The sequence below is a fragment of the Nocardioides gansuensis genome, assembly GCF_003076135.1.
Lineage (GTDB): Bacteria > Actinomycetota > Actinomycetes > Propionibacteriales > Nocardioidaceae > Nocardioides > Nocardioides gansuensis.
In genome coordinates this window covers 55,838-169,360 of the sequence record NZ_QDGZ01000007.1, presented here as the reverse complement: position 1 = coordinate 169,360, position 113,523 = coordinate 55,838, and the positions used below count along the sequence as shown (strand labels likewise).

Genomic DNA, 113,523 nt, shown 5'->3' with positions numbered 1-113,523 from the left:
CCAGGGGGCCGAGCTGCTCACGGCGGGCGCGTTCGTGTCGATGGTGCTGCCGATGGCGGTCTTCTTCGCGCTCCAGCGCTACTTCGTCCGAGGCCTCACCTCGGGTGCGGTGAAGGGGTGAGTGCCGAGAAGATGGTGCGGTGACCTTCGCACCTGTCCACCTGATGCGGGAGGGCGTGAGCCTGGTGCTCACGCCCTCTCCGTCGGGAGAGCCCGTCATCGCCCACTGGGGCGCCGCCCTCGGACCGCTCGATCCCGAGCAGCTCGCCGCGCTCGGCGCCCTGCATCGGCCCGGGGTCCCGCACTCTGCGCTCGACCGGCCCCGCTGGTCCGGCGTGGTGCCGCAGGTGGTCCGCGGCTTCAGCGGCACCCCGGCCCTCGAGGGGGTCCGGCCCGGCGCCACCTCCGGCCCCGTGGCGCCTCGCCTCGACGACTGGAGCGTCGCCGACGACGACGCCGGCACGTTGACCCTGACCGGCTCCGACCGCGAGGCGGGCTGGGACGTGGAGGTGACCCTCTCCCTCGACGAGGGCGGGCTGCTGACGGCTCGCACCCGGGTGACCAACTCCGGTGCCGGGCCGCTGCAGCTGGTGGCCGTACGCACGGTGCTCCCCGTGGCGCCGCAGGCCACCGAGCTCCTCGACCTCACCGGACGGTGGACCCGCGAGCGCCACCCGCAGCGGCATCCGTGGGTCCAGGGCACCCACGTGCGCGAGTCGCGGCACGGCCGCACCGGCCACGACGCCTCGCTGGTGATGGTGGCCGGCGTCCCGGGCTTCGGCTTCGGGCACGGCGAGCTCTGGGGCGTGCACACCGCCTGGAGCGGCGACCACACGACGTACGCCGAGCGCACGCCGGAGGGCGAGTGCGTGCTCGGCAGCGGTGAGCTGCTCGGTCCGGGCGAGGTCGTGCTGGAGCCGGGGGAGTCCTACACATCGCCCCGCGTGCTCGGGTCCTACAGCGTCGTCGGGCTGGACGGGATGGCGGCCCGGCTGCACGCCGCGCTGCGGGCGCAGTCGCCCCGCACGCGCAGTGTGCGGCCCGTGGTGGTCAACACCTGGGAGGCCGCATACTTCGACCACGACCTCGACCGGCTCGGCGCCCTGGCCGAGGCCGCCGCCGAGGTCGGCGCGGAGCGGTTCGTGCTCGACGACGGGTGGTTCCTGGGCCGCCGGCACGACCGGGCCGGACTCGGCGACTGGCAGGTCGACCCGGAGGTCTGGCCCAAGGGGCTCCACCCGCTCATCGAGCGCGTGCACGCGCTGGGCATGGACTTCGGCCTGTGGGTGGAGCCGGAGATGGTCAACGAGGACTCCGAGCTGGCCCGGGCGCATCCCGACTGGATCCTGCGCGGGCGCACGGCGCTGCCGGAGGAGTGGCGGTTCCAGCAGGTGCTCGACCTGCAGGTGCCCGAGGCCTATGCGCACGTGCGGGACGGGCTGACGGCACTGCTCGACGACTATGACATCTCCTACCTCAAGTGGGACCACAACCGCGACCTCGTCGACGTCTCCCACGCCGGGCGGCCGGCCGTACACGGGCAGACCCAGGCGCTCCACCGGCTGCTCGACGAGCTCCGCGAGGCCCATCCCGCCCTCGAGATCGAGAGCTGCGCCAGCGGGGGAGGACGGGTGGACGCCGAGATCCTGGCCCGCACCGACCGGATCTGGCCCAGTGACACCATCGACGCGCTCGAGCGCCAGCACCTGCAGACCTGGACGTCGATGCTGGTGCCGCCGGAGCTGATCGGCTCGCACATCGGCGGGCCCGTCGCCCACACGACCGGCCGCCGGCACAGCCTCGGCTACCGGGGCGCGACCGCCCTGCTCTTCCACCTCGGCATCGAGTGGGACCTCTCCCGCATCACGCCGGACGACCGGGCCGCGGTCCGCGACTGGGTCGACCTCCACAAGCGGGTCCGGCCGCTCGTGCCCACCGGCCGGCTCGTGCACGCGGACCACCCCGACCCCGCGGTCGTGGTCACCGGCCTCGTCGCCGAGGACGCGGGTGAGGCCTGGTACGTCGCGGCGACGGTCGCCGCGACAGCGACCCAGCACCCGGCCGCGGTCCGCCTGCCCGGCCTCGCTGCCGACGCGACGTACCGCGTGACGGGCGAGACGCCCCGGGGACGCGCGCTGCACGACGACGCGCACCGGGCCGACCTCGCCACCTCGTGGCTGGAGAGCGACGGGCTCGTGGTCCCCGGCGCGGTGCTGGGCAGCCTCGGGGTGCGTCTGCCCGTCCTGTCACCTGAGACGGCGCAGGTGATCCGGGCGGTCCGTGTGCACTAGTGTGAGCGACGTCACCTCTACGGTGGCGTCACTTCACTACGGATCGTCCGGCACGTACCTGCCGGTGAAGGAGTTCAGTCATGGGTGTTGTTCGTTTCGAGAAGGCGCAACGGTGGTATCCCGGAGCCGATGAGCCGGCGGTGCCGGGCCTCGACCTGGAGATCGAGGACGGGGAGTTCATGGTGCTCGTCGGGCCGTCCGGCTGCGGCAAGTCAACCTCCCTGCGGATGCTGGCGGGGCTGGAGGAGGTGAACTCCGGTCGCATCTTCATCGACGACCGCGACGTCACCCATGTGGCGCCGAAGGACCGGGACATCGCGATGGTGTTCCAGAACTACGCGCTGTACCCGCACATGTCGGTGCGCGACAACATGGCCTTCGCCCTGAAGATGGCGAAGATGCCGCAGGCCGAGCGCGACAAGCGGGTCGCCGAGGCGGCCAAGATCCTCGGTCTCGAGCAGTTCCTCGACCGCAAGCCGAAGGCACTCTCCGGTGGCCAGCGCCAGCGCGTCGCGATGGGCCGCGCGATCGTCCGCCAGCCGCAGGTCTTCTGCATGGACGAGCCGCTGTCCAACCTCGACGCGAAGATGCGCGTGCAGACCCGCACGGACATCGCCAAGCTGCAGGCCGACCTCGGCGTCACCACGGTCTACGTCACCCACGACCAGGTCGAGGCGATGACGATGGGGGACCGGGTGGCCGTGATGAAGCTCGGCGTCCTCCAGCAGGTCGACACTCCGCTCAAGCTCTACGACAGCCCCGCCAACCTCTTCGTCGCCGGCTTCATCGGCTCGCCGCAGATGAACCTGATCGAGGCGACGGCCGACGAGAGCGGCCAGGCCCGCCTCGGCAACTACCTGGTGCCCGTCGACCCGACGGCCTCGAAGAAGATGAGCGGAAAGATCACCGTGGGCGTGCGTCCCGAGGCGTGGCGCATCGTGTCCGCCGAGGAGGGTGGCCTGCCGGTGAAGGTGACCGTCGTCGAGGAGCTCGGCGCCGACGCGTTCGTCTACGGCACCTGCGACGTCGAGGGCACGCCCGGCAACGTCATCGTCCGCGCCCGCGACCGCTACTCCGTGCACAAGGGCGAGACGATCTACGTGACCACCGACCCGCACCACGTGCACGTCTTCGACACCGAGACCGGCGAGCGCCTGTCTGACTGATCAGCAGCCGGAGACATCGCCTGTGGCGACGTGGCGTGCCCCCGGTCGGGTCAACCTGATCGGGGAGCACACCGACTACAACGACGGCTTCACCCTGCCGTTCGCCATCGCGGCGTCCTGCACGGCGACGGTCCGGCCCGGAGGCGACGGCCTCCGGGCCGGCTCGGCGCAGGTGGACGGCGAGGTGGCCATCCCCCTCACCGGTCTCGCCGAGGCTCCCGCGGTCCCCGACTGGGCGCGCTACGTGCTCGGCGCGGCCTGGCTCCTTCGCGACCGTGGCGTCGACGTGCCGCCGCTCGAGGTGACCGTCGACAGCGACGTGCCGTCAGGCGCGGGACTGTCGTCCTCGGCCGCGGTCGTCTGCTCCGTCGTCACCGCGCTCGACGACGCCCTGGGCCTTGGCCTGGCGCCCGACGAGCTCCTCGCCCTCTCCCGCGCGGTCGAGAACGACGTGGTCGGCGCGCCGACCGGCGGCATGGACCAGCTGGCCTCCCTGCGCAGCCGGGAAGGGCACGTGCTCTTCTGCGACATGCGCGACCTCGCCGCCGAGCCCGTGCCGTTCGACCTCGGCGGGGCGGGCCTGGCCCTGCTCGTGGTGGACAGCCGGGCCCCGCACGCCCACGCCGACGGGGAGTACGCCGCGCGGCGGCGGGGCTGCGAGGCGGCCGCTGCCGCGCTCGGCGTACCCGCCCTGCGGGACGTCGTGATCGACGACCTCGACGCCGCGCTGGCGCGGCTCGACGGGGTGGGGGCGGAGGAGCAGCGGCGCTACACCCGCCACATCGTCACCGAGGACGCACGCGTGCTCCAGACCGTCGAGCTGCTGCGTGCCGGGCGGGTGCGGGAGATCGGGCCGCTGCTCACCCAGTCGCACGTCTCGATGCGCGACGACTTCCGGATCACGGTGCCGGAGGTCGACACCGCCGTGGAGGTGCTGCTGGCCGGCGGCGCGCTGGGTGCGCGGATGACCGGCGGCGGTTTCGGCGGCTGCGTGATCGGGCTGCTCGAGGCCGAGGCCGTCGAGAGCGCCGCGGCGCAGGTCGAAGAGGCTTTCGCCGAGGCCGGCTTCACGCCGCCTGTGGCGTTCACGGTCACGCCGGGTCCGGGCGCGCACCGGGTCGACGGCTGACCCCGGATCAGTCCCGTGCCCGGTCGGCGTTGCGCCGGATCGCCTCGGTGAACGTGTCGAAGAGCCCGGCCGGCAAGTCGTGGCCCATGCCCTCGAGCAGGAGCAGCTCGGCGTCCGCGATCGCCGCGGCCGTCGCACGCCCACCGCTGACGTGCACCATCCGGTCGGCGAGCCCGTGGATCACCACGGTCGGAACCTTCACCTCCGCCAACCGGGCGCGACGGTTGGTCTGGGTGAGCACGGCCAGAATCTGGCGCAGCACGCCGCTCGCGCTGAACCCGCGCTCCCACGTCTCCTCGGCCCGTGCGCGCCGCTCCTCGGGGGAGCCGGGGTAGCCGGGCGAGCCGATCAGGCGCCACACCAGGGCGCTCGACTTCACGTAGGCGTCGAGCGTGGTGCCGGCGGGGGCGAGCAGGGCGGGGAACAGCCGGGGGCTCTGCCAGCCCACGGTGCGGCCGCCGGTGGTCGACATCACGCTCGCCAGGGAGAGCACCCGGTCGGGATGCTCGATCGCCATCGTCTGGGCGATCATCCCGCCCATCGACACGCCCGCCACGTGGGCCGCCTCGATGCCGAGGTGGTCGAGCAGGCCGATCGCGTCGTCGGCCATGTCGCCCAGCGAGTAGGGGGCCGGTCCCCGGCCGGTCGAGAAGGCCCGCACGATCTGCGGCCGTCCGACGCGCGCCGGGATCCGCGTCGAGCGCCCGGTGTCGCGGTTGTCATAGCGGATGACGAAGAAGCCGGCGCGCGCCAGCCGGGTGCAGAGGTCGGGGTCCCACCACGTCATCGGGCCGCCGAGCCCCATCACCAGCAGCAGCGGGTCGGCATCGGGGCGGCCGAAGGTCTGGTAGCACAGCTCGACCGGGGTCTCCACGCCCGAGGCCTGGACGTGGGTGTTGACCCGGGCGCGCAGCTCCTCGGACACGGGCACGCCGGCCCGGCGTGGGTCCGCCGGGGGCGTGTCGGAGACGGGCTGGTGCGTCATGCTTCCAGTGAACACCAGCCCCACCGGCACCGGGCTCGCGGATGATTGAAATCACGCGTATTGGTCACGCGCCGAGCTAACGTGAACAGCTGTGACGTCCTTCACACGCTCCGCTGACCGGGCTGCCGCCCGCACCGCGTCGGTGCTGGCGGACTTCCTGCGGCCCGACGGCTTCGAGCCGCCGGCCGCGGTCGCGGTGCTGCGGGAGTCGAGCGTCGTGGGCGAGGTCGGTCGCTATGCGTGGCGCGCCGTGCACGAGGCCCACGTGCGCCGCCACACGCCGTACGCCGCCAGGGCGCCGCGCCGCGGCGACGAGCCGGTCCTCCTCGTGCCCGGCTTCCTGGCGGGCGACGGCTCGCTCGCGTTGATGGCCCGGGCGCTGCGCGTGCAGGGACTGCGCACCTACCGCTCGCACATCCACGCCAACATCGGCTGCACGCTCACCGCGGCGGATGCGCTGGAGGAGCGGCTCGAACACATCGCGGACCGCCGGGGCTCCCGGGTGCGGATCGTCGGCCACAGCCTCGGCGGCATGCTGGCCCGCGGGGTCGCGGCCCGCCGCCCCGACCTGGTCGCCGGGATCGTCACCATGGGCAGCCCGATGCTGGCGCCCGGGGCGCACCACGTGTCGCTCGCCGCCAGCCTGGACGCCCTCGTCCGGCTGAGCCGTGCCGGAGTGCCCGGGCTCATGTCCGTGGACTGCGTGGCGGGGGAGTGTGCGCGGCAGAGCTTCGAGGAGGCGCGCGCGCCGCTGTCCGACGACGTCGACTTCACCGCGATCTACAGCAGGCGCGACGGCATCGTCGACTGGCGGGCGTGCATCGACCCGGCTGCGCTGCCGGTCGAGGTGCGGGCCTCCCACGTGGGGATGGCCGTCGACCCGCGGGTCATCGACGAGGTGCTGGGGGCGCTGCGGCCTGCGCGGCTCGACGCCGCCGGTTGAGCGCCCGACTCAGTTGTCGAAGTCGATCGCGGAGAAGTCGCGGAGCTTCGAGAGCTGGTGCTCGGAGATGATGTTGCGGATCGTGCCGGAGCGCGAGCGCATCACGAGTGAGTGGGTGGTCGCGCCGTTGGCGCGGTAGCGCACGCCGCGCATCAGCTCGCCGTCGGTGATGCCGGTGGCCACGAAGAAGCAGTCGTCACCGGTGACCAGGTCGTCCGTGGTGAGGATGTGCTCGGGGTCGAGGGTGTGGCCGGCGTCGATGGCGCGCTGGCGCTCCTCGTCGTCGGTCGGCCACAGACGACCCTGGATGACGCCGCCCAGGCACTTCATCGCACAGGCGGCGATGATGCCCTCGGGTGTGCCGCCGACGCCGAGCAGCAGGTCGATGCCGGTGTCCGGGCGGGCGGCCATGATCGCGCCGGCGACGTCGCCGTCGGTGATGAACTTGATGCGGGCCCCGGTCGCGCGGATCTCCTCCACGAGCCGGGCGTGCCGCGGGCGGTCGAGGAGCACCACGGTGACGTCGCGCGTCGAGCTGCCCTTGGCCTTCGCGACCTGGTGGATGTTCTCGGCGACGGGGTAGCGGATGTCGACGGCGTCGGCGGCCTCCGGGCCGGTGACGAGCTTCTCCATGTAGAAGACGGCCGACGGGTCGTACATCGAGCCGCGCGGGCTGACCGCGAGCACCGAGATGGCGTTGTTCATGCCCTTGGCGGTCAGCGTGGTGCCATCGATCGGGTCGACCGCGACGTCGCACTCCGGCCCGGTCCCGTCACCGACCTGCTCGCCGTTGTAGAGCATCGGGGCGTTGTCCTTCTCGCCCTCCCCGATCACGACCGTGCCGCGCATGCCGATGCTCGAGATCATCACGCGCATCGCGTTGACGGCCACGCCGTCCGCGTCGTTCTTGTCGCCGCGGCCCACCCAGCGGCCTGCGGCCATCGCGGCCGCCTCCGTCACCCGCACGAGCTCGAGGGCCAGGTTGCGGTCGGGGCGTGCCGGAGTCTCGCTGGGGCTCATGGCCGCATGGTACCCATCTGGAGCGGCCTTCAGGTGGGCGCGCCACCCGCTGGATCATGCGCGTAGCGGTCCACCGCGGTGGCCTTGACCGACAGCCACACCGCGCGCCCCGGAGCAAGACCCAGCTCCGCGCCTGCTTGGGGCGTCACATCCGCCAGCAGCGGCGGCGAGGACTCGACGCGGAGGCGGATGGCGTCGCCGTGCGGCACGGCGCTGGAGACCTTGCCGTGCCACTGCAGCCGCGCGGAGCCGTGGGGTGGCTCCAGGCTGACCGTGACGTCGCGAGGGGAGAACGCGGTGAACGTGTCGCCGTCGCGCAGCACGTTCAGCCCCACGAGCCGGGCCACGTGCTCCGTCCGCGGCCGGGCGGCCACGTCCTGCGGGCTCCCGGTCTGGGCGACGCGGCCGCCGTCGAGCACGACGACCTGGCTGCCCAGGGTCACGGCGTCGAGCGCGTCGTGGGTGACGAGCAGCGCGACACCCGAGTAGGCCGCGAGGTGCCGCGCCAGCTCGAGCCGGAGGGTTGCGGCCACTCCGACGTCCAGGCCGGCGAACGGCTCGTCGAGGAGCAGCAGGTCGGGCTCGGTGGCGAGTGCCCGGGCGATCGCGACCCGCTGTGCCTGCCCGCCGGAGAGCTCGCGCGGCCTCCGGTGGGCGAGGTCTCCCACGCCGAAGCGGTCCAGCCAGGCACGCGCCGTCTGCTCGGCCAGGTGGCGGGGTACGCCGCGGGCCCGGGGCCCGAAGGCGACGTTGTCCAGGGCGGTCAGGTGCGGGAAGAGCGAGCGGTCCTGGACGACGTAGCCGAGCCGGCGCGCCGGGACGGGCAGGGTGGTCCAGTCGACCCCCGCCACCTCGACCCTGCCCGACATCGGGACGACGCCCGCCAGCGCCCGGAGCAGGGTCGACTTGCCGGCGCCGTTGGGACCGATCACCACCACGACGTCGCCCGGCTCGGCGTGCACCTCGGCCACCACCCGGCCCCGCACCTCCACCTGTGCGGCCAGACCGGGCGCGCGGGTCACGGGGCCACCAGCCAGCGGTGCCGCAGGCCCAGGATGACCGCCAGGGAGCCGACCAGCAGCACCATGCTGAGGGTCTGGGCCACGGCCGGGTCGCCCTGCAGGGCCGTGTAGATCAGGCTGGGCATGGTCTGGGTGGTGCCGGGGTAGTTGCCGGCGAAGGTGATCGTGGCGCCGAACTCGCCGAGCGAGCGGGCCCAGCTCAGCGCGGCGCCGGCGACCACGCCCGGCATGGCGAGTGGCAGCGTCACCCGGCGGAAGGTGGTCCAGCGGTCGGCACCCAGCGTGGCCGCGACCACGTCGTACGCCTCTCCCGAGGTGCGCAGGGCACCCTCGACCGCGAGCACGTAGAACGGCAGCGCCACGAACGTGTGGGCGATGACCACGCCGGCCGTGGTGAACGGGACGGCGAACCCGGTGAGCTCGTGCAGCGGCCCGCCGATCACCCCGGTGCGGCCCAGCGCGGTGGTGAGGGCGACGCCGGCCACCACGGGCGGCAGCACCAGCGGCACCGTGACGAGCGCACGCAGCACCCGCCGGCCGGGGAAGTCGACACGGGCCAGCACCCAGGCCAGCGGGGTGCCGGCGACCAGGCAGGCCACCACGGCGAGCACGCTGGTCAGCCCGGTGATCCACAGCGCGTCACGCACCGCCTCGGAGACGAGGTGGCCGCCGAAGTCTCGCCACGGGGTGTCCAGGACGAGGGTCACCAGCGGCAGCACGAGCAGGAGTGCCGCGAGCGTCGCGGGCACCGAGAGCGCCAGCGGGATGCGGCCTAGCCGGACACTCACGGCACCACGAACCCGGCGTCCTCGAGGACCCCGCGCCCCTCGTCCGAGGCGATCAGGTCGAGGAAGTCGGCGGCCAGGTCGCTGTCGCCGTCGGCCAGCGGGGCGATGGCGTAGTCGGTGGTCGCGGCGGCGAGCTCCGGCAGGTCGACGCGGCGTACGGCGTCGCCCGCGGCCACCGCGTCGGTCGCGTAGACCAGCCCCGCGTCGGCCTCACCGGCGGTCACCCGGGCGAGCACGGCCTTGACGTCGACCTCCTCGCTCGCCGGGTCGGTGGTGACGCCCGCCTCGGCGAGCACGGCAGCAGCGACCCTGCCGCAGGGGGCGGTGTCGACACAGACCACGTAGTCCACGTCCTCGCCGGCCAGGTCGTCCAGCCCGTCGATCCCTGCCGGGTCGTCGGGGGGAGTCACCAGGACCAGCGCGTTGCGGACGAAGCCACGGACCGTCGCGTCGGTGTCGACCGCGTCCCCGGCGAGGTCCATCGCGGCCAGGTCGGCGGTGGCGAGCACGTCGCCGGGCGCCCCCTCCGCGACCTGCTGGGCGAGGGTGGTCGAGGAGCCGAACGCGAGCTCGACCTCGACGCCGGGGTGCCGGTCCTCGAACTCCTCCGCGAGCTCGGTGAACGTGCCGGTGAGCGAGGCGGCCGCCAGCACGGTGAGCTGCCCGGCGTCGCCCTTCCCCTGGTCGCCACCCCCACAGGCGGCCAGGGGGAGCACGAGGGCCAGGGCTGCCAGCAGCCTCACGGCACCTCCACGACGACGTTGGTGGACTTGACCGACGCAATCGCGCGCACGCCCGGCTCGAGGCCGAGCTCGTCCGCGGCATCGGTGCTCATCAGGGAGGTGAGGTGGTAGGGGCCGCAGACCATCTCGACCTGGCTCATCACGTGGTCGCGCTTGACCCGGGTGACGATGCCGACGAGCCGGTTGCGGGCGCTCACGGCACTGGCCCGGGTCTGGTCCCGGTCGGGCTCGTGGACCAGCGACTCGGCGAAGGCCGCCAGGTCGGCGCCTTCCACGCGCGCAGGCCCGTGCTCGTCGGCTGGCCGGGCCCGCAGGCGGCCGGCCTCGACCCAGCGCCGTACGGTGTCGTCGCTCACGCCGAGCAGCTCGGCGGCTTCCGCGAACCGGTACCTGGGCATGCCTGCATCCTGCCGCATCTGCGGAGCCTTTGCCCAGCGAGTCGGCGCATCTGCGCATGAAAGCTCACCCGAGTCGGCGCATCTGCGCACGATTCCTCGCTGGGATGGTCCGCGACGATCGGACCCTCGTCAGCCGGTCGGCAGGGTCCGATCGTCACGGACCATCGCGCCGCTGGGAGGATGAGCGGCGTGAGCGAGCAGCCCGGCAGGTACCAGCGGTCCACGTCCGGACTCATCGGTGCCCTCATCGTCACGCTCCTGGCGATCGGCGCCTTCGTGGCGTTCCGGGCGCTCAACCGCGAGGAGCTGGAGATCGAGCCCGAGCCGATCGACTACCTCGCCGCCGTGGAGCAGCTGCAGGCCGCCGGCAGCCGGCCGGTGCACCCCCCGCGGCTGCCCGAGGGCTGGATCGCGACGAGCATCGACGTCGTGCCCGGGGAGCGGGACAGCTGGGGCCTGGGCGTGCTCACCGACGAGGGGGACTTCGTCGGGATCCGGCAGGCCGACGCGAGCGCTGAGTCGCTGGCGGAGGAGTACGTCGACGCCGAGGCCGCCGAGGGCGATGCCCTCACCCTCGACTCGCCGGTGGCCCGGGAGTGGCAGTCGTGGTCCGACGAGGGCGGGGACACCGGCTACACCGCGACGGTGGGACGGCAGTCGGTGCTCGTCTACGGCTCCGCGCCCGCCGCGGAGATCGAGGCCTACGTCACCTCGCTGACCCGCTGAGGCGCGCCGGACGCTACTCCGGCTGCTCGCCGATCACGTCGTCGAGCCGCTTGCGAGCTCCGTCCAGCCAGTCCTGGCAGACCCGCGCGAGCTGCTCGCCGCGCTCCCACAGGGCGAGCGACTCCTCGAGCGTCGAGCCGCCCGCCTCGAGGCGCCGCACCACGTCGATGAGCTCCTCGCGGGCGGCCTCGTAGCCGAGCGGCTGCCCCTCCTCGTCGCGCACCGTCTTGTCAGTCATCGCCGTCCTCCTGGTGGCCTGTCTGTGCCGCTGCAGTCTGGGACCCGTTCGCGTCGAGCGGCTCGATCGTGGTGGTGGTGGCATGCACCCGGCCGTCGGCGACCCGGACGCTCACGGGGGCGCCGGTGGCGAGCGCGCTCACGGACGTGACGACGTGGCCGTCCGCGTCCTGGAGCACGGCGTAGCCCCGGCGCAGCGTCTCGAGGGGCGACAGGGCGCGGGCCCGGGCGCGGTGGTGGCCGACGTCGTCGGCGGCCCGGTCGATCCGCTGGGAGAGGCAGCGCCGGGCGCGGTCTCGCAGCTCGGCGACCTCCGACCAGCGGGCGTCGAGCAGCACGCGGGGGTCGGCCATCGCCGGCCGGGCGCGCAGCTGGTCGAGCAGCTCCTGCTCACGGGCAACCCGCTGGACGACGAGCTGGCGCAGCCGGTCGCGGGCCCAGGTGACGCCGCGCAGCTCCTCGGCCATGTCGGGGACGACCAGCTTGGCCGCATCGGTGGGCGTCGAGGCGCGCACATCGGCGACCAGGTCGAGCAACGGCTGGTCCTGCTCGTGGCCGATCGCCGAGACCAGCGGCGTGCGCATCGCGTGCACGGCTCGGACCAGAGCCTCGTCGGAGAAGGGGAGCAGGTCCTCGACCGAGCCGCCGCCACGGGCGACGACCACGACGTCGACCTCGGGCCGCCGCTCCAGCCGGTCGAGGGCGTCCATCACCTCGGCTGCGCAGCGCGGGCCCTGCATGGCGGCGTGCACCACGTCGAACCGCACCGAGGGCCAGCGGCGGCGCGCGTTGTCGAGGATGTCGCGCTCGGCGGCGCTGCCAGGAGCCGTCACCAGCCCGACGACGCCCGGCAGGAAGGGCAGGTCGCGCTTGAGCTCGGCGGCGAACAGACCCTCGGCGGCGAGCAGCTGGCGACGCCGCTCGAGCCGGGCGAGCAGCTCGCCCAGGCCGACCATCCGGATGTCGCGGGCGGCGAGCGAGAAGGACCCGCGGTTGGCGTAGAACGACGGCCGGGCATGGACGACCACGCTCGCCCCCTCGACGAGCGGAGGGTTGAGCGAGTCGAACAGCGACCGCTGGCAGGTGAGCGTCACCGAGATGTCGGCGACCGTGTCGCGCAGCGTCATGAAAACGGTGCCGACTCCGGGCCGGCGGGTCACCTGTGCGATCTGGCCCTCGACCCAGACCGCGCCCAGGCGGTCGATCCACTGCGCCACCGCATTGGCCACCGCGCGCACGGGCGCGGGCGACTCGGGGGTGGACTCACGGAGGGAGGGCACGGCCTCGACCCTAGGCGACGCCACCGACAGGCAGGGGGCGACAGGCGCCTGCTGTGGCCCTGGCCGTCGGCCGTGCGGGCGAACGTCACAGTGGGCCGGCCCCACACGCCGCGGCGTACATCGATAGCCTCGCGTCGATGTCCAGTGACCAGTCCCCGCGGACGCCCTCCGTTCGCCCCGAGGACTACCTCGTGCCCCAGCCGCTGCCCGAGCCCCGCTCGCTGGAGGAGGCGTCCTCGCAGGTGTCCAGGCACACCGCGGCGGCGGCCCGCGCCCAGGTGCTGCGCGAGGCAGCTGAGCGCATCGCGGCGGAGCACGTCGCCGACCGCGTCCTCGCGGAGCGTGCCCTCGCCGACACCATCGCCGCCCGCGACACTGCCGAGGCCCGCGCCCGTGACGCGGTCGAGCAGGCGACCGCCGCGCACGAGGCCCTCGCAGCCGCCGAGCGGGCCGTCGCCGACCACCTGGCCCAGCGGCAGGCGGACGAGGAGGCCTGGACCGGGCGGCTCGCCACGCTGACCGGCGAGGTCGCCAGCGCCGGTGAGGCGCGCCTCGCGGCCGAGCAGAAGGCGGCCGAGCTCGCTGACGCCCGCACGGTCGCGGAAGCCGACGCGCTCGCCGCCACGGAGGCCCGCACCCAGGCCGAGGAGGTCGCCGCCCGGGCCCTCGCCGCCCGCACGGCAGCCGAGGAGGCCGCGCAGGCGTCCGCCGCTGCAGCCGACGCCGCGGCCGCCGCCCGCGCCGAGGCCGAGGGGCACCTCCAGGGCCTGCTCGCCGACGCGAAGGCCAGGCTGGCCGAGCTCCGTGCCGCCGCCGAGGAGTCGTACGCCGCCCGGCTGGCCGCCGACGAGCAGGCGGCCGAGCACGCCGAGGCGCGCGGGTACGCGGAGTCGCAGGCCGCCGCGCGCGCGGCGGAGCGGCAGGCCGTGGAGAAGATCGTCCTGCACCACACCACCATCGCCCAGGCGGCCATGGAGGAGCGGGTCGCCGCTGAGCAGCGGGCCTCTGCCCTGGCCACCGACCTCGAGGAGGCGCGCGCGACCTTCAGGGCGGAGGTCGAGGCGACCCGGGAGTGGTGGTCCAGCCGGGTGAGGCTGCTCACGCTCGCCCTCGTCCTGCTCGTGGTCATCGCGGGGCTGGCCGCGCTCGCCGGCTGGCTGGTCGGCCGGGGCTAGGCGATCCGCCTAGACTCGGCGCCATGACGACCGACCTCGGACTGCCCCCCGTGCTCGACCCCGAGTCCGCCAGGAACGTTCTGCTGGCCGCGCCGCGCGGCTACTGCGCGGGCGTCGACCGGGCCGTCATCACCGTCGAGAAGGCCCTGGACGTCTACGGCGCCCCCGTCTACGTGCGCAAGCAGATCGTCCACAACAAGCACGTCGTCGCGACCCTCGAGGAGCGGGGCGCCGTCTTCGTCGAGGAGCTCGACGAGGTCCCCGAGGGGGCGACCGTCGTCTTCTCCGCCCATGGCGTCTCGCCCCTCGTCCACGAGCAAGCGGCCACCCGCGGCCTCAAGACCATCGACGCGACCTGCCCGCTGGTGACCAAGGTGCACCACGAAGCGCGCCGCTTCGCCTCCGACGACTACGACATCCTCCTGATCGGCCACGCCGGTCACGAGGAGGTCGAGGGCACTGCCGGCGAGGCACGCGACCACATCCAGCTGGTCGAGGGCCCGGACGACGTCGCGAAGATCAAGGTGCGTGACCCCGAGCGGGTCGCCTGGCTGTCGCAGACGACCCTGTCGGTCGACGAGACGATGGAGACCGTCGCCGCGATCCGCGAGCGCTTCCCCGCGCTGCTCGACCCGCCGAGCGACGATATCTGCTACGCCACCCAGAACCGTCAGCTCGCGGTCAAGGAGATCGCCAAGGACGCCGACCTGGTGATCGTGGTCGGCTCCGGCAACTCGTCCAACTCGGTGCGCCTCGTCGAGGTCGCCCTGGAGGCGGGCGCCCGCTCGGCCCACCGCGTCGACGACGCATCCGAGATCGACGAGGCCTGGCTCGACGGGGTGATGACCGTGTCGGTCACCTCCGGGGCGTCCGTGCCGGAGGAGCTCGTCCAGGGCGTCCTGGCCTTCCTCGCCGAGCGGGGCTATCCCGACGCCAAGGCCGTCCACTCGGCCGAGGAGTCCCTCATCTTCGCGCTGCCTCCGGAGCTGCGACGCGACCTGCGGGCCGCCTCGAAGAGCCAGGGCTGAGGCCGAGCGGAGATGGCGCGCTTCCTCGACGTACATCCCGACAACCCGCAGCCTCGCCTGGTGTCACAGGTGGTCGAGGCGCTGCGCGACGACGCGCTGATCGCCTACCCGACCGACTCGGGCTACGCCCTCGGCTGCCAGCTCGGCAACCGCGACGGCCGCGACCGCATCCTCAAGATCCGAGACCTCGACGACCGCCACCACTTCACGCTGATGTGCTGCGACTTTGCCCAGCTCGGGCAGTTCGTGCACATCGACAACGCGGCGTTCCGGGCGATCAAGGCGGCGACGCCCGGCCCCTACACGTTCATCCTGCCCGCCACCGGCGAGGTGCCGAAGCGGCTGATGCACCCCAAGAAGCGCACCGTCGGCGTGCGGATCCCCGACCACGTGCTCGTGCAGGCCCTGCTCGCCGAGCTCGGCGAGCCGATCCTCACCAGCACCCTGATCCTGCCCGGCGAGCAGCAGGCCCGCACCATGGGGTGGGAGATCAAGGAGGAGCTCGACCACAGCGTCGACCTCGTCATCGAGGCGGGGGAGACCTCGGCCGAGCCGACCTCGGTGGTCGACTGGTCGTCGGGCGAGCCCGAGGTCGTACGCCGGGGGGCCGGGGACGTCGTCCGCTTCGGGGCCTGACCCGGCTGGGTCAGCCGCGCCGGAGGCTGCGGTGCCGCAGCACCAGACAGCCGAGGAAGAGGGCATAGCCGGCCACCAGCGCGCCGCTGTGGTGGGCGATCCCGGAGACGAGCGCCTGCACGACGTTGTCTCCGGGCTCGGCGACCACGTCGGGGTCGAGGGGAGCGAGCAGCGCGAAGACGGCCACCATCACCAGCGGGGGCAGCGCCGCCAGGAGCAGGAACTCGCGGGGCCGCACCAGCAGGGCCAGGCCGAGGCAGGCCGTGACGAAGCCCAGGTCGAAGAAGTAGCTCAGCTGCCCGACGAGCAGCACGTCAATCGCCACGAGGGTGAGCACGACGGCGATCGCGAGCGTCACCAGCTGACCGGGCCGCTCCACGCCGTGCCGCCACACGCGGTCCTGCCACAGGGGTCCCTGCTGGCTCACGCCGTCCACCGTAGGCCGCCCGTCACGCCCCCCGCGCCCGGCGCGCCGCGCCGGGTCGCGCCTGCTGGGCCAGGGCCTCGTCGTCCCGCTCGGCGAGCGAGTCGACCTCGAGCGCCTCGAACTCCGGCGCTCCCAGCGTCCGCGGCACCTGCTCGACCTGGCCGGGGGAGGGCAGCTCGCCGTGCGCCACACCCATCTCGCCGAACCGGCGCGCCGTCACCAGCACGCGCCCCTCGAGCGACCCCACGGCCTGGTTGTAGGACGTGACCGCGGCGCGCAGGGAGCGGCCGACCCGGTCGAGGTGTCCGCCCATCGTCGCCAGCCGCTCGTGCAGCTCGCGGCCCAGCCGCTGAACCTCCGCGGCCTGCCCAGCGAGGGCCTCATGCGTCCAGCCGTGGGCGACCGTGCGGAGCAGCGCGATCAGGGTGGTCGGGGTCGCCAGCACCACCTGGCGGCCGGCGGCGTGGTCGATCAGGTCTCCGTCGGCCTCGAGGGCCGCGGAGAGGAACGCCTCGGCCGGCACGAACAGCACCACGAACTCCGGCGACTCCGGCAGCGACCGCCAGTAGGACTTCGCGGCCAGCGAGTCGACGTGGGTGCGCAGCTGGCGGGCATGGCGGTCGAGGTGGGCGGCGCGCACCGCGTCGGCGTCACGGTCGGAGGGGTCGACGCGGGCGGCGTCGAGGAAGGCGTCGAGCGGGACCTTGGAGTCGACGACGATCGACTTGCCACCGGCCAGGTGCACCACGAGGTCGGGGCGGAGCGCGCCGCCGTCGAGCCTGGCCTGCTCGGTGAAGTCGCAGCGGTCGACCAGGCCGGCGAGCTCCACCGCCCGGCGCAGGTGCAGCTCGCCCCAGCGGCCGCGCACCTGGGGCTTGCGCAGCGCGGTGGCCAGCGAGGCGGTCTCGCGACGCAGGGTGTCGGCGGTCGCGCGCATGTCGTCGACCTGCTGGCTCAGCTGGCCCTGCCACGTCGCCCGAGCGTGCTCGAGGTCGCGCATCTGGTCGTGCAGCCGCTCGAGCCCCTCGCGGACGGCCGCCTCGTCGCCCGCCCGCTGCTCGAGCGCCGCGACCAGCGTCTCGCGCGTGGCGTCCGCCGCCGGCCGGGACCGCGCCCCCAGCCAGCCGACCAGCACGCCCAGCCCCAGGCCGATCGCCAGCGCGACCAGCAGGGCGGTCAGGGTCTGCGTCTCCATGCGCCGATCATGGCCGAAGGCACCGACAACGGCCGGGAGGCCGGGTCTGGAAACGCTCGCTGCGCTCGCTACTCGACCACCGAAGCCAGGTCGACGACCACCGGGGCGTGGTCGGAGGCACCTGCGCCAGCCCGCTCCTCGCGGTCGACGAATGCGCTCGTCACCCTCGCAGCCAGCGCCGGCGAGGCGAGCACGAAGTCGATCTTGAGCCCGCGGTCCCGCTCGAACCGCTGCCGGTAGTAGTCCCAGTAGGTGTAGCCGGGATCGTGCTTGCGGGTGACCTCGGCGTAGCCGTCCTCGAGGAAGGCGTGGAACGCCGCCCGCTCGGCGGGGGTCACGTGGGTCGAGTTGCGGAACTGCGCCGGGTCGAAGACGTCCTCGTCGGTGGGGCACACGTTCCAGTCGCCGACGAGCGCCGTCTCGCCGTCCAGCCACGATCCAGCGGCCTCCCGCAGCCGCTGCAGCCAGTCGAGCTTGTAGACGTAGTGGGGATCGTGCGGCTTGCGGCCGTTGGGCACGTAGAGGGACCAGATCCGTACGCCGCCGCACACGGCGCCGATCGCCCGGGACTCGGCCGCGAGCGGCTCGCCCCACCCCGGCATGCCCTCGAAGCCGACCTGGACGTCCTCGAGGCCGACGCGCGAGATCAGCCCGACTCCGTTCCACTGGTTCACGCCGGCCACCGCGACGTCGTACCCCATCGCCTGCAGGCCCATCAGCGGCAGCTGGTCCTCGCGCGCCTTGGTCTCCTGCACGGCGAGCACGTCGACGTCGTGGCGGGCGAGGAAGGCCTCGACCCGGTCGATGCGGGAGCGGAGGGAGTTGACGTTCCAGGTGGCGATGCGCACGGGGGCAGCCTACGGACGGGGATAGACAGGCCACCGGCCGGCCACGCCCGGGACACGACCGGCCACGAGCACCGGATGCCCGGAGGATCTTCGGCGGCACCCCTTTACAGGAGGCAGTCCTGTGGGGGAGGTTGTGCTCCCCGCATCGATCTCGGGATTTTGTGATGCGCGTCACGCTACAGCGTGCCCGTTCAGCGACCCCGGGACCGTGGGGAAACCCCCCATCACATCGAATCCAGGGAGCACCATATGCACCGTCGCCTGTTGTCCGCTCGCCCTCGCGCACTCGCGCTCGCCGGAGCGGCCGTCCTCGCCTCGTCCCTCGCCGCCCCGGCCGCGGCGACGCTGAGCTCCGGGGACGCCGTCCCCACGTTCCGCGAGTACGAGGCGCAGACCTACGTCGACACGGACAAGCAGTACATCGTCAACGGCGACGAGCCCGTCGCCGACACCGGCCGCCTGCGCCAGTACTACGACGTGCTGACTGGCAACGACGTGCACGGCCACAAGACCCTCGAGGAGGGTCTCGTCGTCAACACCGTCTTCGGCCGTGACGACAAGTGGAGCGCGACTCAGGCGATGAACCTGACCTACTGCATCAGCGACAAGTTCGGCAGCCAGAAGACCAACGTCGTCAACGCGATGAACGCCGGTGTCGCCCTGTGGGAGCAGGCGTCCTCGAAGGTCGACTACATCCACGTCCCGGCCGCCGACAGCAACTGCACCACGCGCAACAATGCGGTGCTGTTCTCCGTCGAGCCGACCAGCACGACGCAGTACATCGCCCGCGCGTTCTTCCCCAGCACCTCCGACCGGGGTCGCAACATCCTGGTCAACGCCGCCTCGCTGACGAGCTCCGGCTCCTGGACGCCGGGCAACATCATGGGTCACGAGCTCGGCCACACCCTGGGCTTCCGCCACGAGCACACCCGTCCCGAGTCGGGCACCTGCTTCGAGGACAACAACTGGCGGCCGCTGACGCCCTACGACTCGGCGTCGATCATGCACTACCCCCAGTGCAACGGCACCTCGGACGACCTGAGCATGACCGCGTCCGACCGAGCCGGTGTCCAGGCGCTCTACGGCGCCTGAGCATTCCCTGGCCCGAGCATTCCCGACCGGGCGCCCCTCCTGTCATGAGCGGGAGGGGCGTTCGTCATGTCCGGCTTATCCCTCGGCGAGCCGCCACGACGGATCGGTCGTCGCCGGGAGGGCGGTGGCCGCCTCGAGGTGGTAGGCCGTGAAGCCGCTGGCGGCGTCGAGGACGTGGGCCGCGGTGACCCCGCCGGAGTCGCGGGCCAGGAGGTAGAGGTCGTCGCGGCCGTCCGCGTTGGCGTCGCCCGTGGTCACGCTCCAGGCGGCGGGATCGAGCGCGCCGGAGGGGGTCGTCGCCTGGATGACGAAGGACGAGAACCCGGTGGCCGCGTCGAGGACGTGTACGGCGGCGCGCCCGGCGCCGTCGTCGAGGTCGACCATCAGCAGGTCGTCCAGTCCGTCGGCGTTGATGTCGCCGGTGGCCAGGCGCCAGCCCTCGGGCTCGAGGGCGGGGGCCGCGGTCACGGGCTCGGCGAGGGCGGTCTGGAAGCCGGCGCTGGCGTCGAGCACCCGGACCACGGTGCGGCCCGCCACCGCATCCACGAGATAGAGGTCGTCGCGCCCGTCGCCGTTGTAGTCGCCGACCAGGTGCTGGGCGTCCGCGGACCGACGGCCCGGGGCGACCACGCTGGCGCGGGTCAGCGGCACGCTGAACTGCTTGAGCCCGTCCAGCACGTCGACGCGGATGCTGCCCCGCGGCCCCCGCGCCACGGCGTACAGGTCGTCGACCGTGTCGCCGTCGTAGTCTCCGGTCGCGTAGTGCCAGTCGGACTCGTCCATCGGCAGCGTCAGCTGCGCGGCGACGGCGTTGTGGTCGGCCGGGTCGAGCGCCATCAGGTCGACGGTGGTGGGGCCGGTGCGGCGGACGCCGACGAGCGTGGCGGGGGAGGTCGACGGCTGGCGCCCGACTGCCTCGACCTCGACGCGGTCGACCAGCATCTCGGGCCCGCTCGCGGTCTCGCCGCACGTGGGCTGCTCGTCCTCGGGGCAGTTGCGCTTGTGCTGCAGGTGGAGGAACGACGGCAGCGAGGGGGAGTGCCTGGCCGACCAGGTCTCCTGTCCGTCCACGAAGAACCGCATCGGCGCGGCGTGGTCGAACTGGGGGTCGCGGCCCCCGCCCATATAGGTGAACTCGACGGAGTACTCGTGCCACTCTGCCGGGTCGGGATAGCGCCCGCCGACGCACTTCTGCGAGCCCACGGGCGGCAGGTAGCGCCAGTAGAAGGCGAGCTGCACGCGCTCGCACCGCTGCTTCCCGCCCCAGGTCTCGACCACGTCGATCTCGTCCGGCCGCTCGAAGTCGTGGGAGCGCAGCCAGAACGCGGGGTGCGTGCCGGTCTTGCTGGGCATCTTGAGCACGGCGCTCACCCGGTAGGTGGCGCCGACCTGGTAGGGGACCGCGTCGTTGGCGACGAGGTGGGACTCCGGACCGAGCGCGAGCACGGAGCGGCCGTCGACGGTGTCCTGGCGCAGCCGCTCCGGGGACGAGGTGGACACGTGGCGCCAGTGGGTCTCGACGGGGCCGTCGAACTCGTCGGCGAAGACCTCGCGGGGGTACGTCGGGGCGGCCGCAGCCGGGGCGGCGACGGTGCCCGCGGGCGGGACCACGAGGTCGGGCGCAGGCGCCGGCACGCCTGGCCCCAGCGTGGCCAGGGACAGCGCAGCGAGGAGCTCACGGAGCCAGTCGGGAGTCATGGGCCTCTCGGGGTCGGGCGGCCAGGGCTGGGCCCCTCGGTCGGGCCGGGGTGCTCTCGATTCAACATCGGCCGTCCAAGGTGGGCCAAACCGGCGGCGCGCGATTCTTCTGTCCCCTGCGCCCGCCGTAGACTCCCCGCCCGTGGCTCTCACCATCGGCATCGTCGGTCTCCCCAACGCAGGCAAGTCGACGCTCTTCAACGCCCTCACCAAGAACGACGTGCTCGCGGCGAACTACCCATTCGCGACGATCGAGCCCAACGTGGGTGTCGTGGGCGTCCCGGACGACCGGCTGCCCCGGTTGGCCGAGGTGTTCGGCTCGCAGAAGATCCTCCCGGCGACCGTGGAGTTCGTCGACATCGCCGGCATCGTCGCGGGTGCCTCGCAGGGCGAGGGCCTGGGCAACAAGTTCCTCGCCCACATCCGCGAGTCGGCCGCGATCTGCCAGGTGACCCGCGTCTTCCGCGACGACGACGTCACCCACGTCGAGGGCAAGGTCGACCCCGGCTCCGACATCTCCACGATCCAGACCGAGCTGATCCTCGCCGACATCCAGACCGTCGAGAAGGCGATCCCCCGGCTGGAGAAGGAGGCCCGCGCGAAGAAGGAGCTCGGCGCCGTCGTCGCGGCCGCCAAGGAGGCGCTTTCCGCGCTGGAGTCGGGTACGCCGATCATCAGCACCTCGATCGACCGTGACCTGATCCGCGAGCTGTCGCTGCTGACCGCCAAGCCGTTCATCTACGTCTTCAACTGCGACGCCGACGAGCTCTCCGACGACGCGCTGAAGGCGAAGATGCAGGAGCTCGTCTCTCCGGCCGAGGCGATCTTCCTCGACGCGAAGTTCGAGGCCGAGCTCGTCGAGCTCGGTGACGACGACGAGGCCCGGGAGATGCTCCACGAGATGGGCATCGAGGAGTCCGGCCTCGACCAGCTGGCCCGCGTCGGCTTCGACACCCTCGGCCTGCAGACCTACCTCACCGCAGGCCCCAAGGAGTCCCGCGCCTGGACGATCCGCAAGGGCGCCTCGGCTCCCGAGGCCGCGGGCGTGATCCACACCGACTTCCAGAAGGGCTTCATCAAGGCCGAGGTCGTCTCCTTCGACGACCTCATCTCCCTAGGCTCGATGCAGAAGGCGCGCGAGGCCGGCAAGGTCCGCATGGAGGGCAAGGACTACGTCATGGCCGACGGCGACGTGGTGGAGTTCCGCTTCAACGTGTGAATCTGCGCGTTTGCGCAGGCCAGACGGGGTGCAGAGTCGGCTGTCCGCACAGAGTCGCAAAGTTCAGAAGCCGAGGGGCACCTGGCCCCGAAGTTCGTGGGCATGATCAAGGACGAACCCAAGAACGGCTCTTCACCCGAGTACGTCAACGCCGTGCTGGGGCGCGGATTCGGCAGCGAGCGTTGATCGTCTGCGACACCCGCCCCTTGGTCGCGTTGTCGAACGAGCGGAATGAGCACTACTTGGCGGCCAACGATCTCTTCCGAGATCATGGCGGGGGAGGAGATCGTGCTTCCAGCGACGGTCTTGGCCGAGGTGTGCTCCTGGCTCACCGCGCATGGCGGACCCGAGGTCGAAGCGGCATTCCTCTAGGTCTTCGTGGGGGTGGTGGGGACCCTGCGCTACGAGGTGGTTTGACCGCCTCAGGTTGCACACCGCGGACTAGCATCACTTTCATGATCGGATTCCTTGTCGCCGGCCTCGTCATCGGAGCGCTCGCTCGCCTCATCAAGCCCGGGAAGCAGGAGCTCGGTCTCCTTGCCACCTTGGGCCTGGGTCTCGTGGGCTCGCTGATCGGCGGACTGATTGCGCAGTTCTTCGGCACCGGGTCGATCTGGGAGCTGAACGTCCTCGGATTCGTGCTTGCCGTGATCGCGGCGGTGCTCCTGATCGGGGTCGCGGAGTCGATCGCAGGCAGGAAGACCGCCGCCTGACCCCACGGACCTACGGGGCGGCTCGCCGCAACGCGGCTAGTTCTCGGTTTGCTGATCCGCCGAGGACAGCGGGGCGAAGGCAATCGCGGTGACCCGTGTCCCGGTCATTGCTGCGACCTCGAGTCGGCCGGCGTCGATGGCGACGGTGTCCCCGACTTCCGGGATGCGCCCGAGCTGAGCGATGACGTAGCCGGCCACGGTCTCGTAGGGGCCTTCCCTGAGCTCGATGCCGGTGGCGTCGGTGAAGCCCTCGAGGCTGGTCCCGCCGTCGAAGGTCATCGGGTCCTCGCCGGTGGCGGCCTCGGCGGCGTCGTACTCGTCGCGGATCTCGCCGACGAGTTCCTCGACAAGGTCTTCGAGGGTGACGATGCCATCGGTTCCGCCGTACTCGTCGACCACGATGGCCAGATGGGTGCCTTCGACCCGCATGGTGGCAACCGACGGCAGCACCCGCTTGCTCCCCGGCAGCATGAGCACTGGCCGGCAGGCGTCACGAACCTTGCGGTCGTCCTTGTCGGTGATGCCCAGCAGGTCGCGGACGTGGAGGAACCCGACCACGTCGTCGAAGTCCTCTCCGGTGACCGGATAGCGGGAGTAGGGCATGCCGCGCACCCGTTCGGCCGCGACAGTCAGCGGCAGGTCACGAGGAAGGAAGGCCACGTCCCCGCGGGGACGCATGACTTCCTTCAAGCTCGTGTCCGTGGCGGTGAAGACGTCACGAAGGATGCGGCGTTCCTGCTCATCCAGCTCGTCGTGGGTCGAGACCAGGTCCCGCAGCTCTTCCTCCGAGAGCTGTTCGCTCGTGGCATGGGGATCACCGCCGAGAAGACGAACCACGGCGTTGGTCGAGGCCGAGAGCAGCCAGATCACCGGACGCATCAGCGAGGCGAATCGGTCCAGGATCGGTGCCACCGCCAGCGACACCGCGGCCGACTTCTGCAGGGCCAGCCGCTTGGGCACCAGTTCACCGAGAACCAGGGACAGGTAGGCGATGAAGAGCGTGAGCAGGACGAGCGCCGTCGCTTCGGCGGCCGGCTCTGCGAGGCCGACGTGCTCGAGGTACGGCGCGAGATCGGGTGCGAGCGTCGACCCGCCGTAGGCCGCTGACAGGAAGCCGGCCACAGTCACGCCGATCTGCACCGCCGCCAGGAACCGGTTCGGATCACGGGCAACCGACGCCACACGTGCGCCACGGGAGCCCTTTCGCTCGATCGCAGTGAGCTGGCTCTCGCGCAAAGAGACCAAGGCAAGCTCCGTCGCGGCGAAGACGCCGCCGACCAAGACGAAGAGGAGCACCAGCCCCAGGTTGACGAAGGTCTGGATGTCCATCAGGCCCGTTCACCCCCAACCGTGGTTGCGGGTGAACGGTCGGTACTTCGTGGGTCGTCCATGGCGTCAAGACTACAAATGCCGAAGGTGCGCCACGCACTCGCCCGATAGGACAGGCCTGCTTCCAAATACCGCCTGAGCCGTACGGCGCACCAGACGGATAGACCCGTCGACGGCAGTACCGTCCTTGACTCGGTCTGGGTGGTGTCAGCGGCCAGGACGCTGGTCGCTACGGCTGGCACCGCCAGTCCGGAAAGAGGGCGCGGTCAGCACCCGCCCGCCTGCTGCGCCTCCCGAGTGGCGCCCTTGTAGGCCTCGATCTCGCGGACGCCCTGCTTCCAGCTGGACAGCCACTCCTTCGTCGCGTCGGCGGGAGAGAGGTGCCCCATCCGCATCATTTCCATGGCCGCGACGTGCCCCGCCCACGTGCGGATGGCCGTGTCGGCGGCGTCGACTGCGCCTGCGCGCGCGTCGACGCTCAGCACACAGGTGCGCAGCTTCTGCGACGCATGCCCGAGGCGCCCGGCGACCGGGCAGTCCAGACCCGCTCGACGCACCGGCCGCAGCGAATCCTGGAAGCGCCCGATCTTCCGCTCGGCGGCGACTCGGGTCGATTCCCAGAAGTCGGTGGCCTGCTTGAGCGTGATGGCGCCGACCACGAGCTGGTTCATCGCGCCGACGTGGACCTCCCACTGCGCCATCGCGGGGGCCGCGACCTGAAGGGATGTGTCCAGCCGCTCCGCCGCAAGGGCGCACCGTTCCAGCCGAGTCCCCCGCGCCAAGGGCTGCTGCCCCTCCTGCTCCTGCTGGGTCAAAGAAGCGACATCGGACCCCGAGCCGCCGGAATCGGCGGTGGCGGGGTCGTCCTCGCGCATGGCCGCGGTGAACCACACGAGCCCGAGGACGAACGCCCCCCACAGGGCGCCCACCACGAAGACGGCGGCAGCCGAAGCGCCCGCCCGGCCCCCGCCGTCGCCCTCCTCCAGGTACTGCTCGTTCCCGTCGTCCTCGACGTCGGGGACCGCCCCGTCGTCGGCCCACTCGTCGAACAACTCTCCCCGGTGCTCCCTCTCGGCGCCCGAGCCTGCCTCTGTGGGATTGCTCATCTCTTTACATTCCGCCCATAACGCGTGTGGGGCATCCCCAATAACGGGGTCATTCGCTCACGGGGCGTACGCCGCATGTCCCGCCGGACCGATGAAGGAGGTCAGCGCAGCCGGCCGGACTCGCGCACGACGAGACGAGTGGCCTGGATGACGGTCCGGGGTGGGGTGGTGTCGCCGGCCAGTCGCTGGAAGAGCATGTGAGCGGCCTGCTCGCCCATGGACGCCGGGTCCTGGGCGATCACCGTGACCGAGGGCTCGAGCAGGTCCGCGAGCTCGAAGTCGTCGAAGCCGACGAGGCCGAGCCGGACGTCGGCGGCCCGCATCGCGTGCAGCGCGGCCACGGTGACGATGTTGTTGCCGGTGAGGATGGCCGTGATCGGATCGTCTCCCTGCGTCCAGGCGCGGAGCACCGAGACGAGCCCGGCCGGGTCGTGCGGGCCCATCGCCACGCGGTCGCAGCGCAGTCCGAGCGCGGTGGTGGCCGTGTGGAACCCGTCGAGCCGCCGCGCGGCCGTCCAGAACGCCGGGTCGTCACCCAGGAACGCGATGTGGCGGTGTCCGTGGGCGGCGAGGTGCTCGACGCCGCTGCGCACGCCGCCCTCGTTGTCGGTGAGGAAGGTGTCGGCCACGATCCCCGCCGCCGGACGGTCCAGGAACACCAGGGGGGTGCCGGCAGTGGCCTCCTGGGTGAGCCAGGCGTGGTCGGACTCCGTGGGCACGACGAGCAGGCCGGCCGCGCGTCGCGAGAGGAAGGCGGCGGCGAGTGACTGCTCCTGCTCCGAGAGGCCCTCGCCCGACCCGGTCATGAGCAGGTGCCCGTGCCGCCGGGTCACCCGCTCCACGGCGGCAGCGAGCACGGAGTAGAACGGGTTGGCGAGGTCCTCGACGATCAGCCCGATCGTGTCCGCCCGGCCGCTGCGCAGCTGGCTCGCCCCGTCGTTGCGGAGGAACCGAAGCTGTCCGATGGCCGCGTCGACGCGCTCCCGCGTGCTCGCCCGGACGCCCGGCTCCCCGTTGACGACGCGGGACACGGTCTTGATCGAGACTCCGGCGACGCGGGCGACGTCGTGCATCGTCGGACGGCTCGGGGACATCGTCATGGTGGCCCCCTTGCCTGTGGACGCTGTCTTCGGGCGCGCGTGCTAGCACCGACACGTGGAGAGTGACAACGATGTCGGTGCAGTGACCGTATCTACGGCCCGTGGTGGACGTCAAGAGGCGCCGCCCCGCGTAATCTAGGGTTGACAACGATGTCATAGGCCGATTGAGTGGCGGTCGTCACAGCCAGCCTCATGATGGAGGTGTCTCGGGATGACTTCTTCCCGCGCCCCGCTTCGACGCGTCACCGGCTGGGCGGCGGCACTCGCCGTCGTCATGGTCGGATCTCCCACGATCGGTGCGGGCAACGCCGCCGCCGACCCCGGCTCCCCCGGCGGCTCCGCGAGCCCCGGGGCAGCGGCCCAGAGCGCCGCCGCGGCGGCGTTCGCCAGCTCCTTCGAGACGACGGACCGCGCCCTCGACTGGACCAGCGCCACCGAGACCCGTCCCGACGGCTCGGCGTGGACGGCCGGGGTCACCGGCGCCACGGGCATCGCCCTGCAGGGTGACGTGACCGACCAGGTCGCCGCGGTGACGGCCAACGCCGAGAACGCCCCCAACGAGATCGCGGCCAACCTCGTCGACGGCGACTCCGGCAGCAAGTGGCTCACGTTCACGTCCACGGGCTGGGTCCGCTACGAGCTCGGCGCCCCCGCGGTCGTGCAGCGCTACTCGCTGACCGCGGCCAACGACGCCCCGGAGCGCGACCCGCGCGATTGGGTCTTCCAGGGCTCCCAGGACGGCACCACCTGGACCGACCTCGACGCCCGCGCCGGGCAGGACCTCGGCAGCCGGTTCACCACGACGGTCTACGACTTCGCCAACGCCACGGCGTACAAGTACTACCGGCTCGACATCCGGGCCAACCACAGCGGCGGCCTGATCCAGCTCGCCGAGCTGCGCATCAGCAACGGCGACGAGTCCGACCCGCCCGCCCGCCCGATGCACGCCGACCTCGCCGACGGGCCCGCGAGCGCCTACACCGCCCGCACCCGCGTCGGCTTCACGGGGGTGAAGTCCCTGCGGTACGGCGGCAAGGTGACCGCCGCTGACGGCGGCCACTCGTGGAACAAGGTCTACGACGTCGAGGTCCCCGTCACCGGCGACACCGAGCTGTCCTACCGGATCTTCCCCAACCTGTCGGGGGGCGACCTGCGCTACCCGAGCACCTACGCCGCGGTCGACCTGGCGTTCACCGACGGCACCTATCTCTCCGAGCTGGGCGTGCAGGACCAGAACGGCTTCGGGGCGTCCCCGCGCGAGCAGGGCGAGTCCAGGACGCTCTACGTCAACCAGTGGAACCACCGCGCGATCGGGCTGGGCGCCGTCGCGGCCGGTAAGACCGTCGACCGGATCCTCGTGGGCTACGACAGCCCCCACGGCCCCGCCGACTTCGGTGGCTTCATCGACGACATCGAGATCGCCGAGGCCGAGCCGGTCACGGCCGAACGGCCCAGCGACTGGGTCGTCACCACCCGGGGCACGAACTCCACCGGCTCGTTCTCCCGGGGCAACAACATCCCGGCGGCGGCCGTGCCCCACGGGTTCAACTTCTGGAGCCCGGTCACCAACGCCGGCTCGCTGAGCTGGATCTACGGCTACGCCCACGACAACGACGCGCAGAACCGGACTCGGCTGCAGGCGCTGGCCCTGAGCCACGAGACGAGCCCGTGGATGGGTGACCGGCACACGTTCCAGGTGATGCCCTCGGTGGCCACCGGCGTCCCGACCGCTCACCGGACCAACCGCTCGCTGCCGTTCAGCCACGTCAACGAGGTGGCCTCACCGCACCACTACGCCGTCACCTTCGACAACGGGCTGAAGGCCGAGATCGCGCCCACGGACCACGCGGCGATCATGCGCTTCACGTTCCCCGACGACGCCGCGAGCCTGGTCTTCGACAACGTCAACGACAACGGCGGTCTCACCGTCGACCCCGTGGCCGGCACCATCAGCGGCTGGACCGACACCCGCAGCGGCCTGTCCGTGGGTGCCCACCGGATGTTCGTCCACGGCGTCTTCGACTCCCCGGTGACCGCGAGCGGCCTGCCGACGGACGTCACTCGGCCTCGCGTGACCCGCTACGTGCGGCTCGACGCCGGCGCGGACCGCACGGTCGAGCTGCGGCTGGCCACCTCCCTGATCAGCCTCGAGCAGGCCCGCAAGAACCTCCAGATGGAGGTCGCTGCGAGCTCCTTCGAGCAGGTGAAGGACGAGGCCCAGGCGGCCTGGGACGACGTGCTCGACGTCATCGAGGTCGAGGGTGCGACGCCCAACCAGCTGACCACGCTCTACTCCAACCTCTACCGGCTCTCGCTCTACCCGAACAGCGGGCACGAGAACGTCGGTACGCCGGAGGCGCCGGTGTGGAAGCACGCCAGCCCGGTCGCCGACCCGGTCGGGCCGAGCACGCCGGTGCAGACGGGCGCGAAGGTCGTCGACGGCAAGATCTACGTCAACAACGGGTTCTGGGACACCTACCGCACGACCTGGCCGGCGTACTCCTTCCTCTACCCCGAGAAGGCCGGCGAGATGGTCGACGGCTTCGTCCAGCAGTTCCGTGAGGGCGGCTGGGTCTCCCGCTGGTCATCGCCCGGCTACGCGAACCTGATGACCGGCACGAGCTCGGACATCTCCTTCGCCGACGCCTTCACCAAGGGCGTGGAGGGCTTCGACCCGATCGACGCCTATGACGCGGCGCTCAAGAACGCCACCGTCGCTCCTCCTGGCACCTCGAACAACGCCGACATCGGCCGCAAGGGGCTGCAGAAGAGCATCTTCCTCGGCTGGACCCCGGACGAGGTGTCGGAGGGCGTGTCCTGGGCGCTCGAGGGCTACATCAACGACCACGGCATCGGCCGGATGGCCGTGCAGCTGTCGAAGGACATGTCCCTGCCGCTGGCCGAACGGCTCCGCTACAAGGAGGAGGCGGCCTACTTCCTGGACCGCTCCCGCCGCTACGTGGAGATGTTCGACTCGCGGGTCGGCTTCTTCCAGGGCCGGGACGCAGCAGGGGAGTGGAAGTCGACACCTGCGGAGTACGACCCCGAGGTCTGGGGCCACAGCCACGACTACACCGAGACCAACGGCTGGAACTTCGCCTTCCACGTGCCGTTCGACGGCGCAGGACTGGCGGCGCTCTACGGCGGCCGTGACCAGCTGGCGAAGAAGCTGGACACGTTCTTCGCCACCCCCGAGACCGGCACCAAGGTCGGGTCCTACGGCGGCGTCATCCACGAGATGATCGAGGCCCGCGACGTCCGGATGGGCATGTGGGGCTTCAGCAACCAGGTCAGCCACCACATCCCCTGGATGTACACGCACACCGGCCAGCCGTCGAAGACGCAGAAGATCGTGCGCGAGGTGCTCTCGCGGCACTACCTGGGAAGCGAGATCGGCCAGGGCTACGCCGGCGACGAGGACAACGGCGAGACGTCCGCGTGGTGGATCTTCAGCGCCCTGGGGTTCTACCCCCTCGAGCTCGGCTCGGAGAGATACGCCGTGGGGTCGCCGCTCTTCACGAAGGCAACCGTCCACCTCGAGAACGGCGAGGACCTGGTCATCGAGGCGCCGGGCAACAGCGCCGAGAACGTCTATGTCCAGGGCGTCACCGTCGACGGGTCGAAGTGGGACAAGGCCTGGCTGGCGCACAAGGCGCTCGCCGACGGCGGCGTCGTCCGGTTCACCATGGGCCCGCAGCCCAGCAGGTGGGCGACCGGGACCGCCGCCGTGCCGCCGTCGCCGAGCGACCGCGCCGCAGCCCCGCTGACCGACGCGACCGGCCCGGAGAAGGGCATCGCGTCCGGCGTCCCGAGCGCGCCGCGCCTGTTCGACAACACCTCCGGGACCGTCACCGACGTGGTGCCGGGCAGCGGCGTGCAGTACCGGTTCCTGTCCAGGCCGGTGGAGGTCTCCCGCTACACGATCACCAGCGGCACCGGGAGCAACCACCTGACCGGCTGGGTGCTGGAAGGCTCGGACGACGGCACGACGTGGACCGAGGCCGACCGTCGCAAGGCCGAGACCTTCCGGTGGGCCAAGCAGACGCGGCCGTTCGAGATCGACCAGCCGCGCGCCCACCGCTTCTACCGGCTCCGGGTCACGGGCCTGAGCGGGGAGACGGCATCCCTGGCCGAGGTCGAGCTGTTCGGCCTGCCGGGCAAGGAGCTGACCGACGAGCAGTGGGTGGCCGAGACCCTCGCGGGCATCGACCTCGGGGACACCTCGGCGCTCACCGGGGACGTGGAGCTGCCGACGGGGCCGTCGTACGCGTGGGCCTCGGCGGACACCTCGCTGGTGACGGACGAGGGCCGGCTCGTCCGGCGTCCGGACATCGGCGCGCCGTCGGAGGCGACGACCCTGACGGTCACGGTCACCAAGGGGGAGGCCAGCGGCACTCGGGACTTCACCTTCACCGTGGCGCCGTGGACCCAGGCCGAGTGGGAGGCCACCGGCACGGACCTGGCCACCTCCTTCGAGGAGGGACAGCCCGGGGCCCTGCACAACGCGTGGCTGCGCGCCGGCGGCGTCGTGGAGTTCTGCTGCGGCATCGGTGGCATGGAGACGACCGAGGGTGGCCCGCCGCCCGAAGGCGCGAAGACGGGCGGCCGGATCCTGCTCTACTCCGGCCTGGCCTCGGGCGAGGGCCCTGCGTCGGCGACGAACGCGATCCTCGACGCGCCGCGAGGCACGTGGGTGCGGCCGGGCACGCAGCTGTCGTGGTGGGTCTTCCCGGAGGGCGGCGCCAACCGACGGAGCACCTACGTCGCGCTCGACCTCCAGTTCACCGACGGCACGTTCCTGCAGGACCTACGGCCGACGACGACCGACGGGCAGGACGGGCACCCGAGCGCGCTCGGCACCCGGCTGGCCAACGGGAGCTGGCAGCAGGTCGTCCTCGACGTCGGCTCCGTCGCGGCCGGCAAGCAGGTGCAGTCGGTCGCCTTCACGTTCGACTCCGACGAGCTCGACGGACCCTTCCGCGGCTTCGTGGACGACGTGGTGCTGGAGCGGCCCGCGGCGGTGGCACCATGACGCGGCGGCGTGGCTACAGGTCGTTGGGCAGCGCGGTCGCCCTCCTTGCCGGCCTCGCGACCGCAACCCCACTGGCCGTCACGGCCTTCACCCCGGCGGCCGGCTCCGTGCCGGCCGCTCGGGCGGGGGCGACGGCGGCCGTCACCGCCGACGAGGACCTCACCTCCCTGGTGAACCCGTTCATCGGCAGCCAGAACGACGGGAACACCTTCCCGGGGGCCGCGGTGCCGTTCGGCATGGTGCAGATGTCGCCCGACACGGGCCACAACGTCGGCTACCGCTACGACCAGGACCGGATCCGCGGCTTCTCCACGGTCCACCTCTCGGGAGTGGGGTGCGGGCTCGGTGGCACCTTGCCGGTGCTGCCGACCACCGGTGCGGTCACCGAGACCGACTACGCGCGGTATGCCGCCACCAAGGACCGGGCCAGCGAGGTGGCCGAGCCGGGCTACTACCGGGTCCGGCTGGCCGACTCGGACATCACCGCCGAGCTCTCGGCCACCACGCGCACGGCGTGGCAGCGCTACACCTTCCCGGCGACGGGCCGGGCCAACGTGCTGCTCAACACCGGCCAGGCGCTGCACCGCGTCACCTCCAGCGAGGTGCGCGTGCTCGACGACCGGACGCTGGTGAGCGAGGTGACCGGACGAGGCTTCTGCCAGGACACCCGGCCCTACACGCTCTACTTCGTCACCCGCTTCGACCGACCGTTCTCCGGCCACGGGACCTGGCAGGGCGGCGTGGTGACTCCGGGCAGCGGGTCCTCGGCCGCAGGAGAGGCGCGGAACGGCGCCTACGTGCGGTTCGACACGACGAGCGACCGCGACGTCGAGGCGGTGACCGCCCTGTCGTACGTCGACCTCGACGGGGCGCACGCCAACCTGGCTGCCGAGGGCGGGAGCACGTTCGACGAGGTGCGCACGGCGGCTGACGCGGCGTGGGAGCAGCGACTCCAGCAGGTGCGGGTCGGCGGAGGGGCGGCCGTCGAGCGGCGGACTTTCTACTCCTCGCTCTACCGCAGCTTCCTCGCCCCCACCGTGGGCAGCGACGTCGACGGCCGCTACCGCGGCTGGGACCAGCAGGTGCACACCGCCGAGGACTTCACGTACTACCAGAACTGGTCGTTGTGGGACACCTACCGGACCCAGCAGCAGCTGCTGGCGCTGCTGGCACCGCGGGAGTCCCGTGACATGGCCCGCTCGATCCTCCGGATCGAGGACGAGGGCGGCTGGCTGCCCCGATGGGGCCACGCGACGGTCGAGACGAACATCATGACCGGCGACCCGGTCACGCCCTTCCTGGTGTCGGCGTGGCGGCAGGGCCTGCTCGACGGTCACGAGGAGGACGCCTACGCCGCCCTGAGGGAGAACGCCGACGGCGTCCCGCCGGCGGACTCGCCCTACAACGGCAGGTCCGGCAACCCGACGTACCTGTCCGAGGGCTTCGTGCCCTACCTCCCCGACGCCCGCAACAAGCCCGGCGACTACGACCTCAACCACGGGCCTTCGGCGACGCTGGAGTACGCGCTCGCAGACTGCACCCTCTCCACGATGGCCGGCGCCCTCGGGCACACGGCGGACGCCCGGAGGTACGCCGCACGTGGGCGGTCCTTCCGCAACGTCTTCGACCCGTCGACGACGTGGTTCCGCGCACGTGACGCCCAGGGTCGCTTCGTCGGCCCGGCGGATCCCAAGGACTCCGTCGGCTTCCACGAGGGCACCGCCTGGCAGTACATGTGGCTGGCGCAGCAGGACATGCAGGGCCTGGTCGACCTGATGGGCGGGCGGGCTGAGGCGCGCAGGCGGCTCGACTACTTCTTCGCCTACGAGCAGCTCGTCGACGACCCCCGGCGGGTCGCCCGCGAGGTCTGGGTGAACGGCCCCTACGCCTACTACAACGCCGATCGGTACAACCCGCAGAACGAGCCGGACCTGCACTCGCCGTACACGTACCTGTGGACCGGCGAGCCGCACAAGACGAGCGATGTGGTGCATGCGGCGCTGACGCTGTTCAGCGACGGCCCGACCGGCATGACGGGGAACGACGACCTGGGCACCATGTCGGCCTGGCACGTGCTGTCGGCGATCGGCATCTACCCGGTCATGCCCGGCACGGACGTGTGGGGGCTGACGACCCCGATCTTCGACGGGGTCGAGATCGCGCTCGACGAGTCGTTCCACGGCACCGGGTCGCTCGTCATCACGGCGCCGGGCGCAGACGGCGGCACCCGCAGCTACATCACCGCGGCCGAGCTGGGTGGCAGGGCGTGGCAGCGGACCTGGGCGACCACGGAGGAGCTGCTCGCCGGGGGCACGCTGGCGCTCCGCGTCGGTGACGACCCGTCCGGTTGGGGCACGAGCCGTGGGGATGCCCCGCCGAGCCTGTGCGGGGCCGGGCGCGCGGACACCAGCCGGCTGGCTGCAGGCACCAGCCCGACGTCCCTGGCGATGCCGTCGTCGGAAGCCGACGTCACGGCGGAGGTGATCCTCGACGTGGTGGCGACGGGCGCCGGCGAGGTCACGGGGACGGTGACGGCGACGGCGGCCGCTCCGGTGGCCGTGGCGCCGGGCAGCAGCACCTGGACGGCCGACTCGAAGGGCCTGCCGACCACGGTGTCCGTGCCGGTCGACGTCACGGTGCCGGCCGGCACGCCCGACGGGACCTACGAGGTCCGCCTCGCCGTGGCCGACGAGCGTGGCAACCAGGTCGTCCGCACCCTGCCTGTGCGCGTGGTCACCGCGGACTGTGCCGCCGACGTGGGCTCATGCCCACAGGACCTCACCGGGTCCTGGGACCACGACGGCGTCGCCACGCTCGACGCCTCGGCGGAGGGCAACTTCGACGGCGGCGGGTGGAGCTTCCCGGCCGAACAGCTGCCGGAGCCGGGGCTCGGGGTGCTGGGCGACTGGGCCTACCTGTTCCCGGAAACCGGTGGCAACGCGCCGAACTTCGTCGAGGCGCGGGGGCAGGCAGTGCCGCTCAACGGTGGCCGGTTCGCGGCTCTCGACGTGATCGCGAGCGCCCACCACGGCGATGTCCAGGCGACGGTCCGGGTCACCTACGCCGACGGTACGACGGTCGACGTCCCGTTCAGGGTCACCGACTGGGCTGCCGGGTCGCCGCGGTTCGGCGAGACCCTGGCGGTGCGGACCGACTACCGGGTCCGGGCGGGGACCGGACGGGATGCGCCACCCGTGGCGCTGTGGCACCTGGAGCTGCCGGTCGACCCGGGGCGCGAGCCGGTTTCGCTCACGCTGCCGGACGACCCGCGACTGGAGGTCTACGCGCTGAGCGGCCGCAACGGCTGAGCCGGCCCCTCCCCGGCCGTCAGGCCGGGGAGGGGAGGCCGACCACCGCCGTGTCGTCCTGGGCCACCACGAGGGCACCCACGACACCGGCCCGGTCACCGAGCACGCCGGGGACCACGGTGAGGGCACGGGCCGTGTCCGGCTGGGCGTAGCGGTCGATCGAGTCCCGGATCCCGCGCAGGAACGACGGCGCCACCCGCATGTCACCGCCGATGACGATGATCTCGGGGTTGAGGTGGTTGCACAGGTCGGCGATCACGCGGCCGAGCGAGCGGCCGGCGTCGTCGAGGATGCGCGTGACGCCCACGTCGCCCTCGCGACCGAGCTCCAGCATCTTGCCGACGGTCAGGCCCGGGCCGTACGCCGGCTGCAGGAGCTCGACCAGCTTCGGGCCCGCGACCGCGGTCTCCAGGCACCCCCGGTTGCCGCAGCGGCACACCGGGCCGTCGTCGTCGAAGCGGACGTGGCCGATCTCCCCGGCGATGCCGGTGGCGCCGCGGTAGAGCTTGCCGGCGAGGACCAGCCCGGCGCCGATCCCGCTCGAGGCCTTGACGTAGATGACGTCGGAGTGGCCTCGCGCCGCGCCGTGCCTGACCTCGCCCAGCGCTCCGATGTTGGCGTCGTTGTCCACGTGCACGGGCCTGCCGAGGCGGCGCGCGAGCTCCCAGGCGGGGGACCGCCCGACCCAGCTGGGCAGGATCGGCGAGACCACGATGCCGGTGCGCGGGTGGACCGGGCCGGGGACACCCATGCCGACGCCCACGATCCTGTCGCTGCCCGCGCCGATGCCCGCCGCGACCAGGCACTGCTGGACGAGCTCGGCCGCGAGGTCGAGTGCCTCGTCGGCCGAGTGGTCGACGTCGACCGGGCGCGCCTCCTCGGCGAGCGGGACCGCCGAGAGGTCGGCCACGGCCACCCGCACGTGCCGGTGGCCGATGTCGACGCCGACGAGGACGCCGGGCTCGCCCCGGAGCGAGATGAGCGTGGGCGGCCGCCCGCCCCCGCGCGCGGGCTCGACGCCTCGCGACTCCTGCACCACGCCTTCGACGAGGAGCTCCTGGACGATGCCCGACACCGTGCTGCGGGAGAGTCCCGTCAGCCGCGCGACCTCGGCGCGGCTCACCGGCGCCGAGCGGCTCAGGAGGTCGAGCACGACCGTGCGGCTCCCCGCGCGCACGGTGGACACCGCCACGCCCCTGGTCCCGGGGCCGGTCGCCCGGTCGTTCTCGGCCATGCGGCGACCCTAGACCATTCTGTCGGATCTCGACAGAACCTTGATGATCACAGTTTGATGTTTTGCATTGACTACGCAGAACTCGCACCCATACCGTGGCTAGGTGCGACCGCCGTCACAGTGGAGCAGCGGTTGTGGACAAACCCGAAGGAGCGTCATGAGAGCAACGCACAAGAGCCTGGCGATGGGCCTGGCGGCCCTCAGCCTGCTGGCCGTCTCGGCCTGTGGCGGCGAGGACGGCGGAACGGGCGGCGGCGGCGAGACCCAGGAGGTCGAGGTCTTCACCTGGTGGGCCGAAGGCAGCGAGAAGGAGGGCCTCGACGCCCTCGTCGAGGTCTTCACCTCCCAGAACCCCGACTTCGAGTTCGTCAACGGAGCGGTGGCCGGCGGCGCGGGCAGCGACGCCAAGAACGTGCTCGCCTCCCGTCTGCAGACCAACGACCCGCCCGCGACGTTCCAGGCCCACGCGGGCGCGGAGCTGACCGACTACATCGAGGCCGGCCAGATCGAGGGCCTCTCCGCCATGTACGAGGAGAAGGGCTGGAACGAGCTCTTCCCCGAGGGCCTGCTCGAGCGCCTCGAGCAGGACGGCGAGATCTACTCCGTCCCCTCCAACATCCACCGCGCCAACGTGGTGTGGGCCAACACGGCGGTCCTCGAGGAGGCGGGGCTCGACCCCAAGGCCAGCTACGCCTCGCTCGACGAGTGGATCGCGGCGCTCGAGAAGGTGGAGGCCGCGGGCAAGATCCCGCTCTCGGTCGCGACCGACTGGACCCAGGTCCACCTGCTCGAGACGGTGCTGCTGGCCGACCTGGGCGCAGAGGCCTACAGCGGCCTGTGGGACGGCTCGACGGACTGGGCCGGTGAGGACGTCACAGCCGCGCTCGAGGACTACCAGACCCTGATGGGCTTCACCAACACCGACCGGCAGTCCCTCGACTGGCAGGACGCGACGCAGCTCGTCATCGACGGCGAGGCGGCGTTCAACGTGATGGGCGACTGGGCCGAGGCGGCGTTCGCCACCTCGGAGAAGACCTACGACACCGACTACGTCGCGTTCCCGGTCCCCGGCACCGACGGCGTCTTCGACTTCCTCGCCGACTCGTTCACGATGCCGGTGGGCAGTCCCAACGGCGAGGGCACCGAGGCCTGGCTCGACACCGTCGCCAGCGCCGAGGGCCAGGAGGCCTTCAACAAGGCCAAGGGTTCCATCCCGGCCAACATCGAGGCGGAGACCGCCGACTTCGGCCCCTACCAGCAGACCGCGATCGAGTCCTGGGCCAACGACGAGATCGTCTCGTCCGTCGCCCACGGTGCCGCCGCGTCGGTGAGCTGGCTGACCGACATCACCTCGGCGGTGGCGAAGTTCGGCAGCAACGACGACGTGACCGAGCTGCAGGAGGGCCTCGTGGCCGCTGCGGAGAAGCACGCGTCGAGCTGACGCCCCGGGCCGGGGGCCGCGGTCGGCATCGTCCGACCGCCGCCCCCGGCACCGGCCCGATGCCCCCTGGCCCGCCTCGGCGGGCCCCCCGGGAAAGGTCCGCCCCATGTCCTCCACCGTGCCAGCGTCGGCGACCACGCCCGACGCCCCACACACGCCTGCGAAGTCGAGGAAGTCGCCAGGCCGGCGACCCAGCCGCAGCTGGGCCGCGCCCCTGCTGCTGATCTCCCCGACGCTCCTCGTGCTCGGCGTCTTCGTCTACGGCCTGATCGCGGCCAACCTCAACACCTCGTTCCAGGACCGGCACACCCGCGCCGAGTCCCAGGGCTACGTCTGGTTCGAGAACTACGCGGCGCTGTTCTCCGACGACACCTTCATGTACTCCCTGCGGAACCTGCTGCTCTACACCGGCGCGTTCCTGCTCGGCACCCTGGTCCTCGGCTTCCTGTGGGCCTGGCTGCTCGAGAAGGGCGTACGGGGCGAGTCGCTGTTCCGCGCCGTCTACCTGTTCCCGATGGCGGTCTCGTTCATCGCGTCCGGCGTCGTGTGGCGGTGGCTGCTCAACAACGCCGAGGGTGACCGGTCGTCCGGCCTCAACCGGCTCTTCGGTGACCTCGGCCTCACCTGGCTGCAGAACCCGTGGTGGACCCACGAGCGCTGGGGCATCGTCGCGATCGCCGTCCCGGCGATCTGGCAGCTCTCCGGCTACGTGATGGCGCTGTTCCTCGCCGGGTTCCGGGGCATCCCGGAGGAGCTGCGCGAGGCGGGCCGGATGGACGGCTGCAACGAGTGGCAGCTCTACCGGCACGTGCTGTTCCCGCAGCTCAGCCCGGTCGCCCTCTCGGCGATCATCATCATCGGCCACATGTCGCTGAAGGTCTTCGACCTGATCATGGCGATCGCCGGCCAGACCAACTACACGACGCAGGTGCCGGCCACCCAGATGTGGGTCGAGTTCACCCGGGGCGACTACGCCAAGTCCGCGGCCATCGGCACGGTGCTGCTCGTGATCGTCGCCGTGCTGATCGTGCCCTACCTCGTCGCCACCTACCGTCAGGAGCGCCGCCGATGACCACCGAGGCACTGCCGGCACCCGTCCAGGCGAGCCGTCCCGCAGGCACGCATGCGTCCGTCGCGACCCGCACCGTGAAGTACGGGCTCCTCCTGCTCTTCCTGCTCCTGATCCTGATGCCGGCCTACGTGCTGTTCGTGACCAGCTTCAAGACCATCGGCGACGCCACCCCGAGCCGCGCCTGGAACCTGCCCGCCGAATGGCAGCTCGACGGCTGGCGGAGGGCCTGGGAGACGCTGTCGCCGGCCCTGGTGCGGACCTTCTCGATGGTGATCCCGGCAGCGCTGCTCTCGGCGTTCATCGGCTCCATGAACGGGTTCGTGCTGTCGAAGTGGCGGTTCCCGGGAGCGGACCTGGTCTTCACGCTGATCCTCTTCGGCATGTTCATCCCCTACCAGGCGGTGATGATCCCGCTGGTGCAGCTGATGCAGGCCCTGAGCGTGCCCTCCGGCGTACCGAGCCTGATCGTCCTGCACACGATCTACGGCCTCCCCATCACGACGCTGATCTTCCGCAACTACTACGCGGGCGTGCCGCACGAGCTCATCGAGGCCGCGCGCGTGGACGGCGCCGGGATGCTGCGGACCTACGCGTCGGTGATGCTGCCGATCTCGATGCCGGCCTTCGTCGTCGTGCTGATGTGGCAGTTCACGTCGGCCTGGAACGACTACCTCTTCGCGCTGTTCTTCTCCAACTCGCGCAACGGGCCGGTGACCATCTCGCTGAACTTCCTGGCGAGCGGCCAGCTGCAGGACTACTCCGCGAGCATGGCGGGCGCGCTGATCGCGTCGGTCCCGACCCTCGTGGTCTACATCCTGCTGGGCCGCTACTTCGTCGGTGGACTGATGGCGGGGTCGGTCAAGGGATGATCGACGCCGACCGGGAGTGTCGGCGGCTGCTCGAGTTCGCACGGACGTCGGCGGCCTCGCCGTCAGGGTTCCTCTGGCTCGACGGGTCCGGGCGACCGGACCCGTCGCAGCCGGTGCACGCCTGGATCACCACCCGGATGACCCACGTGTTCTCGCTCGCGCACCTGCAGGGCGTGCCGGGCGCCGGGGAGCTGGCCGCCCATGGGGTGGGTGCCCTGACGGGCGCCGTGTGCGACCGTGAGCATGGTGGCTGGTACGCCGCGGTCAGCCCCGAGGACGGTGTCCCGGTGGACACCACGAAGGCTGCCTACGCCCACGCCTTCGTGCTCCTCGCCGCCACCAGCGCGGCGGCCGCGCAGGTCCCGGGCGCGCGGGCGCTGCTCGCGGAGGCGCTCGGCGTCGTCCAGCAGCACTTCCTCGACGACGGCGGCCGGGTGGTGGACAGCCTGGTGTCGGACCTGCGCAGCGGCGAGTCCTACCGCGGCGCCAACTCCAGCATGCACATGGTCGAGGCGCTCCTGGCCGCCGGCGACGTGGCCGGCGACGGACACGCCCACGCCCAGGCCCTCGGGATCGCCGGGCACCTGATCCACGACGTCGCCCGTTCCTGGGGCTACCTGCTGCCGGAGCACTTCACCCTCGACTGGGAGCCGCTGCCCGACTACAACGCCGACCGGCCCGGCGACCCCTTCCGCCCGTTCGGCTGCACCCCCGGACACCTGCTCGAGTGGTCGCGGCTGCTGCTGCACCTCGAGGCCTCCCTAGACGAGCCGCCCGCGTGGCTCGTCGAGGACGCGCGGGGCCTGTTCGCGCGGGCGGTCGAGGTGGGCTGGGACGTCGACGGGGAGCCCGGCTTCCTCTACACCGTCGACTGGCAGGGGAGGCCCGTCGTGCGCCTGCGCATGCACTGGGTGCATGCGGAGGCGCTCGCCGCGGCGGCTGCCCTCCACCGCCGCACGGGGGAGGAGTCGTACGCCGCGTGGCAGCGCGCGTTCGAGGACTTCGTCGAGGAGTTCCTGATCGACGGCGAGCAGGGCAGCTGGCACCACGAGCTCGACGAGCACAACCGGCCGTCCGCGACGGTCTGGGCCGGGAAGCCGGACGTCTACCACGCCTACCAGTCACTGCTGCTGGCCCGGAGGCCGCTGGCCCCGGTGCTCTCGGTGCAGCTCGCCAGCGTGAGGAGCGCGCCTTAGGGCCACCACTGCACGTCCGAGAGGCCGGCCGGTCGATCCGCACTAGGGTCGGGTGCATGACCCCGAGGATCGCGATCATCGTCGGCAGCACGCGCCCGGGCCGGAAGGGCTCGGCGGTTGGGCAGTGGGTGCTGGAGCAGGCGAAGGAGCGGGAGGGCGCGTCGTACGACCTCCTCGAGCTCGCCGACTTCGGGCTCGGCCTGCTCTCCGAGGCCACCGTGCCAGGCGACGCCGACCGCGCCTACGAGAACGAGCAGACCCGGGCCTGGAGCCGGACGATCGACGCCTACGACGGCTTCGTGTGGGTGACGCCGGAGTACAACCACGGTGTCCCGGCCGCGTTCAAGAACGCCCTGGACCTGCTCTACCCGGAGTGGAACCACAAGGCGGTCGGGCTCGTGGGCTACGGCGTCGACGGTGGAGTGCGCGCGGTCGAGCACTGGCGGCAGATCCTCGCCAACGTGCGGATGATCGTGGTGCGCGCCCAGTGCTCGCTGTCCACCTTCCTCGACTGGCGGGACGGCGCCTTCACCCCGACCGAGCGGCGCCCGAGGGAGCTCAAGCGCGTGCTCGAACAGCTCGAGGAGATGGCGGGCCTGCTGGCGCCGCTTCGCGGCTGAGGCAGGCAGGTCGCCCGGCTGCCGCGGGTCGCGTAGGGCCTAGTCGAACGACGAGCGCCGCATCGACACGATCCAGCGGCGCCACGGATGCTCTGTGAGCGACCACAGCCGGTCGGTCGACGGCCAGTAGGCCAGGTCCTCCGGCCCCATCGGCATCGCCAGGCGGTGCGGGCGCAGGCTGCCCGGCGCGCCGGCGTACACCGTCCCGGGCATCCACGGCCCGTGCGAGACGGTCACGTGGTAGCGCCCCGCGGCCAGGGCGACTCCCTGCATCTGCACCACCCCTCCGTCCTCGATCCCGAGCGGCCGTGAGAAACCGTCCTCGCCGGTGCGCAGCTGCCACGTCCCCGGGTCGAGCTCGTACCGGGCGAGCCGGGTCGGCCGGTCGCCGGTGTTGTACTCGCCCGCGATCAGCGCGGGCGGGTCGGATCGCCGGTCGAGGGAGAGGAAGGAGTAGCGCAGCCGCTCGTGCCCCTCGTCTGTGAAGGCCTGGTAGTTGAACCGCACCGGCAGCACGTAGCGGTGGCCGTACGACGCGACGCGGGCGCCGTCGTAGCCGAACTGGTCGGCTGGGATGTCGTCACCGGGCACGCGCATGATGTCGTCGACGCGCGCGCTGACGAAGCCGCGGTGGGTCGCCGCGATGTGCAGCCACTGGCCCGCCCAGACGATGCCGCCGGCGTGGATGCGCAGCGGCGACAGGCTGAGGTCGCCGGTCCTGTCGAGGCGCGGCAGCACCAGGAGGACGTGCCGGTAGCGGAGGGAGTCGAGGTCGAGGAACGTCACCCGCGAGCCGCGGTTGCTGGCGGCCTTGCCGGTGGAGTGCCACGTCGCCACGAGCAGCCGACGGCCCTCACCCGCGATGTCGACGGTCTCGGTGTCGGACGCGTCCGCCGAGGTCGAGATGCCCTGGGGATACCAGTCGTGGTCCCGCGTGTCGTAGCGGTCCCAGCGGTAGGCCTCGGCGACCGCCCTGCCGAGCAGCCGGGGGAGGCGGACGCGGCGCGCGGCGTGCTCGAGCTCGCCCAGCAGGCCGTCGAGCCCCGTCGGCTCCCCGAGCACCGCCGCCAGCGCGGCGATCTCCGCGACGTGCTCGTCGGTGCGCTGGAGGTGGACCCCCTGGACGTACGGCGTGGCGTCGGCCATGGCCGCACCGTACCCATCCGGCGTCGTGTTGACTCGGTGCGTGCCCCTCCCAGACCCCGTCCCCGTCGTGGGGGCCGCGATCGTCCGGGACGGACGCGTCCTGGCCGCCCGGCGTACGACGCCGCCCGAGGCCGCCGGCCGCTGGGAGTTCCCCGGTGGCAAGGTCGAGCCGGGGGAGACGCCCGCGGCTGCGCTGGTCCGCGAGCTGCGGGAGGAGCTGGGCGTGGACGTGGCGGTGACGGGGTGGCTGCCCGGGTCGGCCGCGATCGGCACCACCCACGTGCTCACCGTCGCCGTCGCGGCGCTCGTCGACGGCTCCCCGGACCCCGACCCGGTCGAGCACGACGCCGTCCGCTGGCTCGAGGCGAGCGAGCTGGCCGAGCTCGACTGGCTCGAGCCGGACCGGCCGTTCCTGGCCGCTCTGGCCGGCCACCTCGCGTCACTGACGGGCGCGGGACAATGAGCTCGTGAGGGCGATCTTCTTCGACGAGGACGACGCACGGGCCGTGGCTGCGCGGCTGGTGTCCGACGGCTGGGAGGCGCGCGTCGAGCGCGAGCGCCTGGCCGGTGAGGACGACGACGAGGACCACCCCTGGGCCGTGGTCGGCGACGCGCCCGACTTCCTCGTCGAGCTGCTCGTCGACGAGCACGACGGCTGGCTCGAGGAGGAGGAGGAGGCTGAGCCGCCCGCGCTGCCGCCCCTCGACCTGCCGCTCGCCCCGAAGCGGATCAAGCGCCCGGACACCCCCTGACTAGGCTCGACCGCATGAGCGACAGGCATCTCCTCCTCGTCCACGCCCACCCCGACGACGAGGCGATCAACAACGGGGCCACGATGACGCGCTACGTCGACGAGGGCGTCGGCGTCACCCTGGTGAGCTGCACCGCCGGCGAGCGCGGCGAGGTGCTGGTCCCCGAGCTGGAGCACCTCGCCCACGACCGGGAGGGCGGCCTCGGCGACCACCGGCGCGAGGAGCTCGCTGCCGCCATGAAGGAGCTCGGGGTCACCGACCACCGCTTCCTCGGCGGCTACGGCACCTACAGCGACTCCGGGATGGCCTGGCACCCCGACGGCCACGCGATCGCGGGCGACGACCGGCCCGACAACGCCTTCTGGGACGCCGACCTGACCGAGGCCGCGGACCACCTGGTCGCCATCATCCGCGAGGTGCGTCCGCAGGTCCTCGTCACCTACGACCAGTTCGGCAACTACGGCCACCCCGACCACGTGCAGGCCCACCGGGTGGCGATGTACGCCGCCCAGCTGGCCGCCGTGCGGTCCTACCGCCTCGACCTCGGGGAGCCACACGAGATCGCCAAGATCTACTGGATCGCCATCGGCGAGAGCCGGATGCGCGCCGGGCTGCGCGCGCTCCGCGATGCCGGCGAGGAGGTGTGGGAGGGGATGGACCCCGACGGCGACCTCGGCTTCTGGGTCACCGCCGACGAGCTCCTCGACGCGGAGATCCAGGCCACCCAGGAGCAGTTCGACCGCAAGCAGGCCGCGATGCGCGCCCACGCCACCCAGATCACCGTCGACGGGCCGTTCTTCGCGCTCTCCAACAACGTGGGCCAGGCCATCTTCGCGGCGGAGCACTACCGGCTCGCCAAGGGCACCCGCGGCCCGGTCGGGGAGCACGGTCTCGAGACCGACCTGTTCGCCGGGCTGACGCCCGCGGTGCCCTGACGATCCGGGACTTCGAGGCATCCCGACCTAGGATGCCCGCGTGTCGATCCTCCCTCCGAACACCAAAGCCCCCGCCCAGGAGAAGTCAGGCGGGGGTGTCGTCGTCGGCCTCCTGCTGGGCCTCGGCGTGCTCTTCGGAGGGGCGTACGTCGCGGCGCACGAGATCGCCGGCGACAAGGTGCCGCGGGGGACGACGGTCTCCGGGGTGAGCATCGGCGGCCACCCGCAGGCCGAGGCAGCCGACGCGCTGCGCGAGGGCCTGGCGGAGCGGGTCTCCGGGCCGATCCCGGTGAAGGTCGACGGCAGGCAGGCCACGGTCGACCCGGCGGCCGCCGGCATCACCGTCGACTACGAGGCCTCGGTCGCCGAGGCCGGCGGCGAGGACAGCTGGCACCCGATCCGGCTTTGGCACTACTTCACCGGCGGCGAGCAGCTGGAGGCGGTCGTCACGGTCGACGAGACCGCCTTCAACGCCGCGGTCGCGGCCCTCGACGCCGCACACGGCAAGCCGGCCACCGACGGCGCGGTCACCTTCGCAGGGTCCAGGGTCCAGGTCACCGACCCCCAGGTCGGCCGCGAGCTCGACCCCTCCGACACCCAGGACGCCCTCCTGGCGGCGTACCTCGACGAAGGCGGAGCGCCTGCGGAGCTGGAGCTGACCCAGGCGCAGCCCGAGATCGACGAGGGCGACGTGGCCGAGGCGCTGAAGGACTTCGCCAACCCCGCCGTCGCGGACCCGGTCCGGATCAGCTTCAAGGGGGAGACCATCAAGCTCTTCCCCGCGGACTACACCCCGGCCCTGTCGCTGCAGCCGGTGAACGGCGAGCTGGTGCCCGACCTGGACGAGAAGAGGCTCGCGGAGCTGCTCGAGGACAAGGTCACCGCGGGTGCCCCGGTCGACGCGACGGTGCAGCTGGTCGACGGTCGCCCGAAGGTCATCCCCGCCAAGCCGGGCGTCACCTTCGACCAGGACCAGGTCGACGCGGCGTTCCTCGACCTGGTCGCCCGGCCGCTGCCGGAGCGCAGCCTCGAGGTCGAGTCCCGGGTCGCGCACCCGGAGTTCACGACGCGGGAGGCACGCGAGCTGGGGATCACGGAGAAGGTCTCGACCTTCACCACCTACTTCCCCTACGCCGACTACCGCAACGTCAACATCGGCCGCGCCGCGGAGCTGGTCAACGGCACGGTCCTCAAGCCGGGGGAGACCTTCAGCCTCAACGAGACCGTGGGGGAGCGCACCGAGGCCAACGGCTTCACCGAGGGCTTCATCATCAGCGACGGCATCTTCAAGGAGGACCTCGGCGGCGGAGTCTCGCAGATGGCCACGACGACCTTCAACGCGATGTTCTTCGCCGGGCTCAAGGACATCGAGCACAAGCCGCACTCGTTCTACATCGACCGCTACCCGGTCGGCCGCGAGGCGACCGTCGCGTGGGGCGCCGTGGACCTGCAGTTCCAGAACGACACCCCCTACGGCGTGCTGATCCAGGCCGGCGTCACGCCGTCCACCCCGTCGTCGAGCGGCGTCGTCACCGTGAGCATGTGGTCGACCAAGCACTGGGAGATCACCACCTCCACCAGCGACCGCTACAACCTCACCGAGCCGGAGACGCGCACGTTGAGGACGAAGGACTGCTACCCCAACGAGGGCTACGGCGGCTTCGAGGTCGACGTGACGCGCTACTTCGAGCCGGTCCCGCCCAACACCGAGCAGCGCGAGCCGGAGACGTTCCACACGACGTACACCCCCAGCGACACCGTGATCTGCAAGGAGCCGAGGACGTCCGGCGACGGCGAGCAGCAGTAGCGCCCTGCCACCGGCCTGGTCAGGGCAGCGATGCCAGCGGCCAGAGCTCGCCCGTGCTGCTGTCGATCAGGGCGGCGCGGTCGGCGTGCAGGGTCAGCGGCAGCACGTCGGCGACGGCCTTCACCACCGTCGGGAGGAGCGCTCCGGTCGCGCGCGTCGCGAGGGAGACGTGGGGCACCCACATCCCCGGCTGGTAGTGGTGGTGCACCAGCGCCCCGTCCGACATCAGGGCGCGGGACACGGCCTCCTGCCGGGCCACGACGCTCGCTGGCGCCGACAGGGCCAGCGCCCCGCGACCGCGCGGGAAGGCCAGCGTCCCCTGGACCGACAGCTCGACGGGGCCGCCGTCGGGCAGCGTGCCCAGCGTCACGCGGACCTGGTCGAGGTCCCAGTCCAGGAGCACGGCGAGGGACAGGTGCGGGTGGTGGTGGCCGTGGGTGTGGCTCTGCAGCGTGCGGATCCCGCTGGCCTCCAGCCGCGCCCAGAGCTCCCGCACGAGCTGGTCGCCGCGGGTGTCGAAGAGCAGGCACACGGCCAGGGCCATGGGCCATTCTGGACCGCTACGCCGAGGGCGGGGGAGCGGCGAGGTAGCGGTAGGCGTGGTGGGTGGTGAACCCGAGACGCTCGTAGAGCGCGATCGCGGGCGCGTTGTCCTCGTGGACCTGGAGGTACGCCGTGGAGGCGCCGCGCTCGGCCCCCCACTCCAGCAGCGCGCCGACGACCCGGATGGCCAGGCCGCGGCGGCGGTGGGCCGGGTCCACCTCGATGCCGGCGAGCCCGATCCAGTCGCCGTCGAGCGCACCCCGGCCCGACGCCGTCCGCATCCCGCCCTGCTCGAGCACCACCTCGACGCGCGGGCCGTCCTCCACGTAACACGGTGGAACTGCACCTGGCACGGTCGCCGGCGACTCGGGTCGTTGCAGTCGGACCGTGTGACATGCGCGGAGGGCCCGCGAGACGGCGGCGAGCTGGAAGAGCGTGTCCGACCCCGGCTCGACGATCCAGCCGGCCGCGGTGAACGGCTCCGGCTCGCCGGCGACGACGCACGCCACCGGGCGCCGCCCGTGGGCGGTGTAGAACTCCGTCACCCGCTCGACCGGGTCGGCGACCCCGGGGTCCCCGACGGCCAGCACCGAGTTGGCACGCCGCGCCGTCGCCGTGGCGGAGGTGCGCAGCACCCACTCGCCCAGCGGCTCGGTCGACAGGTCGGCCCACATCGCGTGGCCGTGCAGGTGCGCCTCGCGCGCCCCGACGCGGTGCCGCACCGACGGCCTGGGCGGCACCGGCTTGCCGGAGACGATGTCGGCCAGCGCGATCGTGACCGGCCCGCGGTCGGAGTCGACGACGCACACGCCGCCGCCCCACGCCGTACAGACCCCCAGCACGTCGGTGAGCGCCGGCCCACCCGTCGGCCCGGTCTGTCCGCGCAGGACCCGGCGCACGACCACCCGCCGGCCGACCACGTGCGGGCCGAGGCCGTGCCGGCCGGCGGTCGGCTCGCCGGGCGCGTGGGTGCCCACAGAGTGGGGTTCCTGAGCCGCGGCCATGACGGGATACTAAGGTGGACCACCAGTTGTGCTTCGCCCCTCCAGGAGGATCTGGTGACCTACGTCATCGCCCAGCCGTGCGTGGACCTCAAGGACCGCGCGTGTGTCGACGAGTGCCCCGTTGACTGCATCTACGAGGGCAAGCGGATGCTCTACATCCACCCCGACGAGTGCGTGGACTGTGGTGCCTGCGAGCCGGTGTGCCCGGTCGAGGCGATCTTCTACGAGGACGACACCCCGGAGGAGTGGAAGCAGTACTACGACGCCAACGTGCACTTCTTCGACGACCTCGGCTCGCCCGGCGGCGCCGCCAAGATGGGCGAGATCGACAAGGACCACGAGTACGTCGCGTCCCTGCCGCCGCAGAACACTGATCACTGAGTGGGCCCACTGAGCACCCTGCAGCCGGCAGGCCCGGTCTCCTCGCGCCTGCCCGACTTCCCGTGGGACAAGCTGACCGAGCACGCCGCACGTGCGCGGGCGCACCCCGGCGGGATCGTCGACCTGTCGATCGGCACGCCGGTCGACCCGACCCCAAACGTCGTCCAGCAGGCGCTGCGCGAGGCCGCTGACTCGCCGGGCTACCCGACCACGATCGGCCTGGAGGCGACCCGGCAGGCCGCGATCGACTGGCTGCGCCGGCGCTTCGGCGTCACCGGGCTCGGGCTCGGCGGGGTGCTGCCGGTGATCGGCTCGAAGGAGCTGATCGGCTCCCTCGCGGTGCACCTGGGCATCGGGTCGGGCGACCTGGTCGTCTACCCCGAGCTCGCCTACCCGACGTACGAGGTGGGGGCGGCGCTGGCGGGCGCCCGCTCGGTCGCCACCGACTCGCTGACGGCGCTCGGCCCCGAGGTGCCCCGCCTGCTGTGGCTCAACAGCCCGTCCAACCCGACCGGCCGGGTGCTGCCGCCCGAGCACCTGCGCAAGGTCGTCGACTGGTGCCGCGAGCGCGGCACCATCCTGGTCAGCGACGAGTGCTACCTCGAGTGCGCGTGGGACACGCGCCCGACGAGCGTGCTCCACCCCGACGTCACCGGTGGGTCGCACGAGGGCGTGCTCGCGGTCCACTCGCTCTCCAAGCGCTCCAACCTCGCGGGCTACCGCTGCGCCTTCGTCGCCGGCGACCCCGCGCTGGTGGGTGAGCTGCTCGCGGTCCGCAAGAACCTCGGCCTCCAGATGCCGATGCCCCAGCAGCGCGCGATGATCGCCGCCCTGGACGACGACGCGCACGTCGTCGAGCAGCACGCGACCTACGCCGCCCGCAGGGCGAAGCTGAAGGAGGCGCTGCTGCTGGCCGGCTTCCGCGTCGACCACTCCGAGGCCTCGCTCTACCTCTGGGCCACCCGCGGCGAGGACTGCTGGGAGACGGTCTCCTGGTTCGCCGAGCGCGGCATCCTGGTCGCGCCGGGTGAGTTCTACGGCCCGGCCGGCCGCCAGCACGTGCGGGTCGCCTTCACGGCCACCGACGAGCACGTCGATGCCGGGGTCGCGCGCCTCACGGGGCGGTCCTGACCGCCTCCTTTCGGCCTGCCTGACGGGCCAGGGCGATCCCGCCGACCGCCAGGGGAAGGGCAGCGATCGCGACGAGCGCGGGTCCGAGCCCGATGCCGGCCGCAACCAGGCCGACGACGAGCGGTCCACCGCTGAGGCCGAGGTCGATCAGCACGCTGGTCGTCGCCGCGGCGGACCCGCGTTGTGCCGGGGCGACGCGGGAGAACACGGCGGCGAAGACAGCCGGCGTCAGGAACGCGGAGCCGATGCCCAGCAGGAGCGCGCCGAGGAGCACGCCCACGGGTGATGCCACGGCGCCCATGACGACGAGCCCGGCCGCGTCCAGGAGCAGGGCCACCGCGGCGAGACGCATCGGCTCCGTGCGGTCCGCGAGGGTGGCGAAGGCGATGCGCAGCGTGACTACGGTGGCGCCGAAGACGAGGGGAGCCAGACCCCACGCGGCGAGCCCGACCTCACGGGCGTGGAGCACGCCGAAGCCGAGGAAGCCGCCGGTCGCGGCCACTCCGGCGAAGAGGAGGAAGGCCGGCCAGAGCGCAGCACGGCTGACCAGCGCCGAGGGCGTCGCGTCCTCGGGCTCCTCCAGGGTCTCCGGCACCAGGGCCAGGATCACCACGGCGCTGACCCCGAACAGCGCCGCGGCCGCGACCCACGCCGCTGCGAAGCCAGCCGCCTCGATGAGGATCTGCCCGAGTCCTGGCCCGAGGGCGATCCCGAGGTAGAGGGCGAGCGAGTTGAGGCTCAGGGCCTCTCCGCTGCGCCCGGGCGGGGCGAGGTCCGCGAGCGCGGCGAACCCCGCCACGATGAACAGCGCCTCCGCGACGCCGAGCAGCAGGCGCAGGGCGACGAGCGCGGGCACGGAGTCCACCAGCAGGTGGGCCAGGGTGAGCACGCACATCGCGCCCGCCCCCACCACCAGCAGCCCGCGTCGGCCGCGCCGGTCCGTCGCGCGACCGGCGAACGGCCGGGTGAGCAGCGTGGTCACCCCGAACGCCCCGACGACGACCCCGACCCCCGCGTTGCCCGCTCCGAGCACGTCGCGGGTGAACAGCGGGGTGGCGGCAAGCATGATGCCGGCCGCCGTGAAGTAGAGCAGGTCAACCGCAGCCAGCGCCACGAACGCGGGCGTCAGCAGACTGGTCCGGGCCGCAGTGGCCATCGGTCCACGCTAGTGCCGGGTCCCCAGTGTTGCCATGGCCCGGACGGGTGGTCGGGACGTCCTCGTCCAGAAGGTGGTCATCGATGCAGGCGGCTCCAGCGGCTGGCATCACCACCCGGGCATGGTGATCGTGGCAGTGCAGTCCGGTTCGGTGACCGTCTGGGACTCCGACTGCAGCCGTGAGCAGTACGGACCGGGCCTCCCGAACGGTTCCGTGTTCGTCGAGCACGGCGATGAGCCGGGGCTGGTCACCAGCACGGCAGGGGCAACGCTCTACGCGACGTTCGTCGCCCCGAGCAGCGACCCGCCAGTCTTCCGGATCGAGGACAACCCACAACCTTGCCCGTGATCGCACGCGGGAAGGATCCGATGCACTTGTCGGACTAGTCCGCGACGTCGACGTGCACGTGGTCGCGGTGCTCGAGGATGGCTTGGTCGCCCCGCGAGGACGACGGCACCTCGTAGTCGGTCCAGCCGTCGTCCGAGCGCGAGCCCGCGTGCCAGATCCGGTCGTCGAAGATGACGGTGTTGATCGACAGCCGGTCGGCCTGGGCCACCAGGTAGGACGCGATGGCCCAGCCGCTGCGCCGGTTCCCCGGGCTGATGGGCCGCACGAACACGTCGACCGCCCGGCCCTCGTAGTGCGCCGAGCCGGCCATGTGCCCGCTCGAGACGCCGCCCGGCTGGAAGCCGCCCATCGACTGCGGCCCGAAGACACCCTCGATCTCGTCGCGCACGACCGCGGCGCGCTGGACCAGCCCCTGGCCGTCGAGCCGGTCGGGTGCCTCGTCGGCGTCGCCCGGCGTGGTGCACCAGAAGGCGGCCGGCGAGTTGCCCGTCAGGGCGGACGCGAGCGCCCGGGCGTCGGCCTCGTGCTGGGCGTACGCGTCGGGGTAGGCCGACCGCTGCACCGCCTGGGCAGCCTCGGTGATGTCCATCTCGCGGTAGCCGTCGACCTTCTCAAGCGCGTCGTAGAACGCATGCGTCGCGTGCACGGGGTCCAGCACCTGCTCACGGGTGCCCCAGCCCTGCGATGGCCGCTGCTGGAAGAGGCCGAGCGAGTCGCGGTCGCCGTGCTCGACGTTGACGATCTTCGACTCCTGGTACGCCGTGGCGAGGGCGATGCTGGCGGCGCGCGCCGGCAGGCCCCGCTGCACCGAGATGGCAGTGATCAGGGCCGCGTTCTCCGCCTGCTCGAGGGAGAGCTCCACGACGTGGCCGTCGACCTCGGCCCTGCAGCCCTCGGCGTCAGGGAGAGGGCCGATGCCGCGGTTGACGAGGATTCCGACCACGACGAAGACCACCGCCGCGGCGAGGCCGAGCGCCAGGATCTCGCGCAGTCGCCTCACGCCGCAAAGGGTGACATGCCGCTCAAGTCCACGTGGGCGGCGTTCTCGCGTGCCTGCCTAGTTGGCGTGCAGGTCGGCGTTGAGCTCGATGCCCCCGCCCTGCCACGGCACGGCCTCGATGGCGCCGGTGACCGAGTTGCGGCGGAAGAGCACGTTGTGCGCGCCGGAGAGCGCGGCGGCCTTGATCACCTTGGGCTTGGAGTCCATGTCGAGCACGGTCACCTTGGTGCCGGCGGTGACGTAGCAGCCGGCCTCGACGACGCAGTCGTTGCCGAGGCTGATGCCGATGCCGGCGTTGGCGCCTAGGAGGCACCGCTCGCCGACCGAGATCACCTCCTTGCCGCCGCCCGACAGGGTGCCCATGATCGAGGCGCCGCCGCCGATGTCGGAGCCGTCGCCGACCAGCACGCCCGCGGAGATGCGGCCCTCGACCATGCTGGCGCCCAGCGTCCCGGCGTTGAAGTTGACGAAGCCCTCGTGCATGACGGTGGTGCCCTCGGCGAGGTGGGCGCCGAGCCGGACCCGGTCGGCGTCAGCGATCCGCACGCCCGACGGCATGACGTAGTCGACGAGTCGGGGGAACTTGTCCACGCCGTAGACGGTGACGTGCTGGCCCGCCCCCATGAGGCGGGCACGGGTCGTCTCGAACCCCTCGACCGCGCACGGTCCGGCGCTCGTCCAGACGACGTTGGTGAGCAGCCCGAAGACGCCCTCCATGGAGATGGTGTGCGGCTTCACGAGCCGCGAGGAGAGCAGGTGCAGGCGCAGCCAGACGTCCTCGGTGGATGTCGGCGCTGCCTGGAGGTCCGCGATCGAGACCAGGCGCGGCTCGCGCCGTACGTCGCGGAGGTCGTCCTTGCCCTCGAGGGCGGCGAGCTCGGCGGGCGCGGTGTCGCCGCCGTCGGCCTCGCCGAGCGCGGGGGAGGGGAACCAGACGTCGAGGACGGTGTCACCGTGCAGCGTCGCCAGGCCCCAGCCGTGGGCGGTCGTGGGAGTCGTCTCAGTCACGCAGACACTCTACGGACCCACGAGCCCGGGCCACTCACCAGCCGACGGCGACGGGATCCGCCGACTCCAGGTGTCGCGCGACGGCGACCGCCGCGGCCCTTCCCGCCCGGTTCGCGCCGATGGTGCTCGCCGACGGGCCGTAGCCCACGAGCTGCACCCGCGGGTCGCCGACGGCGGTGGTCCCGTCGAGCTGGATCCCACCTTCAGGGCTGCGCAGGTGCAGCGGCGCCAGGTGGGCGACGTCCGGACGGAAGCCGGTGGCCCAGAGGATCACGTCGACCGGCTCGAAGGAGCCGTCCGCCCAGCGCACCCCGTCGGGCTCGACGCGCGAGAACATCGGCCTGCGCTGGTAGGCGCCCAGCCGCGCGGCCTCCCGCTCCTGCTCCCGCAGCGCCAGCCCGGTCACGCTGACCACGCTGGCAGGCGGGAGGCCACGGCGCACCCGCTCCTCCACCAGGGCCACCGCCGCCCGGCCGACCTCACGGTCGAAGCCGTCGCGCCACACCGGCGGCCGGCGGGTCACCCACAGCGTGTCGGTCACCGGGGCCAGCTCGCCGAGGAACTGCACCGCCGAGGCTCCGCCACCCACCACCAGCACCCGCCTTCCGAGGAAGTGCTCTGCGCCCGGGTAGTCGACCGTGTGCAGCTGCTCGCCGGCGAACGTCTCCACGCCCGGGTAGCGCGGCACGAAGGGCCGCCGCCACGTCCCCGTCGCGTTGACCAGGGTGCGGGCGTGCCAGGTCCGGGCGCCAGCCTGTGCGACGAGCAGCTCTCCCTCACTCGTCACGGCGTCGACGCGGACCGGGCGGACCACCGGCAGCCGGTGCATCCGCTCGTAGGCCGCGAACCAGGCCGGCACCACGCGGTTGGCGCGGCCACCGGCGACCGGCGCTGGTGAGTCGGGCAGGTCAGCGACGCCGTGGACGTCCTGCATCGTCAGCGAGTCCCAGCGGTGCTGCCAGGCGCCGCCGGGGGCCTCGTCCGCATCCAGGACCACGTGGTCCACGCCGCGACGGGTCAGGTGGTAGGACGCCGACAGGCCGGCCTGGCCGGCCCCGATCACGACGGAGGAGTGGGCGGTCACGTCGCTGCAACGCCGGGCTGCGGCTCGCTATGCCCGCCGACTCACTGCCCGGCGCGGCCGTCCAGGCACTCGCGGACGAGGTCGGCGTGCCCGCAGTGGCGGGCGTACTCTTCGATCATGTGGACCACGAGGTCGCGGACCTCGATCTCGTCGTCGTCGACCTTGACGAGGTGGTCGAGCTCGACCCCGGCCAGCACCTCCCGGGCGTGGGCGACCTCGGCCCTCCACAGGTCGAACGCCTCGGTGACGGTCTCCGCCGACACGCTCCCGTCGTCGGCCCGCGGCACGGTGAACCCCCCGTCGCCACCCGCCTCGGAGAACAGCTTGTCGAGGTCTTGCCCCTCGATGACCCTGCGGAACCAAGAGTGCTCGACCCGGGCCATGTGCCGGACCAGCCCGAGCAGCGAGATCCTCGAGGGCGGTACGGCGGGAGTCGCGAGCTGGTCGGGCGTCAGCCCCTCGCACTTCAGCTCCAGCGTCAGCCGGTAGGCGTCGAGATAGTCGACGAGCACCGCCCGCTCGCCGCGGCTGGGCGTGGCCGACTGGCGCGGATCCTGGTCGTGGGGGACGAACATGCCGTCGTATCCGGGTTGGCTCATGGCGACATCCTCACTGAAGCCGCCAACTGATTCGCGCGGTCCCCACCCCGCGCCGTACGATCGGGGCACAGGCGCTTGAGCCGTCATCAGCGGCGAGCCTCCGGAAGAACAGGGCCGCACGGTCCCCAGTAGAACCGGACGGGTGGGCCCGTCACAGCCTCGAACGAGCGGTCCTGGTCTCGACCCGCTCGACCACCGGTAGCTCACGGCGGTCGACGAGGAGGGCCAGGGCAAGCGAGGTGGTACCGCGGCAGCCTCCGCCGGAGGAAGTCGTCCTCGCAGGTGAAAACCAGCGAGGTCAGGCAGCCCATGACGTACCCCAAGGTCTCCCACACGGATGCGACGAGCGTCCCCTCGAGCCCGCGCTTCCCGGCGATCGAGGAGGCCGTCCTCGACTACTGGGCGAAGGACGACACCTTCCGGGCGAGCGTGGAGCAGCGCGACGCGGGCGAGAACGGCGAGAACGAGTTCGTCTTCTACGACGGCCCGCCCTTCGCCAACGGCCTGCCGCACTACGGGCACCTGCTGACCGGCTACGTCAAGGACCTGATCCCGCGCTACCAGACGATGCGTGGCCGCCGCGTCGAGCGCCGCTTCGGCTGGGACACCCACGGGCTGCCCGCCGAGCTCGAGGCGATGCGCCTCAACGGCATCAAGACCACCGACGAGATCGTCGAGCTCGGCATCGAGAAGTTCAACGAGGCCTGTCGCGCGTCGGTGCTCAAGTACACCGGCGAGTGGCGCGACTACGTCACCCGCCAGGCGCGCTGGGTCGACTTCGACAACGACTACAAGACCATGAACCCCGAGTTCATGGAGTCGGTCATCTGGGCGTTCAAGCAGCTGCACGACAAGGGCCTGGTCTACGAGGGCTTCCGCGTCCTGCCCTACTGCTGGAACGACGAGACCCCGCTGTCCAACCACGAGCTGCGGATGGACGACGACGTCTACCAGGTCCGGCAGGACCCGGCCGTCACCGTCGGGTTCCGCATCGATCCCACCGACGAGCCGGACGACGAGCTCGGCGGCGTCCTGGCCCTCGTCTGGACGACGACCCCGTGGACCCTGCCCTCCAACCTCGCCGTCATGGTGGGCGAGGACATCGAGTACGTCGTGGTGGAGGCGGCCGTCCCGGGCGCGACCGAGACCGCGCGCTACCTGGTCGCCGAGCCCCGCCTCGCGGCGTACTCCCGCGACCTGGCGAACGAGGACGGCGAGCTCACCATCGTCTCCCGCCACCGCGGCGCCGACCTGGTCGGCCGCAGCTACACCCCGCCGTTCTCCTACTACCTCGGGCACGAACGCGCCTTCCGCCTGGTCGCGGCGGAGTTCGTCACCACCACGGACGGCACCGGCATGGTCCACACCGCGGGCGCCTTCGGTGAGGACGACAAGGTGGTCACCGACCGCGAGGGCATCGAGCCGGTCATGCCGGTCGGCAAGGACGGCCGCTTCACGCACCCGGTCACCGACTACGAGGGCATGCTCGTCTTCGACGCCAACCTGCAGATCATCGACCACCTCAAGGCGGCCACCGCTGCCTTCGGTGGTCGAGTAGCCGCCGAGGAACGAGGCGGCGTATCGAGACCGACGGGCTCCGTGACCCCCGGCACGGTGCTGCTGCGCCGCGAGACCTACGACCACTCCTACCCGCACTGCTGGCGGTGCCGCGAGCCCCTGATCTACAAGGGCGTCTCGTCCTGGTTCGTCGAGGTCACCAAGGTCAAGCAGCGGCTCGTGGAGCTCAACGAGCAGATCCGCTGGGTGCCCGACCACATCAAGCACGGCCAGTTCGGCAGGTGGCTGGAGAACGCCCGCGACTGGTCGATCACCCGCAACCGCTTCTGGGGCTCCCCGGTGCCGGTGTGGAAGTCCGACGACCCGGCCCACCCGCGCATCGACGTCTACGGCAGCTTCGAGGAGATCGAGCGCGACTTCGGCCGCCTGCCGCGCGACAAGGACGGCAACCCCGACCTGCACCGGCCGTTCGTCGACGAGCTCACCCGGCCCAACCCCGACGACCCCACGGGCAGGTCGACGATGCGCCGCGTCACCGACGTCCTCGACGTGTGGTTCGACTCCGGCTCGATGAGCTTCGCCCAGGTGCACTACCCGTTCGACAACGCCGAGTGGTTCGAGCACCACTTCCCGGCCGACTTCATCGTCGAGTACATCGGCCAGACCCGCGGCTGGTTCTACACGCTGCACATCCTCGCCGGAGCGATCTTCGACCGCCCGGCGTTCTCGGCGTGCGTGAGCCACGGCATCGTCCTCGGCTCCGACGGCAACAAGATGTCCAAGAGCCTGCGCAACTACCCCGACGTCCGCGAGGTCTTCGACCGCGACGGCGCCGACGCGATGCGCTGGTTCCTGATGTCGAGCCCGATCCTGCGCGGCGGCAACCTCGTCGTCACCGAGCAGGGCATCCGCGACTCGGTGCGCCAGGTGATGATCCCGCTGTGGAACAGCTGGTACTTCCTCAGCCTCTATGCCAACGCCGCGAACGGCGGTGAGGGCTACGACGCGCAGTGGCGCACGGACAGCACCGATCCGCTCGACCGCTACCTGCTGGCCAAGTGCCGGCAGTTCGTCGAGCAGATGACCCACCAGCTGGACAACTACGAGGTGGCGAACGCGTGCGACACGACGCGGACGTTCCTCGACGTGCTGACCAACTGGTACATCCGCCGCTCCCGCGACCGCTTCTGGGGTGACAACCCCGACGCCTTCGACACCCTCTACACCGTGCTCGAGGTCGTCTGCCGGGCCACCGCCCCGCTGATGCCGCTGACGACCGAGGAGGTCTGGCGGGGCCTGACCGGTGGCCGCTCGGTGCACCTCGCCGACTGGCCGGCTGCCGACGACCTGCCCGCCGACGACGAGCTGGTGGCCGCGATGGACGCGGTCCGCGACGTCTGCTCGGCCGGCTCCGCCCTGCGCAAGGCGGCCGGCCACCGCACCCGGCTGCCCCTCGCCGGACTCACCGTCGTGGTGCCGAACGCCGCGTCCCTGGCGGGATTCGAGCCGATCGTCGCGGACGAGCTCAACCTCAAGGCGGTGTCGCTGCTCGACCTCGACACGCCCGAGGCCGCGGCGTACGGCGTGGAGCAGCGCCTCACGGTCAACGCCCGCGCCGCCGGGCCGCGCCTCGGCAAGGACGTGCAGACCGCGATCAAGGGCTCCAAGAGCGGCGACTGGTCGGTCGCCGAGGACGGCACCGTGACTGCTGGTGGGCTCGCGCTCGTCCAGGGCGAGTACACCCTCGAGACGGTGGCCGGCTCGAGCAACGACGGCACCGCCACCGGCATGCTGCCTCGCGGCGGCTTCGTCGTGCTCGACACGGTGGTCACGCCGGAGCTCGAGGCCGAGGGCGTCGCCCGCGACCTGGTGCGGACCGTGCAGCAGGCGCGCCGCGACGCCGGCCTCGAGGTCGGCGACCGCATCGCGCTCACCGTCTCCGCGCCCGCGGAGGTGCTGGATGCCGCGCGCGCCCATCAGGAGCTGCTCGCCGGCGAGACGCTGGCCACCAGCGTCGACCTGGTCGAGGGCGAGGGGCTGGACATCCGGGTGGCGCGCGCCTGAGATGGGAGTCGCTCAGGGTGGTTGGATGGACCCCGTGCCTGAGCTCGACCTCTCCGCGGACGCCGTCACCCTCACCCAGCAGCTCGTCGACATCGAGTCGGTGAGCCTCGACGAGCGGGCGATCGCCGATGCGGTGGAGGTGGCCCTGCGCGGGCTCGGCCACCTCAGCGTCACCAGGCGCGGCCACACGGTCGTCGCCCGCACGGAGCTGGGGCTGGGCGAGCGGGTGGTGATCGCCGGCCACCTCGACACCGTGCCGGTCAACGGCAACCTGCCGTGCGTCCGCGAGCAGACCCCCGACGGGGAGGTCCTCCACGGGCTCGGCACCTGCGACATGAAGGGCGGCGACGCCGTCATCCTCCGGCTCGCGGCGACCGTGCCGGCGCCCGTCCGCGACGTCACCTACGTCCTCTACGAGGCCGAGGAGATCGACTCGGAGTTCAACGGACTCCGGCTCCTCGCCCTCAGCGACCCCGAGCTGCTCACGGCGGACTTCGCGATCCTGATGGAGCCGAGCAACGCCTCCGTCGAGGCCGGCTGCCAGGGGACCCTGAAGGCCGACGTCCGGACGACCGGCGAGCGTGCCCACTCCGCGCGCAGCTGGAAGGGCGTCAACGCGGTCCACAAGGCGGGCGACATCCTCGACCGGCTCGCGGCCTACGACGCGCGGCAGCCCGTGATCGACGGCCTGGCCTACCACGAGGGGCTCAACGCGGTGGGCATCCGCGGCGGCGTCGCGGGCAACGTCATCCCCGACGAGTGCGTCGTGTCGATCAACTTCCGCTACGCCCCCGACCGCTCGGCGGACGAGGCCGAGGGCTTCGTCCGCGACTTCTTCGACGGCTACGAGGTGATCGTCACCGACAACGCGCCCGGGGCGCTGCCGGGCCTCGACCGGCCGGCCGCGAAGGCCTTCGTCGAGGCGGTGGGCGGCGAGGTGGCCCCGAAGTTCGGCTGGACGGACGTCGCCCGGTTCACCGCGCTGGATGTGCCGGCGGTCAACTTCGGCCCCGGCGACCCGACGTACGCACACAAGGCGGACGAGCACGTGCGCGCCGCCGAGATCCTGCACTGCGAGGACACGCTGCGACTGTGGCTGACCCAGGACCAGAGCATCGGAGGGGGAGAGGGATGAAGTACAAGCACCGCGGCCCGGTCATCATGCGCCGGGGCCAGGTGGACACCGGCACGACCGACCAGCGCCTGCTCGACTCGGCCGGGTCGACCGACTGGGTGCACACCGACCCCTGGCGCGTGCTGCGCATCCAGGCGGAGTTCGTCGAGGGCTTCGGGGCCCTGGCCGAGCTGGGGCCCGCCATCGCGGTCTTCGGCTCTGCGCGCACCCGCGGTGAGGACCCGGACTACCTCGTGGGGGAGAAGATCGGCGGCCGGCTCGCTGAGGAGGGCTTCGCGGTCATCACCGGCGGCGGTCCCGGCGCGATGGAGGCCGCGAACAAGGGGGCGAGCGAGGCGGGCGGCGTCAGCGTCGGCCTCGGCATCGAGCTGCCCTTCGAGGCGGGGCTCAACCCGTGGGTCGACAGGGGCATCAACTTCCGCTACTTCTTCGCCCGCAAGACGATGTTCGTGAAGTACTCCCAGGGCTTCGTCGTGCTGCCCGGCGGCCTCGGCACCTTCGACGAGCTCTTCGAGGCGCTCACCCTGGTGCAGACGCAGAAGGTCACGAGCTTCCCCGTCGTGCTGATGGGCACGTCCTACTGGCAGGGCCTGCTCGACTGGCTGCGCGGCACCGTGCTGGCCGGCGGCAAGATCAGCCCCGACGACCTGGACCTGCTCACGCTCACCGACGACGTCGAGGAGGCGGTCGCGCTGATGGTCAAGGCACGCGACGGCGCCCTGCCCACCCCGCCCGCCGAGCGCCCCGAATAGCGAGAGGGACACCGCCATGACGTGGTTCTTCGCCATCCTCGCCGTGCTGCTGATGGGTGGCGTGGCCGCCGTCGCCGCCGGGCGCGGCGGGTCCCTGCCGGAGGCATACGACGACCGCCCCGACGTCCGCGTGCCGGCGGGCCCGCTCACGGGCGACGACGTGCGCCGCGTGCGCTTCACGCTCGCGTTCCGCGGCTACCGGATGAGTGAGGTCGACTCGCTCCTCGCCCGGCTCGCCGACCAGCTCGACGCGCCGCCCGACGTCCGCGAGCCGGAGGGTCGTGGCGACCAGTCCATCGGCTAGGGCACACTTCGCAGAATGTCGACCGACGTGATCGTCTACGTGCTCACCGCGCTCGCTGCCGTCGTCGTCGTGCTGACGCGGCTCCGGCTCGCGCGTGACGAGGGTGCCGGACGGGCCAAGGTCCCCGGCGGCGTGGTGCTGGGCCACACCGTGGCGGGCGTGCTCGCCCTGCTCATCTGGGTGCCGTTCCTGGTCTTCCCCGAGGACTCCTTCATCGGGAGCCCGCTCGTGGGGATCATCGGCCTGGGCTTCTGGTGGGTCACCGCGATCTTCGGGCTGCTCATCCTGATGAGGTGGCTGCCGTCCCGCGGGCGCCACGCCGTCGACGCCAGCAGCGACAGCTGGAGCGAGGGGCCGGGCCTCTCGGTGCTGGCCCACGTCGGCATGGTCGTCGCGGTGGCGATCTTCACCTTCGCCTACCTCACCTCGGCGGTGTGAGGCCGCGCGCCGGAGCACTCGTCCTGGCCCTGTTGGCCGGGTCGGCGTCGCTCGTGCCGCCTGCCGGCGGCGCCGCGCCCACGGCGTACGAACCTCGCCGGCCGGCCGTCGTGGAACGACTCGTGCTCGGCCACTCCGTCCGCGGGCGCCCGATCACGGCGTGGCGGCTGGGCCAGCCCGGGGAGCGGCGGGTCTTGCTGGTCTCGACGATGCACGGCAACGAGCCGCATACCCGGCAGATCCTGACCAGCCTGCGCGACGGGGCGCCCATCCGCGGCGTCGACCTGTGGGTCATCCCCGACTACAACCCCGACGGGCTGCGCCAGCGCACCCGCCGCAACGCCCGCGGCGTCGACCTGAACCGCAACTATCCCTATCGGTGGGCCGACCTGGACGGGACCTACGAGTCCGGTCGCGCTCCCGCGAGCGAGCCCGAGACCCGCGCGGTGATGCGCTTCCTGCGTGACGTGCGGCCGCGGCGGCTGATCAGCTTCCACCAGCCGCTCGTGGGCGTCGACACCGACACCAAGGACCGCCACTTCGCTCGGCGTCTGGCGCGCGCCCTCCGCCTCCCGCGCACCACCCTCGACTGCGGCGGCATCTGCCACGGCACCATGACGGGCTGGTTCAACGCGCGCTTCCGCGGCGCGGCGGTGACGGTGGAGTACGGCGCGCACCCGAGCCGGCACCGGATGGCGGTCGAGGCGCCCCGCCAGCTGCTGCGCCTGCTGGGCGCCCGCCGGAGCTGATCAGCGACCGTGGAAGGTCGGCTTCTCCTTGGCGAGGAACGCCGCCACGGCATCCCGGTGGTCCTGGGTCCCGCCGGTGAGGCTCATCATCTTCGACTCGAAGGCGACGGCGTCCTCGAAGGACGAGCCAGCTGCGTGCGCGAGCGACCGCCGGATCGAGCCGTAGGCGACGGTCGGCCCGGCCGCGAGCCTGCGGGCCAGCGCGTCCACCTCGGCGTCGAGCTCGGCCGCGGGGACGACCTTCGTGGCCAGCCCGCGTTCGAGCGCCTCCTGCGCGGACAGCGTGGTCGGGGAGTAGAGCATCTCCAGCGCCGCGGCCTTGCCGACCAGCCGCGGCAGCGTCCACGAGATGCCGGTGTCGCAGGAGAGCGCGATGCCGGTGAAGGCCAGGTTGTACGCCGCGGCGTCGCTGAGGACGCGGAAGTCGCACGCGAAGCTCAGTGAGGCGCCGGCGCCGGCCGCGACGCCCTGCACCTTGGCGATGACCGGCTTGTTCATCGTGGCGATGGCGGTCACGGTCGGGTTGTAGTGCTCGTCGACCGTGCGGAACAGCACGTCGGCGCCCTCCTCGAGGAGGCGGACGTGCTCCTTGAGGTCCTGGCCGACGCAGAACGCGCGCCCGGTGCCGGTCAGCACGACGCAGCGCACCGCCTCGTCCTCCGCGACCGCGAGGACGGTGTCGCGGAGCAGCTCCTTGGTCGGGACGTCCAGGCTGTTCATCGCGTCCGGACGGTTCAGGGTGATGGTGGCGACGCCCTCGGTGACGTCGAGCAGGACCGGGGCTGCGAGGGGCTCAGTCATGCGCGCAGTCTGCCCGACCCGGTCAGTCGCCTGCCATCGTCCGGGCGACGAAGGCGCGGCTGGCCGGCGCGAGCCGTGCCGACTCCTCACGGAACCACTCGGCTGCGGCCGTCCCGGGCCAGTCCGCAGGGAGCAGCTCGGCCGGCAGCCCGGGGTCGGTGAAGAGGAACTTGCGGAACTCGTGGACCAGGTGGAAGCGGGCGGCGAACGCTGCGCGCTCGGCGTCGTCGTCGCCGTTGAGCTGGTCGCGGGTCGCGGTCGTCTGCCGCTCGAGCCACTCGGCGTACGCCGCGCCGATCGCCGGCAGGTCCCAGGCGCGGAGGGGCGCGTCGGCGGGGGAGAAGTCGGTCACCACGGCCGTCGTCGCGCGCGCCCCGGCCCTGGCGAGGAGCTCCTCGAGGCCGAGGCTCTCCCACGCGCTCACCCACACCCGGTCCGAGAGCTCGGCGAAGCCCAGGAAGGAGAGCCCGCGGTGGACTGCTGTGCGGGTGGTGCGGTGGGAGAACGGCTCGAGGAGCACCAGATGCCAGCACCCGTCCCACTCGCGGGAGCTGAGGTGGTAGATCCGGTTGCTGGTGTCCTCGAGCCGGCGGATCGCCTGCGTGGTGGCGGCGTAGCCTCGGGCGCCGTCGACCGTGACCGGCTCGAGCCAGCCCTGGCTGACCATCCGGGAGACGGCGGTGCGCACGGCGGGCGCGGCGATGCCGACGGTCTCCAGCAGCCGCACCAGGCCGGCGACGGTGGCCCGCCGGTCGCGGTCGCGCAGGTGGTCGCCGTAGACGTCGAACAGGGCGGACCGGGCGAGCATGACGGCAGTCTGCCAGTCGGCTCGCCGGTGGCCGAGAGCCCTGTTGGTCCCGATCACTCTGCCCATAGGGGATAATGGAGTGGTACGACGCCGATCGAGGCGGCGCAGGCCGCCTCGATCCGCATGTGGAGCCACTCCAGCTGAACGAGGAAGAGGTGCGCCGATGGCCGCCATGAAGCCCAGGACGGGCGACGGACCGCTCGAGGTCACCAAGGAGGGCCGCGGCATCGTGATGCGCGTCCCGCTCGAGGGCGGCGGCCGCCTCGTGGTGGAGCTCAACGCCGACGAGGCCGGTGCCCTCGGTGACGCCCTCAAGGACGTCGTCGGCTGATCGTGGCCGACTCGCGCCTGCTGCCTCCCCAGGTCTCACCGCCTGAGTTCGCCCTCAGCCCGGCACTGCCCCACCAGGTGGGTGGCGCGGAGGTCTGGGCCCTCCCCGTCCTGCCGGGGGACGACGGGCCGCTCCTGGGCCCCGGCGCCGACGAGGCCGCCGAGCGGCTCGGCGTCGACCTGCTCGGCGCACTCGAGTCCGCCCGGGCGACCGGTCGCGCCGGCGAGCTCGTGACGGTGCCCGTCGTCTCCGACGACGTGCGCCTCGTGGTGCTGGTCGGTGTCGGGGACCAGTCGCCGACCGACCTCCGGCGCGCCGGCGCGAGCCTGGCGCGGGCCCTGAAGGACCGCGCCAGCGTCGTCACCACGGTCGCGTCGATCGCGCCCGACGAGGCGCTGGCCGCCTTCGTGGTGGGCACGATGCTGGGCTCGTTCGGGTTCCACTGGCGCTCGGACGGACCTGCGGAGCGGCCGGTGGGCCGGGTGGTCCTGGCCGGCCTGCCCGACGCCGAGGAGCGCGACGAGGCCCTCGCCCGGGCGATCGCGCTCGGTGGCGCGGGCTGGCGCTCGCGGATGCTCGCGAGCGTGCCGTCCAACCTGAAGAACCCCGGGTGGCTGGCCGAGCAGGCCCGCGAGATCGGCGAGGCGGCCGGCCTGGAGGTGACGGTCTGGGACGAGGAGCGCCTCGCTGCCGAGGGCTTCGGCGGCATCCTCGCGGTCGGTGCCGGGTCGGCGACCCCGCCCCGCCTGGTCCGGATGGACTACACCCCGCACGGCGCGTCCCGTCGTACGCCGACCGTCGCCCTCGTCGGCAAGGGGATCACCTTCGACACCGGTGGCCTCGACATCAAGCCGCCGGACAACATGCTCACGATGAAGCGCGACATGAGCGGGGGCGCCGCCGTCATCGCCACCATGGCCGCGCTGCGCGACGTCGACTGCCCCGTGCGGGTCGTCGGCCTCGTCCCGATGGCCGAGAACGCCATCGGCGGGTCCTCGATGCGCCCCGGCGACGTGATCCGCCACTACGGCGGCCGGACCACCGAGGTGACCAACACCGACGCCGAGGGCCGGCTCGTGATGGCCGACGCGATGGCGTACGCCGTGCGGGAGGTGGAGCCGGACGTGCTCGTCGACGTCGCCACCCTGACCGGCGCGATGAAGGTCGCCCTCGGGCTCAACACGGCCGGCTACTTCGCCAGCCACGACGGCCTGGCCGCGCGCTTCGACGCCGCGTCTGCCGAGTCGGGCGAGCTGGTCTGGCGCCTGCCGCTCGTCGACGACTACCGCGAGCGCATCACCTCGAAGGTCGCCGACGCCGACAACTCCGCCGGCTCGCCGATGGCGATCACCGCGGCGCACTTCCTCGAGGCCTTCTCCGGCGACCTCCCGTGGCTGCACCTCGACTTCGCGTCCCACGCCGAGGCGCCGGCCGACCGCCACGAGTGGACCCAGGGCCCGACCGGCTTCGGGCCGCGGCTGCTCTTGGCGTGGCTGGGCTCCGACGACCCGCTGGAAGGAGTGGTCTGATGCTGGGCCTGACCGTCAGGTGGTCCCTCGCGGGGGCCCCCGAGGGCGTCGACGCGGAGCTCGCGTCGTATGTCGCCGAGACCTCCCACGCCCGCTTCACCGGGATGACGGGGCTGCGCTTCAAGACGTGGCGCACCCGGCCGGGGGAGTGGTTCGAGGGCTGCTACGTCTTCGCGAGCACCGAGGCGCGCGAGGACTTCCAGCGCACGTTCACGCAAGGAGCGGCCGAGTCGCCGGTCTCGAAGATCACCGGCAGTGCGCCGGTCCTCATCGAGGCGTGCGACATCGTCGCGGTCGCGGAGGGCGAGGACGGCTTCACCGCCGGCCCCCGCCTCTGACACAGACCGCTCAGGCGCCGGGGTCCCAGGTCTTCTTCGCGAGCAGCAGCCCGTCACCGACCGGCAGCAGCACCGGCACGAGCGTGTCGTCCTCGGCGACCTCGCGGCCGAGCTCGCGGATCGCGACCGTCTCCTCGTCGCGCTGGGCTGGATCGGCCACCCGGTCGTGCCACAGGGCGTTGTCGAAGGCCACCACGCCACCGGGACGAAGGAGGCGCAGGGCCTCCTTGAGGTAGGCGGAGTATTCCCGCTTGTCGGCGTCGCAGAAGACGATGTCGTAGTGGCCGTCGGTCAGCCGCGGCAGCACGTCGAGCGCGGCGCCGGCGATGGTGCGGGCCCGGTTGGCGGCGATGCCGGCGTCGTTGAAGGTCTCGCGGGCGAGGCGCTGGTGCTCCGCCTCGATGTCGACGGTCGTCAGGACACCGTCGGAGCGCATGCCCCGCAGCAGCCAGAGGCCGGAGACGCCCGCTCCGGTGCCGACCTCGACGACCGCGCGGGCTTCGAGCACCGACGCGAGGAAGCGCAGCGCGGCGCCGCCGCCGGGGCCGATCGCCACCGCACCGACCTCCTCGGCGCGGGCCCGGGCCGCCGCCAGGACCTCGTCCTCCGCGACGTACTCCTCGGCGTAGGTCCAGCTCGTGGGCTTGATCGGGGTGGTGATGGCGGCCTCCTGGGTCCACGTCCGCTGACGCTGGCGTCCTGACGCTCGGACTCTATCGCGGGAACAACCCGGTCCCGTGGCTCGTTGTGCCGGTCATGCTTCACAGGGTCCTCTCAGGCCCAGCACCTAGGTTGGGGAAGGTCAGCACACTGCACGCAACAACCACCACAGGCCAGGGAGCACGGGTGAGCGAGTCGATCGAGGTCGTCGGGACCGTCCCCACGTGGGACGAGATCGTCGAGCGCCACTCCGACCGGGTCTTTCGGCTGGCCTACCGCCTGACCGGCAACCGGCACGACGCGGAGGACCTGACCCAGGAGGTCTTCGTCCGGGTGTTCCGCTCGCTCGACACCTACACGCCGGGCACCTTCGAGGGCTGGCTGCACCGCATCACCACCAACCTCTTCCTCGACGGCGCGCGCCGCAAGCAGCGGATCCGCTTCGACGCCCTCTCCGACGAGCGCGCCAGCCGGCTGCAGAGCGCCTCGCCCAGCCCCGCCGCGGCGTACGAGGACCAGACCTTCGACGACGACGTCGAGCGCGCGCTGGCGACCCTGCCGCCCGACTTCCGCGCCGCCGTGGTGCTCTGCGACGTCGAGGGCCTCGCCTACGAGGAGATCGCCGAGATCATGGACGCCAAGCTCGGCACCGTGCGCTCGCGGATCCACCGTGGCCGCGCGATGCTCCGCAAGGCGCTGGCCCACCGCGCCCCGATCGAGGGCCGGGAGAGGTACGCCGGTCCGGCCAGGCCGCAGGGCGAGGTGAGCTGATGGCCCACCTCGGACCGAAGGTCAGCGCCCTGCTCGACGGTCGCCTGTCGCCCGAGGAGGAGGAGCGGGCGTGGGCGCACGTGCACACCTGCCATCCCTGCCGTGACCTGGTGGAGCGCGAGGGCTGGGTGAAGACGCGGCTGGCCTCCCTGTCGCTCGACGGCGGTGCTGCACCAGCGGGCCTCAAGGACTCCCTGCTCCGCCCGCCCGCCTTCCCGACGTCACTCACCGGCGCAGGCTCGACCGCCGCCGGCCACGGCCACGGCCACTCGAGCCGCTCGCGCGGGCTCGTGGCCGTCGGCGGAGGAGCGGCCGGTGCCGCGGTCGTCGGCGTGCTGGCCCTCGGCATCGCCGGCTCTCCCCAGCTCGACCGGCGCCCACCGGTGACCGACCTGGTCAGGCCGACCTCCAGCAGCACCCCCGACCCGGCGCGCCCGCAGGGCGCCCGGCGCCGGGCCACTCCCGACCGACTCGCCCCCGCCACCGTCCAGCCCCCCTTCGGGGACTGGGCCGTGTTCGGTGACCGGGTCGCTCGGGAGAAGATGGTCCCGTGACCGACGAGCACCGCCCCGACGACGAAGAGCGCGACCACCCGGCGGTGCCGCCTGTGGACGGTGCAGACGAGCCCACGCAGCCCCTGTCGGGCTGGGGCGCCTGGCAGGAGCGGCCGTCGGCCGCGCCCGGCGTCTCGCCGATCCCGCCGCCGTCGTCGCAGTGGGGTCCGGCGCCCGGCCAGCCTGCTCCCGACCAGCCTGCTCCGGGCCAGCGCGGTCCGGGCCAGCCCGGCCCGGCCCGGCCCGCGAGCCGTGAGTGGTCGCCGTGGGGTCCGCCGGCCGCCGCACCCGTCACCGAGCCGCTGACCCGCCAGCTGCCCCTGGCTCGCGAGCCGGAGGCTTCCCGGTGGGTGCCCCGGTGGATCTGGCCGGCCGTGGCCGTGCTCGCGCTCCTCGTCGGCATGATCGGCGGTGCCCTGGGCGCCGCACTGGTCCAGGAGTCCGACCCCACGGCCGCCGAGCGGGTCGAGGACTCCGAGGGCCTCGAGACCGTCGGGACGGCGTCGTCCGCCCCCCTCCCGCGCGACAACGGCTCCGTCCAGGCGGTGGCCCAGGCGCTCCTGCCCAGCACGCTCCAGATCATCGCCTCCTACGAGGGCGACGACGCCGGCGCCACCGGCTCGGGCTTCGTGCTGGACAGGCAGGGCCACGTCGTCACCAACAACCACGTCGTCGCGTCGGCCGCGGAGGACCAGGGGCCGATCGTGGTGGTCGACCACGAGGGCGAGCGCCACGACGCGACCGTGGTCGGCCGCAGCCCGGTCTACGACCTCGCGATCCTCGAGCTCGAGGGCGCCGAGGGCCTCGTCCCCGCCGCGCTGGGTGAGTCCGAGTCCCTCCAGGTCGGCGACCCGGTCGTCGCCTTCGGATCGCCGCTCGGCCTGAGCCAGACCGTGACCGCCGGCATCGTGAGCGCCCTCGACCGTCCGGTCACGACCGGCGACGAGGACAACCAGGCGTCCTACATCAACGCGGTGCAGACCGACGCCGCCATCAACCCCGGCAACTCCGGCGGCCCCCTGGTCAACCTCGCCGGGGAGGTCGTGGGCGTCAACTCCGCCATCGCCACCACCGGGGGAGGGTTCGGCGGCGAGGGTGCCGGCAACATCGGCGTCGGCTTCGCCATCCCGATCGAGCAGGTGCGCACCACCGCCGACCAGATCCTCAGCACCGGTGAGGCGCGCTACCCGGTGATCGGCGCACAGGTCCGCGTGGGCGGTGACCCCGCGGAGGCCGGCGCCGAGATCACCGAGGTGATGCCCGACACCCCGGCCGAGGAGGCGGGGCTCAAGAAGGACGACGTCGTCACGAAGGTCGACGGCGAGCACGTGGCCGACGGCATCGCGCTGATCGTCGCCATCCGCACCCACCAGCCCGGCGACACGATCGAGCTGACGGTGCTGCGCGGCGACGAGGAGTGGACGGTCGAGGTCACCCTCGACGGCGAGGTCGGCTGAGCCGGGCTACTGCTCCTGCTCGACCCGGTCGTCGACGAACGGGTGCTCGTCGACGAACGTCTTCGTCTCGGCGTACATCTGCTGGATGAAGGCCTCGAGCTTGTCCGCCTCCACGCGCCACTGGCCGCGCCCGCCGATCTTGATGGCGGGCAGCTCACCGCGGCGGACCAGCGCGTAGACCTGGGCGCTGGAGGTGTTCAGTACCTCCGCGACGTCCGCGAGCGTGAGGAACCGGGGAGTGCCTGCCATGCGCCCAACTCTGCCACCCGTCGGACCCCGGACGTACGGCGGGCGCGCGGCCTCTGTGGACAACGGGATTCCGGTGGCCGGCGGATCGGGTGATGATGTCGGCGTGTCTCGGAGCCCTCTCGTCTCGGAAGTCCCTCTCGCCACGCGCGCCAGGCCCCCGGGCTGGCGCGACCCACGCCTGTGGATCGGGGTGGCCCTGGTGGCCGCTTCGGTCGTCGCGGGCGCCCGGATCGTGGGGGCCGCCGACGACTCCGTGGGTGTCTGGGCCGCGGCCCGTGACCTCGCCGCCGGTGACGAGGTGGAGGCGAGCGACCTGGTGGCGCGCCGGGTGAGCTTCGACGACCCGGGCGACCTGGACCGCTACCTGCTCGCCGCCGAGCCGCTGCCCGACGACCTCCACCTGGTGCGGGGCCTCGGAGGCGGCGAGCTCGTGCCTGCGGCGGCCCTCGGCAGCGCCGCCGACGCCGGCACGGTGTCGGTGTCCCTCTCCTTCCCCGCCGAGGAGGTGCCGACCGGTGTGCAGCCGGGCTCGGTCGTCGACCTCTGGGTCGTGGACGAGCGTCGCGGTGGGGGCAGCAAGGCCAGCCCGGTGCTGACCGACGTCGTGGTGGTCGACGCGCCCAGCGCCCGGGACACGCTCGGCGCGGTCGGTGGCGGGCGCCAGCTGGTGCTGGGCGTCCCCGCCGACGAGGACGACGCCCTTGCGGCCGTGCTGGCAGCGGCCAGCAGCGGCGCGGTGCGCGTCGTCGGGCGGGGCTGAGGGCCGTGATCTGCGCGCTGCTCATGGCATCGGGTGCCGCGTGGGAGTCGGAGGCGTTCTCCCGGCTGGAGGCGCGCGGCGGCGTGGTCGTGCTGAAGCGCTGTGTCGACGTCGACGACCTGCTCGCCGCCGCGACGAGCGGCCAGGCCGATGTGGCCGTGGTGGGGCTGGACGCCCCCGGACTCGATCCGGCCGCGGTGTCGCACCTGCGCCGCCACTCCGTCCGCCCCGTCGCGGTCGTGTCCCGCGTCGACGACCTCGACGTGCGGGAGCGGGCCGGCCGGCTCGACATCCGTGCCCTGGTCGCGTCCGACGACCTCACCGCGCTTCCCGACGTGGTCACCCACGTGGACGACATGGCCGACACCCACATCCGCCTGGACCCCGACCTCGAGGAGGCGCCGGCCGAGTCCGGCGCAGCCGAGCACCGGGTGGTAGCGGTCTGGGGGCCGGCGGGCGCACCGGGTCGCACGACGCTGGCCGTCTCGCTCGCCGCGGAGGGCGCGCGCCGCGGAGTCCCGGTGGTGCTCGTCGACGCCGACCCCTACGGCGGCAGCGTCGCCCAGCAGCTGGGTGTCCTCGACGAGGCCTCGGGTCTGCTCTCCGCCGCACGACTCGCTTCGTCCGGCCAGCTCGGTGAGCGCTTCCGCACCACCTGCCGGGCCGTCAGCGAGCGCCTCCAGGTGGTGACCGGGCTGCCACGCGCGGACCGGTGGCTCGAGGTCCGCCCGGCGCACGTCGAGCAGGTGCTGCAGGTGGCCGTCGGTCAGGGGCACGTGGTCGTCGACACCGGCTTCAGCCTCGAGGACGAGCCCGGCTCCGACTACGGCTCCAGGCCCGGGCGCAACGCGATGACGCGCGCCGCGCTCGACGCCGCGGACGAGGTGGTGGTCGTCGGGGCCGCCGACCCCGTGGGCCTGTCCCGGCTGGCCCGGGGGCTGGTCGAGCTGCGTGACCTGCGAGGCGGTGCGCCCGTGCGTGTCGTCGTCAACCGGATGCGCGCCAGCATCGGCTGGTCGGAGCGCGAGATCGCCGGCATGGTCGAGGGCTTCTCGCGCATCTCCGGTCTCCACTTCCTCCCCGACGACCGCCCTGCAGCCGACCGCGCCCTGGTGGCGGGCCGGTCGCTGGCCGAGGGCGGTGACACGCCGCTCGCACGGGCCCTGGGCGGGGTGGTCGACGCGGTCCTGCCCGAGACCGTGAGCCCGGCCGGCGCCCGTCGTGCGCCCCGGCGGCGGCTGCTGCGCCGCTGACCGGCTTGAAGGAAAATTGATAAATCGTTGAGACATTCTGTTTCAATGAGAGCGTCGGCCTTTCCCCACTGTCTCGGAGTCTCGAATGCGCCGCGTCGCGATCCTCTTCGTCATGTCCCTCTTCGCCCTGGCTCTCACCGCCCCATCGGTGGGAGCGGTCCTCGGAAAGCCCAGCCGGGGCAACGACGCGTTGCGGGGCACCGGCAAGGCGGACACCATCAATGCCCTGGGCGGGAACGACCGGATCAAGGCCAGGGGTGGCCACGACAAGGTGTTCGCCGGCCCCGGTGACGACAAGGTCGACGGTGGCTCGGGCAACGACCGCCTCGAGGGCCAGGACGACGATGACCGCCTCTTCGGGGTCAGCGGTCGTGACCGGCTCAACGGTGCTCTCGGGGACGACGTGCTGGACGGCGGCGACGACGACGACCTGCTCATCGGCGGTCCCGGCGTCGACCGGCTGGAGGGCTCGACCGGCAACGACACGCTCCAGGGCCAGGGTGACGCCGACACCATCGCCGGTGGCGACGGGTTCGACCGCCTGGTCGGCGCGGCCGGCGTGGACCACCTCGACGGCGGCGCCGAGAGCGACGTGCTGGACGGCGGCGCCGATGCCGACACCCTGCTCGGCGTGGACGGCAACGACCGCCTGGTGGGCGGGAGCGGCGACGACAGCCTGGACGCCGGGACCGGCGAGGACGAGATCGACGCGGCCGCAGGCAACGACACCCTCGTGGGCGGCGAGGGCTCAGACTGCCTCAACGGCGGCGATGGTGACGACGTCATCGACGCCGGACCGGGCGACGACGGCCACCCCGACCGCAACGACCAGGGCTGCCCCGAGGCCAACGGCGGCGCCGGCAACGACACGATTCGCGGCGGCGACGGCGTCGACAAGCTGATCGGCCACACCGGCAACGACGTCCTCGACGCCGGCCCGGGCAACGACATGGCGATCAACGCCGGAGAGGGCGACGACGTCCTCATCGACGGCGAGGGCAACGACCTCTACGTCAAGGGCGACCCCGGCAACGACACGATCTTCCTCGGCCCCGGTGCCGATGCGGCGTTCGGAGAGCAGGGCGACGACACCCTCTACCTCTACGACGACGGCATGCGCGACGAGTTCTACTGCGACGACTACGACGACCTCGGCGGCGCCGGCGAAGGCCGCGCCGACCGGGTGATCTACGTCGGCCGGCTGGATCCGCTGGACAAGATCGACCAGCGCAGCTGTGAGAGCGTCACGGTCACCCAGGCACCGCCCGCCGGCTGGCCCTACGGTCCCGTGCCGATGGCGCGCGCGGCGTACGACGTCACGCAGCGAACAGCAGGTACAGGCCGCCTGTGGTGAAGCCGACCATCGCGAGCAGCAGCGGCAGCTGACCCGTCAGCTGGTGCCGGGCCGGCAGCAGCCGAACGGCCCGGTCGTGGGCCGCCACGACGCCGAGCACGTGCCCCACCACGACTCCGAGCACCTTGGTGTTCGCCAGGAACGTGGGGTGCAGGGAGAGCCAGTAGTTGACCGAGAGGTCAGCCGTGCCGAGCCAGTCGTCGCCCCGGCTGAGCGGGTCGCTGAGCTGGATCAGGGTCGTCTGGCCGTACTCGACCAGGTAGGTCAGGTAGTGGGCCACGATGTAGCCCACGATGATCGGGATGATCGAGTGCGCGAACGTGTCCGGCAGGCTCGACCGGAGCATGCCCGTGTGCACACCCGTGGCCATGGAGGCCACCGCGAACACCAGGCCGACGCCGGTGCAGAAGGCGAGCAGGGCGAGATTGTCGAGCAGCGTGGAGGACACCTCGCTGGACTGCACGAACCGGATCCAGGGACTCGAGTCCTTGAACGAGTCGAACGCCGTGCTGCCGAAGAGCACCGCCACGACGGCCACCAGGCCCGGGCGGACCTCCACCGTGTCGAGGTTGGCCATCGGGCTGCGCAGCACCAGGCGCCTGGTGCCGTCCGGCTCGTCGCGTTGGCCGAAGACCGACAGCTTGCCGACCAGCGTGGAGTAGACCTCGAACGGGTCCGCGTGCTCGTAGAACCGGTTGCCGAAGAGCGAGCCGCCGACGAGCATGACGCCGAGGTACGCCGCGCACCACAGGCGCACGGACCCGAGCTCGGTCGAGTTGGGATAGACCAGCTCGAGCCAGACGAACGCGAACAGGCCCAGGGCGGCCGGCCAGTAGCCGAGGCGCGCAGGCCAGGTGTAGAGCCCCTCCTCGGGGTCGCCCCCCGACAGCCGCGCGAAGACCGCGTTGATCGTGCGGGCCGGGCTGATCGCCTTCCAGAACGGGCCGAACAGCAGCGACATCGGCACGAGGCCGACCCAGACCCAGACGTAGAACACGCCGAGGAACGGGTTGACGAGGCTGTTCTTGCCGAAGACGGCCGCGAACCCGACGTACAGGAACAGGGCCATCCCCAGCACCCGCAGCCCGAGCACCAGGGCGGGTGAGGAAGCGAGCCGGTCGAGCCAGGCTGGGGCGGGCCGGCCGCCTGCCTCGCCCCTGAAGCGGGGCTCCCGCCAGGCGACCGCCAGCACCGTGAAGGAGAGCACGAGGGCGGCGACGGCCCCGGCGATGGCCAGCTCGGGCGAGATGGGGAGGTCCTTGGCGCCGCCCAGGCCGTGCAGCGCGATGCCGCCGACGGCCGCGAGGTCACCGGTCACGTCAGCGGACTTCGAGCTGGACGATTGTGAGGCCGAGGTCGTGCGACTCGACCTCGACGACGCCGGGCTGGTCGAAGGTCAGCGGGAACGAGGTGGTGCCGGCCTCGTAGGCGAGCTCCTGCTCGGGAGTCGAGTGGACGTGCAGCTCGCCGGGAGCGTCTGCCGTGACCTCGAGCACGACCTCCTCGCCGAGCGGCACCTCGACGCGCTCGCCGCTGGGGCTGACGGTGTCGCCCGCGACGGTGATCTCGATCGTCTGTCCGGCCCCTCCCGGCCCCTCGGTGGGGCTGGGGGACTCCGACGTGGTCTCCGTCGGGCCCGTGGTGCCGGTCGCTGCGCCCTCGGGGGTCCCCGCCTCGTCGGCACATCCGGCGGCGCCGAGGGCGAGGACGAGAGTGACGAGGACGGACGTGATACGCATGTGGGACGGCTCCTGGGTGACGACGTGGACGTGGCCCCACCCGCGGTGGAGCCTCTGCCAGAATCCCATGACGACCAAGATGTGCGGTCGCCGCCCCGGCCATCCCCGCTGCCCGGGTCGTGGCGCGCGGCGCGACGAAAGGGCATGACATGAGCGAGCGGCTGCGACCTCGGGACCTGGCCTTCCTGGCCACCGAGTCCACCACGCCCATGCACAACGCGGCCCTCGAGGTGTTCGACCCCGGAGACTCCGGCTTCGACTACGACCGGCTCGTGTCCCTGATCGCCGACCGGCTGGCCTTCGTGCCGCGCTACCGCCAGCGACTGCAGGCGGTGCCCGGACACCTCGCCAACCCGGTGTGGATCGACGACGCCGACTTCGACCTGGGCTTCCACGTGCGCCGCTCGGCCCTCCCGCGGCCCGGCAGCATGGAGCAGCTGCGCGAGCTGGTCGCCCGCATCGCCTCCCGGCCGCTCGACCGGAGCCGCCCGCTGTGGGAGGTCTACTTCGTCGAGGGGCTCGAGGGGGGCCGCGTCGCGGTGCTCACCAAGAGCCACCAGGTGCTGGTCGACGGCCGGGAGACGGTCGATCTCGGCCAGGTCCTGCTGGACACCTCGCCCGACGTCGGCGACCTGGGCCAGGACGACGACTGGCGGCCCCGGGAGCAGCCGACGCCCCTCACCCTGGCGCTGGGCGCCCTCACCGACACCGTGCAGCGACCGCTGACCGCCGTCAACACGCTGCAGTCGACCGGCGAGTCCGTGCTGCGCCGCCTCGGGGCGGCGGGGGAGCGGGCCGCGGAGGTCGCGGGCACCCTCTCCGGCCGTCGGACCACGTCCAGCTCGCCGATCCACCAGCCGCTGTCGCAGCAGCGCCGCTTCGTCGCCGTACGCACCGCCCTCGACGACTACAACGCCATCCGGCGCGTGCACGGCGGCACCGTCAACGACGTCATCCTCGCCACCGTGACCGGGGGGCTGCGGGCCTGGCTGATGACCCGCAGCGAGTCGCTGGCCGGGATGCGGTCGATCAAGGCCGTCGTGCCCATGTCGGTGATCGACGACGAGCTCGAGGCGACCTCGCTCGGCACCCAGATCGCCGGCCACGTGGTCCAGCTGCCCATCGCCGAGGTGAGCCCGGTCGTGCGGCTGCACCAGGTCAGCTATGCCTTCCAGGCCCACCGTGACACGGGGCGTGCGGTCTCCGCGCGTCGGCTGGCCGGCATGGCGGGCTTCGCCCCCACCACGTTCCACGCCCTCGGCTCGCGGGTCGCGGCCGACGAGCTGCGCCGCGGGTTCGACGTGTCGGTCACCAACGTGCCGGGCCCGCAGTTCCCGCTCTACTCCGGCGGCGCCCGGATGATCGAGACCTACCCCGTCCACCCGCTGCTGCCCGACCACGCGCTGGCGATCGGCGTGACGTCGTACGACGGGGGCGTCTTCTACGGCATCACCGCCGACCGCGACGCCCTGCCGGACGCAGACGTCCTGGGCCAGTGCCTGGTCGAGGCCCTCGACGAGCTCAAGGACTCCGTGAGCGAGACCCGGCTGCGTGCCCCGCGCGGGCGCAAGAAGGCGACGCCGAAGCGGGGCGGTCGGCGGTGAGCACCCGTGTCTACGTGCCGCTCTCGCTGGACGTCCTGCGCGAGTCGCTCTCGACGGGCGCGATGCCTGCTGGCGCCGAGCGGGTCGTGGCCGCCGACGCCGAGGAGGAGAGCGAGTACCTGGCGCTGATGACCGCGGCCGACCTCTCGGCCGAGCTCCTGGGCGGTGCGGGGCGACGCGTCGTGGTCGTCGCCGAGGTGGCCGACCCGGAGGGGGAGATCGCGCTGACGGACGTCGTGGCCGTGCATGCCGACGCGGAGCCGTTCACCGATCCGGACGAGGATCTCGCCTGGTACGCCGCGCAGGAGCTGCCCGCTCTCGTGGCGCAGGACTGATCCGGCGCCCGGCCCCTTTGAGGCGTTGGTCACTCGTCTGACACCATCGCGGGATGGACGCCATCACTCTCCCTCCGGCTCCCACCAACGAGCCGAACCTCACCTATGCCCCCGGTAGCCCCGAGCGGGCCGAGCTGAAGGTGGAGCTCGCCCGTCTCGAGGGCAATCAGCACACGTTGCGTGCGCACGTGAACGGTCGCAAGCGCAACGGCGGCGGCGCCGAGATCAAGGTCGTCCAGCCGCACGACCACCAGCACGTGCTGGGCACGTTCAAGAACTCCACGACCAAGGACGCCGAGGCGGCGATCAAGGCGGCCTCGGCGGCCGCGCCGGAGTGGCGCCGGCTCTCCTTCGACGACCGGTCCGCGATCCTGCTCAAGGCGGCCGACCTGCTGGCCGGCCCGTGGCGGCAGCGGCTCAACGCCGCGACCATGCTCGGCCAGTCCAAGACCGCCTTCCAGGCGGAGATCGACTCTGCGTGCGAGCTGATCGACTTCTGGCGGTTCAACGTGCACTACGGGCGGCAGATCCTGGCCGAGCAGCCGATCGCCAACAGCCCGGGCATCTGGAACCGCACCGACCACCGGCCGCTCGAGGGCTTCGTCTACGCGATCACGCCGTTCAACTTCACCGCGATCGCGGGCAACCTGCCCACCGCACCTGCCCTGATGGGCAACACGGTGATCTGGAAGCCCTCGCCCACCCAGCAGCTCGCGGCCTCGCTGATCATGGAGCTGCTCGAGGAGGCGGGCCTGCCCCCGGGCGTGATCAACATGCTGCCCGGTGACGGCCTGGATGTCTCCAAGGTCGCGCTGGCCCACCCGGACCTGGCCGGCATCCACTTCACCGGCTCCACGCCGACCTTCCAGCACCTGTGGCGCGAGGTGGGCGCCAACCTCGCGTCGTACCGGGCCTATCCGCGGATCGTGGGCGAGACCGGCGGCAAGGACTTCATCGTCGCGCACCCCTCGGCCGACCCCGACGTGGTGCGCACGGCGATGATCCGTGGCGCGTTCGAATACCAGGGGCAGAAGTGCTCGGCGGCGTCGAGGGCGTACGTCGCGCGCTCGGTGTGGGATCGGCTCAAGGACGATCTCGTGGCGCAGACCGAGGCGCTGCCCCAGGGCGACGTCACCGACTTCTCCAACTTCATGGGCGCGGTGATCGACGACCGTGCGTTCGCCAAGCACAAGAAGGCGATCGCGCGGGTGCGCGCCAACAAGCACCTCACGATGCTCGCCGGCGGCCAGACCGACGACTCGGTGGGCTGGTTCGTCCGGCCCACGATCGTGGCCTCGACCGACCCGGCCGACCGGATGTTCTCCGAGGAGTACTTCGGCCCGATCCTCGCCGTGCACGTCTTCGACGACGACCGCTATGAGCAGGCCGTCACCCAGCTCGAGTCGTTCGCGCCCTACGCGCTGACCGGCGCCGTGATCGCCCGGGACCGCGAGGCCATCGCCTGGACGAGTGAGGCGCTGCGGTTCGCCGCCGGCAACTTCTACGTCAACGACAAGCCGACCGGTGCTGTCGTCGGCCAGCAGCCGTTCGGCGGTGGCCGGGCGTCGGGCACCAACGACAAGGCCGGTGCCGCGGTCAACCTGCTGCGCTGGACCTCGCCCCGCTCCATCAAGGAGACCTTCGTGCCGCCGAAGGACTACCGCTACCCCCACATGGAGGCCGAGTAGGCCTCTCGAGGAGGGGTGGGAGGATCCTCCCCATGGCGCCGCTGCACATGGGAGACCTCCACCCCTACGAGCAGGCCCTCACGATCGCGCTGGCGTTCGGCCCGTTCGTCCTGCTCGGGATCGTGGTGTGGCTGCAGCGCCGCCGCGACAAGGGCTCCTCAGAGTCGGAGTGACCGTCAGCCGGCGAGCCAGTCGGCGCCGACGCTCTGCTGGGTCTTGAGCACGCTGCCCACGGCGGAGCCGATCAGTTTCTCGATCTTGCCGCCCACCAGCGGGATGCTGACCTTGATGTCGGCGTCGATGGTCTGCACGACCTCGCTGCCGTCCTGGCGGAGGGTGACGGTGCCGCGCACCGTGCCCGGCTTGCCGGGGATGGTGACGAGCATTGTGCCCTCGGTGCGGGAGGTCCAGTCCTCCTCCTGGTGGATGTCGAAGTGGCTGCCGAGCACCTTCACGGCCGGGCCGGGGAAGCCCGCGGTCGACTGGCTGGTGTCGACGACCGCCTGCACGCCGTCGCCCCGCTCCTCCACGGTCACCTGCCAGGTGTCCGCGCCGGCGGTCTCCGCGACCTTCTCGCGGAAGGCCTTGTCGGTCAGCATCGCGAAGACGGTGTCGAGGTCGCCGGTGAACCGGATCTCCTTGTGGAACTTCATGGCGGACATCATGTCCGAGGGAAGGTCGTCCGACCACAGCACCCACCCCGTGTTGTGTGGCTCACAAGCCGGGTCCTAGTGTCGGAACCGTGGCGACGACGCTCGAGGACGACAAGGCAGAGCTTCTCTCCAAGGCGGCCGTGGTCGCCCGCAGCAGCAAGGGCAGCGGCGGCCCCCCGCACGAGCACGTCGAGGAGCTGATCCGCGCCTACTACCGTCACGTCGCGCCCGAGGACGTGGTCGAGCGCAGCCCCGAGGACCTCTACGGCGCGCTCGCCTCCCACTACCGACTCGCGCTCTCGCGCCCGCAGGGTACGGCGGCGGTGCGGGTGGTCACGCCGACCGTCGTGGACGCGGGCTGGTCGGCAGGCAGCCACTCGGTCGTCGAGGTCGTCACCGACGACATGCCCTTCCTCGTCGACTCGGTGACGATGGAGCTCAACCGGCTCGAGCACAACGTGCACGTCGTCATCCACCCGCAGCTCGGCGCCGTCCGCGACATCACGGGCGAGCTCAAGCACGTCGGCGCCCTCCCCGACCGCCTGGACGAGGAGGCGGACCCGGACACGATCGCCGAGTCGTGGATGCATGTCGAGATCGACCGCATGGTCGACGACGCCGAGGTGGCCGAGATCGAGGAGTCGCTGCAGCGGGTGCTGCGCGACGTGCGCGAGTCGGTCGAGGACTGGGACAAGATGCGGGCCCAGGCCGGCATCCTGGTCGAGGAGATCGAGCAGGACCCGCCCCCGCTGGGGGCCGACGAGCTGCGGCAGGGCGCCGACTTCCTGCGTTGGCTCGCCGACGACCACTTCACCTTCCTCGGCTACCGCGAGTACCGCCTCGAGGGCGAGGGCGACGACCTGGCGCTGCGCGCCGTGCCGGGCACCGGCCTCGGCATCCTGCGGGCCGACCAGCACATGTCCGAGTCCTTCGGCAAGCTGCCCGCGATCGTCCGCGAGAAGGCCCGCGAGAAGACCCTGCTGGTGCTCGCGAAGGCCAACTCCCGGGCCACTGTGCACCGCCCGGTCTACCTCGACTACGTCGGGGTGAAGGCGTTCGACGAGCAGGGCGAGGTTGTCGGCGAGCGCCGCTTCCTCGGCCTGTTCTCCAGCGCCGCCTACACCGAGTCGATCACCCGGGTGCCGCTGCTGCGCGAGAAGACCGCGACGGTGATGCGGCAGGTCGGCTTCGATCCGCGCAGCCACGCCGGCAAGGCGCTGATGGACACCCTGGAGAACTACCCGCGCGACGAGCTGTTCCACACCACCGCCGAGGAGCTCGGGCCGATCGCCGAGTCGGTGATGTTCGCCCGCGAGCGCCGCCAGCTCCGCTTGTTCGTGCGCCGCGACACCTACGGTCGCTACGTCTCGGTCCTGGTCTACCTTCCGCGCGACCGCTACAACACCACGGTCCGCGAGAAGTTCGCCGACCTCCTCAAGGAGCGGCTGGGCGGCGAGACCGTCGAGTTCAACGCCCGCGTCACCGAGGCGACGACCGCGAGCGTGCACTTCGTCGTCCACCCGCCGCGCGGCGAGACCATCCGCGATTTCGACGTCGCCGACCTGGAGAAGCGGATGGCCGAGGCCGCCCGCTCCTGGCGCGACGACTTCACCAACGCGGTGGTGGGGGAGTACGGCGAGGAGCGGGGCGCCCGGCTGGCCCGCACCTACGCCGCATCCTTCCCGGAGGGCTACAAGGAGGACTTCCACCCGCGCACCGGCGCGGCCGACCTGGGGCGCCTCGAGTCGATCGTCGTCGACGAGCAGGGCAACGGCTTCGACCTCGCGGTCTACGAGCAGGTGGACGCGGGGCGGGGCGAGGCCCGGCTCAAGGTCTTCCGCGTGGGCGAGCCGCTCTCGCTGAGCGGGGTGCTGCCGATGCTCTCCTCGATGGGGGTCGAGGTCGTCGACGAGCGGCCCTACCAGCTCGAGGGCCTCGAACGGCCGTCGTACGTCTACGAGTTCGGGCTCCGCTACGGCAGGCCGCTGCCGCCGTCGGCCCGGGCGCTCTTCGTCGAGGCGATCCGCGCGATCTGGGAGGGCTTCAACGAGATCGACGGGTTCAACGCGCTGGTGCTCGGCGCCGGGCTCACCTGGCGGCAGGCGACCGTGCTGCGGGCCTACGCGAAGTACATGAAGCAGGGCAACTCCCCGTTCGCGCTGGACTACATCGAGGGCGCGCTCCTGAACAACGTCGACATCACCCGGCTGCTGGTCCAGCTGTTCGAGACCCGCTTCGACCCGGCGTACTCGGGCGACCGGGAGCAGGCGGTGAACAAGGTCCGCGCCCGGATCGCGAGCGCGCTCGACGACGTGGTCAGTCTCGACCACGACCGCATCCTTCGCTCCTACCTCACCCTCGTCGACGCCACGCTGCGCACCAACTACTTCCAGACGGGCGAGGAGGGCAGGCCGAAGACCTACATGTCGTTCAAGCTCGAGCCGTCGGCGATCCCCGAGCTGCCCGAGCCCCGGCCCAGCTTCGAGATCTTCGTCTACTCGCCGCGGGTCGAGGGCGTGCACCTGCGGTTCGGCGCCGTCGCGCGCGGTGGCCTGCGCTGGTCCGACCGCCGGGACGACTTCCGCACCGAGGTGCTGGGCCTGGTCAAGGCGCAGATGGTGAAGAACACCGTGATCGTGCCCGTGGGCGCGAAGGGCGGGTTCTTCTGCAAGCAGCTGCCCGACCCGGGCGATCGCGATGCGTGGCTCGGCGAGGGCATCGCCTGCTACCGCACGTTCATCTCCGGCCTGCTCGACATCACTGACAACCGGGTCGACGGCGAGACCGTGCCCCCGCCCGGCGTCGTACGCCACGACGGCGACGACTCCTACCTCGTGGTGGCCGCGGACAAGGGCACCGCGACGTTCTCCGACATCGCCAACGGCGTGGCGAAGGACTACGGCTTCTGGCTCGGCGACGCGTTCGCGTCCGGTGGCTCGGTGGGCTACGACCACAAGGCGATGGGCATCACCGCCCGCGGCGCGTGGGTGTCGGTGCAGCGCCACTTCCGCGAGCGCGGCATCGACTGCCAGGCCGAGGACTTCACCGCCGTCGGCATCGGCGACATGTCCGGCGACGTCTTCGGCAACGGCATGCTCTGCTCCGAGCACATCCGGCTTGTTGCGGCCTTCGACCACCGCGACATCTTCGTGGACCCCGACCCCGACGCGGCGACGTCGTACGCCGAGCGGCGGCGCCTCTTCGAGCTGCCCCGCTCCTCGTGGCAGGACTACGACAAGGGACTGATCTCGGCTGGCGGCGGCGTGTGGCCACGCTCCGCCAAGTCGATCCCGATCAGCGATCCCATGCGGCGGGCGCTCGGCATCGCCGAGGGGGTCACGAAGCTGACTCCCGCCGAGCTGATGCGGGCGATCCTGCTGGCTCCCGTCGATCTCCTGTGGAACGGCGGCATCGGCACCTACGTGAAGTCGGCGGTCGAGAGCCACACGGACGCGGGCGACAAGGCGAACGACGCGATCCGGGTCGACGGCCGCGACCTGCGTGCCCAGTGCGTCGGCGAGGGCGGCAACCTCGGCCTGACCCAGCTCGGTCGGGTGGAGTATGCCCGGCAGGGCTGCGGCGGCGAGGGTGGTCGGATCAACACCGACTTCATCGACAACTCGGCAGGCGTCGACACCTCCGACCACGAGGTCAACATCAAGATCCTGCTCGACAAGGTCGTCGCCGACGGCGACATGACCGAGAAGCAGCGCAACCGACTGCTGGCCGAGATGACCGACGAGGTCGCCGAGCTGGTGCTGCGGGACAACTACGAGCAGAACATCGCGCTCGCCAACGCGGCGGCCCACGCCGTGCCGCTGCTGCACGTGCACGAGAGCTGGATGAAGGAGCTCGAGCGCCGTGGCCTGCTCAACCGCGAGCTCGAGGGACTGCCGTCCTCACGGCAGGTGCGGCAGATGCTGGAGCGCAGGGAGGGCCTGTCGTCGCCCGAGCTGTCGGTGCTGCTGGCCTGGACCAAGATCGTGCTGGCCGACGAGCTGCTGGCCTCGGACCTGCCCGACGACCCCTACCTGCGCGACGACCTGCTGGCCTACTTCCCGTCGCGGATGAAGCCCGCCCACGTGGAGGCGATGGAGGCCCACCCCCTGCGCCGCGAGATCATCGTGACGCAGGTGGTCAACGACCTCATCAACGGCGCCGGGATGACCTACTGGCCGCGCCTGGCCGGCGAGACGGGTGCCTCGGCGGCCGACTTGACCCGCGCCAACTTCGTGGCCCGGGAGATCTTCGGGTCGCTGGCGCTGCGCGAGGAGATCAACTCCTTCGACAACGTCGTCCCGGCGGAGCGGCAGACGCGGATGCGCATCGAGCTGCGCACACTGGTCGAGCGAGCGTCGCGCTGGCTCATCACCAACCGGCGGCCCCCGCTCGACTCCGCGGCCACGGTGGAGCACTTCCGCGAGCCGGTGCAGCGGGTGATGGCGGTCCTTCCCGAGATCACGGGCGGCCGGGAGCACGAGGCCTACCTCGGCCGCCGGGGGCGGCTGGAGAGCCAGGGCGTGCCGGAGGACCTGGCGACCCGCGTGGCCGTGCTGGCCCCGGCGTACTCCCTGCTCGGCACCGTCGACACCGCCACCCAGCTCGGGCTCGACCCGGTCGACGTCGCCCGCGTGCACTTCGCCCTCGGCGAGCGGCTCGGGCTGCCCGCCCTCGTCGACCGGATCTTCGCGCTGCCGCGCACCGACCGCTGGCAGACGATGGCGCGGGCCGCGCTGCGCGACGACCTCTACGGCGTGCACCAGCAGCTCACCGCCGACGTGCTGAGGACGACCGACGCGGCAGACTCCGCGCCGGCCCGGGTGGCCGCCTGGGAGGACACCAACGCCGAGCTGATCGGTCGCTCGGCCGCGACGCTCGAGGACATCTGCCGCGACGAGGCCGACCTGGCCCGGCTGTCGGTCGGCCTCCGGGTGGTGCGGTCGCTGCTGTCGTGACACCGGCGTGGGCGGGTTCGCTACGGTCGGGCCATGACAGCCATCGAGGTCACTGACCTTGCGCTGGCGTACGGGGAGCTCAAGGCAGTCGACGGGGTGAGCTTCGAGGTGGCCGCAGGGGAGTTCTTCGGCATCCTCGGGCCCAACGGGGCAGGCAAGACCACCACCCTGGAGCTGATCGAGGGACTGCGTAGGCCGGACGCGGGGGACATCCGGGTGCTGGGGGAGAAGCCCTGGCCCCGCAATGCCGGGCTGCTGCCGAGGATCGGGGTGCAGCTGCAGGCGTCGTCGTTCTTCGAGCGGCTCACCGCGCGGGAGCAGATCCACACCTTCGCCGCCCTGTACGGCGTGGGATCGGGGCCTGCGGACGAGTGGCTCGCGCGCGTGGGGCTGGTCGACAAGGCCGACACCCGCGTCGAGGACCTCTCCGGCGGGCAGGCCCAGCGGCTGTCCATCGCGTGCGCGCTCGTGCACGACCCCGAGCTGGTCTTCCTGGACGAGCCGACGGCGTCGCTCGACCCGCAGGCGCGCCGCAACCTCTGGGACCTGCTGTCGGGGCTCAACGACTCCGGCCGGACGGTCGTGCTGACCACGCACTACATGGACGAGGCACAGACGCTGTGCGACCGGGTCGGGATCATGGACCACGGCCACCTGTTGCTCCTCGACACCCCCGCAGGGCTGATCGAGAGCCACGATGCAGCCACCCTCGAGGACGTCTTCCTCCAGGTCACCGGGCGGGAGTACCGCGGATGAGCGCCTTCCTGAGCCTGAGCGGGGCCATCCTCAAGGGCTTCGTGCGGGACCGAGCCGCGGTGTTCTTCGCGATCATCTTCCCGCTCATGTTCCTGGTGCTCTTCGGGGGCATCTTCACCGACCGGGGACAGTCCCAGCTCGACCTGATCCAGGTCGGTGACGTCACGCTGATCGACCAGCTGCCCGCCGAGGCGAGGGCGGCCTTCGAGGAGGTCTTCACGGTCGAGGAGTCGACCGACCGTGCCGCCGCTCTCGACGAGGTGCGCCAGGGCGATGCCGACGTCGTCGTCGAGATGCGCGGCAACGAGCTGGTCGCCCACTACACGAGGACCGACCAGGTGGGCGCGGCGATCGTGCAGGGCACCCTCCGGTCCTTCGTGGACGGCGCGAACGTCGCTGTCTCGGGCCAGCCGCCGGTGTTCAGCTTCTCCAGCCAGGCGGTGGAGGACGACTCCCTGCAGACGATCCAGTACGTCACGCCCGGCCTGCTGGGCTGGGCGGTGGCGATGAGCGCGGCGTTCGGTGCGGCCGCGACGCTCAACGGCTGGCGGTCCAGCAAGCTGCTCCGCCGCCTGCAGCTCGCGCCCGTCGGCACGGGCACTCTGGTCTCGGCCCGGGTCGCGGTCACCGTCGGCATCGCGCTGGCGCAGATGGCGATCTTCCTGGGCCTCGGGGCGGCGGCCTTCGGCCTGGTCCTCACCGGCGCGTGGCCGATGGCGGTCCCGCTGCTGGTCGTCGGCACGCTGTGCTTCATGGCGATCGGGCTGCTGTCGGGAGCCGTCGCGAAGACCACCGAGGGCGCGGTCAACATGGCCAACTTCATCGTGCTGCCGATGGCGTTCCTCAGCGGTTCCTTCTTCCCGCTGGACGGCGCCCCCGGCTGGCTGCAGGCGATCTCCAGGCTGCTGCCGCTGCGGCACCTCAACGACGGGATGACCGACGTGATGGTGCGCGGCGAGCCGTGGTCAGCGGCCCTGCTGCCGATGGGGGTGCTCGCGGTGTTCGCGATCGTGGTCACGGCGCTGGCGGCGAAGCTGTTCCGCTGGGAGACGACCTGACCCGTTCATCACCTACCGCTTCCGGCTGGTCGACGGGGCCACCGGTCGCCTGGAGCTCACCGGCGTCCTTCCCCGACGGGCTAGCCTCGGCCCGTGACTTCGCCGCTTCTCCAGACCCCTCGCGCCCGCGTCGCCCGGCTCACCCGCGCCCTGCGCCACGCGCCCAGCCCGCTCTACAGGCGGACGGTGCTGATCACCGGTGCCAGCTCGGGCATCGGCGAGGCCACCGCATACGCCGCGGCGCGGCGCGGCGCGCACGTGCTCCTCGCCGCCCGGCGGGCCGACGAGCTGGAGCGGGTGCGGCACGCGATCCTCGAGAGCGGGGGCCGTGCCACGGCGTACGTCGTGGACCTCACCGACGGCGAGGCGATCGACGCCCTGGTGGCCCAGCTGCTCGATGAGCACGGTGCGGTGGACTACCTCGTCAACAACGCCGGCCGGTCGATCCGCCGGTCGCTGGAGCTCACGCACGACCGCTTCCACGACTTCGAGCGGATGATGGCGGTCAACTACCTCGGGCCCGTGCGGCTGACGATGGGGCTGCTCCCGGCGATGCGGGCGCAGCGCTTCGGCCACGTGGTCAACATCGTGACCTGGGGCAACCAGATCAAGGCGCCCAAGTTCGCGGCGTACATCGCCGCGAAGTCGGCCCTCGACGTCTTCGGCCGGATCCTGGGGCGGGAGGCGTTCTTCGACAACGTCACGTGCACCAACATGCGGGTCGCGATCGTGCGGACGCCGATGATCGGCCCGACCGAGGCCTACGACGGGCGGGGCGAGAGCGCGGAGGAGTGCGCCGAGCGGGTGGTGCGTGCGCTGGAGGACCGGCCGATCACCATCAACGGGGCGTTCGGCAGCTTCTACGAGGTCTTCAACCTGGTGACGCCGAGGCTCGCCGACCTGGTGATGGCGGTCGCCCATCGGCGGGTGTCCGACTCGGCAGCGGCGCGCGGCGCCCTGGAGCGGGAGCCGGTGGAGGAGGAGCCCGCCGCCTCGGCCGCGGGCTAGCTGGCCTTCTTCTTCGCGGGCGCCTTCTTGGCGGTCTTCCTGGCCGCGGCCTTCTTCGCCGGAGCCTTCTTCGCCGGAGCCTTCTTCGCAGGAGCCTTCTGCGCCGTGCTCTGCTTGGCAGTGGCCCTCTTCGCTGGGGCCTCTTCCTCCTCGGCCTCCTCGGCCTCCTCGGCCTCCTCCGCCGGGGCCTCGCCGCGGGCCTCCTTGGCTGCAGCCACCGAGCGCTGCAGCGCGGCGAGCAGGTCGACGACCTCGCCGGAGGTCTTGGTGGTGGCGGCGGTCTTCTTGACCTCGCCGCCCTCGACCTTGGCCGTGACGAGCGCCTCCACGGCCTCGGCGTAGTCGTCCTCGAACTCCGAGGGCTCGAAGTCGCCGGCGAGCGTCTCGACGAGCATGTGCGCCATCTTGACCTCGGCGTCCTTGACCTCGCCTGTCTCCACCGAGAAGTCGGGGGTGCGGACCTCGTCGGGCCACATCATGGTCTGGAGGACGATCACGTCCCCATTGTCCGTTGAGCGCACCCGCAGCACGGCCACCGTCGTGCGCTGGCGCAGCGCGACGGTGACGACGGCCATCCGGTCGGCGTCGAGCAGCGCCTGCCGCAGCAGGGCGTAGGGCTTGGCGCCCGACTTCTCCGGCTCGAGGTAGTAGCTCTTCTCGAAGAGCATCGGGTCGATCTGGTCGCTGGGCACGAACTTCTCGACCGCGATCTCCCGCGACGAGGTCGACGGCAGCTGTGCCATGTCCTCGTCGGTGAGGATGACCATCTCGCCGTCCTCGGTCTCGTAGCCCTTGGCGATGTCGGCGTAGGGCACCTCCTCGCCGTCGAGCGAGCAGATGCGCTGGTAGCGGATGCGCCCGCCGTCCTTCGCGTGCACCTGCCGGAACGAGACGTCGTGGCTCTCCGTCGCCGCGTAGACCTTCACGGGCACGTTGACCAGGCCGAACGAGACGGAGCCCTTCCAGATCGCACGCATGGTCGAGACGATACTCCGCCGCCTCGCCCGGGCGGCAGCATCACACGAACGGCCCCCAGGCCAGTTTCCCGTCCTGGGTGGAGGCCGCACGCGAGTCGTGGGGCCTCCGGCAGACTGACCCCTATGCGTCCCATGCTGGCCACACGCGGCCACCAGGTGCCGACGGGCAGCGAGTGGCTGCACGAGGTGAAGTGGGACGGCATCCGGCTCCTCATCGACCTGCGCGCCGACGGCTCGATGCGGCTGACGAGCCGCAACGAGAACGACGTCACGATCGCCTATCCCGAGCTGGCCGGCCTCGCGCAGGGCCGCGACATGCTGCTCGACGGTGAGGTGGTCGCCTTCCGCGAGGGCGTCCCGACCTTCGCCGCGATCGCCGACCGGATGCACGTGCGCGACGTCCGCAAGCTGGAGCGCATCGCCCGCACCAACCCCGTGACGCTGCTGGTCTTCGACCTCCTTCGCCTGGACGCCGAGGACCTCACCGGCCTCCCGCTGGTCGAGCGCCGCACCAGGCTGGAGGCGCTCGGCCTGGTCGACGAGCGGTGGCAGGTGCCTGCGGCCTACGACGACGGCCAGATGCTGCTGCAGGCCACCGACGAGCAGGGGCTGGAGGGCATCGTGTCCAAGCGCCGGGACTCGCGCTACGTCTTCGGGGCGCGGACGCCGCACTGGCTGAAGTTCCCGCACCGGCGGCGTACGTCGTGGGTCGTCGGCGGCTGGCGGCTGGAGACGGACTCGACGAGCCGGCTCGGCGCGCTGCTGGTCGGGCAGCCGACGCCCGACGGGCTGCGCTTCATGGGACGGGTGGGCAGCGGCATCGCCGGGAAGGGCGGCCAGTCGCTGCTGGAGCTGCTGCTGCCGCTCGCCCGGGAGACGAGCCCGTTCGTCGACGAGGTGCCGCGCGTGGACGCACTCGGCACTCGGTGGGTGGAGCCGCGTCTCGTCGTCGACGTGGAGTCGCTCGGCCTGTCCGGGCAGGGACGCCTCCGGCAGCCCTCCTACCGCGGCGTACGCACCGACCTGACCCCCGCGGACCTGGAGACCCAGTCATGACCGAGATGCACGTCGAGGTCGAGGGCCGCACCCTGAAGATCAGCAACCTCGACAAGGTGCTCTATCCCCAGACCGGCACCACCAAGGGCGAGGTGCTGCACTACTACGCACAGGTCGCGCCGGTGCTGCTGCCGCACCTGCAGGGCCGCGCCGTGACCCGGATCCGCTGGCCGCACGGCGTGCAGGCAGGAAGCTTCTTCGAGAAGAACGCGCCCGCCGGCACGCCGTCGTGGGTGCGCACGGCCGAGGTGCCGACGACGGGCAGCCGGTCGGGCAAGGGGGATGACACGATCCGCTTCCCGGTCTGCGACGACCTCGCGACGCTGACCTGGCTGGTCAACCTGGCCGCGCTCGAGCTGCACGTCCACCAGTGGCAGGTCACCCAAGCCGGCAGGCCCCGCAAGCCCGACCGCCTCGTCATCGACCTCGACCCGGGCGAGCCGGCGGGGCTGCACGAGTGCTGCCGGGTCGCGCTGCTGGTGCGCGACGCGCTGGGGGAGCGCGGCCTGGACTGCAGCCCGGTGACGAGCGGGAGCAAGGGTCTCCACCTGTACGCCGCGCTCCCGCGCCGCCTCGACAGCGACGGCACCACCGAGCTGGCCAGGGAGGTGGCCGAGGGCCTGCAGGAGCAGCACCCCAAGCTCGTGACGGCGACGATGACGAAGGCGAAGCGGCCCGGCAAGGTCTTCCTCGACTGGTCGCAGAACGCCGGCTCCAAGACCACCATCTCGCCCTACTCCCTGCGCGGCCGCGAGCGGCCCAGCGTCGCCACCCCGATCACCTGGGACGAGGTCGAGGCAGGGGCCGACGACCCGCTGGGGCTCGACCAGTTCCTCTTCGAGGAGGTCCTGGAGCGGGTCGCCGAGCACGGCGACCTGTTCTTCCCGGGGCACTGAGCCAGCGCCGGCTTCGGGCGTGCGGCCGAAGCCGTTACCGAGCCGTGGCTCATAGGTGGCCGCTGTGTGGGCGGCCGTTGTCGCGCTGCTTGGCAGCGTAGGACTCGTCCACCACGCACCACCACCACGGGAGCACCTGATGCACACGACCTCCGACACCACGCGCCGCAAGGTGCTCGTCCCCCTCGCCACCCTGCTCGTCGCCGGCGCCGTCGCGATCGGCTCGGGCGCGACGTTCACGTCGACGTCGACGACGGCCACGGCTGTCACCTCCGGCACGCTGACGCACGCCAACAGCAAGAACGAGCAGACGCTGACGATCGACGACATCAAGCCCGGTGACGTGAAGACCGGCACGCTCACCATCACCAACGACGGGACGCTCGACTCCGAGCTTGCCCTCACCGAGCTCGTCGACGGCACCAACACCTTCGAGACCGGTGTCCTCGACCTGAAGATCACCTCCAGGATCGACGACGCGGCGACCACGACCGTGGTGAACGACGAGTTTGGCGCCCTCCCGGACGGCACTCCCGTCGTCATCGGCGACCTCCCGGTCGACTCCGTCGCGACGCTGACCTTCACCGTCTCGCTGGACGCCTCCGCCGGCAACGCCAACCAGGGCAAGTCCGCGAGCGCCACCTTCTCGTGGGTCACCACGCAGAAGAACGACAGCTCGACGGTGGCCTGGCTGCCGTTCGCCTGACCTACGGGGGCGCCGCCATGGGGTCGGCGCCCCCAGCCCCTGTGGTGGGGAGTGAGCTGCCCGGCCGGCGTCCCGAGCGTCGGCCGGGCGTCCGCCCCATTTCGCACGTCCGAGAGGAGAGGATCCGATGAGCGCTCGAGCCGCCGCAACCGTGCTGCTGGCCGCGCTCTGCGCGTGTGCGCTCTCGGTGCAGTCCTTCTCCTCCGCCGCCTTCACCAGCACATCCCGGGCCACCTCCACGGTCACCGCCGCATCCGACTGGACGCCGCCCAGCGTGTCCGTCACCAGCCCGTCGACCGGGCAGATCGTCGCGGGGCAGGTCACCGTGACCGCCGCAGCCTCGGACGCCAGGTCAGCGGTCGCCTCCGTGCGCATCGACGTCGCCGTCGCCGGCAGCCCGAGCTGGCAGCCGCTGTGCACCGACAGCACCGCGCCCTACTCCTGCGCGTGGAGCACGACCTCGGGGACCTACCCCGACGGCGACCACGACCTCCGCGCGACCGCCACCGACACCGTCGGCCTCTCGGCCACCTCGGCCGCCGTCACCACCCGGGTCGCCAACTCCGCGGGCGTCGTGCTGGGCTCCGTGCCGTCGGCCTTCCGCAGCACCCTCGTCCTCGAGGCGACCGTGGTCGGCACCGGCCTCGTCCCCGCCACGACCCTCTCCTTCCAGTACCGGATGTCGCCGTCGGGCAGCTGGACCACCATCACGGGCTGCACGCGGTCGCTCGTCACGACGGCGACGTGCACCTGGGCCCCGACGGGTGCCGCCGAGGTGTACGACGTGCGCGCGGTCGCCGTCGTCGGGGCCACCACCTACACGGACAACGAGGCCGCGATCCAGTTCGACCCCACCCCGCCCACCGTGATGTTGACCGTGCCGGCGGGCACCGTATACGGCACGGCCCAGCTCACCGCCACGGCGACCGACGACGGCTCGGGGGTGGCCGGGATCGTGTTCGAGTACCGTCGCACGGGGACCGCCGGATGGACGGCCTGCGGCACCGACAGCGAGCCCGCCTACACCTGCGCGCTCAACACCACGACCCTGGTCAACGGCGCGACCTACGAGTTCCGTGCGACGGCGACCGACGTGGCGGGCAACGCCACGACGACGCCCGAGCAGAGCCGGGTCGTGGACAACCGGGAGGCGACGGTGGCCATCACCGGCCCGGGCGGTGGCGATGCCTTGCGCGGCACCGTCGCGGTGACCGCGGACGCGTTCGCACCCGTGGCCCCCACGAGTCTCCAGACGCCCACGGTGCACGTCGAAGTGCGCCCCGCCGGTGGTGGCGTGTGGACCGTGGTCTGCACGGACCCCACGGCGCCGTACGCCTGCCCCTGGGACACCACGACGGTGGCGGCCGGCTCCTACGAGCTGCGCGCGGTCCTCGACCAGCCCACCGGTCCCGACGTCGTGTCCGCGGTCGTGCTCGTGACGGTGGACAACTCGCCCCTGAGGGCCGTGGACGTGGCCGCCACGAACGGGGGCACCTCGGGCTACGTCGACGCGGGCGACCAGATGGTGCTCACCTACTCGGCCGACGTGGCCCTCGGCACGGTCAAGGCGGGCTGGACCGGTGCGGCCACCCCGGTGAACCTCACCTTCGAGGACAAGAGCGTCGCCGGCGGCGCCATCGCCGGCCACGACCGGGTGCGCTTCGCCGACGCCCACCTGGGACAGGTCGCCTTCGTGCAGGACTACGTCCGCGCCAACAGGACCGTCGGGTTCACCGGCACGATGACCGCGTCCACCGTAGTGGTCGACGGCGTCACCGTCACTGTGGTGGCCGTGACCATCGGCGCGCCGACCGGGTCGAACGCCCAGCTCCGCAGCAGCACCGTCACTGGAGCGATGCGCTGGACCCCCTCCGCGTCGGCCACCACCCCCACCGGGAGTGCCTGCTCCGTCGCCCCGGCCACCGAGACCGGCGCCCGGGACAAGGACCTCTGATGACCCAGCTGCTGGAAGACCTCGGCCCTATGCTCGGGCCCATGGTGCACCGCGTGCTGCTGGTGGAGGACGAGGCCGACATCGCTCTGCCGCTCGTGCGGACGCTCGAGCGCGAGGGCTATGGCGTCAGCTGGGCCGACTCCGGCCGCAGTGCCCTCGACCACCTCGACTCCCACGACACCGACCTGGTCATCCTCGACCTGGGCCTTCCCGACATGGACGGTCTCGACGTCTGCCGCGCGGCGAGGGAGAGCGGCTATGACGGCGGCATCATGATCGTCACCGCCCGGGCCGGTGAGCTCGACCGCGTGGTCGGCCTGGACTACGGCGCGGACGACTACCTCTCCAAGCCGTTCGGGCTGGCCGAGCTCCAGGCCCGAGTGCGGGCCCTGCTGCGCCGCAGCCAGCGCGCCGAGGCACCGTCGGAGGTGACTGCCTCGGGCCTGCGCATCGACTCAGGGGCCCGCCGGGCGTTCGTAGGTGGCGACGAGGTCGTCCTGACGGCCAAGGAGTTCGACGTGCTGGCTCTGCTCGCGGGCCACCGGGACAAGGTGGTCACCCGCGAGCAGCTGATGAGCGAGGTCTGGGACGAGAACTGGTTCGGCTCCACCAAGACCCTCGACGTGACGATCGGCCGCCTGCGCAGCAAGCTCGAGGCGGCCGGGTCGGCCCCGCGGGTGGTCGCCATCCGGGGCGTGGGCTTCCGGCTCGAGACCGGCGGGTGACGTGCGCCAGCGGCTGACCCTCGCCTTCGTCGGCCTGGCCCTCGTCATCCTCTCGAGCGCCGGCGTGGTGCGGGCCTTCACGATCGCCGACGTGACACGTGACTCGGAGCTGAACCACCTCGGCTTCGACACGCGGCTGATCGCCCACGTGGTCGAGGATCGGCAGGTCGAAGGCCCGCTCACCTCCGGCGACGTCGAGCCCCTGGTCCGCGACGCGACCCGGGTGACCGTGGAGGTCCCCGGCGCTGCGCCGCTCGTCGTCGAGGGTGCCGGCTTCGACGACGCGGCTCTCGCTGATCCGTTGCGCGTGCGCGAGACCGTGGGGGAGACCACGGTGACCGCGGTCCGGTCGGGGCGCATCGTCAGCGAGCTGGTGCGGCAGAAGATCGGCTCGCTCACCGCCCTGATCCTGTCCCTGCTCGCCCTGTCCGGAGTGGTCGGCTTCCTGCTGGCCCGGGCGCTGTCCCGGCCGTTCACGCAGCTGGCCAACGGCGCCGCCGCGCTCGGCCGGGGCCGGTTCGACCTCGACCTGCCGAGGTCGCGCATCCCCGAGGTGGCTGCCGTCGCCGACGCCCTCCGCGCCGGCGCCGCCCGCCTCGAGGAGTCCATCCGGCGCGACCGGGAGGCCCTGCAGCATGCCTCCCACGCGATCCGGACGCCGTTGACAACCATGCGTCTCGAGCTCGAGCAGCTGACCCAGCGCGACGACCTCGACGACGACGTACGGCGCACGGCCGGGGTCTGCGTGGAGGAGATCCTGCGCGTCGACGGCACCGTCGCCGAGCTGCTGGGCGCGGCCCGCGGGCGCAGCCTGGTCGCCGGTGCCGAGGTCAGCCTGCGCGACCTGGGCACCTCGGTGGCCCAGCGGTGGAGCGAGGAGCTCCCCGACTCGCGCACCGTGACGGCCTTCGTCGACTCCGGCGCCGACCTCACGTTCACCCCCGGGCCGGTCGAGCAGCTGCTCGACACGGTGCTCCGCGACCTCGCGCATCGGACCACCGGTCCGGTGACGCTCAGGTTCGCGGGGCACGACGAGCACCTCAGGATCACGGTCACCAGCGGCCCGTCGAGACCCGGCGACGCGGTCACGGACGAGTCCGTGCAGACGATCGCGGGCGTGCTCGGCGGCAGGGTCAGGGGCGACGCCACGGACGGTTCGCTGGAGATCCTGCTCCCGCGACGATGAGGCGACGAGGACGGGTCGGGCGAGCTGTTACCGACCGCTGGCCCGGACGTGGACGCCGCGTGGACCGCGTCGGCCTACCGTCGTAGCCATGAGCATCGACGTCACCCCCCGCGGCAACCGGCGCTCCCGGCAGCTCCGGCGTCGGCTGCTCGACACCGCGTGCATCCTCGTCACCCTGCTTGCGCTCGCCTTCATCCTGCCGAGCGCCTTCGGGCTGTCGCGCTACGTCATCACCGGGGGCTCGATGAGCGGGTCGATCGAGCGTGGCTCCGTCGTCTTCGCGGAAGTCGTCCCGGTGGCCGACCTCCAGGTCGGCGACGTGATCACCTACGTGCCGCCGGCCGAGTCGGGCATCGACACACTGGTCACCCACCGCATCATCGCCATGCACGACGGCTCCTTCACCACCAAGGGCGACGCCAACGCCGACGTCGACCCGTGGACCTTCGAGCTCACCGCCGCCACCCAGGCCCGCGTCGTGGCGGATCTCCCCTACCTCGGCTGGCCCTTCATCGCCCTCAGCGACCGGTCGACACGGGTGGTCGTGATCGGCGTGCCGGCGGGGCTCGTCGCCCTGCTGAGCCTGGTCGAGCTGGCCCGCGGCCTGCGGCCGCGGCGTACGCACTCACGGGCGGGCGAGCCGGCGGCGGCCTGAGCCGCGCCTACCGGGCCTCGCGCATCGTCCTGTCGACCAGGTCCTCGACCAGCGCCTCCATGCCGGAGCGCTCGACCAGCGCGCGCTGGCGGTCGCCCTCCAGGGGTGCCGTGACCATCGCGTCGACGACGTCGAGCGGGCCGTCGAGCCCGTCGCCGGCGAGCACCTCACGGGCCTGCGCCACAGCGTCCCGCACGAGCTGGCGCACCGGCTTCATGCGGCCATCGAGGTCGACGATCCGGGCGTCCAGGCCGTGGCGGCCGGCCCGGAAGTCGTTCTCGACGACGACCTCGTGCGGCAGGTCGACCGTCGCCGGCACCTCGACGGCGTGCCGGGCCAGGCCCTGGACCAGCGCGGTGAGCCCCGCCGCCCGGTCGAGGGAGTGCTGGGCGTCCATCACCCGCACCTCCAGCGTGCCCCACCGGGGCTGGGGCCGCAGGTCCCACCAGACATAGGTGTAGTCGGGCACCTCCGCGGCGGCCATCGTCGACTCCGTGACGGCGACGTACTCGTCGTACGAGCGGAGCAGCGGCGGCACCCCGGTGCGCGGATAGGAGCGCTGGATCGCGGCCCGGGCCGACGCGAGCCCGGAGTCGATGCCGTGCCAGTACGGCGAGCTGGCGGCGAGGGCGCGGAAGAGCGGCAGCCGGTTGCGCAGGCCGCGGTAGGCCGTGATCGCAGCGGCCGGGTCGGGCATCCCGACGTGCACCTGGAAGGCCGACGTCGGCGTGCGGAAGAGCCCGGCGAACTCGGGGACGATCGCGTCGTAGCGCCTCGAGGTGCGGGTGTGTGCCTCGCCGAAGGGGGCGCTGGGATGCACGCCGACGGCCATGGCCAGGGCGCCGGCCCGCTGCACCTCGCCGCGGAGGTGGCGCAGCGAGTCGGCGACGGCGTTGGCGTCCGGGCAGACGATGGTCCCGAACTCGAGCTGGTCGAGGAAGATCTCACCCGAGACGGCCCCGTCCTCATCGAGGCCGTGCCGCAGGCGCCTGACCAGGGCTACGGCCTTCTCGCCCAGCAGGCGGCCCTCGGCGTCGACCAGCAGCAGCTCCTCCTCGGCGCCGACGGTGAAGTCACCGCCGGGCTGCCACGGCGTGATCTCAGCGGCGCGCCGGGCGGCGCGACGCCGGGAGCCGTTGCGACGCCCCGGCGTCGGGGGTGGGGCGATCGTGGTCACATGGCCTCCTGCCGGCGACGGGCCGGGCGGCCACGTTGGTGCGTGGGCGGTACCCAGCCATCAGGGTGCGACACCGGGCCGCGTTGCTAGGACTCCCAGGGTGGGGAGTCGTCCATCTTCGCGTAGTACTTCGCGAGGTGGCTCTTGACGCGGTCGACGTCCTTGTCGGGGAGGTTCACGCCGCCGCGGGCGCCCTCCATCACTCCGGCCGCCGCCATCACGCCGCGCGGCACGGCCTTCAGCTCGCCGCCGACGACGTCGGCGATGAGCAGCTTGTAGGCGGTGAAGTTGCCCTTCTTCTCTGCGTCGTACCAGAGATGCGCGTCGCGGTAGCGCTCGTTGGGCCCGTCCTCTGCGCCAGCCCACTTCCGCACGCGCTTCTCCGCGGCGGCGCCGTCCCACTCGCGGTCACGGTCGGCGAGCGGCAGGTCCTGGAAGCTGGTGACAGCCATGGCTCTGGTGTCTCAGAGCTGGAGCGAGCGGACGGGCACGTGGGTCTTGGACTCGATGTCGTGGGCGGCTGCTGCCAGCAGCTGGTGGGCCAGGTCGGAGAGTGCCCTGGCCGCGGCGAGCTCGTCGCCGATCCGGGGCTCCGACTCGTCGCGCGGGTTGCGTCGGCTCATCCCGTGCCCGCGCAGCTCCATCTTGTTCTCGATGCTCAGTGCCGCGTCGGCGAGGGTGTCGTCCTCGGTCTCGTCCAGCGTCACCTGCACCGTCCAGGTCTTGGTGGTCATGGCTCTCACGTCCTCCGGTGGGGGTCCCTCGCGGGACACCGTCCAGTCTGCGCCCTCGAGGCCTGCTGCCCAACCCCTCTGGCCCGGGTGCTGGCACTTCTCGGGGGCTGATACCGGACGCGAACTCGTGCAACGATGCGGTGCGAGGCCATCGGCCGATCTCTCGGCCTATCGGGCGGCCGGTCCGGAAATGAGGGAAGCGACATGAATCCGTCGGCGAAGAAGCTGGTCTACCACTTCAGCGAAGGTGACAAGGACCAGAAGGACCTGCTCGGGGGCAAGGGCGCGAACCTCGCCGAGATGACGCGGCTGGGCCTTCCGGTCCCTCCGGGCTTCACGATCACGACCGAGGCCTGTCGCCACTACCTCGAGCAGGGACGGGAGCCGGACCAGCTGCGTGTGCAGGTCACCATGGCGCTCCGCCGGCTCGAGGACGAGGTCGGCCGTCGGTTGGGCGACTCGACCGACCCGCTGCTGGTGAGCGTCCGCTCGGGAGCGCGGTACTCCATGCCCGGGATGATGGAGACGGTCCTCAACGTGGGGCTCAACGACCGTTCCGTGCTCGGACTGGTCAAGGCCTCGGGCGACGAGCGGTTCGCGTGGGACTCCTACCGGCGGCTGATCCAGATGTTCGGCAAGACGGTCCTCGGGGTCGACGGGGAGGCGTTCGCCTCCGCCCTCGACGCCGCCAAGGCCCGCAAGGGCGTCGAGACCGACGTCGAGCTCGAGGCCACGGACCTGCAAGCCCTCGTCGAGGAGTTCAAGCAGATCATCGTGAGCCACACCGGGGAGGAGTTCCCCCAGGAGCCGCGCCGCCAGCTGGACCTGGCCACGCGCTCCGTCTTCGACTCCTGGAACACCGACCGCGCGAGGCTCTACCGCCGTCGCGAGCGGATCCCCCATGACCTCGGCACCGCGGTCAACGTCTGCACCATGGTCTTCGGCAACCTCGGCGCCACCTCCGGCACCGGCGTCTGCTTCACCCGCGACCCTGCGACCGGCAAGCCGGGCGTGTACGGCGACTACCTCGCCAACGCGCAGGGCGAGGACGTGGTCTCGGGCATCCGCAACACGCTCTCCCTCGACGACTTCGCCGAGCTCGACCCGGACTCCTACAAGCAGCTGACCAGCATCATGCGACGACTGGAGACGCACTACCGCGACCTCTGCGACATCGAGTTCACGGTCGAGCGCGGCAAGCTGTGGATGCTGCAGACCCGCGTCGGCAAGCGCACGGCGGCCGCGGCTTTCCGGATCGCGACGCAGCTCGTGGACGAGCACCTGATCACCCTGGACGAGGCGCTCGAACGGGTCACCGGCGCCCAGCTGGCGCAGCTGATGTTCCCGCAGTTCGACGCCGACGCCGAGCGCACCCTGCTGACCAAGGGGATGGCTGCCTCCCCGGGTGCTGCCGTCGGCCGGGTGGTCTTCGACTCCGCCACCGCCGTGAAGTGGCAGGCCCGGGGCGAGCGCGTGCTCCTCGTGCGCAAGGAGACCAACCCCGAGGACCTCGAGGGCATGATCGCGGCGACCGGCATCCTGACCAGCCGCGGCGGCAAGACCTCCCACGCAGCCGTGGTGGCCCGCGGCATGGGCAAGACCGCGGTGTGCGGAGCCGAGTCCCTCGAGGTCGACGCCGCCGGACTGGTCGCCACGGCCGGTGGCGTGACGGTCAAGGAGGGCGACGTCCTCTCCATCGACGGCTCCACCGGCGAGGTCTTCGTCGGCGAGCTCGCGGTCGTGCCGTCCCCCGTGGTGCTCTACCTCGAGGAAGGGCTCGACGTCGCACTCGCCAAGGTCGACGAGGGCACCGCCGACGTGGTCCGCGCGGTCGACCGGTTGCTCACCCACGCCGACGGAGTGCGCCGGCTCCGGGTGCGGGCCAACGCCGACACGGGCGCGGACGCCGACCGGGCCCGGCGGATGGGAGCCGAGGGCATCGGGCTGTGCCGCACCGAGCACATGTTCCTGGGCGAGCGCCGGCCCCTCATCGAGCGCGTCGTCCTGGCCGACACCGCCGAGGAGCGCGAGGCGGCGCTGGCCGAGCTGGTGACGCCACAGACCGAGGACTTCGTCGAGCTCCTCACGGCGATGGACGGCCTGCCCACCACGATCCGCCTGCTCGACCCGCCGCTGCACGAGTTCCTGCCGGACCGCGCCGAGCTGATGGTCAAGGTCGCGGTGGCCAAGGAGCGGGGCGAGGAGAACGCGGACGACGAGCGCCTGCTCGCGGCGGTCGAGCGGCTGCACGAGTCCAACCCGATGCTCGGGCTGCGTGGTGTCCGCCTCGGCCTGACCGTGCCGGGGTTGTTCGCCCTGCAGGTGCGCGCGGTGGCCCAGGCCGCGGCCCGGCGGGTGAAGGCGGGCGGCGATCCCCGCCCCGAGATCATGGTGCCGCTGGTCGGCTCGGTGATGGAGCTGCACCTGATCCGCGACGAGGCCGACGCGATCCTCGCCGAGGTCCGGGAGAGCGAGGGCGTGGACCTGCACATCCCGATCGGCACGATGGTCGAGCTGCCCCGCGCTGCCCTCACGGCGTACCGCGTGGCCGAGGCGGCCGACTTCTTCTCGTTCGGCACCAACGACCTCACCCAGACGACCTGGGGCTTCTCCCGAGACGACGTCGAGGCGGCGTTCTTCGCGGCCTACCTCGACAAGGGCGTCTTCACGGTCTCGCCGTTCGAGAGCCTCGACGTCGACGGGGTCGGCCGGCTCGTGGACATCGCGACCCGGGAAGGGCGAGCGACCCGGCCGGGCCTGAAAGTCGGGATCTGCGGGGAGCACGGCGGTGATCCGGAGTCGATCCACTTCTTCCACCGCACCGACGTGGACTATGTCTCCTGCTCGCCCTTCCGCGTCCCGGTGGCCCGGCTCGAGGCCGGTCGCGCGGTGCTAGGGCAACCCGAGGCGCACGCCTCCGACGACGACGAGATCGAGAAGGGCTGAGGACCCTGACCGTGCCGCCGGGGCGTCCGGCGACTTGAGTCCCACGGGCATCCGCGCAAGGGTGGTGGGCGTCCTGCACGCCATCGGAAGGTAGCCATGCTCACCCTCACCGAGAACGCCAGCATGATCGTCAAGGAGATCACGTCCCAGACGGGAGCCGAGGGAGCCGGTCTCCGGATCGCCGCCGACCCCGTCATGGAAGACAGCTTCAGCGTCTCCCCGTCCGAGCACCCGGAGCCCGGCGACCAGGTCGTCGAGCAGGCCGGCGCGACCGTCTTCCTCGAGGACCAGGCCGCACAGGCCCTCAGCGACAAGGTCCTCGACGCGGGCGTCGACGAGGCCGGGAACCTCCAGTTCGCCCTTGGCCAGCAAGCCTGATCCACCAGCTCCGCGCCCGGCCCCGGCTTCACGGGGCCGGGCGCGGTGCTTTCCGCCCGGGCCGTGCTAGCGGACCGTGCGGATGAGCTTCCTGTTCACGAACTCCTCGATGCCGTAGCGGCCGAGCTCACGGCCGAACCCGGAGCTCTTGATGCCGCCGAACGGGAGCTCCGGGCCGTCGAGCAGCACGCCGTTCACGAACACCATGCCCGCCTCGATGCGGTCGGCCACCCGGGCCGCCTGGTCGGGGTCGGTCGTGAACACGTAGGAGCCGAGGCCGTACGGCGTGTCGTTGGCAAGGGTCACCGCCTCCTCCTCAGAGGCGACCCGAAAGACGACGGCCACCGGCCCGAACAGCTCCTCGTGGTAGGCGTCGTTCTCAGGCGTCACGCCGGTCAGCACGCCCGTCGGGTATGCCGCACCGTCCCGCTTGCCGGCGGTCGCGAGGCGGGCGCCCTGCGCCACTGCCCGCGCGACCTGCTCTTCGAGCCGCTCGGCGGCGGCCACCGACGAGAGCGGAGGGACCTCGGCCGCGAGCATCGCTGCCGTGAACCTTTCCAGGAACGCGTGGTAGAGCTCGTCGACCACGATGAAACGCTTGGCGGCGTTGCACGCCTGGCCGCCGTTGTCGAGCCGGGCGGTGACCGCCGCCTCGACTGCGGCTTCCAGGTCGTCGGTGCCGAGCAGCAGGAAGGGGTCGGAACCGCCGAGCTCGAGCACGACCTTCTTCAGGTGGCGGCCGGCCAGCTCCGCCACGGCGGAGCCGGCCCGCTCCGAGCCGGTGAGCGAGACCCCGGCGATCCGCGGGTCGGCGATCGTCGAGGCCACCTGCTCGTTCGTTGCGTAGACGTTGACGTAGGCACCCTCGGGGAAGCCCGCGTCGAGGAACAGCTGCTCCAGCGCCGCCGCTGACTCGGGGCACTGCGGCGCGTGCTTGAGCACGATCGTGTTGCCAGCCGCCAGGTTGGGGCCGGCGAACCGGGCCACCTGGTAGTAGGGGTAGTTCCACGGCATGATCCCCAGCAGCACGCCGTACGGGCTGCGGCGGACCAGTGCGGAGCCCTCCCCGTCGAGCAGCTGGACGGGCTCGTCGACAAGCAGGGCCTCGGCGCGGTCCGCGTAGAACTCGTAGATCGCGGCGGAGAAGTCGACCTCGCCGAGGCCCTCATCGAGCCTCTTGCCCATCTCGCGGGCGATGATCGCGGCGAGCTCCTCGCGACGCTCTCGATGCAGGCGGCTCACGTCGCGCAGCAGGATGCAGCGCTCGGCGACCGTCGTGGCCGGCGTCCAGGTGCGGTAGGCCGCGGCCGCGGACGCGAGCGCGCGCTCGAGGTCGGCGTCCGTGGCCGTCGGATAGGTCCGCAGCACCTGGCCTGTGGCCGGGTCCGTGACGGCGTACGTCGTCGCGGTCGCACTCATCACAGCACCTTCGAGAGGAACGCCTTGGTGCGGGCGTGCTGGGGGTTGCCGATGATGTCGGCGGGCTTCCCGGCCTCGACGACCACTCCATCGTCCATGAAGACCACCGTGTCGGCGACCTCGCGGGCGAAGCCGATCTCATGGGTCACCACGATCATCGTCATCCCCTCACGGGCAAGGTCCTTCATCACGTCGAGGACCTCCCCCACGAGCTCCGGGTCGAGGGCGGACGTGGGCTCGTCGAAGAGCATCAGCTTGGGCTTCATGGCGAGTGCGCGGGCGATGGCGACCCGCTGCTGCTGGCCGCCGGACAGCTGGGCGGGGTAGTTGCCGGCACGCTCGCCCAGTCCGACCCGGTCGAGGAGCTGAAGGGCCCGGTCACGCGCGTCCGTCCTCGACTCCCGACGCACCTGGACCGGGGCTTCCATGACGTTCTCCAGGGCGGTCATGTGTGGGAAGAGGTTGAAGCGCTGGAACACCATGCCGATGTCTCGGCGCTGGGCGGCGACCTCGCTCTCACGCAGCTCGTAGAGCTTGTCACCCTCCTCTCGGTAGCCGATCAGCTCCCCGTCGACCGAGAGACGGCCGGCGTCGATCGTCTCGAGGTGGTTGATGCAGCGGAGGAAGGTCGACTTGCCCGAGCCGGACGGACCCAGCAGGCAGAAGACCTCGCCGTTGGCCACCTCCAGGTCGATGCCCTTGAGCACCTCGACGTGACCGAAGGACTTGTGGACGTTCTCGGCCCTGACCATCGCGGTCGTCATCGGGAGGCTCCTTGCGTGGCGGTGCGTCCAGGACGCAGGTTGGCGTGCAGCCGGGCGGCGAAGCCGGGGCCTGCTGGAGCGCCTTGGGAGGTGCCGCGGGCGAAACGCTGCTCGAGCCGCGACTGGGCGAAGGTCAGCACGGTGGTCAGCACGAGGTACCAGAAGCTGGCGACCAGCAACATCTCGAAGGTGGTGAAGTTCTTGCTGCCGTAGAGCTGGGCCTCCGTGAACAGGTCCTGTGCGCCGATGACCGCGACCAGGGAGGTGGTCTTCAGCATCGTGACGACCTCGTTGCCTGTGGGTGGCACGATGACTCGCATCGCCTGCGGAAGCACGATCCGGCGCATCGTCTTGGTGCTGGTCAGGCCGAGTGCGTGGGCGGCCTCGGTCTGTCCCTTGTCCACCGACAGGATGCCGCCGCGGACGATCTCGGCCATGTACGCCGCCTCGTTCAGGGTCAGCGCCAGCAGCGCGGCCCCGAAGGCGCTGATGAGCGAGTTGGTGTCGGCGCTGATCGGCCCGACGCCGAGCCGCGGGAAGATCAGCCCCAGGTTGAACCACAGCACGATCTGCACGAGCACCGGCGTTCCCCGGAAGAGCCAGAGGTAGGCGCGGCTCACCGTCCGCAGCACGGGGTTGCGCGAGAGCCGCATCACCGCGAGCACCACGCCGAGCACGACGCCGAGCACCATGGACAGGACGGTGAGCTGGATGGTGGTGACCCCACCACGCAGGATGTTGGAGTTGAAGAGGTAGTCGCCGACCACCGGCCACTGGATGTTGTCGTTGGTGGCCACCGTCCAGACGAGGGCCCCGACCAGGGCGACGACGATCGCTGCGGAGATCCACTGACCCGTGCGGCGCACAGGGATGGCCTTGATGGGAGTGGGACGTACCCGCTCCGGGGACGCTGCGGTCATGGTCATCACACTCACGCCGTCGCGCCGTTGATCGTGATGCTGTCGACCGCGCCGCTCTCGAGCCCGTAGTTGGCCAGGATCTCCTCGTAGGTGCCGTTGGCGACCAACTCCTCCAGCGCCGCCTTGAAGGCGTCGCGCAGCTGCGTGTCCTGCTTGGTGAAGACCATGCCGACAGGGGTCGGCAGCAGGGCCTCGGAGTTGGCGATCTCGAACTGGTTGCCGCCGCCGATGGTCGCCGAGTTGTAGGCGCCGACGGCGTCCTGGGTGAACGAGGCCACGTCGCGGCCGCTCTGCACCTGCATCAACGCGTCCTTGTCGCTGGGGAAGGCGTGGATCTCGATCGGGTCACCGGCGCACTCCTTCGCGTTGAACTGGCCGAGCAGCTTCTCCTGGGTCGAGGCCTTGAGGACGGCGACCGGCTTGCCGCACAGGTCGCCGATCCCCTCGATGCCTTCGGGGTTGCCCTTCTTCACCACGATCGACTGGCCGGTCAGGAAGTAGTCGACGAAGTCGTAGACCTGCTCGCGCTCCAAGGTGTCGGTCACAGCTGCGACCACGAGGTCGAAGCGGCCGCCGTCGAGCGCGGTGAGCAGTCCGTCGAAGGCGGTGTGGGAGAACTCGACCTCCACGCCGAGGATCTCGCCCGCGGCCTTGGCCAGGTCGGGGTCCAGACCGACGATCGTGCTGTTGTCGTCGGCGAAGGACTCGAAGGGCGGGTAGAGCGCCTCCGTGCCGATCACCACCTTCCCGGCCTCCTTGATGTCGGCGGGCAGGCTGTCGTGCAGCTTCTGGTCGACCTGCTGGGCGGCTGCGGGCTCGCTGGCACCGGGCGTGGTGGGGGCGGCGTCCCCGCCGGAGCCTCCGCAGGCGGTGAGCAGGGCGCCGGCGGCCGCGGCAGCCAGCCAGGTGAGTCGGCGGGTGGGGGAGTGGCGAGTCATCGGGGCTCCTGGAGGGGATTCGGTGCGACCACCGGGGGATGTGGCCTGCATCACCAGAGAATGACCCCGAAGTTTCTTTCTTGTCAACCCTTGTTTCCTCAGGCGGTCATGGTGTTTCATGTCGGTACGACGTGGCGCCGGTCACGTCCCTCGTGCAAAACAGACCCAGCATCGGAATCGGAGGCTCCATGAGCGCCCAGGCCAAGCAGGACGTGGACCGCGTCAACATCGGCGAGCAGCTCAAGGCAGCCCGAATGGCGCGTCGCAAGACGCTCGCCGAGGTAGCGGACGCCGCCGGCCTCACCAAGGGATTCCTCTCGAAGATCGAGCGTGACCAGGCCAGCGCGTCGGTGGCCTCGCTGATGCGGATCTGCGAGACCCTCGGCCTCTCTGTCGGGGAGCTGTTCAACGCCACGCCGGGCAACGTCGTGCGCCGTGCGCAATACCCCCCGATCAACTTCGGCGGCTCAGGCATGACCGAATACCTCCTCACCCCACACGGGGAGCGTCGTCTGCAGGCCATCCTCAGCGAGATCGAGCCGGGGGGCGGCAGCGGCGACGAGCCCTACAGCCTGCCCGCGGACGTCGAGTTCGTCTTCGTGGTCTCCGGCCGCCTGGCCGTCAACCTCCGCGAGGAGGAGGTCGTCCTGGAAGCGGGGGACACTCTCACCTTCGCGCCGCACGTGCCGCACACCTTCCGTAGTGCGCTCGAGGGACAGAACACCCAGGTCCTGTGGGTCTTCTCGCCAGCACTGCCCGCCCACAGCTGATCCGCTCCCGACACCCGGAGACCCCGTGAACAACCAGCAGCCTTCCCCTGTCGGCCCCGTCGACTCCTCCCGAGTCCCGCGCTACGCCGGCATCGCGACGTTCGCCCGCCTGCCGCGGCTCGAAGACGTGGAGCGCGCCGACATCGCCGTGATGGGCGTGCCCTTCGACACCGGTGTCTCCTACCGGCCCGGCGCCCGGTTCGCGCCGGCCGCGGTGCGCGAGGCCAGCCGCCTGCTGCGGCCCTACCACCCGGACCTCGACGTCGCGCCGTTCGCCTCCCTCCAGGTGGCTGACGCCGGAGACGTGGCCTGCAACCCGTTCGACATCCCGGAGGCGCTCGACGCCGTCCAAGCCAGCGCCGCGACGTTGCTCGACGCGGGCTCCAGGATCGTCACCGTCGGGGGCGACCACACGATCGCGCTTCCGCTGCTGCGCGAGATGCACCGCAAGCACGGCCCCGTCTCGCTGCTCCACTTCGACGCCCACCTCGACACCTGGGACACCTACTTCGGCGCCGACTACACCCACGGCACGCCGTTCCGCCGCGCCTTCGAGGAGGGCCTTCTCGACACGGAGGCGCTCAGCCACGTCGGCATCCGCGGCCCCCTCTACTCCAAGGACGACCTGACCGACGACGCCAGGATGGGCTTCGGCATCGTCACCTCGATGGACGTGATGAACCAGGGCGTCCCCGCCGTTGTCCAGGCCCTGCGCGAGCGGGTCGGCGGCCGCCCGCTCTACATCTCGATCGACATCGACTGCCTCGACCCGGCGCACGCCCCCGGCACCGGCACGCCGGAGGCGGGAGGTATGACCAGTCGCGAGCTGCTCGCCATCCTGCGCGGCCTGGACGGCTGCAACCTGGTCTCCGCCGACGTCGTCGAGGTCGCCCCGGCCTACGACCACGCGGACGTCACCGCCGTCGCCGCCTCGCACGTGGCCTACGAGCTGATCTCGCTGATGGCACGGCAGGGTGCGCCCGAGCCGGTCCCCGCCGGCGCCGCGCGACAGGGGGCACACGGATGAGCGCCGTGGCCCGCCGCGGCGGCGACCTGGTCGTCGAGACCCTTGCAGCCCTGGGCGCGACGACGGTCTTCGGCGAGCCGGGTCAGCATGCCCTCGGCCTCTTCGACGCCCTGTCGCGCAGCAGCCTGCAGTACGCCGGATTCCGCACCGAGCTGGACGCCGCCTTCGCGGCCGACGGCTTCGCCCGCGTCACCGGACGGCCGGCCCCGCTCATGCTCTCCACCGGACCCGGTGCCCTGCAGAGCCTGGCCGCCCTTCAGGAGGCGGCCGCGGCCTCGGTGCCGATCGTGGTGGTCGCCAGCCAGATCCCGTCTGCGGGGCTGGGTGCCCGGCGCCGGGGCTTCCTCCACGAGCTGCGCGACCAGCGGGCCCTCGTGGCCCAGGTCGTCAAGCACGCCGTGCAGGTGCAGAGCCAGTCCCAGATCTCCAGCGCCCTCCAGGAGGCCTGGGAGGTGGCGCTCAGCGCGCCGCACGGACCGGTGTGGGTCGAGGTGCCCCAGGACGTCCTGCTCGCGACGACCACCCTGCCGCGCGTCGAGCCGGTCCCCCCGTCGCCGCGGGTGCTGGCGCCTCGACCCGAGCTCGTCGCCGAGGCGGTGCGGCTGCTCGATGGGGCCGACCGCCCGGCGATCATCGCCGGCGGCGGTGTGGTGCGCTCCGGTGCCGAGGCGGCACTGCTGGAGCTGGCCGAGAGGCTGCGCGCCCCCGTGGTCACGACGTTCGGGGCCAAGGGCGCCTTCCCGTGGGGCCACCCGCTCTCGCTCCAGTCGTGGCTGGAGGACTGGCACACCACCGAGTGCCTCCAGGACGCCGACGTGCTGCTCGTCGTGGGCAGCGGCCTGGGCGAGCTGTCGAGCAACTACCACTCCCTCCGGCCGCGCGGCCGGGTCATCCAGATCGAGGCCGACCTCGGCAAGCTCGAGTCCAATCACGCGGCCCTCGGCGTCCACGCGGACGCACAGCTCACCCTGGAGGCGCTGGCCGGTGCCGTCGCCGCGCACGAGGTCGACGGGGTCGCGGAGAAGCGGGTCGCCGAGGTGCTCGCGCTGGTGGCCGACCGGCTCGCCGGTCAGGACCTCGGCCTCGAGCAGCAGGTCCTCGACGCCGTCCGCGCCGCGCTGCCGGACGACGCACCCAGCTTCTGGGACATGACGATCCTCGCCTACTGGGCCTGGTCGGCCTGGGACGCACGGACCTCGGGCTCGATGCAGTCCGCCCAGGGCGCCGGTGGGCTTGGCTACGGCTTCCCGGCCGCGCTCGGCGCCGCGGTCTCCCGGGCCGGCAGTGGTCCGGTACTGGCGGTCTCGGGTGACGGCGGAGCGATGTACGGCGTGGCCGACCTGGCCACCGCCCGCCAGCTCGGACTCGACGTGACCTGGCTCATCGTCGACGACGGCGGCTACGGCATCCTCCGCGAGTACATGACCGGCGCGTTCGGTGCGGCATACGCCACCGAGCTGGCGCGGCCCGACTTCGTGGCGCTCGCCGAGGCGTTCGACGTGCCCGCCCGCCGGACGACGCCGCAGACGCTTCAGCAGGACCTGGCCGAGGCCCTGGCCACGCCCGGCCCGACCGTCGTCGTGCTGCCCGCGCTGCTGCGGATGTTCGCCCCCACCCACCCGGGGTCGGGCGCATGAGGATCGCCGTGCTCCAGACGGGGCGCGCCGACCTGGACGGGCTTGCTGAGGCCGCCGGCACGGCCTCGGACCGCGGCGCCCGGCTGCTGATCACGCCCGAGATGTTCACCACCGGCTACAACGTGCCCGGTGTGCCGGAGAGGGCGCAGCGGGCGCACGGGGACTGGCTCGACCAGGTGGCCGCGATCGCCCGCAGCGCCGGCATCGCGATCCTGTACGGGTTCCCTGAGCGCGACGGGGACGACGTCTTCAACGCCGCCCAGCTGGTCGATCGCGACGGCACCGTGCTGGCCAAGCACCGCAAGTCCCACCTGTTCGGCGACCTCGACGTCCGCACGTTCACACCTGGCTCCGGCGACCTCGCCGTCGTCGACCTCGACGGCGCGCGGATCGGGATCCTGATCTGCTACGACGTGGAGTTCCCCGAGGCCGTGCGGGCCCTGGCGCTCGCCGGTGCCGACCTGGTCGCGGTCCCCACGGCGCTGATGCGGCCCTACGAGATCGTCGCGCGCACCGTCGTACCGGCGCGAGCGTATGAGAACCAGATGTACGTCGCCTACGCCAACAGGTCCGGCCAGGAGGCCGAGCTGGCGTACTGCGGCGAGAGCTGCGTGGTCGGGCCCGACGGGGCCGACCTCGCCCGTGCAGGCTCCGGTGAAGAGCTGTTGCTGGCCGAGATCGACCCGGCCCGGCTCGCGTCCTCGCGCGCCGCTAACACGCACCTGCGCGACCGTCGCCCCGAGCTCTACGGCGCGCTCACCACGACACAGGAGAACGCGCGATGACTTCTGCCGTGCCCACCACGCCCCAGCACGAGGAGCCCGAGTGCCGGCCGATCACCATGTTCGGCCCCGACTTCCCCTTCGCCTACGACGACTTCGTGAAGAGTCCGCACGGGATCGGCTCGGTCCCCGACGCCGTGCACGGCACCAAGGTGGCCGTGGTCGGAGGTGGGCTGTCCGGGATGCTGGCTGCCCGCGAGCTGCTGCGGATGGGGTTCCAGCCCGTCGTCTACGAGGCCGACCAGATCGGCGGCCGGATGCGGTCGGTGCCGTTCGAGGGTCACCCGGGCGTGGTGGCGGAGATGGGCGCGATGCGCTTCCCGCCCTCGTCGACGACGCTGTTCCACTACCTCGACGAGATGGGCCTCGAGACGCAGCAGTTCCCCAACCCGCTGTGCGAGGCCACGTCGAGCACCGTGGTCGACCTCAAGGGGGAGAGCCACTACGCGCGGACGCTGGCCGACCTCCCCGACGTCTATCGCGAGGTGGCCGAGGCCTGGCAGAAGACGCTGGAGGAGCTCGCCGCGCTGGTGCCGCTGCAGGAGGCGGTCCGGCAGCGCGACGTGCCCCGGCTGAAGGAGATCTGGAACGAGCTGGTCCGGCGCTACGACGACGAGACCTTCTACGGCTTCCTGGCGCGCAGCGTGCCGTTCCAGAGCTTCCGGCTCCGCGAGGTCTTCGGGCAGGTCGGCTTTGGCACCGGCGGCTGGGACACCGACTACCCCAACTCGATCCTCGAGGTCCTGCGCGTCGTGGCGACCGCCGCCGACGACCACCACCTCGGAATCGTGGGTGGCTCCCAGCAGCTGCCGTTGCGGCTCTGGTCGCGGCCGGTGGACGGCGCGGCCCACTGGCCGGAGGGCACGTCGGTGCAGGGCCTCCACGCCGGTGGCGTGCCCCGCGGGCGGGTCACCGGGATCCGCCGCACCGAGCCGCACCGGCTCACCATCACCGACGCCGACGGCAACATTGACACCTATCCGGCCGTCGTCTACACGGCCCAGTCCTGGATGCTGCTCAACAACATCCGCACCGACGAGCGGCTCCTGCCCATCGACCACTGGACCGCCATCGAGCGGACCCACTACATGGGCTCCAGCAAGGTCTTCGTGCTGGTCGACCGGCCGTTCTGGAAGGACATCGACCCGGTGACCGGGCGCGAGGTGATGAGCATGACGCTCACCGACCGGATGAGCCGTGGCACCTACCTGCTCGACCAGGGCGAGGGGCGTCCGGGCCTGATCTGCCTCAGCTACACCTGGGCCGACGACTCGCTCAAGCTGCTGCCGCTGGACGCGCACGAGCGGACCGAGATCATGCTCAACTCGCTGCAGCAGATCTATCCCGACGTCGACATCCGCTCGCACATCATCGCGACGCCCGCCACGGTGACCTGGGAGGCCGAGCACGCGTTCATGGGCGCGTTCAAGGCGAACCTCCCCGGTCACTACCGCTACCAGCAGCGGCTCTACACGCATTTCATGCAGGACCGCCTGCCGGAGCACCACCGCGGTCTGTTCCTCGCCGGCGACGACGTGTCGTGGACGGCCGGGTGGGCCGAGGGAGCCGTGACCACCGCTCTCAACGCCGTCTGGGGTGTGATGCACCACTTCGGCGGCAGCACGGCGCCCGGCAACCCCGGCCCCGGTGACCTCTTCGACGAGATCGCGCCACTTCGGCTCGACGACTGAAGAAAGCCCGGCTGCCAGGAGCCGGCAGCTGCTAGATCAGGTGTCGACACCGAAGACGATGACACCGCCACCGCCGAGCCGCTTCGCCTGGTACATCGCGGTGTCGGCGAGGTTCAGCGCCTCGGCCGGATCGTGCGGTGGGAACATCGCAATGCCGATGCTGGCGTCCACGGCGAGTGGGTGGCCCTCCCACTCGAGGGAGCCGAAGACCTCCGCGCGGGTGCGCGTCGCGACGGCCCGGGCGGACTCCTCGTCGAGTCCCTCGCAGACGATCGCGAACTCGTCGCCACCGAGCCGTGCGACCGTGTCCGAAGTACGCACGGAACCCACCAGCCGATCGGCGATGCCGGCGAGCACCCGGTCTCCGACGGCGTGGCCGTACGTGTCGTTGACTCCCTTGAAGCGGTCGAGGTCGAGGTACATCACCGCGGTCGAGCCGTCCGGGTGCCGCTCCTGCCTCGCCGCAGCCATCTCGAGACGGTCCGCGAAGAGGTAGCGGTTGGGCAGCCCGGTGAGCTGGTCGTGCAACGCCTGGTGCCGCAGCCGCTCCTGCATCATGTGGGCCTCCGTCACGTCGGAGACCATGACCAGGGTGCCGTCGTCGTGGCCCGCCCCGGGCAGGGGCGTCAACGACACGGACAGCACGCGCTCGCCGCCGGCCGGAGGTTGGTAGCGCACCTCCTGCCGCACCACGCCGGTGGCGGCGGCGCCGGGTGACACCGCGCGGACCAGGTCGTGCACTCGCGTGCTGGCGCGGACCTCCTCCATCGTGAGTCCGAGGATCTCGGTGATCCGGTCGTTCGCCAGACCGACTTGGCCGGCCGCGTCGATGGCGACGATGCCCTCTTGAGCGGTCTCCACGATGGCGCGGTAGCGCGCCTCCGACTCGCGCACCGACCGCTCCGCCTCGAGCTCGGCGGTGACGTCGCGAAGGTTGAGGATCAGCCCGCCGACGTCCGGGTTCGCGAGCGCGTTGAAGATCGTCAGCTCGGTCCACCGCCACTCGCCCGCCGCAGTGCGCGTGCGGACCAGCCTCCGGCCGCTGCTGTCGACGTGCGCGACCACCTCGGCCACGGTGGCCCGCACCTCCTGCCGCTCGTCGGGGTGCACGAGGTCGATCAGGTCCGTCGACAGCACGTCGACCTGCTCGTGGCCGAGCATGTCGGTGACGGCCGGCGACACGAAGGTCACGAGGAGGTCAGCGTCCGTGACGACGGCGGCGTCCGCCGCCCGGTTGCTCAGCTCCTGGTAGAGACGTTCCTGCCCTGCCAGCCGCTCGCTCACGGTGCGCACTGCGGTGAGCTCGTGGGCGAGCAGTGCGACGAACTGGGGTGAACCGGTGGGTTCGCGGATCAGCGCCACGTCGACGAGGAGCTGGACCGTGTGGCCCTCCGCGTGGAACGCCACCACCTCGGTGGTGACCATGTCGACCGCTCCCGCACGCAGCGCGGCGATCCGGCCGCTCACGGCGGGCTCGTCCAGAGGATGCAGCACCTCGACCACGTCCCGACCCAGCAGCCACTCCTCGGTGCGGCCCAGCAGGTGGGTCATGGCGGCGTTGACGGCGATGAGCGCGCCGTCCAGGTCCGTGAACGCCTGGGGCAGGGAGGACCGCTCGAAGAACAGGCGCGCATGGTCCTCACGCAAGGTCCCGGAGGCACTGTGCCTGCCCAGGATGCGGTCGCGTTCCATCGGCTGCACCATTCTTCCTCCACACGGACCGGGAGGCCACGCCCCAGTGTTCACCCGACATCCCGGGCATGGATGTCCTCGGCACCTGCGATACCCCACTTGAGGGATGCCCCGACATCCTGCATGGATCGGGCAGGAACGGCTAGGCCACCACGTCCAGCGCGGTGAGGTGGCCACGCAGGGCCAGGGTGGCGCGCGTGTGCAGCTGGCTGACCCGCGACTCGGTGACACCCAGCACGGTGCCGATCTCGCCGAGGGTGAGTCCCTCGAAGTAGTAGAGGGCGAGGATGACCTGGTCGCGCTCGCGGAGCCCCGCGATCGCCGTTCGCAGCACCCGGCGGGTGTCCTCGTCCTCGGGGGCCTCCAGTGCCTCGCCCGCGAGGTCGTCGGTGAGGCCGGTCTCGTCGAAGCTCGCCACGCTCGTGAACGACACCTTGGAGTAGAGATCGCGCAGCTCTCTCCGCGACATGCCGACCTCCTCAGCCACCTCCGCGTCGTCAGCGGCCCGGCCCAGACGTGCCTCCAGCGCAGCCTGCGCGTGGGTCACCTCCCGCACCTGCGACCGCACGGATCGCGGCACCCAGTCCATCGAGCGCAGACCATCGATGATCGCGCCCCGGATGCGAGGGACCGCGAACGTCTGGAACTGCAGCCCGCGTTCGGGTTCGAAGCGCTCGATCGCGTCGATGAGGCCGAACACCCCGTCGGAGATCAGGTCGGACTGGTCCACGCTCGACGGCAGACCTGACCGGACGCGGCCGGCCACGAACTTCACGAGGGGGGAGTACTGCACGACGAGGCGGTTGCGCAGGTCCTCGTCGCGCGTCTCGCGGTAGTCGGCCCAGAGCTGGGCCACGGCGGTGTCGCTCATGGGCGCCCTCCCGAGTCAGGTGCACCCCTACTGTGCCCGAACCCTCCACCGATCATGCACAACCGGGTCGTCGTGGGCGGCGATGTCTCCAGTCAGAGGGGGTCAGCGGGAGGACGCGCCGGTCAGGACCACCATCGGGTCGACGGGTACGCCGTCGCGGCGCACCTCGAAATGGAGGTGCGGCCCGGTGCTGTTGCCCTCGCTGCCCACGGCACCGACGACGGTGCCTGCGTCCACCAGGTCGCCCGTGGCCACACTCACCAGCGACATGTGGGCATACCACGTCTCCACTCCGTCACCGTGGTCGATCCGGACGAGCTGCCCGGCCCAGCCCACCTTCTCGACCGTGACCGTGCCCGCGGCGGCCGCCGTGACCGGCGTACCCAGCGGAGCGGCGAAGTCCTGGCCGGTGTGACTGCCGCTCGACCACAGAGAACCTGCGTCTCCGAAGTCGGCGGAGAACGAGAAGCTGCCGTCGGCGACGGGCAGCGACCACCCGTCGCGGGTGATCCCGCCGATGGCGGGGGCCCCGGTGGGAGCGGGCGAGCAGCCGCGTGCGACGACGTCGGGTACGGCGGCCACGCGCGCGCCGCGGTCGGCCGGCAGCGTCACGCGGCGCACTGCCAGGAGATCGGAGGGTAAGACCTTCTCGACCGCGACCTCGGCCGCCGTCGGGTCGAACGCGACCACGAGGCGCGGTGCGACCGAGAGGCCGATGCCGAGTCCGCCCTGGCGCCGGAAGAAGACCACGTCGCCCACGACGACCTGCCGCTCGGCCGCCGCCGTCAGGGACTGCCACAGGTCCTGGCTGTCGGCGGGGACGTCGACCTGAGCGGTGGCCCACACCTCGCGGACGAACTCCACACAGCTGGCGCCGGGGGAGCCGGTCACCACGCCGAGCCTGGAGAGCGCGGTCGAGACAGCTCGCACCGTCACGTCGGGAACCACCGTGAACGTGTCCCCGCGACGGCCCCGGGCGAGGGCCACCCCCGGGATGACCCGTCCCACGGCGTCGTGCGCCGGCCGCAGGTCGCCGTCGAGCCGCCGGGCTGCGAGGGCGTCGGCCGAGGGAGGTGCGACCCCGGCCGCACCCATGGTCTCGAGCTGGCTGTGCCAGGCGGCGAGCGTGCGCCGGTTGCGCTCGTCCTGCTCGGGGCTGGACGCGCGGTAGCCCGGTGCCAGCGTCGACCACCCCTGCGCCAGGCGTGCCGACGCGCGGGCTGCGGCCGACTGCTCGAGCCGCTCGGCAGCGGCACGCGCCCGGCGGTGCTCGCGGGCCGCGGCCCGGACCTCCTCCTTGGCGCGGGCGAGGCCACCCGTGGCGATCTCGGCGAGCTGTCGCAGGTGCTGCGCCTCGTCCATCGCCTCGTGGGCCCGGTCGAGCTGCTCATCGCCACTCGCCCACGAACCCACGGCATCGAGGAGTCCGGGGGAGGTGTCGACGGCGGCCGCTGCCCGGTCCGCCTCGGCGGTCGCGCGGTCGACCAGCCCGGTGAGGTCGGCGAGGTGCTGTCGCAGCGCGTCCAGCCGGAGTGCAGCGCGGGAGTGGGCGGCGCCCGTCTCGAGGAGTCGGCGCTGCACATCGAGGGCGGAGTCGCGACCTGACGCGTCCGCGGCGCCCGGCCGCGCTGTGGGGACTCCGGCGCCGGGAGGGGCACCGGCCGGCGAGGCGGCCCCCGAAGGCGCCGGCACGAGGACCAGGGACACGCAGGCCGCGACCAGGACGAGGCGCGCCGTCCAGCGACGGTCACTCATCGAGGAAGGCGATCTCGTCGAGGATGGCCAGCGCGTCGCCGGAGCGTGCCCCGGACCGGGCGACCGGAGGAGGAGCAGCCGGAGCAGTGGGGAGCGGCGGCGCGACCGGTGCTGGGGCGACAGGCAGAGGGGTGACGGGCAAGCGGGTCACCGGCACGGGGGTGACTGGGACCGCGGGGTGCGGCGCCGGTGCGGGCGCGCTCACCGGAACCGGCACGATCGTGGGAGTCGGTGACTCGACCGACGAGGTCGCCGGCGACTCCGGCCGCAGGATCTCGAAGACGG

Annotated in this window: 106 protein-coding genes (2 of these 106 only partly in view); 63 read left to right on the top strand and 43 right to left on the bottom strand. The window is 72.0% G+C overall.

Annotated features, from left to right (window positions below):
* The 4 genes from DDE18_RS16660 to galK form a co-directional block, all read left to right on the top strand.
* Positions 1-121, top strand: partial view of a carbohydrate ABC transporter permease gene (locus DDE18_RS16660; RefSeq protein ID WP_245916785.1) — the 3' portion only. 794 nt of this gene lie to the left of the window's left edge; only the last 121 of its 915 coding nucleotides appear in the window; the start codon falls outside the window, past its left edge; it ends in the stop codon at positions 119-121.
* A gap of 19 nt (positions 122-140) precedes the next feature.
* Positions 141-2,291 carry an alpha-galactosidase gene (locus tag DDE18_RS16655; protein ID WP_245916784.1) on the top strand — a complete coding sequence of 717 codons (2,151 nt, stop codon included), beginning with the start codon at positions 141-143 and terminating at the stop codon, positions 2,289-2,291.
* An 80-nt stretch (positions 2,292-2,371) separates the two neighbouring features.
* Positions 2,372-3,457, top strand: a complete 1,086-nt coding sequence (locus DDE18_RS16650) for an ABC transporter ATP-binding protein (RefSeq protein WP_116573397.1) — start codon at positions 2,372-2,374, stop codon at positions 3,455-3,457.
* Positions 3,458-3,479: 22 nt separating this feature from the next.
* Positions 3,480-4,586 carry a galactokinase gene (gene galK, locus DDE18_RS16645; protein WP_245916782.1) on the top strand — a complete coding sequence of 369 codons (1,107 nt, stop codon included), beginning with the start codon at positions 3,480-3,482 and terminating at the stop codon, positions 4,584-4,586.
* Between the two features lie 7 nt (positions 4,587-4,593).
* Here the strand turns inward: galK and DDE18_RS16640 are convergent, their stop codons facing one another.
* Complete coding sequence (locus DDE18_RS16640) at positions 4,594-5,571, bottom strand: alpha/beta fold hydrolase (protein WP_116573570.1); 978 nt, start codon at positions 5,569-5,571, stop codon at positions 4,594-4,596.
* 91 nt (positions 5,572-5,662) lie between these two features.
* On the opposite strand from DDE18_RS16640, the gene DDE18_RS16635 reads away from it, so the two are divergent.
* Positions 5,663-6,514, top strand: coding sequence for an esterase/lipase family protein (locus DDE18_RS16635; protein WP_116573395.1), 852 nt, complete (start codon positions 5,663-5,665; stop codon positions 6,512-6,514).
* A 9-nt stretch (positions 6,515-6,523) separates the two neighbouring features.
* Here DDE18_RS16635 and glpX read toward each other — a convergent pair whose 3' ends face one another.
* The 5 genes from glpX to DDE18_RS23405 are packed head-to-tail and all read right to left on the bottom strand — an operon-like array spanning position 6,524 to position 10,485.
* On the bottom strand, positions 6,524-7,534 hold the full coding sequence (gene glpX / locus DDE18_RS16630) for a class II fructose-bisphosphatase (protein WP_116573394.1): 1,011 nt from the start codon (positions 7,532-7,534) through the stop codon (positions 6,524-6,526).
* A 29-nt stretch (positions 7,535-7,563) separates the two neighbouring features.
* A complete protein-coding gene (locus DDE18_RS16625) occupies positions 7,564-8,556 on the bottom strand; it encodes an ABC transporter ATP-binding protein (RefSeq protein WP_245916781.1) in 993 nt (330 codons plus the stop codon).
* Positions 8,553-9,344 (bottom strand): ABC transporter permease, encoded by a 792-nt coding sequence (locus DDE18_RS16620; RefSeq protein ID WP_245916779.1) that lies wholly within the window; start codon positions 9,342-9,344, stop codon positions 8,553-8,555. The genes DDE18_RS16625 and DDE18_RS16620 overlap by 4 nt, the downstream gene beginning before the upstream one ends.
* A complete protein-coding gene (gene modA, locus DDE18_RS23410; protein ID WP_211754592.1) occupies positions 9,341-10,087 on the bottom strand; it encodes a molybdate ABC transporter substrate-binding protein in 747 nt (248 codons plus the stop codon). The genes DDE18_RS16620 and modA overlap by 4 nt, the downstream gene beginning before the upstream one ends.
* Positions 10,084-10,485 (bottom strand): TOBE domain-containing protein, encoded by a 402-nt coding sequence (locus tag DDE18_RS23405; protein WP_211754591.1) that lies wholly within the window; start codon positions 10,483-10,485, stop codon positions 10,084-10,086. The genes modA and DDE18_RS23405 overlap by 4 nt, the downstream gene beginning before the upstream one ends.
* Before the next feature lie 189 nt (positions 10,486-10,674).
* Between DDE18_RS23405 and DDE18_RS16610 the strand changes: the two genes are divergently transcribed.
* The gene (locus tag DDE18_RS16610; RefSeq protein WP_165821205.1) at positions 10,675-11,211 is read left to right on the top strand and encodes a DUF4245 family protein; all 537 of its coding nucleotides are present in this window, start codon (positions 10,675-10,677) and stop codon (positions 11,209-11,211) included.
* 13 nt (positions 11,212-11,224) lie between these two features.
* Here DDE18_RS16610 and DDE18_RS16605 read toward each other — a convergent pair whose 3' ends face one another.
* A complete protein-coding gene (locus DDE18_RS16605) occupies positions 11,225-11,449 on the bottom strand; it encodes an exodeoxyribonuclease VII small subunit (RefSeq protein ID WP_116573391.1) in 225 nt (74 codons plus the stop codon).
* The gene (xseA, locus tag DDE18_RS16600) at positions 11,442-12,728 is read right to left on the bottom strand and encodes an exodeoxyribonuclease VII large subunit (RefSeq protein WP_116573390.1); all 1,287 of its coding nucleotides are present in this window, start codon (positions 12,726-12,728) and stop codon (positions 11,442-11,444) included. Before xseA ends, DDE18_RS16605 begins: the two co-directional genes overlap by 8 nt.
* Before the next feature lie 137 nt (positions 12,729-12,865).
* Here xseA and DDE18_RS16595 point away from each other — a divergent pair, with 137 nt between their 5' ends.
* Genes DDE18_RS16595 through DDE18_RS16585 form a run of 3 tightly spaced genes read left to right on the top strand, consistent with a single transcriptional unit; the run spans position 12,866 to position 15,567 of the window.
* The gene (locus DDE18_RS16595) at positions 12,866-13,903 is read left to right on the top strand and encodes a coiled-coil domain-containing protein (RefSeq protein WP_116573389.1); all 1,038 of its coding nucleotides are present in this window, start codon (positions 12,866-12,868) and stop codon (positions 13,901-13,903) included.
* Positions 13,904-13,926: 23 nt separating this feature from the next.
* Positions 13,927-14,931, top strand: coding sequence for a 4-hydroxy-3-methylbut-2-enyl diphosphate reductase (locus DDE18_RS16590; protein WP_116573388.1), 1,005 nt, complete (start codon positions 13,927-13,929; stop codon positions 14,929-14,931).
* Between the two features lie 12 nt (positions 14,932-14,943).
* Complete coding sequence (locus DDE18_RS16585) at positions 14,944-15,567, top strand: L-threonylcarbamoyladenylate synthase (protein WP_116573387.1); 624 nt, start codon at positions 14,944-14,946, stop codon at positions 15,565-15,567.
* A gap of 10 nt (positions 15,568-15,577) precedes the next feature.
* On the opposite strand, the gene DDE18_RS16580 is transcribed toward DDE18_RS16585, so the two are convergent.
* The 3 genes from DDE18_RS16580 to DDE18_RS16570 all read right to left on the bottom strand — a co-directional run bounded on the left by DDE18_RS16580 (position 15,578) and on the right by DDE18_RS16570 (position 18,037).
* Complete coding sequence (locus DDE18_RS16580; protein WP_133241252.1) at positions 15,578-15,994, bottom strand: DUF6542 domain-containing protein; 417 nt, start codon at positions 15,992-15,994, stop codon at positions 15,578-15,580.
* A gap of 22 nt (positions 15,995-16,016) precedes the next feature.
* Positions 16,017-17,189 (bottom strand): DNA recombination protein RmuC, encoded by a 1,173-nt coding sequence (locus DDE18_RS16575; protein ID WP_116573385.1) that lies wholly within the window; start codon positions 17,187-17,189, stop codon positions 16,017-16,019.
* A 68-nt stretch (positions 17,190-17,257) separates the two neighbouring features.
* Entirely contained in the window at positions 17,258-18,037 is a 780-nt protein-coding gene (locus DDE18_RS16570) for an exodeoxyribonuclease III (protein WP_116573384.1), read from the bottom strand.
* A 264-nt stretch (positions 18,038-18,301) separates the two neighbouring features.
* Here DDE18_RS16570 and DDE18_RS16565 point away from each other — a divergent pair, with 264 nt between their 5' ends.
* On the top strand, positions 18,302-19,129 hold the full coding sequence (locus DDE18_RS16565) for a M57 family metalloprotease (RefSeq protein WP_211754590.1): 828 nt from the start codon (positions 18,302-18,304) through the stop codon (positions 19,127-19,129).
* A gap of 75 nt (positions 19,130-19,204) precedes the next feature.
* On the opposite strand, the gene DDE18_RS16560 is transcribed toward DDE18_RS16565, so the two are convergent.
* Positions 19,205-20,827, bottom strand: a complete 1,623-nt coding sequence (locus DDE18_RS16560; RefSeq protein ID WP_165821204.1) for a family 16 glycosylhydrolase — start codon at positions 20,825-20,827, stop codon at positions 19,205-19,207.
* Positions 20,828-20,969: 142 nt separating this feature from the next.
* On the opposite strand from DDE18_RS16560, the gene ychF reads away from it, so the two are divergent.
* Together ychF and DDE18_RS16550 are read left to right on the top strand one after the other, a co-directional pair.
* On the top strand, positions 20,970-22,046 hold the full coding sequence (gene ychF, locus DDE18_RS16555; protein WP_116573567.1) for a redox-regulated ATPase YchF: 1,077 nt from the start codon (positions 20,970-20,972) through the stop codon (positions 22,044-22,046).
* Positions 22,047-22,501: 455 nt separating this feature from the next.
* Complete coding sequence (locus DDE18_RS16550) at positions 22,502-22,759, top strand: GlsB/YeaQ/YmgE family stress response membrane protein (RefSeq protein WP_116573381.1); 258 nt, start codon at positions 22,502-22,504, stop codon at positions 22,757-22,759.
* A gap of 36 nt (positions 22,760-22,795) precedes the next feature.
* Here the strand turns inward: DDE18_RS16550 and DDE18_RS16545 are convergent, their stop codons facing one another.
* The 3 genes from DDE18_RS16545 to DDE18_RS16535 all read right to left on the bottom strand — a co-directional run bounded on the left by DDE18_RS16545 (position 22,796) and on the right by DDE18_RS16535 (position 26,294).
* A complete protein-coding gene (locus DDE18_RS16545) occupies positions 22,796-24,088 on the bottom strand; it encodes a hemolysin family protein (protein ID WP_116573380.1) in 1,293 nt (430 codons plus the stop codon).
* Positions 24,089-24,354: 266 nt separating this feature from the next.
* The gene (locus DDE18_RS16540) at positions 24,355-25,194 is read right to left on the bottom strand and encodes a hypothetical protein (RefSeq protein ID WP_116573379.1); all 840 of its coding nucleotides are present in this window, start codon (positions 25,192-25,194) and stop codon (positions 24,355-24,357) included.
* Positions 25,195-25,295: 101 nt separating this feature from the next.
* Positions 25,296-26,294, bottom strand: coding sequence for a LacI family DNA-binding transcriptional regulator (locus DDE18_RS16535; RefSeq protein ID WP_211754589.1), 999 nt, complete (start codon positions 26,292-26,294; stop codon positions 25,296-25,298).
* A gap of 211 nt (positions 26,295-26,505) precedes the next feature.
* Between DDE18_RS16535 and DDE18_RS16530 the strand changes: the two genes are divergently transcribed.
* Together DDE18_RS16530 and DDE18_RS16525 are read left to right on the top strand one after the other, a co-directional pair.
* Positions 26,506-31,326, top strand: coding sequence for a GH92 family glycosyl hydrolase (locus DDE18_RS16530; protein ID WP_211754588.1), 4,821 nt, complete (start codon positions 26,506-26,508; stop codon positions 31,324-31,326).
* Complete coding sequence (locus DDE18_RS16525) at positions 31,323-34,634, top strand: GH92 family glycosyl hydrolase (protein ID WP_116573377.1); 3,312 nt, start codon at positions 31,323-31,325, stop codon at positions 34,632-34,634. Before DDE18_RS16530 ends, DDE18_RS16525 begins: the two co-directional genes overlap by 4 nt.
* A 19-nt stretch (positions 34,635-34,653) precedes the next feature.
* Here DDE18_RS16525 and DDE18_RS16520 read toward each other — a convergent pair whose 3' ends face one another.
* Complete coding sequence (locus DDE18_RS16520) at positions 34,654-35,868, bottom strand: ROK family transcriptional regulator (RefSeq protein ID WP_116573376.1); 1,215 nt, start codon at positions 35,866-35,868, stop codon at positions 34,654-34,656.
* Positions 35,869-36,025: 157 nt separating this feature from the next.
* On the opposite strand from DDE18_RS16520, the gene DDE18_RS16515 reads away from it, so the two are divergent.
* From DDE18_RS16515 to DDE18_RS16495, 5 genes are all read left to right on the top strand, one after another.
* Positions 36,026-37,309, top strand: coding sequence for an ABC transporter substrate-binding protein (locus DDE18_RS16515; protein ID WP_116573375.1), 1,284 nt, complete (start codon positions 36,026-36,028; stop codon positions 37,307-37,309).
* A gap of 106 nt (positions 37,310-37,415) precedes the next feature.
* Entirely contained in the window at positions 37,416-38,381 is a 966-nt protein-coding gene (locus DDE18_RS16510; protein WP_116573374.1) for a carbohydrate ABC transporter permease, read from the top strand.
* The gene (locus tag DDE18_RS16505; protein WP_116573373.1) at positions 38,378-39,250 is read left to right on the top strand and encodes a carbohydrate ABC transporter permease; all 873 of its coding nucleotides are present in this window, start codon (positions 38,378-38,380) and stop codon (positions 39,248-39,250) included. Before DDE18_RS16510 ends, DDE18_RS16505 begins: the two co-directional genes overlap by 4 nt.
* On the top strand, positions 39,247-40,446 hold the full coding sequence (locus tag DDE18_RS16500) for an AGE family epimerase/isomerase (protein ID WP_116573372.1): 1,200 nt from the start codon (positions 39,247-39,249) through the stop codon (positions 40,444-40,446). Before DDE18_RS16505 ends, DDE18_RS16500 begins: the two co-directional genes overlap by 4 nt.
* A 56-nt stretch (positions 40,447-40,502) precedes the next feature.
* Positions 40,503-41,066 carry an NADPH-dependent FMN reductase gene (locus DDE18_RS16495; RefSeq protein ID WP_116573371.1) on the top strand — a complete coding sequence of 188 codons (564 nt, stop codon included), beginning with the start codon at positions 40,503-40,505 and terminating at the stop codon, positions 41,064-41,066.
* A 39-nt stretch (positions 41,067-41,105) separates the two neighbouring features.
* Here DDE18_RS16495 and DDE18_RS16490 read toward each other — a convergent pair whose 3' ends face one another.
* Positions 41,106-42,212 (bottom strand): hypothetical protein, encoded by a 1,107-nt coding sequence (locus DDE18_RS16490; RefSeq protein ID WP_116573370.1) that lies wholly within the window; start codon positions 42,210-42,212, stop codon positions 41,106-41,108.
* A 40-nt stretch (positions 42,213-42,252) separates the two neighbouring features.
* On the opposite strand from DDE18_RS16490, the gene DDE18_RS16485 reads away from it, so the two are divergent.
* Genes DDE18_RS16485 through DDE18_RS16470 form a run of 4 tightly spaced genes read left to right on the top strand, consistent with a single transcriptional unit; the run spans position 42,253 to position 45,706 of the window.
* Complete coding sequence (locus DDE18_RS16485; RefSeq protein ID WP_245916778.1) at positions 42,253-42,675, top strand: (deoxy)nucleoside triphosphate pyrophosphohydrolase; 423 nt, start codon at positions 42,253-42,255, stop codon at positions 42,673-42,675.
* A 4-nt stretch (positions 42,676-42,679) separates the two neighbouring features.
* Positions 42,680-42,964 carry a hypothetical protein gene (locus DDE18_RS16480; protein WP_116573368.1) on the top strand — a complete coding sequence of 95 codons (285 nt, stop codon included), beginning with the start codon at positions 42,680-42,682 and terminating at the stop codon, positions 42,962-42,964.
* 14 nt (positions 42,965-42,978) lie between these two features.
* Positions 42,979-43,899, top strand: coding sequence for an N-acetyl-1-D-myo-inositol-2-amino-2-deoxy-alpha-D-glucopyranoside deacetylase (mshB, locus tag DDE18_RS16475; RefSeq protein WP_116573367.1), 921 nt, complete (start codon positions 42,979-42,981; stop codon positions 43,897-43,899).
* Between the two features lie 40 nt (positions 43,900-43,939).
* On the top strand, positions 43,940-45,706 hold the full coding sequence (locus DDE18_RS16470; RefSeq protein WP_116573366.1) for a VanW family protein: 1,767 nt from the start codon (positions 43,940-43,942) through the stop codon (positions 45,704-45,706).
* Between the two features lie 19 nt (positions 45,707-45,725).
* Here the strand turns inward: DDE18_RS16470 and DDE18_RS16465 are convergent, their stop codons facing one another.
* Positions 45,726-46,250, bottom strand: coding sequence for a 2'-5' RNA ligase family protein (locus tag DDE18_RS16465; protein WP_116573365.1), 525 nt, complete (start codon positions 46,248-46,250; stop codon positions 45,726-45,728).
* A 16-nt stretch (positions 46,251-46,266) separates the two neighbouring features.
* Positions 46,267-47,253 (bottom strand): GNAT family N-acetyltransferase, encoded by a 987-nt coding sequence (locus DDE18_RS16460; RefSeq protein ID WP_133241251.1) that lies wholly within the window; start codon positions 47,251-47,253, stop codon positions 46,267-46,269.
* 54 nt (positions 47,254-47,307) lie between these two features.
* Here DDE18_RS16460 and fdxA point away from each other — a divergent pair, with 54 nt between their 5' ends.
* A complete protein-coding gene (fdxA, locus tag DDE18_RS23400; protein ID WP_116573363.1) occupies positions 47,308-47,634 on the top strand; it encodes a ferredoxin in 327 nt (108 codons plus the stop codon).
* On the top strand, positions 47,635-48,765 hold the full coding sequence (gene dapC, locus DDE18_RS16450) for a succinyldiaminopimelate transaminase (protein ID WP_281258397.1): 1,131 nt from the start codon (positions 47,635-47,637) through the stop codon (positions 48,763-48,765).
* On the opposite strand, the gene DDE18_RS16445 is transcribed toward dapC, so the two are convergent.
* Positions 48,749-49,921: an MFS transporter gene (locus DDE18_RS16445; RefSeq protein ID WP_116573362.1), complete on the bottom strand. Its 1,173-nt coding sequence runs from the start codon at positions 49,919-49,921 to the stop codon at positions 48,749-48,751. The two genes, dapC and DDE18_RS16445, sit on opposite strands and share 17 nt — an antisense overlap.
* 34 nt (positions 49,922-49,955) lie before the next feature.
* Here DDE18_RS16445 and DDE18_RS16440 point away from each other — a divergent pair, with 34 nt between their 5' ends.
* The gene (locus tag DDE18_RS16440) at positions 49,956-50,270 is read left to right on the top strand and encodes a cupin domain-containing protein (protein ID WP_116573361.1); all 315 of its coding nucleotides are present in this window, start codon (positions 49,956-49,958) and stop codon (positions 50,268-50,270) included.
* Between the two features lie 34 nt (positions 50,271-50,304).
* Here the strand turns inward: DDE18_RS16440 and DDE18_RS16435 are convergent, their stop codons facing one another.
* Genes DDE18_RS16435 through DDE18_RS16420 form a run of 4 tightly spaced genes read right to left on the bottom strand, consistent with a single transcriptional unit; the run spans position 50,305 to position 53,961 of the window.
* Complete coding sequence (locus DDE18_RS16435) at positions 50,305-51,270, bottom strand: VldE C-terminal domain-containing protein (RefSeq protein ID WP_245916776.1); 966 nt, start codon at positions 51,268-51,270, stop codon at positions 50,305-50,307.
* A gap of 57 nt (positions 51,271-51,327) precedes the next feature.
* The gene (gene dapD, locus DDE18_RS16430) at positions 51,328-52,278 is read right to left on the bottom strand and encodes a 2,3,4,5-tetrahydropyridine-2,6-dicarboxylate N-succinyltransferase (RefSeq protein WP_116573360.1); all 951 of its coding nucleotides are present in this window, start codon (positions 52,276-52,278) and stop codon (positions 51,328-51,330) included.
* A gap of 34 nt (positions 52,279-52,312) precedes the next feature.
* Positions 52,313-53,362 carry an FAD-dependent oxidoreductase gene (locus DDE18_RS16425; RefSeq protein ID WP_116573359.1) on the bottom strand — a complete coding sequence of 350 codons (1,050 nt, stop codon included), beginning with the start codon at positions 53,360-53,362 and terminating at the stop codon, positions 52,313-52,315.
* Positions 53,363-53,403: 41 nt separating this feature from the next.
* Positions 53,404-53,961 (bottom strand): DinB family protein, encoded by a 558-nt coding sequence (locus DDE18_RS16420; protein ID WP_211754587.1) that lies wholly within the window; start codon positions 53,959-53,961, stop codon positions 53,404-53,406.
* 309 nt (positions 53,962-54,270) lie between these two features.
* On the opposite strand from DDE18_RS16420, the gene ileS reads away from it, so the two are divergent.
* Genes ileS through DDE18_RS16390 form a run of 6 tightly spaced genes read left to right on the top strand, consistent with a single transcriptional unit; the run spans position 54,271 to position 60,921 of the window.
* Positions 54,271-57,543 carry an isoleucine--tRNA ligase gene (ileS, locus tag DDE18_RS16415; protein ID WP_116573358.1) on the top strand — a complete coding sequence of 1,091 codons (3,273 nt, stop codon included), beginning with the start codon at positions 54,271-54,273 and terminating at the stop codon, positions 57,541-57,543.
* 34 nt (positions 57,544-57,577) lie between these two features.
* Complete coding sequence (gene dapE, locus DDE18_RS16410; protein WP_425437576.1) at positions 57,578-58,678, top strand: succinyl-diaminopimelate desuccinylase; 1,101 nt, start codon at positions 57,578-57,580, stop codon at positions 58,676-58,678.
* Positions 58,675-59,430 carry an LOG family protein gene (locus tag DDE18_RS16405; protein WP_245916775.1) on the top strand — a complete coding sequence of 252 codons (756 nt, stop codon included), beginning with the start codon at positions 58,675-58,677 and terminating at the stop codon, positions 59,428-59,430. The genes dapE and DDE18_RS16405 overlap by 4 nt, the downstream gene beginning before the upstream one ends.
* A gap of 16 nt (positions 59,431-59,446) precedes the next feature.
* Positions 59,447-59,734, top strand: coding sequence for a DivIVA domain-containing protein (locus DDE18_RS16400; protein ID WP_116573356.1), 288 nt, complete (start codon positions 59,447-59,449; stop codon positions 59,732-59,734).
* Between the two features lie 15 nt (positions 59,735-59,749).
* Positions 59,750-60,172 (top strand): hypothetical protein, encoded by a 423-nt coding sequence (locus DDE18_RS16395; RefSeq protein WP_116573355.1) that lies wholly within the window; start codon positions 59,750-59,752, stop codon positions 60,170-60,172.
* A complete protein-coding gene (locus DDE18_RS16390) occupies positions 60,169-60,921 on the top strand; it encodes a murein peptide amidase A (protein ID WP_165821203.1) in 753 nt (250 codons plus the stop codon). The genes DDE18_RS16395 and DDE18_RS16390 overlap by 4 nt, the downstream gene beginning before the upstream one ends.
* Here DDE18_RS16390 and DDE18_RS16385 read toward each other — a convergent pair whose 3' ends face one another.
* Positions 60,922-61,722 (bottom strand): enoyl-CoA hydratase/isomerase family protein, encoded by an 801-nt coding sequence (locus tag DDE18_RS16385; protein WP_116573353.1) that lies wholly within the window; start codon positions 61,720-61,722, stop codon positions 60,922-60,924.
* Between the two features lie 22 nt (positions 61,723-61,744).
* Positions 61,745-62,530 carry a PaaX family transcriptional regulator gene (locus DDE18_RS16380; RefSeq protein WP_116573561.1) on the bottom strand — a complete coding sequence of 262 codons (786 nt, stop codon included), beginning with the start codon at positions 62,528-62,530 and terminating at the stop codon, positions 61,745-61,747.
* A 163-nt stretch (positions 62,531-62,693) separates the two neighbouring features.
* Between DDE18_RS16380 and DDE18_RS16375 the strand changes: the two genes are divergently transcribed.
* The 3 genes from DDE18_RS16375 to DDE18_RS16365 are packed head-to-tail and all read left to right on the top strand — an operon-like array spanning position 62,694 to position 64,728.
* Positions 62,694-62,861 (top strand): DUF3117 domain-containing protein, encoded by a 168-nt coding sequence (locus DDE18_RS16375; protein WP_082599809.1) that lies wholly within the window; start codon positions 62,694-62,696, stop codon positions 62,859-62,861.
* 2 nt (positions 62,862-62,863) lie between these two features.
* A complete protein-coding gene (locus DDE18_RS16370; protein ID WP_116573352.1) occupies positions 62,864-64,390 on the top strand; it encodes a leucyl aminopeptidase in 1,527 nt (508 codons plus the stop codon).
* On the top strand, positions 64,390-64,728 hold the full coding sequence (locus DDE18_RS16365) for a hypothetical protein (protein WP_116573351.1): 339 nt from the start codon (positions 64,390-64,392) through the stop codon (positions 64,726-64,728). The genes DDE18_RS16370 and DDE18_RS16365 overlap by 1 nt, the downstream gene beginning before the upstream one ends.
* A 10-nt stretch (positions 64,729-64,738) precedes the next feature.
* On the opposite strand, the gene DDE18_RS16360 is transcribed toward DDE18_RS16365, so the two are convergent.
* Positions 64,739-65,284: an O-methyltransferase gene (locus DDE18_RS16360; RefSeq protein ID WP_425437575.1), complete on the bottom strand. Its 546-nt coding sequence runs from the start codon at positions 65,282-65,284 to the stop codon at positions 64,739-64,741.
* Between the two features lie 290 nt (positions 65,285-65,574).
* Here DDE18_RS16360 and sigE point away from each other — a divergent pair, with 290 nt between their 5' ends.
* From sigE to DDE18_RS16345, 3 genes are read left to right on the top strand one after another with little or no spacing between them, the layout of a single operon-like run.
* Complete coding sequence (gene sigE, locus DDE18_RS16355; RefSeq protein WP_245916773.1) at positions 65,575-66,159, top strand: RNA polymerase sigma factor SigE; 585 nt, start codon at positions 65,575-65,577, stop codon at positions 66,157-66,159.
* Positions 66,159-66,713, top strand: a complete 555-nt coding sequence (locus DDE18_RS16350; protein WP_116573348.1) for an anti-sigma factor family protein — start codon at positions 66,159-66,161, stop codon at positions 66,711-66,713. Before sigE ends, DDE18_RS16350 begins: the two co-directional genes overlap by 1 nt.
* A complete protein-coding gene (locus DDE18_RS16345; protein ID WP_245916772.1) occupies positions 66,710-68,170 on the top strand; it encodes a trypsin-like peptidase domain-containing protein in 1,461 nt (486 codons plus the stop codon). The genes DDE18_RS16350 and DDE18_RS16345 overlap by 4 nt, the downstream gene beginning before the upstream one ends.
* 6 nt (positions 68,171-68,176) lie before the next feature.
* On the opposite strand, the gene DDE18_RS16340 is transcribed toward DDE18_RS16345, so the two are convergent.
* Complete coding sequence (locus DDE18_RS16340; protein ID WP_116573347.1) at positions 68,177-68,419, bottom strand: helix-turn-helix domain-containing protein; 243 nt, start codon at positions 68,417-68,419, stop codon at positions 68,177-68,179.
* Between the two features lie 103 nt (positions 68,420-68,522).
* Here DDE18_RS16340 and DDE18_RS16335 point away from each other — a divergent pair, with 103 nt between their 5' ends.
* The 3 genes from DDE18_RS16335 to DDE18_RS16325 all read left to right on the top strand — a co-directional run bounded on the left by DDE18_RS16335 (position 68,523) and on the right by DDE18_RS16325 (position 71,786).
* The gene (locus tag DDE18_RS16335) at positions 68,523-69,179 is read left to right on the top strand and encodes a hypothetical protein (RefSeq protein WP_133241250.1); all 657 of its coding nucleotides are present in this window, start codon (positions 68,523-68,525) and stop codon (positions 69,177-69,179) included.
* A gap of 5 nt (positions 69,180-69,184) precedes the next feature.
* Positions 69,185-70,432 (top strand): CpaE/TadZ family protein, encoded by a 1,248-nt coding sequence (locus DDE18_RS16330; protein WP_116573345.1) that lies wholly within the window; start codon positions 69,185-69,187, stop codon positions 70,430-70,432.
* An 85-nt stretch (positions 70,433-70,517) separates the two neighbouring features.
* Positions 70,518-71,786 carry a calcium-binding protein gene (locus DDE18_RS16325; RefSeq protein ID WP_116573344.1) on the top strand — a complete coding sequence of 423 codons (1,269 nt, stop codon included), beginning with the start codon at positions 70,518-70,520 and terminating at the stop codon, positions 71,784-71,786.
* Here the strand turns inward: DDE18_RS16325 and DDE18_RS16320 are convergent.
* Complete coding sequence (locus DDE18_RS16320; protein ID WP_116573343.1) at positions 71,749-73,104, bottom strand: hypothetical protein; 1,356 nt, start codon at positions 73,102-73,104, stop codon at positions 71,749-71,751. The genes DDE18_RS16325 and DDE18_RS16320 overlap by 38 nt on opposite strands.
* A gap of 1 nt (position 73,105) precedes the next feature.
* Positions 73,106-73,594, bottom strand: coding sequence for a hypothetical protein (locus DDE18_RS16315; protein ID WP_116573342.1), 489 nt, complete (start codon positions 73,592-73,594; stop codon positions 73,106-73,108).
* 80 nt (positions 73,595-73,674) lie between these two features.
* On the opposite strand from DDE18_RS16315, the gene DDE18_RS16310 reads away from it, so the two are divergent.
* From DDE18_RS16310 to DDE18_RS23040, 4 genes are read left to right on the top strand one after another with little or no spacing between them, the layout of a single operon-like run.
* Positions 73,675-75,129, top strand: coding sequence for a WS/DGAT/MGAT family O-acyltransferase (locus DDE18_RS16310; protein ID WP_116573341.1), 1,455 nt, complete (start codon positions 73,675-73,677; stop codon positions 75,127-75,129).
* Positions 75,126-75,464: a DUF6912 family protein gene (locus tag DDE18_RS16305; RefSeq protein ID WP_116573340.1), complete on the top strand. Its 339-nt coding sequence runs from the start codon at positions 75,126-75,128 to the stop codon at positions 75,462-75,464. Before DDE18_RS16310 ends, DDE18_RS16305 begins: the two co-directional genes overlap by 4 nt.
* A 53-nt stretch (positions 75,465-75,517) precedes the next feature.
* Entirely contained in the window at positions 75,518-77,152 is a 1,635-nt protein-coding gene (gene pruA, locus DDE18_RS16300) for an L-glutamate gamma-semialdehyde dehydrogenase (RefSeq protein WP_116573339.1), read from the top strand.
* Positions 77,153-77,184: 32 nt separating this feature from the next.
* The gene (locus tag DDE18_RS23040; RefSeq protein WP_165821202.1) at positions 77,185-77,325 is read left to right on the top strand and encodes a hypothetical protein; all 141 of its coding nucleotides are present in this window, start codon (positions 77,185-77,187) and stop codon (positions 77,323-77,325) included.
* 3 nt (positions 77,326-77,328) lie between these two features.
* Here DDE18_RS23040 and DDE18_RS16295 read toward each other — a convergent pair whose 3' ends face one another.
* Complete coding sequence (locus tag DDE18_RS16295; protein WP_165821201.1) at positions 77,329-77,805, bottom strand: DUF2505 domain-containing protein; 477 nt, start codon at positions 77,803-77,805, stop codon at positions 77,329-77,331.
* A gap of 89 nt (positions 77,806-77,894) precedes the next feature.
* On the opposite strand from DDE18_RS16295, the gene DDE18_RS16290 reads away from it, so the two are divergent.
* From DDE18_RS16290 to DDE18_RS16275, 4 genes are all read left to right on the top strand, one after another.
* The gene (locus DDE18_RS16290) at positions 77,895-82,760 is read left to right on the top strand and encodes an NAD-glutamate dehydrogenase (RefSeq protein WP_116573337.1); all 4,866 of its coding nucleotides are present in this window, start codon (positions 77,895-77,897) and stop codon (positions 82,758-82,760) included.
* A gap of 33 nt (positions 82,761-82,793) precedes the next feature.
* Entirely contained in the window at positions 82,794-83,516 is a 723-nt protein-coding gene (locus tag DDE18_RS16285) for an ABC transporter ATP-binding protein (RefSeq protein WP_116573336.1), read from the top strand.
* Entirely contained in the window at positions 83,513-84,574 is a 1,062-nt protein-coding gene (locus DDE18_RS16280; protein ID WP_116573335.1) for an ABC transporter permease, read from the top strand. The genes DDE18_RS16285 and DDE18_RS16280 overlap by 4 nt, the downstream gene beginning before the upstream one ends.
* Positions 84,575-84,667: 93 nt before the next feature.
* Entirely contained in the window at positions 84,668-85,582 is a 915-nt protein-coding gene (locus DDE18_RS16275; protein ID WP_116573334.1) for an SDR family NAD(P)-dependent oxidoreductase, read from the top strand.
* On the opposite strand, the gene ku is transcribed toward DDE18_RS16275, so the two are convergent.
* Entirely contained in the window at positions 85,579-86,559 is a 981-nt protein-coding gene (gene ku, locus DDE18_RS16270) for a non-homologous end joining protein Ku (RefSeq protein WP_116573333.1), read from the bottom strand. The genes DDE18_RS16275 and ku overlap by 4 nt on opposite strands.
* 132 nt (positions 86,560-86,691) lie before the next feature.
* Here ku and ligD (DDE18_RS16265) point away from each other — a divergent pair, with 132 nt between their 5' ends.
* The 7 genes from ligD (DDE18_RS16265) to DDE18_RS16235 all read left to right on the top strand — a co-directional run bounded on the left by ligD (DDE18_RS16265) (position 86,692) and on the right by DDE18_RS16235 (position 93,737).
* Complete coding sequence (ligD, locus tag DDE18_RS16265) at positions 86,692-87,615, top strand: non-homologous end-joining DNA ligase (protein WP_245916770.1); 924 nt, start codon at positions 86,692-86,694, stop codon at positions 87,613-87,615.
* Positions 87,612-88,511 (top strand): non-homologous end-joining DNA ligase, encoded by a 900-nt coding sequence (gene ligD / locus DDE18_RS16260; protein ID WP_116573331.1) that lies wholly within the window; start codon positions 87,612-87,614, stop codon positions 88,509-88,511. The genes ligD (DDE18_RS16265) and ligD (DDE18_RS16260) overlap by 4 nt, the downstream gene beginning before the upstream one ends.
* A 139-nt stretch (positions 88,512-88,650) precedes the next feature.
* Positions 88,651-89,217, top strand: a complete 567-nt coding sequence (locus tag DDE18_RS16255) for a TasA family protein (protein ID WP_116573330.1) — start codon at positions 88,651-88,653, stop codon at positions 89,215-89,217.
* Between the two features lie 127 nt (positions 89,218-89,344).
* Positions 89,345-91,171: an Ig-like domain-containing protein gene (locus DDE18_RS16250; RefSeq protein ID WP_133241248.1), complete on the top strand. Its 1,827-nt coding sequence runs from the start codon at positions 89,345-89,347 to the stop codon at positions 91,169-91,171.
* Entirely contained in the window at positions 91,171-91,896 is a 726-nt protein-coding gene (locus DDE18_RS16245; RefSeq protein WP_245916769.1) for a response regulator transcription factor, read from the top strand. Before DDE18_RS16250 ends, DDE18_RS16245 begins: the two co-directional genes overlap by 1 nt.
* A 1-nt stretch (position 91,897) precedes the next feature.
* Positions 91,898-93,082: a histidine kinase dimerization/phospho-acceptor domain-containing protein gene (locus tag DDE18_RS16240; protein WP_116573328.1), complete on the top strand. Its 1,185-nt coding sequence runs from the start codon at positions 91,898-91,900 to the stop codon at positions 93,080-93,082.
* Between the two features lie 88 nt (positions 93,083-93,170).
* Complete coding sequence (locus DDE18_RS16235; RefSeq protein ID WP_116573327.1) at positions 93,171-93,737, top strand: signal peptidase I; 567 nt, start codon at positions 93,171-93,173, stop codon at positions 93,735-93,737.
* Positions 93,738-93,744: 7 nt separating this feature from the next.
* Here the strand turns inward: DDE18_RS16235 and DDE18_RS16230 are convergent, their stop codons facing one another.
* The 3 genes from DDE18_RS16230 to DDE18_RS16220 all read right to left on the bottom strand — a co-directional run bounded on the left by DDE18_RS16230 (position 93,745) and on the right by DDE18_RS16220 (position 95,648).
* Positions 93,745-94,914 carry a carboxylate-amine ligase gene (locus tag DDE18_RS16230; RefSeq protein ID WP_116573326.1) on the bottom strand — a complete coding sequence of 390 codons (1,170 nt, stop codon included), beginning with the start codon at positions 94,912-94,914 and terminating at the stop codon, positions 93,745-93,747.
* A gap of 86 nt (positions 94,915-95,000) precedes the next feature.
* On the bottom strand, positions 95,001-95,366 hold the full coding sequence (locus DDE18_RS16225; protein WP_116573325.1) for a hypothetical protein: 366 nt from the start codon (positions 95,364-95,366) through the stop codon (positions 95,001-95,003).
* A 12-nt stretch (positions 95,367-95,378) separates the two neighbouring features.
* Positions 95,379-95,648: a DUF1876 domain-containing protein gene (locus tag DDE18_RS16220; RefSeq protein ID WP_116573324.1), complete on the bottom strand. Its 270-nt coding sequence runs from the start codon at positions 95,646-95,648 to the stop codon at positions 95,379-95,381.
* Between the two features lie 204 nt (positions 95,649-95,852).
* On the opposite strand from DDE18_RS16220, the gene ppdK reads away from it, so the two are divergent.
* Together ppdK and DDE18_RS16210 are read left to right on the top strand one after the other, a co-directional pair.
* A complete protein-coding gene (gene ppdK / locus DDE18_RS16215) occupies positions 95,853-98,594 on the top strand; it encodes a pyruvate, phosphate dikinase (protein WP_116573323.1) in 2,742 nt (913 codons plus the stop codon).
* Positions 98,595-98,690: 96 nt separating this feature from the next.
* Positions 98,691-98,972 carry a Fe-S cluster assembly protein HesB gene (locus DDE18_RS16210; protein ID WP_116573322.1) on the top strand — a complete coding sequence of 94 codons (282 nt, stop codon included), beginning with the start codon at positions 98,691-98,693 and terminating at the stop codon, positions 98,970-98,972.
* Positions 98,973-99,038: 66 nt separating this feature from the next.
* Here the strand turns inward: DDE18_RS16210 and DDE18_RS16205 are convergent, their stop codons facing one another.
* Genes DDE18_RS16205 through DDE18_RS16190 form a run of 4 tightly spaced genes read right to left on the bottom strand, consistent with a single transcriptional unit; the run spans position 99,039 to position 103,013 of the window.
* The gene (locus DDE18_RS16205) at positions 99,039-100,391 is read right to left on the bottom strand and encodes an NAD-dependent succinate-semialdehyde dehydrogenase (protein WP_116573321.1); all 1,353 of its coding nucleotides are present in this window, start codon (positions 100,389-100,391) and stop codon (positions 99,039-99,041) included.
* Positions 100,391-101,155 carry an amino acid ABC transporter ATP-binding protein gene (locus DDE18_RS16200; protein WP_116573320.1) on the bottom strand — a complete coding sequence of 255 codons (765 nt, stop codon included), beginning with the start codon at positions 101,153-101,155 and terminating at the stop codon, positions 100,391-100,393. Before DDE18_RS16200 ends, DDE18_RS16205 begins: the two co-directional genes overlap by 1 nt.
* Positions 101,152-102,075 carry an amino acid ABC transporter permease gene (locus tag DDE18_RS16195; protein WP_211754586.1) on the bottom strand — a complete coding sequence of 308 codons (924 nt, stop codon included), beginning with the start codon at positions 102,073-102,075 and terminating at the stop codon, positions 101,152-101,154. The genes DDE18_RS16200 and DDE18_RS16195 overlap by 4 nt, the downstream gene beginning before the upstream one ends.
* 11 nt (positions 102,076-102,086) lie before the next feature.
* Positions 102,087-103,013: an ABC transporter substrate-binding protein gene (locus tag DDE18_RS16190; protein WP_116573319.1), complete on the bottom strand. Its 927-nt coding sequence runs from the start codon at positions 103,011-103,013 to the stop codon at positions 102,087-102,089.
* A 188-nt stretch (positions 103,014-103,201) separates the two neighbouring features.
* Here DDE18_RS16190 and DDE18_RS16185 point away from each other — a divergent pair, with 188 nt between their 5' ends.
* The 5 genes from DDE18_RS16185 to DDE18_RS16165 are packed head-to-tail and all read left to right on the top strand — an operon-like array spanning position 103,202 to position 108,920.
* Positions 103,202-103,783, top strand: a complete 582-nt coding sequence (locus tag DDE18_RS16185; RefSeq protein WP_116573318.1) for a helix-turn-helix domain-containing protein — start codon at positions 103,202-103,204, stop codon at positions 103,781-103,783.
* Positions 103,784-103,808: 25 nt separating this feature from the next.
* Positions 103,809-104,810, top strand: a complete 1,002-nt coding sequence (gene speB / locus DDE18_RS16180; protein ID WP_116573317.1) for an agmatinase — start codon at positions 103,809-103,811, stop codon at positions 104,808-104,810.
* The gene (locus DDE18_RS16175; protein ID WP_116573316.1) at positions 104,807-106,447 is read left to right on the top strand and encodes a thiamine pyrophosphate-binding protein; all 1,641 of its coding nucleotides are present in this window, start codon (positions 104,807-104,809) and stop codon (positions 106,445-106,447) included. Before speB ends, DDE18_RS16175 begins: the two co-directional genes overlap by 4 nt.
* Positions 106,444-107,232, top strand: coding sequence for a carbon-nitrogen hydrolase family protein (locus DDE18_RS16170; RefSeq protein WP_116573315.1), 789 nt, complete (start codon positions 106,444-106,446; stop codon positions 107,230-107,232). Before DDE18_RS16175 ends, DDE18_RS16170 begins: the two co-directional genes overlap by 4 nt.
* The gene (locus DDE18_RS16165) at positions 107,229-108,920 is read left to right on the top strand and encodes a flavin monoamine oxidase family protein (protein WP_116573314.1); all 1,692 of its coding nucleotides are present in this window, start codon (positions 107,229-107,231) and stop codon (positions 108,918-108,920) included. Before DDE18_RS16170 ends, DDE18_RS16165 begins: the two co-directional genes overlap by 4 nt.
* A gap of 36 nt (positions 108,921-108,956) precedes the next feature.
* On the opposite strand, the gene DDE18_RS16160 is transcribed toward DDE18_RS16165, so the two are convergent.
* From DDE18_RS16160 to DDE18_RS16145, 4 genes are all read right to left on the bottom strand, one after another.
* Positions 108,957-110,612: a sensor domain-containing protein gene (locus tag DDE18_RS16160; protein WP_165821200.1), complete on the bottom strand. Its 1,656-nt coding sequence runs from the start codon at positions 110,610-110,612 to the stop codon at positions 108,957-108,959.
* A gap of 142 nt (positions 110,613-110,754) precedes the next feature.
* Entirely contained in the window at positions 110,755-111,483 is a 729-nt protein-coding gene (locus DDE18_RS16155) for a FliA/WhiG family RNA polymerase sigma factor (protein ID WP_116573312.1), read from the bottom strand.
* Between the two features lie 102 nt (positions 111,484-111,585).
* Positions 111,586-113,238 (bottom strand): M23 family metallopeptidase, encoded by a 1,653-nt coding sequence (locus tag DDE18_RS23395; RefSeq protein WP_211754585.1) that lies wholly within the window; start codon positions 113,236-113,238, stop codon positions 111,586-111,588.
* Positions 113,231-113,523, bottom strand: partial view of a hypothetical protein gene (locus tag DDE18_RS16145; protein ID WP_116573311.1) — the 3' portion only. The gene runs 49 nt beyond the window's last position; only the last 293 of its 342 coding nucleotides appear in the window; its start codon lies off the right edge, out of view; its stop codon occupies positions 113,231-113,233. The genes DDE18_RS23395 and DDE18_RS16145 overlap by 8 nt, the downstream gene beginning before the upstream one ends.

Bases quoted from the DNA above. Each gene is read 5' to 3' on its own strand.
- DDE18_RS16650 (WP_116573397.1), top strand. From the start codon at position 2,372: ATGGGTGTTGTTCGTTTCGAGAAGGCGCAACGGTGGTATCCCGGAGCC.
- DDE18_RS16640 (WP_116573570.1), bottom strand. From the start codon at position 5,571: ATGACGCACCAGCCCGTCTCCGACACGCCCCCGGCGGACCCACGCCGG.
- glpX (WP_116573394.1), bottom strand. From the start codon at position 7,534: ATGAGCCCCAGCGAGACTCCGGCACGCCCCGACCGCAACCTGGCCCTC.
- DDE18_RS23405 (WP_211754591.1), bottom strand. From the start codon at position 10,485: ATGCCCAGGTACCGGTTCGCGGAAGCCGCCGAGCTGCTCGGCGTGAGC.
- DDE18_RS16605 (WP_116573391.1), bottom strand. From the start codon at position 11,449: ATGACTGACAAGACGGTGCGCGACGAGGAGGGGCAGCCGCTCGGCTAC.
- DDE18_RS16595 (WP_116573389.1), top strand. From the start codon at position 12,866: ATGTCCAGTGACCAGTCCCCGCGGACGCCCTCCGTTCGCCCCGAGGAC.
- DDE18_RS16590 (WP_116573388.1), top strand. From the start codon at position 13,927: ATGACGACCGACCTCGGACTGCCCCCCGTGCTCGACCCCGAGTCCGCC.
- DDE18_RS16585 (WP_116573387.1), top strand. From the start codon at position 14,944: ATGGCGCGCTTCCTCGACGTACATCCCGACAACCCGCAGCCTCGCCTG.
- DDE18_RS16575 (WP_116573385.1), bottom strand. From the start codon at position 17,189: ATGGAGACGCAGACCCTGACCGCCCTGCTGGTCGCGCTGGCGATCGGC.
- DDE18_RS16560 (WP_165821204.1), bottom strand. From the start codon at position 20,827: ATGACTCCCGACTGGCTCCGTGAGCTCCTCGCTGCGCTGTCCCTGGCC.
- DDE18_RS16550 (WP_116573381.1), top strand. From the start codon at position 22,502: ATGATCGGATTCCTTGTCGCCGGCCTCGTCATCGGAGCGCTCGCTCGC.
- DDE18_RS16545 (WP_116573380.1), bottom strand. From the start codon at position 24,088: ATGGACATCCAGACCTTCGTCAACCTGGGGCTGGTGCTCCTCTTCGTC.
- DDE18_RS16540 (WP_116573379.1), bottom strand. From the start codon at position 25,194: ATGAGCAATCCCACAGAGGCAGGCTCGGGCGCCGAGAGGGAGCACCGG.
- DDE18_RS16535 (WP_211754589.1), bottom strand. From the start codon at position 26,294: ATGACGATGTCCCCGAGCCGTCCGACGATGCACGACGTCGCCCGCGTC.
- DDE18_RS16530 (WP_211754588.1), top strand. From the start codon at position 26,506: ATGACTTCTTCCCGCGCCCCGCTTCGACGCGTCACCGGCTGGGCGGCG.
- DDE18_RS16525 (WP_116573377.1), top strand. From the start codon at position 31,323: ATGACGCGGCGGCGTGGCTACAGGTCGTTGGGCAGCGCGGTCGCCCTC.
- DDE18_RS16520 (WP_116573376.1), bottom strand. From the start codon at position 35,868: ATGGCCGAGAACGACCGGGCGACCGGCCCCGGGACCAGGGGCGTGGCG.
- DDE18_RS16515 (WP_116573375.1), top strand. From the start codon at position 36,026: ATGAGAGCAACGCACAAGAGCCTGGCGATGGGCCTGGCGGCCCTCAGC.
- DDE18_RS16510 (WP_116573374.1), top strand. From the start codon at position 37,416: ATGTCCTCCACCGTGCCAGCGTCGGCGACCACGCCCGACGCCCCACAC.
- DDE18_RS16505 (WP_116573373.1), top strand. From the start codon at position 38,378: ATGACCACCGAGGCACTGCCGGCACCCGTCCAGGCGAGCCGTCCCGCA.
- DDE18_RS16500 (WP_116573372.1), top strand. From the start codon at position 39,247: ATGATCGACGCCGACCGGGAGTGTCGGCGGCTGCTCGAGTTCGCACGG.
- DDE18_RS16495 (WP_116573371.1), top strand. From the start codon at position 40,503: ATGACCCCGAGGATCGCGATCATCGTCGGCAGCACGCGCCCGGGCCGG.
- DDE18_RS16490 (WP_116573370.1), bottom strand. From the start codon at position 42,212: ATGGCCGACGCCACGCCGTACGTCCAGGGGGTCCACCTCCAGCGCACC.
- mshB (WP_116573367.1), top strand. From the start codon at position 42,979: ATGAGCGACAGGCATCTCCTCCTCGTCCACGCCCACCCCGACGACGAG.
- DDE18_RS16465 (WP_116573365.1), bottom strand. From the start codon at position 46,250: ATGGCCCTGGCCGTGTGCCTGCTCTTCGACACCCGCGGCGACCAGCTC.
- DDE18_RS16460 (WP_133241251.1), bottom strand. From the start codon at position 47,253: ATGGCCGCGGCTCAGGAACCCCACTCTGTGGGCACCCACGCGCCCGGC.
- DDE18_RS16445 (WP_116573362.1), bottom strand. From the start codon at position 49,921: ATGGCCACTGCGGCCCGGACCAGTCTGCTGACGCCCGCGTTCGTGGCG.
- DDE18_RS16440 (WP_116573361.1), top strand. From the start codon at position 49,956: ATGGCCCGGACGGGTGGTCGGGACGTCCTCGTCCAGAAGGTGGTCATC.
- DDE18_RS16420 (WP_211754587.1), bottom strand. From the start codon at position 53,961: ATGAGCCAACCCGGATACGACGGCATGTTCGTCCCCCACGACCAGGAT.
- ileS (WP_116573358.1), top strand. From the start codon at position 54,271: ATGACGTACCCCAAGGTCTCCCACACGGATGCGACGAGCGTCCCCTCG.
- DDE18_RS16405 (WP_245916775.1), top strand. From the start codon at position 58,675: ATGAAGTACAAGCACCGCGGCCCGGTCATCATGCGCCGGGGCCAGGTG.
- DDE18_RS16400 (WP_116573356.1), top strand. From the start codon at position 59,447: ATGACGTGGTTCTTCGCCATCCTCGCCGTGCTGCTGATGGGTGGCGTG.
- DDE18_RS16395 (WP_116573355.1), top strand. From the start codon at position 59,750: ATGTCGACCGACGTGATCGTCTACGTGCTCACCGCGCTCGCTGCCGTC.
- DDE18_RS16385 (WP_116573353.1), bottom strand. From the start codon at position 61,722: ATGACTGAGCCCCTCGCAGCCCCGGTCCTGCTCGACGTCACCGAGGGC.
- DDE18_RS16380 (WP_116573561.1), bottom strand. From the start codon at position 62,530: ATGCTCGCCCGGTCCGCCCTGTTCGACGTCTACGGCGACCACCTGCGC.
- DDE18_RS16375 (WP_082599809.1), top strand. From the start codon at position 62,694: ATGGCCGCCATGAAGCCCAGGACGGGCGACGGACCGCTCGAGGTCACC.
- DDE18_RS16365 (WP_116573351.1), top strand. From the start codon at position 64,390: ATGCTGGGCCTGACCGTCAGGTGGTCCCTCGCGGGGGCCCCCGAGGGC.
- DDE18_RS16350 (WP_116573348.1), top strand. From the start codon at position 66,159: ATGGCCCACCTCGGACCGAAGGTCAGCGCCCTGCTCGACGGTCGCCTG.
- DDE18_RS16340 (WP_116573347.1), bottom strand. From the start codon at position 68,419: ATGGCAGGCACTCCCCGGTTCCTCACGCTCGCGGACGTCGCGGAGGTA.
- DDE18_RS16325 (WP_116573344.1), top strand. From the start codon at position 70,518: ATGCGCCGCGTCGCGATCCTCTTCGTCATGTCCCTCTTCGCCCTGGCT.
- DDE18_RS16315 (WP_116573342.1), bottom strand. From the start codon at position 73,594: ATGGGATTCTGGCAGAGGCTCCACCGCGGGTGGGGCCACGTCCACGTC.
- DDE18_RS16310 (WP_116573341.1), top strand. From the start codon at position 73,675: ATGAGCGAGCGGCTGCGACCTCGGGACCTGGCCTTCCTGGCCACCGAG.
- pruA (WP_116573339.1), top strand. From the start codon at position 75,518: ATGGACGCCATCACTCTCCCTCCGGCTCCCACCAACGAGCCGAACCTC.
- DDE18_RS23040 (WP_165821202.1), top strand. From the start codon at position 77,185: ATGGCGCCGCTGCACATGGGAGACCTCCACCCCTACGAGCAGGCCCTC.
- DDE18_RS16295 (WP_165821201.1), bottom strand. From the start codon at position 77,805: ATGAAGTTCCACAAGGAGATCCGGTTCACCGGCGACCTCGACACCGTC.
- DDE18_RS16285 (WP_116573336.1), top strand. From the start codon at position 82,794: ATGACAGCCATCGAGGTCACTGACCTTGCGCTGGCGTACGGGGAGCTC.
- DDE18_RS16280 (WP_116573335.1), top strand. From the start codon at position 83,513: ATGAGCGCCTTCCTGAGCCTGAGCGGGGCCATCCTCAAGGGCTTCGTG.
- ku (WP_116573333.1), bottom strand. From the start codon at position 86,559: ATGCGTGCGATCTGGAAGGGCTCCGTCTCGTTCGGCCTGGTCAACGTG.
- ligD (WP_245916770.1), top strand. From the start codon at position 86,692: ATGCTGGCCACACGCGGCCACCAGGTGCCGACGGGCAGCGAGTGGCTG.
- ligD (WP_116573331.1), top strand. From the start codon at position 87,612: ATGACCGAGATGCACGTCGAGGTCGAGGGCCGCACCCTGAAGATCAGC.
- DDE18_RS16255 (WP_116573330.1), top strand. From the start codon at position 88,651: ATGCACACGACCTCCGACACCACGCGCCGCAAGGTGCTCGTCCCCCTC.
- DDE18_RS16250 (WP_133241248.1), top strand. From the start codon at position 89,345: ATGAGCGCTCGAGCCGCCGCAACCGTGCTGCTGGCCGCGCTCTGCGCG.
- DDE18_RS16245 (WP_245916769.1), top strand. From the start codon at position 91,171: ATGACCCAGCTGCTGGAAGACCTCGGCCCTATGCTCGGGCCCATGGTG.
- DDE18_RS16235 (WP_116573327.1), top strand. From the start codon at position 93,171: ATGAGCATCGACGTCACCCCCCGCGGCAACCGGCGCTCCCGGCAGCTC.
- DDE18_RS16225 (WP_116573325.1), bottom strand. From the start codon at position 95,366: ATGGCTGTCACCAGCTTCCAGGACCTGCCGCTCGCCGACCGTGACCGC.
- DDE18_RS16220 (WP_116573324.1), bottom strand. From the start codon at position 95,648: ATGACCACCAAGACCTGGACGGTGCAGGTGACGCTGGACGAGACCGAG.
- ppdK (WP_116573323.1), top strand. From the start codon at position 95,853: ATGAATCCGTCGGCGAAGAAGCTGGTCTACCACTTCAGCGAAGGTGAC.
- DDE18_RS16210 (WP_116573322.1), top strand. From the start codon at position 98,691: ATGCTCACCCTCACCGAGAACGCCAGCATGATCGTCAAGGAGATCACG.
- DDE18_RS16205 (WP_116573321.1), bottom strand. From the start codon at position 100,391: ATGAGTGCGACCGCGACGACGTACGCCGTCACGGACCCGGCCACAGGC.
- DDE18_RS16200 (WP_116573320.1), bottom strand. From the start codon at position 101,155: ATGACGACCGCGATGGTCAGGGCCGAGAACGTCCACAAGTCCTTCGGT.
- DDE18_RS16195 (WP_211754586.1), bottom strand. From the start codon at position 102,075: ATGACCGCAGCGTCCCCGGAGCGGGTACGTCCCACTCCCATCAAGGCC.
- DDE18_RS16190 (WP_116573319.1), bottom strand. From the start codon at position 103,013: ATGACTCGCCACTCCCCCACCCGCCGACTCACCTGGCTGGCTGCCGCG.
- DDE18_RS16185 (WP_116573318.1), top strand. From the start codon at position 103,202: ATGAGCGCCCAGGCCAAGCAGGACGTGGACCGCGTCAACATCGGCGAG.
- DDE18_RS16175 (WP_116573316.1), top strand. From the start codon at position 104,807: ATGAGCGCCGTGGCCCGCCGCGGCGGCGACCTGGTCGTCGAGACCCTT.
- DDE18_RS16170 (WP_116573315.1), top strand. From the start codon at position 106,444: ATGAGGATCGCCGTGCTCCAGACGGGGCGCGCCGACCTGGACGGGCTT.
- DDE18_RS16165 (WP_116573314.1), top strand. From the start codon at position 107,229: ATGACTTCTGCCGTGCCCACCACGCCCCAGCACGAGGAGCCCGAGTGC.
- DDE18_RS16160 (WP_165821200.1), bottom strand. From the start codon at position 110,612: ATGGAACGCGACCGCATCCTGGGCAGGCACAGTGCCTCCGGGACCTTG.
- DDE18_RS16155 (WP_116573312.1), bottom strand. From the start codon at position 111,483: ATGAGCGACACCGCCGTGGCCCAGCTCTGGGCCGACTACCGCGAGACG.
- DDE18_RS23395 (WP_211754585.1), bottom strand. From the start codon at position 113,238: ATGAGTGACCGTCGCTGGACGGCGCGCCTCGTCCTGGTCGCGGCCTGC.